The sequence below is a fragment of the Rhodocyclaceae bacterium genome (genome assembly GCA_020248265.1).
Classification (GTDB): Bacteria; Pseudomonadota; Gammaproteobacteria; order Burkholderiales; family CAIKXV01; genus CAIKXV01.
The window spans coordinates 57058-172400 of the sequence record JADCHX010000005.1 but is presented as its reverse complement, the minus strand read 5'-3'; the positions used below and the strand labels follow the sequence as shown (position 1 = coordinate 172400).

At 68.0% G+C, this 115343-nt stretch carries 99 protein-coding genes and 1 tRNA gene (2 of these 100 only partly in view); 38 read left to right on the top strand and 62 right to left on the bottom strand.

The window, feature by feature from the left end:
* A protein-coding gene (locus ING98_08040) for an MmgE/PrpD family protein (protein MCA3101808.1) crosses the window boundary here: on the top strand, positions 1-49 show its 3' end. Its footprint begins 1292 nt before the window's first position; only the last 49 of its 1341 coding nucleotides appear in the window; the start codon falls outside the window, past its left edge; it ends in the stop codon at positions 47-49.
* Positions 50-152: 103 nt separating this feature from the next.
* On the opposite strand, the gene ING98_08035 is transcribed toward ING98_08040, so the two are convergent.
* Positions 153-680, bottom strand: coding sequence for a cupin domain-containing protein (locus ING98_08035; protein ID MCA3101807.1), 528 nt, complete (start codon positions 678-680; stop codon positions 153-155).
* A 149-nt stretch (positions 681-829) separates the two neighbouring features.
* On the opposite strand from ING98_08035, the gene ING98_08030 reads away from it, so the two are divergent.
* Positions 830-1819, top strand: coding sequence for a tripartite tricarboxylate transporter substrate binding protein (locus tag ING98_08030; GenBank protein MCA3101806.1), 990 nt, complete (start codon positions 830-832; stop codon positions 1817-1819).
* Positions 1820-1844: 25 nt separating this feature from the next.
* On the opposite strand, the gene ING98_08025 is transcribed toward ING98_08030, so the two are convergent.
* The gene (locus ING98_08025) at positions 1845-2834 is read right to left on the bottom strand and encodes a tripartite tricarboxylate transporter substrate binding protein (protein ID MCA3101805.1); all 990 of its coding nucleotides are present in this window, start codon (positions 2832-2834) and stop codon (positions 1845-1847) included.
* A gap of 126 nt (positions 2835-2960) precedes the next feature.
* On the opposite strand from ING98_08025, the gene ING98_08020 reads away from it, so the two are divergent.
* Entirely contained in the window at positions 2961-3815 is an 855-nt protein-coding gene (locus ING98_08020) for a polysaccharide deacetylase (protein ID MCA3101804.1), read from the top strand.
* Positions 3812-4384 carry an alpha/beta hydrolase gene (locus tag ING98_08015; GenBank protein MCA3101803.1) on the top strand — a complete coding sequence of 191 codons (573 nt, stop codon included), beginning with the start codon at positions 3812-3814 and terminating at the stop codon, positions 4382-4384. Before ING98_08020 ends, ING98_08015 begins: the two co-directional genes overlap by 4 nt.
* Before the next feature lie 63 nt (positions 4385-4447).
* Here the strand turns inward: ING98_08015 and ING98_08010 are convergent, their stop codons facing one another.
* Genes ING98_08010 through ING98_08000 form a run of 3 tightly spaced genes read right to left on the bottom strand, consistent with a single transcriptional unit; the run spans position 4448 to position 7857 of the window.
* Positions 4448-5293 carry a VOC family protein gene (locus tag ING98_08010; GenBank protein ID MCA3101802.1) on the bottom strand — a complete coding sequence of 282 codons (846 nt, stop codon included), beginning with the start codon at positions 5291-5293 and terminating at the stop codon, positions 4448-4450.
* A 2-nt stretch (positions 5294-5295) separates the two neighbouring features.
* The gene (locus tag ING98_08005; GenBank protein MCA3101801.1) at positions 5296-6798 is read right to left on the bottom strand and encodes an acyl--CoA ligase; all 1503 of its coding nucleotides are present in this window, start codon (positions 6796-6798) and stop codon (positions 5296-5298) included.
* Between the two features lie 33 nt (positions 6799-6831).
* The gene (locus tag ING98_08000) at positions 6832-7857 is read right to left on the bottom strand and encodes a tripartite tricarboxylate transporter substrate binding protein (protein MCA3101800.1); all 1026 of its coding nucleotides are present in this window, start codon (positions 7855-7857) and stop codon (positions 6832-6834) included.
* 119 nt (positions 7858-7976) lie between these two features.
* Here ING98_08000 and ING98_07995 point away from each other — a divergent pair, with 119 nt between their 5' ends.
* Both ING98_07995 and ING98_07990 read left to right on the top strand, forming a co-directional pair.
* Positions 7977-9587: a UbiD family decarboxylase gene (locus tag ING98_07995; GenBank protein ID MCA3101799.1), complete on the top strand. Its 1611-nt coding sequence runs from the start codon at positions 7977-7979 to the stop codon at positions 9585-9587.
* Positions 9588-9673: 86 nt separating this feature from the next.
* Positions 9674-9811 (top strand): hypothetical protein, encoded by a 138-nt coding sequence (locus ING98_07990; protein ID MCA3101798.1) that lies wholly within the window; start codon positions 9674-9676, stop codon positions 9809-9811.
* 24 nt (positions 9812-9835) lie between these two features.
* On the opposite strand, the gene ING98_07985 is transcribed toward ING98_07990, so the two are convergent.
* From ING98_07985 to ING98_07975, 3 genes are read right to left on the bottom strand one after another with little or no spacing between them, the layout of a single operon-like run.
* A complete protein-coding gene (locus ING98_07985; GenBank protein ID MCA3101797.1) occupies positions 9836-10237 on the bottom strand; it encodes a c-type cytochrome in 402 nt (133 codons plus the stop codon).
* A gap of 29 nt (positions 10238-10266) precedes the next feature.
* Positions 10267-12048 carry a GMC family oxidoreductase gene (locus ING98_07980; GenBank protein ID MCA3101796.1) on the bottom strand — a complete coding sequence of 594 codons (1782 nt, stop codon included), beginning with the start codon at positions 12046-12048 and terminating at the stop codon, positions 10267-10269.
* 15 nt (positions 12049-12063) lie between these two features.
* Positions 12064-12780, bottom strand: coding sequence for a gluconate 2-dehydrogenase subunit 3 family protein (locus tag ING98_07975; protein MCA3101795.1), 717 nt, complete (start codon positions 12778-12780; stop codon positions 12064-12066).
* Between the two features lie 404 nt (positions 12781-13184).
* On the opposite strand from ING98_07975, the gene ING98_07970 reads away from it, so the two are divergent.
* Complete coding sequence (locus tag ING98_07970) at positions 13185-14660, top strand: hypothetical protein (GenBank protein MCA3101794.1); 1476 nt, start codon at positions 13185-13187, stop codon at positions 14658-14660.
* Between the two features lie 4 nt (positions 14661-14664).
* On the opposite strand, the gene ING98_07965 is transcribed toward ING98_07970, so the two are convergent.
* From ING98_07965 to rpsT, 6 genes are all read right to left on the bottom strand, one after another.
* Positions 14665-15420, bottom strand: coding sequence for a hypothetical protein (locus ING98_07965; protein MCA3101793.1), 756 nt, complete (start codon positions 15418-15420; stop codon positions 14665-14667).
* Positions 15421-15598: 178 nt separating this feature from the next.
* Positions 15599-16846 (bottom strand): argininosuccinate synthase, encoded by a 1248-nt coding sequence (locus tag ING98_07960; GenBank protein MCA3101792.1) that lies wholly within the window; start codon positions 16844-16846, stop codon positions 15599-15601.
* 72 nt (positions 16847-16918) lie between these two features.
* A complete protein-coding gene (locus ING98_07955; protein ID MCA3101791.1) occupies positions 16919-17902 on the bottom strand; it encodes a tripartite tricarboxylate transporter substrate binding protein in 984 nt (327 codons plus the stop codon).
* A gap of 83 nt (positions 17903-17985) precedes the next feature.
* Positions 17986-18909 carry an ornithine carbamoyltransferase gene (argF, locus tag ING98_07950; protein MCA3101790.1) on the bottom strand — a complete coding sequence of 308 codons (924 nt, stop codon included), beginning with the start codon at positions 18907-18909 and terminating at the stop codon, positions 17986-17988.
* A 26-nt stretch (positions 18910-18935) separates the two neighbouring features.
* The gene (locus ING98_07945) at positions 18936-20111 is read right to left on the bottom strand and encodes an aspartate aminotransferase family protein (protein MCA3101789.1); all 1176 of its coding nucleotides are present in this window, start codon (positions 20109-20111) and stop codon (positions 18936-18938) included.
* Between the two features lie 359 nt (positions 20112-20470).
* Positions 20471-20734, bottom strand: a complete 264-nt coding sequence (gene rpsT / locus ING98_07940; protein ID MCA3101788.1) for a 30S ribosomal protein S20 — start codon at positions 20732-20734, stop codon at positions 20471-20473.
* 191 nt (positions 20735-20925) lie between these two features.
* Here rpsT and murJ point away from each other — a divergent pair, with 191 nt between their 5' ends.
* Entirely contained in the window at positions 20926-22464 is a 1539-nt protein-coding gene (gene murJ, locus ING98_07935) for a murein biosynthesis integral membrane protein MurJ (GenBank protein ID MCA3101787.1), read from the top strand.
* Between the two features lie 25 nt (positions 22465-22489).
* Here murJ and ING98_07930 read toward each other — a convergent pair whose 3' ends face one another.
* Both ING98_07930 and ING98_07925 read right to left on the bottom strand, forming a co-directional pair.
* Positions 22490-23293, bottom strand: coding sequence for a GNAT family N-acetyltransferase (locus tag ING98_07930; GenBank protein ID MCA3101786.1), 804 nt, complete (start codon positions 23291-23293; stop codon positions 22490-22492).
* Positions 23294-23295: 2 nt separating this feature from the next.
* Positions 23296-24534 (bottom strand): glycosyltransferase family 1 protein, encoded by a 1239-nt coding sequence (locus tag ING98_07925; protein MCA3101785.1) that lies wholly within the window; start codon positions 24532-24534, stop codon positions 23296-23298.
* Positions 24535-24698: 164 nt separating this feature from the next.
* Here ING98_07925 and ING98_07920 point away from each other — a divergent pair, with 164 nt between their 5' ends.
* Entirely contained in the window at positions 24699-25289 is a 591-nt protein-coding gene (locus ING98_07920; protein ID MCA3101784.1) for a hypothetical protein, read from the top strand.
* Here the strand turns inward: ING98_07920 and ING98_07915 are convergent.
* Positions 25255-26943: an aminotransferase class III-fold pyridoxal phosphate-dependent enzyme gene (locus ING98_07915; protein MCA3101783.1), complete on the bottom strand. Its 1689-nt coding sequence runs from the start codon at positions 26941-26943 to the stop codon at positions 25255-25257. The two genes, ING98_07920 and ING98_07915, sit on opposite strands and share 35 nt — an antisense overlap.
* Here ING98_07915 and psd point away from each other — a divergent pair.
* Positions 26910-27875, top strand: coding sequence for a phosphatidylserine decarboxylase (gene psd / locus ING98_07910; protein ID MCA3101782.1), 966 nt, complete (start codon positions 26910-26912; stop codon positions 27873-27875). The two genes, ING98_07915 and psd, sit on opposite strands and share 34 nt — an antisense overlap.
* Here psd and ING98_07905 read toward each other — a convergent pair.
* Positions 27826-28746: a UDP-2,3-diacylglucosamine diphosphatase gene (locus ING98_07905; protein ID MCA3101781.1), complete on the bottom strand. Its 921-nt coding sequence runs from the start codon at positions 28744-28746 to the stop codon at positions 27826-27828. The genes psd and ING98_07905 overlap by 50 nt on opposite strands.
* A gap of 70 nt (positions 28747-28816) precedes the next feature.
* A complete protein-coding gene (locus ING98_07900; protein ID MCA3101780.1) occupies positions 28817-30310 on the bottom strand; it encodes a malonyl-CoA decarboxylase in 1494 nt (497 codons plus the stop codon).
* A gap of 283 nt (positions 30311-30593) precedes the next feature.
* On the opposite strand from ING98_07900, the gene ING98_07895 reads away from it, so the two are divergent.
* Genes ING98_07895 through ispH form a run of 4 tightly spaced genes read left to right on the top strand, consistent with a single transcriptional unit; the run spans position 30594 to position 36004 of the window.
* Positions 30594-31544, top strand: coding sequence for a bifunctional riboflavin kinase/FAD synthetase (locus ING98_07895; protein ID MCA3101779.1), 951 nt, complete (start codon positions 30594-30596; stop codon positions 31542-31544).
* 7 nt (positions 31545-31551) lie between these two features.
* Complete coding sequence (ileS, locus tag ING98_07890; GenBank protein MCA3101778.1) at positions 31552-34440, top strand: isoleucine--tRNA ligase; 2889 nt, start codon at positions 31552-31554, stop codon at positions 34438-34440.
* Positions 34433-35014, top strand: coding sequence for a lipoprotein signal peptidase (locus tag ING98_07885; protein MCA3101777.1), 582 nt, complete (start codon positions 34433-34435; stop codon positions 35012-35014). The genes ileS and ING98_07885 overlap by 8 nt, the downstream gene beginning before the upstream one ends.
* Before the next feature lie 30 nt (positions 35015-35044).
* Complete coding sequence (gene ispH / locus ING98_07880) at positions 35045-36004, top strand: 4-hydroxy-3-methylbut-2-enyl diphosphate reductase (protein MCA3101776.1); 960 nt, start codon at positions 35045-35047, stop codon at positions 36002-36004.
* A gap of 92 nt (positions 36005-36096) precedes the next feature.
* On the opposite strand, the gene ING98_07875 is transcribed toward ispH, so the two are convergent.
* The 10 genes from ING98_07875 to ING98_07830 all read right to left on the bottom strand — a co-directional run bounded on the left by ING98_07875 (position 36097) and on the right by ING98_07830 (position 52863).
* Positions 36097-41607, bottom strand: a complete 5511-nt coding sequence (locus ING98_07875; GenBank protein ID MCA3101775.1) for a PQQ-binding-like beta-propeller repeat protein — start codon at positions 41605-41607, stop codon at positions 36097-36099.
* Between the two features lie 32 nt (positions 41608-41639).
* A complete protein-coding gene (locus ING98_07870; GenBank protein ID MCA3101774.1) occupies positions 41640-42113 on the bottom strand; it encodes a hypothetical protein in 474 nt (157 codons plus the stop codon).
* 1 nt (position 42114) lies between these two features.
* The gene (locus ING98_07865; GenBank protein ID MCA3101773.1) at positions 42115-43194 is read right to left on the bottom strand and encodes a PilW family protein; all 1080 of its coding nucleotides are present in this window, start codon (positions 43192-43194) and stop codon (positions 42115-42117) included.
* 2 nt (positions 43195-43196) lie between these two features.
* Positions 43197-43844, bottom strand: a complete 648-nt coding sequence (gene pilV, locus ING98_07860; GenBank protein ID MCA3101772.1) for a type IV pilus modification protein PilV — start codon at positions 43842-43844, stop codon at positions 43197-43199.
* Between the two features lie 118 nt (positions 43845-43962).
* Entirely contained in the window at positions 43963-49257 is a 5295-nt protein-coding gene (locus ING98_07855) for a hypothetical protein (protein MCA3101771.1), read from the bottom strand.
* Between the two features lie 40 nt (positions 49258-49297).
* Positions 49298-49816, bottom strand: a complete 519-nt coding sequence (locus ING98_07850; GenBank protein ID MCA3101770.1) for a hypothetical protein — start codon at positions 49814-49816, stop codon at positions 49298-49300.
* Between the two features lie 33 nt (positions 49817-49849).
* Positions 49850-51070 (bottom strand): PilW family protein, encoded by a 1221-nt coding sequence (locus tag ING98_07845; protein MCA3101769.1) that lies wholly within the window; start codon positions 51068-51070, stop codon positions 49850-49852.
* Complete coding sequence (gene pilV, locus ING98_07840) at positions 51061-51693, bottom strand: type IV pilus modification protein PilV (GenBank protein MCA3101768.1); 633 nt, start codon at positions 51691-51693, stop codon at positions 51061-51063. The genes ING98_07845 and pilV (ING98_07840) overlap by 10 nt, the downstream gene beginning before the upstream one ends.
* Complete coding sequence (locus ING98_07835) at positions 51687-52316, bottom strand: GspH/FimT family pseudopilin (GenBank protein ID MCA3101767.1); 630 nt, start codon at positions 52314-52316, stop codon at positions 51687-51689. The genes pilV (ING98_07840) and ING98_07835 overlap by 7 nt, the downstream gene beginning before the upstream one ends.
* Before the next feature lie 16 nt (positions 52317-52332).
* A complete protein-coding gene (locus tag ING98_07830) occupies positions 52333-52863 on the bottom strand; it encodes a prepilin-type N-terminal cleavage/methylation domain-containing protein (GenBank protein ID MCA3101766.1) in 531 nt (176 codons plus the stop codon).
* A gap of 349 nt (positions 52864-53212) precedes the next feature.
* On the opposite strand from ING98_07830, the gene ING98_07825 reads away from it, so the two are divergent.
* Positions 53213-53288, top strand: a tRNA-Thr gene (locus ING98_07825).
* An 84-nt stretch (positions 53289-53372) separates the two neighbouring features.
* Here the strand turns inward: ING98_07825 and ING98_07820 are convergent.
* Both ING98_07820 and tsaE read right to left on the bottom strand, forming a co-directional pair.
* Positions 53373-54848 (bottom strand): N-acetylmuramoyl-L-alanine amidase, encoded by a 1476-nt coding sequence (locus ING98_07820; protein MCA3101765.1) that lies wholly within the window; start codon positions 54846-54848, stop codon positions 53373-53375.
* Positions 54845-55336, bottom strand: coding sequence for a tRNA (adenosine(37)-N6)-threonylcarbamoyltransferase complex ATPase subunit type 1 TsaE (gene tsaE, locus ING98_07815; GenBank protein ID MCA3101764.1), 492 nt, complete (start codon positions 55334-55336; stop codon positions 54845-54847). The genes ING98_07820 and tsaE overlap by 4 nt, the downstream gene beginning before the upstream one ends.
* A 53-nt stretch (positions 55337-55389) precedes the next feature.
* Between tsaE and queG the strand changes: the two genes are divergently transcribed.
* Positions 55390-56502, top strand: a complete 1113-nt coding sequence (gene queG / locus ING98_07810; protein ID MCA3101763.1) for a tRNA epoxyqueuosine(34) reductase QueG — start codon at positions 55390-55392, stop codon at positions 56500-56502.
* Between the two features lie 31 nt (positions 56503-56533).
* Here queG and glcF read toward each other — a convergent pair whose 3' ends face one another.
* Genes glcF through hyi form a run of 6 tightly spaced genes read right to left on the bottom strand, consistent with a single transcriptional unit; the run spans position 56534 to position 63398 of the window.
* The gene (glcF, locus tag ING98_07805; protein MCA3101762.1) at positions 56534-57793 is read right to left on the bottom strand and encodes a glycolate oxidase subunit GlcF; all 1260 of its coding nucleotides are present in this window, start codon (positions 57791-57793) and stop codon (positions 56534-56536) included.
* A gap of 1 nt (position 57794) precedes the next feature.
* Positions 57795-58892 (bottom strand): glycolate oxidase subunit GlcE, encoded by a 1098-nt coding sequence (glcE, locus tag ING98_07800; protein ID MCA3101761.1) that lies wholly within the window; start codon positions 58890-58892, stop codon positions 57795-57797.
* Position 58893: 1 nt separating this feature from the next.
* Complete coding sequence (locus ING98_07795) at positions 58894-60363, bottom strand: FAD-binding protein (GenBank protein MCA3101760.1); 1470 nt, start codon at positions 60361-60363, stop codon at positions 58894-58896.
* A gap of 41 nt (positions 60364-60404) precedes the next feature.
* Positions 60405-61694 carry a glycerate kinase gene (locus tag ING98_07790; protein ID MCA3101759.1) on the bottom strand — a complete coding sequence of 430 codons (1290 nt, stop codon included), beginning with the start codon at positions 61692-61694 and terminating at the stop codon, positions 60405-60407.
* Between the two features lie 7 nt (positions 61695-61701).
* Positions 61702-62583, bottom strand: a complete 882-nt coding sequence (locus ING98_07785) for a 2-hydroxy-3-oxopropionate reductase (GenBank protein MCA3101758.1) — start codon at positions 62581-62583, stop codon at positions 61702-61704.
* A 44-nt stretch (positions 62584-62627) separates the two neighbouring features.
* Entirely contained in the window at positions 62628-63398 is a 771-nt protein-coding gene (hyi, locus tag ING98_07780) for a hydroxypyruvate isomerase (GenBank protein MCA3101757.1), read from the bottom strand.
* A 112-nt stretch (positions 63399-63510) separates the two neighbouring features.
* On the opposite strand from hyi, the gene ING98_07775 reads away from it, so the two are divergent.
* Both ING98_07775 and ING98_07770 read left to right on the top strand, forming a co-directional pair.
* Complete coding sequence (locus ING98_07775) at positions 63511-64350, top strand: MoxR family ATPase (protein ID MCA3101756.1); 840 nt, start codon at positions 63511-63513, stop codon at positions 64348-64350.
* Positions 64351-64363: 13 nt separating this feature from the next.
* Positions 64364-65542, top strand: a complete 1179-nt coding sequence (locus ING98_07770; protein MCA3101755.1) for a VWA domain-containing protein — start codon at positions 64364-64366, stop codon at positions 65540-65542.
* Here the strand turns inward: ING98_07770 and ING98_07765 are convergent.
* From ING98_07765 to ING98_07730, 8 genes are all read right to left on the bottom strand, one after another.
* Positions 65496-68945, bottom strand: coding sequence for a PAS domain S-box protein (locus ING98_07765; GenBank protein ID MCA3101754.1), 3450 nt, complete (start codon positions 68943-68945; stop codon positions 65496-65498). The genes ING98_07770 and ING98_07765 overlap by 47 nt on opposite strands.
* 31 nt (positions 68946-68976) lie before the next feature.
* A complete protein-coding gene (locus ING98_07760) occupies positions 68977-70869 on the bottom strand; it encodes a type II/IV secretion system protein (GenBank protein MCA3101753.1) in 1893 nt (630 codons plus the stop codon).
* Positions 70870-71052: 183 nt separating this feature from the next.
* Positions 71053-71913 carry a MaoC family dehydratase N-terminal domain-containing protein gene (locus ING98_07755; protein MCA3101752.1) on the bottom strand — a complete coding sequence of 287 codons (861 nt, stop codon included), beginning with the start codon at positions 71911-71913 and terminating at the stop codon, positions 71053-71055.
* A complete protein-coding gene (locus tag ING98_07750; protein ID MCA3101751.1) occupies positions 71910-72608 on the bottom strand; it encodes a substrate-binding domain-containing protein in 699 nt (232 codons plus the stop codon). The genes ING98_07755 and ING98_07750 overlap by 4 nt, the downstream gene beginning before the upstream one ends.
* 109 nt (positions 72609-72717) lie before the next feature.
* Positions 72718-73728, bottom strand: coding sequence for a tripartite tricarboxylate transporter substrate binding protein (locus ING98_07745; GenBank protein ID MCA3101750.1), 1011 nt, complete (start codon positions 73726-73728; stop codon positions 72718-72720).
* Between the two features lie 73 nt (positions 73729-73801).
* Positions 73802-75019 (bottom strand): FAD-dependent monooxygenase, encoded by a 1218-nt coding sequence (locus ING98_07740; protein MCA3101749.1) that lies wholly within the window; start codon positions 75017-75019, stop codon positions 73802-73804.
* Positions 75019-76215, bottom strand: a complete 1197-nt coding sequence (locus tag ING98_07735; GenBank protein MCA3101748.1) for an amidohydrolase family protein — start codon at positions 76213-76215, stop codon at positions 75019-75021. Before ING98_07735 ends, ING98_07740 begins: the two co-directional genes overlap by 1 nt.
* A gap of 64 nt (positions 76216-76279) precedes the next feature.
* Positions 76280-76858, bottom strand: a complete 579-nt coding sequence (locus tag ING98_07730) for an amino acid synthesis family protein (protein ID MCA3101747.1) — start codon at positions 76856-76858, stop codon at positions 76280-76282.
* 99 nt (positions 76859-76957) lie between these two features.
* Here ING98_07730 and ING98_07725 point away from each other — a divergent pair, with 99 nt between their 5' ends.
* From ING98_07725 to ING98_07705, 5 genes are all read left to right on the top strand, one after another.
* The gene (locus tag ING98_07725) at positions 76958-77638 is read left to right on the top strand and encodes a hypothetical protein (protein ID MCA3101746.1); all 681 of its coding nucleotides are present in this window, start codon (positions 76958-76960) and stop codon (positions 77636-77638) included.
* A 5-nt stretch (positions 77639-77643) separates the two neighbouring features.
* Positions 77644-78318 (top strand): GntR family transcriptional regulator, encoded by a 675-nt coding sequence (locus ING98_07720; protein MCA3101745.1) that lies wholly within the window; start codon positions 77644-77646, stop codon positions 78316-78318.
* A gap of 191 nt (positions 78319-78509) precedes the next feature.
* Positions 78510-79487 (top strand): tripartite tricarboxylate transporter substrate binding protein, encoded by a 978-nt coding sequence (locus ING98_07715; protein MCA3101744.1) that lies wholly within the window; start codon positions 78510-78512, stop codon positions 79485-79487.
* Between the two features lie 2 nt (positions 79488-79489).
* The gene (locus ING98_07710) at positions 79490-80767 is read left to right on the top strand and encodes an amidohydrolase/deacetylase family metallohydrolase (protein MCA3101743.1); all 1278 of its coding nucleotides are present in this window, start codon (positions 79490-79492) and stop codon (positions 80765-80767) included.
* The gene (locus tag ING98_07705; protein MCA3101742.1) at positions 80764-81921 is read left to right on the top strand and encodes a DUF1116 domain-containing protein; all 1158 of its coding nucleotides are present in this window, start codon (positions 80764-80766) and stop codon (positions 81919-81921) included. The genes ING98_07710 and ING98_07705 overlap by 4 nt, the downstream gene beginning before the upstream one ends.
* A 36-nt stretch (positions 81922-81957) precedes the next feature.
* On the opposite strand, the gene ING98_07700 is transcribed toward ING98_07705, so the two are convergent.
* Both ING98_07700 and ING98_07695 read right to left on the bottom strand, forming a co-directional pair.
* Complete coding sequence (locus ING98_07700) at positions 81958-82452, bottom strand: aromatic-ring-hydroxylating dioxygenase subunit beta (protein ID MCA3101741.1); 495 nt, start codon at positions 82450-82452, stop codon at positions 81958-81960.
* On the bottom strand, positions 82452-83750 hold the full coding sequence (locus tag ING98_07695; protein MCA3101740.1) for a Rieske 2Fe-2S domain-containing protein: 1299 nt from the start codon (positions 83748-83750) through the stop codon (positions 82452-82454). Before ING98_07695 ends, ING98_07700 begins: the two co-directional genes overlap by 1 nt.
* A 271-nt stretch (positions 83751-84021) precedes the next feature.
* On the opposite strand from ING98_07695, the gene ING98_07690 reads away from it, so the two are divergent.
* The 3 genes from ING98_07690 to ING98_07680 all read left to right on the top strand — a co-directional run bounded on the left by ING98_07690 (position 84022) and on the right by ING98_07680 (position 87510).
* Positions 84022-85068, top strand: a complete 1047-nt coding sequence (locus ING98_07690) for a tripartite tricarboxylate transporter substrate binding protein (GenBank protein MCA3101739.1) — start codon at positions 84022-84024, stop codon at positions 85066-85068.
* A 128-nt stretch (positions 85069-85196) separates the two neighbouring features.
* Positions 85197-86357 (top strand): mandelate racemase, encoded by a 1161-nt coding sequence (locus ING98_07685; protein ID MCA3101738.1) that lies wholly within the window; start codon positions 85197-85199, stop codon positions 86355-86357.
* A gap of 19 nt (positions 86358-86376) precedes the next feature.
* Positions 86377-87510 (top strand): aminopeptidase P family protein, encoded by a 1134-nt coding sequence (locus tag ING98_07680; protein ID MCA3101737.1) that lies wholly within the window; start codon positions 86377-86379, stop codon positions 87508-87510.
* A gap of 52 nt (positions 87511-87562) precedes the next feature.
* Here ING98_07680 and ING98_07675 read toward each other — a convergent pair whose 3' ends face one another.
* Positions 87563-88150, bottom strand: a complete 588-nt coding sequence (locus ING98_07675; protein MCA3101736.1) for a carboxymuconolactone decarboxylase family protein — start codon at positions 88148-88150, stop codon at positions 87563-87565.
* Between the two features lie 55 nt (positions 88151-88205).
* On the opposite strand from ING98_07675, the gene pcaD reads away from it, so the two are divergent.
* The gene (pcaD, locus tag ING98_07670) at positions 88206-89018 is read left to right on the top strand and encodes a 3-oxoadipate enol-lactonase (GenBank protein ID MCA3101735.1); all 813 of its coding nucleotides are present in this window, start codon (positions 88206-88208) and stop codon (positions 89016-89018) included.
* On the opposite strand, the gene ING98_07665 is transcribed toward pcaD, so the two are convergent.
* The gene (locus tag ING98_07665) at positions 88963-91290 is read right to left on the bottom strand and encodes a xanthine dehydrogenase family protein (protein ID MCA3101734.1); all 2328 of its coding nucleotides are present in this window, start codon (positions 91288-91290) and stop codon (positions 88963-88965) included. The two genes, pcaD and ING98_07665, sit on opposite strands and share 56 nt — an antisense overlap.
* 20 nt (positions 91291-91310) lie before the next feature.
* A complete protein-coding gene (locus tag ING98_07660) occupies positions 91311-92150 on the bottom strand; it encodes a GntR family transcriptional regulator (GenBank protein MCA3101733.1) in 840 nt (279 codons plus the stop codon).
* Between the two features lie 311 nt (positions 92151-92461).
* Between ING98_07660 and ING98_07655 the strand changes: the two genes are divergently transcribed.
* The 4 genes from ING98_07655 to ING98_07640 all read left to right on the top strand — a co-directional run bounded on the left by ING98_07655 (position 92462) and on the right by ING98_07640 (position 95065).
* Positions 92462-93361 carry a serine carboxypeptidase gene (locus ING98_07655; GenBank protein ID MCA3101732.1) on the top strand — a complete coding sequence of 300 codons (900 nt, stop codon included), beginning with the start codon at positions 92462-92464 and terminating at the stop codon, positions 93359-93361.
* A 45-nt stretch (positions 93362-93406) separates the two neighbouring features.
* Positions 93407-93607 (top strand): tautomerase family protein, encoded by a 201-nt coding sequence (locus ING98_07650; protein ID MCA3101731.1) that lies wholly within the window; start codon positions 93407-93409, stop codon positions 93605-93607.
* Positions 93607-93978, top strand: a complete 372-nt coding sequence (locus ING98_07645) for a VOC family protein (GenBank protein MCA3101730.1) — start codon at positions 93607-93609, stop codon at positions 93976-93978. The genes ING98_07650 and ING98_07645 overlap by 1 nt, the downstream gene beginning before the upstream one ends.
* Positions 93979-94057: 79 nt before the next feature.
* Positions 94058-95065, top strand: coding sequence for a tripartite tricarboxylate transporter substrate binding protein (locus tag ING98_07640; protein MCA3101729.1), 1008 nt, complete (start codon positions 94058-94060; stop codon positions 95063-95065).
* A gap of 43 nt (positions 95066-95108) precedes the next feature.
* Here the strand turns inward: ING98_07640 and ING98_07635 are convergent, their stop codons facing one another.
* The 7 genes from ING98_07635 to ING98_07605 form a co-directional block, all read right to left on the bottom strand.
* On the bottom strand, positions 95109-95987 hold the full coding sequence (locus tag ING98_07635) for an alpha/beta hydrolase (protein ID MCA3101728.1): 879 nt from the start codon (positions 95985-95987) through the stop codon (positions 95109-95111).
* 32 nt (positions 95988-96019) lie between these two features.
* Entirely contained in the window at positions 96020-96652 is a 633-nt protein-coding gene (locus ING98_07630) for a carbon monoxide dehydrogenase subunit G (protein ID MCA3101727.1), read from the bottom strand.
* Between the two features lie 60 nt (positions 96653-96712).
* The gene (locus ING98_07625; GenBank protein MCA3101726.1) at positions 96713-97711 is read right to left on the bottom strand and encodes an amidohydrolase; all 999 of its coding nucleotides are present in this window, start codon (positions 97709-97711) and stop codon (positions 96713-96715) included.
* A 99-nt stretch (positions 97712-97810) separates the two neighbouring features.
* On the bottom strand, positions 97811-100204 hold the full coding sequence (locus ING98_07620; GenBank protein MCA3101725.1) for a xanthine dehydrogenase family protein molybdopterin-binding subunit: 2394 nt from the start codon (positions 100202-100204) through the stop codon (positions 97811-97813).
* Complete coding sequence (locus ING98_07615) at positions 100201-100719, bottom strand: (2Fe-2S)-binding protein (GenBank protein ID MCA3101724.1); 519 nt, start codon at positions 100717-100719, stop codon at positions 100201-100203. The genes ING98_07620 and ING98_07615 overlap by 4 nt, the downstream gene beginning before the upstream one ends.
* Positions 100716-101603: a xanthine dehydrogenase family protein subunit M gene (locus ING98_07610; GenBank protein ID MCA3101723.1), complete on the bottom strand. Its 888-nt coding sequence runs from the start codon at positions 101601-101603 to the stop codon at positions 100716-100718. Before ING98_07610 ends, ING98_07615 begins: the two co-directional genes overlap by 4 nt.
* Positions 101604-101729: 126 nt before the next feature.
* Positions 101730-102578, bottom strand: coding sequence for an IclR family transcriptional regulator (locus tag ING98_07605; GenBank protein MCA3101722.1), 849 nt, complete (start codon positions 102576-102578; stop codon positions 101730-101732).
* Between the two features lie 210 nt (positions 102579-102788).
* On the opposite strand from ING98_07605, the gene ING98_07600 reads away from it, so the two are divergent.
* From ING98_07600 to ING98_07590, 3 genes are all read left to right on the top strand, one after another.
* Complete coding sequence (locus ING98_07600; protein MCA3101721.1) at positions 102789-103598, top strand: SDR family oxidoreductase; 810 nt, start codon at positions 102789-102791, stop codon at positions 103596-103598.
* 9 nt (positions 103599-103607) lie between these two features.
* Positions 103608-104933, top strand: coding sequence for an amidase (locus tag ING98_07595; GenBank protein MCA3101720.1), 1326 nt, complete (start codon positions 103608-103610; stop codon positions 104931-104933).
* A 283-nt stretch (positions 104934-105216) separates the two neighbouring features.
* On the top strand, positions 105217-105657 hold the full coding sequence (locus ING98_07590) for a hypothetical protein (GenBank protein MCA3101719.1): 441 nt from the start codon (positions 105217-105219) through the stop codon (positions 105655-105657).
* Between the two features lie 25 nt (positions 105658-105682).
* On the opposite strand, the gene ING98_07585 is transcribed toward ING98_07590, so the two are convergent.
* Genes ING98_07585 through ING98_07575 form a run of 3 tightly spaced genes read right to left on the bottom strand, consistent with a single transcriptional unit; the run spans position 105683 to position 109082 of the window.
* Positions 105683-106903 carry a CoA transferase gene (locus ING98_07585; GenBank protein ID MCA3101718.1) on the bottom strand — a complete coding sequence of 407 codons (1221 nt, stop codon included), beginning with the start codon at positions 106901-106903 and terminating at the stop codon, positions 105683-105685.
* Between the two features lie 14 nt (positions 106904-106917).
* Entirely contained in the window at positions 106918-107877 is a 960-nt protein-coding gene (locus ING98_07580; protein MCA3101717.1) for a hypothetical protein, read from the bottom strand.
* An 8-nt stretch (positions 107878-107885) separates the two neighbouring features.
* Positions 107886-109082: an acyl-CoA dehydrogenase gene (locus ING98_07575; protein ID MCA3101716.1), complete on the bottom strand. Its 1197-nt coding sequence runs from the start codon at positions 109080-109082 to the stop codon at positions 107886-107888.
* A 166-nt stretch (positions 109083-109248) separates the two neighbouring features.
* Between ING98_07575 and ING98_07570 the strand changes: the two genes are divergently transcribed.
* Both ING98_07570 and ING98_07565 read left to right on the top strand, forming a co-directional pair.
* The gene (locus ING98_07570; protein MCA3101715.1) at positions 109249-110448 is read left to right on the top strand and encodes a YbfB/YjiJ family MFS transporter; all 1200 of its coding nucleotides are present in this window, start codon (positions 109249-109251) and stop codon (positions 110446-110448) included.
* An 82-nt stretch (positions 110449-110530) separates the two neighbouring features.
* Entirely contained in the window at positions 110531-111502 is a 972-nt protein-coding gene (locus ING98_07565; GenBank protein ID MCA3101714.1) for an amidohydrolase, read from the top strand.
* A 70-nt stretch (positions 111503-111572) separates the two neighbouring features.
* On the opposite strand, the gene ING98_07560 is transcribed toward ING98_07565, so the two are convergent.
* Entirely contained in the window at positions 111573-112118 is a 546-nt protein-coding gene (locus ING98_07560; GenBank protein MCA3101713.1) for an NUDIX hydrolase, read from the bottom strand.
* 47 nt (positions 112119-112165) lie between these two features.
* On the bottom strand, positions 112166-113395 hold the full coding sequence (locus tag ING98_07555; protein MCA3101712.1) for an N-acetyltransferase: 1230 nt from the start codon (positions 113393-113395) through the stop codon (positions 112166-112168).
* Here ING98_07555 and ING98_07550 point away from each other — a divergent pair.
* Both ING98_07550 and ING98_07545 read left to right on the top strand, forming a co-directional pair.
* Complete coding sequence (locus ING98_07550) at positions 113291-115117, top strand: NAD+ synthase (protein MCA3101711.1); 1827 nt, start codon at positions 113291-113293, stop codon at positions 115115-115117. The two genes, ING98_07555 and ING98_07550, sit on opposite strands and share 105 nt — an antisense overlap.
* A gap of 35 nt (positions 115118-115152) precedes the next feature.
* On the top strand, positions 115153-115343 hold the 5' portion of the coding sequence (locus ING98_07545; GenBank protein MCA3101710.1) for a P-II family nitrogen regulator. 148 nt of this gene lie beyond the right edge of the window; only the first 191 of its 339 coding nucleotides appear in the window; its start codon is at positions 115153-115155; its stop codon lies off the right edge, out of view.

The following is a 115343-nucleotide window of genomic DNA, read 5'->3' as shown; positions in this document are numbered from 1 at the left end:
GTGGAAGACCGAGGCCGGCAAGGCCTCGGCGCTGCCATTCACCCGCTGACCCGAAATCCAGGTCAGCGACATCCAGACGACATCGGGGTCTGACCCCGGGGTCAGACCCCGGGGTCAGACCCCGGCTTCGGACCCCGGCTTCGCGGCTTCGGTCAGCCGAAGTAGGCATCCTCGAGCACCTGCATCTCGACGGTCTTGTTCTCCTTCGAGTCGCCCTGCATGTATTCGCCGGACGGTCCTACGCGCGAGCTTGCCTTGCCCTGCAGCGCGTAGTTCGGCGAGCCGACGCGCAGCATGACCAGCGGCCCTTCGCTCTCGACGGAGTGGAACCGGTACAGCGAGCCTTTCGGTACCAGGATGCCTTCGTTCGCGTTCAGCGTGGCCATCTCGCCGTCCTGGTCGTAGAACGTCGCCGCACCCTGCAGGATGATGAACGTATGATCTTCGGTCGGGTGGGCATGCAGGCCGTTCTCGCCGCCCGATGCGTAGACCTTCACCATCACGGTGAGGTCTTCGGTGGCCGCGACCGGAATGTTGGCGCGGCCCTGCTTGAGCAACGCGGTACGCATCTTGAACGCCTGCGGCTTGCCCTTGTTGTCGGCGGCGATCTGGGTGAGCTTCTGGCGCAGCAGTGCCGAGTCGCTGAGTGCGGACTCCATTTCCCGGGCGACGAGTTTCATGCGGGGCTCCTGAGGGTGGCGAATCGGGGAATCGGGGTGGGAAGGCCGCAACGGGGATGTAGCAGGGAACCTGCCCCCCTTGCGCGATGACCTGCCTTCATTGTACGAACAAATCGGCAGTCGCCAGAATCCCGTCCAACGGAGCAGCCATGTCACTCAGCCGAATCATTCCCGCCGCCCTGGGCCTCGCGGGCGCCACGCTGGTCGCGATGCCGGTCCTCGCCCAGCCGGGCACTGCGTTCCCCGCCAAGCCGGTGCGCATCATCGTGCCGTTCGCCCCCGGCGGCCAGTCGGACATCATCTCGCGCGTGGTCGGACAGAAGCTCTCCGAGCAATGGGGGCAGCCGATGGTCTACGAGAACCGCGGCGGTGCCGGTGGCACGCTGGGCATCGATGCGATGCTGCGTGCGCCAGCCGACGGCTACACGATCGGATCGGGCAGCCAGAGCGCGCTGTCGATCGCCCAGCACCTCTATGCCAAGCTGCCCTACGATCCGCTGAAAGAAGTGCAGGGCGTGGTCACGCTGGTGCTCACACCGTACGCGGTCGCCGTGAATGCCCGGGTACCCGTGAAGGACATCGCCGACCTGGTCCGGCTCTCGCGTGCCAAGCCGGGCCTCCTCAACTTTGGTTCGTCCGGCGCTGGCTCGATCTCGCACATCGCTGCGGAACTGTTCGGCGATGCCGCCGGAACGCGGCTGGTGCATGTGCCGTACAAGGGCACAGCCCCGGCGCTCGCCGGCCTGGCTACCGGCGAGATCGACCTGATGTTCTCCGACCTGACGCCCCTGGGACCGCACATCGAGTCGAAGCGTGCGCGGGTCATCGCGATCGCCGGGTCGCGGCGCAGCAGCGCGGCCCCGGGTGCAACGACACTGGCCGAGCAGGGCTTCAAGATGCAGGCGATCGATGGACGCTACGGCTTCGTCGTTCCGGCCGCCACGCCGCGCGACGTGGTGAACCGGATCAACGCCGCATCGGTCGCCGCGCTGAAGATGGCCGACGTGCGCAACCGGTTCGAGACGCAACTGGGTTACGCCATCGTCGGCGATACGCCCGAGGACTACCAGCGCGCGATCCGCAACGACTCCGAGACGTTCGGCAGGGTGATCAAGCGGGCCGGCATCAAGGCGGAGTGAGCGGGGCAGGCGTACGCCGGCCAACTCAGTCTGCCCGCGCCCCCGACCGCTTCACCAGTTCGCGCCAGCGCGGGATCTCCGCGCGGATCAGCGCGGCGAACGCCTCCGGCGTGCTCGACGCCAAGTCGACCCCCTGCGTGACGAACCGTTCCCGCATCTCGGGCGAGTCGACGATCTTCGACACCTCGCCATGCAGCCGCGACAGCAGCGGCTTCGGCAGCCCGGACGGGGCGAGCACGCCATACCACGGCGTAACGTCGTAGCCGGTCGCGCCGCCCTCGGACACCGTCGGCAGTTCAGGCGCCTGCGGCGAGCGCTTGAGCGTCGAGACGGCGATCGCGCGCAGCTTGCCTGCACGCACGAACGGCATCGCGGTCAGCATGTTCGAGAACATCATCTGCACCTGCCCGCCGACCAGGTCGCCCAGCGCCGCCGCATTGCCCTTGTAGGGGATATGCACGATGTCGATCGCAGCCGTGCTCTTGAACAGTTCACCCGCCAGATGGGTCGGGCCGCCGCTGCCAGCCGAAGCGAAGTTGAGTACGCCCGGCTTCGCGCGGGCGAGCGCGATCAGGTCCTTCACGTTCTTCGCTGGCACGCCGGGGTTCACCACCAGCACGAATGGCAGCGTCGCGATCATCGAGATCGGCTGGAAGTCCTTGATCGGGTCGTAGTTGACCTTCGCATACAGGCTGATGTTGATCGCATGCGTACCGACATGGCCGATCATCAGCGTGTAGCCGTCGGGGGCGGACCGCGCGACGATCTCCGCACCCACGCCACCGCCGGCCCCCGCCCGGTTGTCGACCACGACAGGCGTGCCGAGCGCGACCGACAGGCGTTCGGCGATCGCACGCGACATGATGTCGGTCGGGCCGCCCGGCGCGAACGGTACGACGTAGCGGATCGGCCGTGAAGGGTACGGACCCGGCGCCTCCGCCGCCTGCGCTACCGCGATCGGTCCCGGCAGCGCCAGCGCCAGCACCATCAGTGCCGACAGCTTCGATGCGTTCATGTCGTACTCCCCTTCGTGGCCTGATGATGGCCGATGGATCGAATTGATACACTGCGCCGACGCATTTCGCGTCTCGTCGACTGTCGCCATCCGGCGACGGACCAGTCTGGAGCAACAACCGCGCCCATGTCAAAAGCCCGCCGCCACCTGGTCTGCCTGACCTTCGATTTCGATGCCATCTCGGGTTTCATCGCGCGTGGTACGCCCACTCCCTCGGCCATCTCGCGTGGCGAGTTCGGTCCGCGCGTGTCTGCGCCCCGGCTGCTGAAGATGCTCGGCCAGCGTGGCCTGCCGACCACCTGGTTCGTGCCCGGGCACACCGCCGAGACCTTCCCCGATGCAGTGGCCTCGGTGGCGCGCGCGGGCCACGAGATCGGACACCACGGCTGGAAGCATGTGCCGCCCGCGACGCTGTCGCGCGAGGAAGAAGAGAACGAGCTCGTGCGGGGCATCGCCGCCATCGAACGCACCTGCGGTGAGCGCCCGACCGGATACCGCTCGCCTTCGTGGGATCTGTCGCCGCATTCGATCGAGCTCATGCTCAAGCACGGCTTCACCTACGACAGCAGCATGATGGGCGACGACTACACGCCGTACTTCGCACGCCAGGGCGACATCATCGAGCTCGAGCAGCCGGCGGTGTTCGGCAAGCCTTCGAACCTGCTCGAGATGCCGATCAGCTGGTCCACCGACGATGCGCCGCACTTCGAGTTCATGCGTTACCCGAACGCCATCCGGCCCGGCAACATGAACGCCGACCAGGTGCTCGGCAACTGGATCGCCGACTTCGACTACATGCAGCGCGAGCTCGACTGGGGCGTGCTTACCTATACCTGCCATCCGTTCATCATCGGGCGTGGCCACCGCATCCTGATGCTCGAGAAGCTGGTGGACACGCTGCTCGCGCGCGGTGCGGTGTTCGTGCGCATGGACGTGGCAGCGGCCGAGTACCGGGCACGCGTGGCCGCGGGCGAAGCATGAGCGCTGCCGGTGCGTTGGATCCAGTCGTCCTGATCCTGCCCGGCCGGGGCAACTCCGGCCCCGCGCACTGGCAGACGCACTGGCAGCGGCAGCGTCCCGGCTGCGTGCGCATCGAGCAGTCGGAGTGGACCACGCCGCGTCGGGAAGACTGGGTGGCCTCGCTGCAACGCACGGTGGCGTCCCTCGCGCCCGCGCCGATCGTGCTGGTCGCGCATTCGCTCGCCTGCAGCCTGGTGGCCAACTGGGTGCAGGCCGGCGACATCGGCACGGTCGCAGCCGCATTGCTGGTGTCGCCCAGCGACGTCGACTCCCCCGACTGGCCGCCCGGCCCGATCGGCTTCTCGCCGATGCCGCTGATGAAGATGCCGTTCCCGACCATCGTCGTCGCCAGCACGAACGATCCGATGGTGGCCGAACCCAGGTCCAGGGCGTTCGCCGAGGCCTGGGGTGCCGCGTATCGCGTGATCGGAGCGAAGGGCCACATCAACGCCGATTCAGGGCTGGGCGACTGGCCGCAGGGACAGGTCTGGCTAGACGAACTCATTGCGGGCGTGCGCGCGGCGCGCTGAGCGCACGCCGCGCAGGCGCTGTACTGGCAACGACGGCACCGTGATGCCGGATGACCGCCGCCTTCATGGCTGCACCTCGCGCAGGCCCATCGAGAAACCGCCCGCGTGGGCGGGGTCGATCCAGGCCAGAGCACCGTCACGGGTGAACGGCACGCCACGCGCCTCGAGCAGCGCCAGTGCACGGCCGAGGTCGAGCACGCCGACGGTCAGCGCGTGGAGCCCGGGCAGCCTCGATGGCCGCCAGCCATGACGCGACGCGAAGGTGGTGGTGTCGACCGCCTCCACCCCTGCCGGCCTGCCGAGCGCGTCCAGGTGCCGGACGATCGGCCGAGGATCGTCGGCGACGAACGTGGCCGAAAGCAGCGCGACTGCGCCATTGTCGTGGTCGAGGTAGCGCGGCTGCCAGAGGTAGCCGGGTGTCTGGTGCTCGATGATGATGTAGCGCGCTTCCGGGCAGTCGGCATCGCGGCTGAAGATATTGCGAAAGCGCATGAGGCGCATCGCGCCATCGACATCGACCTCGCGCTCGCGCTGCACCGGGGGCTGCAGGAAGGCCGCGTCCGCGGCGAGCGCCGCGTAGGCCGTGTCGGCGCCATCGCAGCGCAGCGCGAGGATGTGCAGGCCGGGGCCGCGCTCCATGAAGGATGCCCACGGGTTGAACGCGCCCGGGCAGGTGACGCCGATCAGCTCCAGGTAGCCGCGCTGGAACAGGGCGCAGCGGTTCGAGGTCGCCCACGGATGCATGCCCTCGTGCCCCGGCACCGCGCCGCGCTGGGGGCTGCGCGGGCAGAGCCGGAATCCAAGCCGTTCCCAGGCCGCCGCCGCTGCATCGAAGTCCCCTGCGATGCAGCCGAGATGGTCGAGCGCCAGGACCGGTGCCGCGTGCGCGGTGGCGGGCTGCAGTGCCATCATCAGGCAGGCTGGCCGGCCACGATCGCCGCAGCCTGTGCCTTGAGCGCCTTGCGGTCGACCTTGTTCGGCCCGGCGAGCGGCATCGCATCGAGGAAGTCGACCCGCCGCGGATGCTGGTAGGCGGGCGCGTGTTCCAGTGCGAACCGCTTGACCTCGGCTTCGTCGAGCATGCTGCCTGGCGCCCGCACCACGAATGCAAACGGCTTCTCGCCCTTGATCTCGTCGGGCACTGGTACCACGCAGGCCTGCTGGACCCCGGGGTGGCGCTCAAGGAGCGATTCGACCTCGCCCGGGAAGATGTTCTCGCCGCCGCAGACGAACATGTCGTCGGTGCGGCCGACGAAGAAGTACGCACCGTCCGCATCGCGCCGGAACACGTCGCCCGATACATACCAGCCCTCGGGCGTGAGCACCTCGCGCGTCTTCTCCGGCAGGTTCAGGTAGCCGTGCATGTTGGCCGGCGTGCGCTGCCACAGCACGCCTTCGTCCGCGTCGTGGCCGCCGGCATCGACCAGGCGCAGCTCGACGCCCTCCATCGGCCAGCCGATCGACAGCGGCGGCAGCGTGCGGTCCGGACGCGGGGCGCATACCACCGGGCCGGCCTCGGTCGTGCCGTAGGAGTTCATCACGAGCGCGCCGGGGAAGGTGGCCTTCACCGCGTCCCAAAGCTTGAGCGAGATCGGCGCCGAACCCATGCGCACCGTCTGCACCGACGAGCGGTCGACCTGCTCGAGCAGGTCGCGCTGCTGCAGGCACATCGCGAACATCGGCGGCACTCCGGTGAGCCAGGTGCAGCGGTAGCGTTCGATGGCCTGCAGGTACAGGCGCGCATCGAACTCGGGCAGCAGCACCATGCTCGCGCCCACGGCGATCGTGAAGAGCGACGTGCACAGCCCGTTCATGTGATAGAGCGGCGCGGCGACCAGCAGTCGCTGGGCGGCGAACGGTGCGCCGCGCCGGGCGCGCGCGCGCAGGGCCCACAGGTGGCCGCCGTGGGTCAGCGGGACCCCTTTCGGGCGCCCGGTCGAGCCCGAGGTGTAGAGCACCATCGCCACTTCTTCAGGCGACGGATGCGCCGGCTCGAAGGGCCCGGGGTCGAGCCGCGCGGGGAACCCGTCAGGCCCGGTGCCATCGAAGACGGTGACTGGCAGGCTGTCGGGCAGCAGCGATCGGCTCCGCTCGTCGCACACCACATGCTTCGCCTGACAGTCGCCGAGGATGAAATCGATGGTCGAGGCCGGGAACCTGTGGCTGACCGGTACCGCGACCATGCCGGCCCGTACGATGCCGAGGAAAGCGAACAGGTACTCCGCGCGGTTGGTTGAAAGGATGGCCACCGCATCGCCGCGCACCAGCCCGCTGGCGAACAGGCCGCGCGCAAAGGCATTCGCGGCATCCTCCACCTGGCGGTGCGAGTACTCGCGCGGCGCATCGCGATCGAGCAGGTCGATCAGCGCGACGGTATCGCCGCCGCTCTGCTGGTGCAGTTCCGGGTCGTACAGGGCACCGAGGTTGTCGGTCTTGATCACGGCCGGCTACTCGGGGCGTACGCCGGCGAGCTTCACCGCCGCTGCCCAGCGCACCAGTTCGCGCTTCATCAGCGCACCGAGCTCTTCCGGGCTGCTGGCGACCGGATCGGTGCCTTCGGCGAGCAGTATGCTGCGCACGTCGGCGGCGGCCATCGTGCGCCGCAGGTCGGCGTTGAGCCGGTCCACGGTCGGCCTGGGTATGTTGGCGGGGCCGACCACGCAGTACCAGCCGGTGATGTCGAGTTCCTTGTAACCGGCCTCGACCAGGGTGCCAACGTCCGGATAGATCGCCGAGCGCTTCGAGCCGGTGGTGGCGATCGCGCGCACGCGTCCGCTCTTGACGAACGCGACCATGGTGTTGGGCTGGCTCACCTGCAGTTCGATCTCGCCGCCGAGCAGCGCATTGAGCGCCGGCCCGCCGCCCTTGTACGGCACGTGCAGCAGGTCGATGCCGGCAGCATGCGCGAGCAGCGCGCCGGTCAGGTGATTCGAGGTGCCCGGCCCCGCGCTGCCGTAGGAAAGCTTGCCCGGGTTGCGCCTGGCGAGCGCGATCACGTCCTTGATGTTCTTCGCCGGCAGCGAGGGGTGCGAGACGATCAGCAGGGGCTGTGTGGCGACCAGCGAGATCGGCGAGAAGTCGCGCATCGTGTCGTAGCCGACCTTGGCCAGCGCGGCCGGGTTGATCGCCAGCGGGCTGGTCGAACCCATCAGCAGCGTGTAGCCGTCGGGCGCGGAACGGGCGACCAGTTCCGCCGCGAGGCTGCCACCGCCGCCGGCGCGGTTGTCGATGATCACCGGATGGCCGAGGAACTCCTGCAGCCGGCGGCCGATCGGGCGCGCCATGATGTCGATCGCGCCGCCCGCGGCGAACGGAATGATCATGCGCACGGCCCGCTGCGGAAACGCGGAGTCCTGAGCGCACGCCTGCGGCAGGCCGGCCACCAGTGCCGTCGACATGACGGCCGAGACAGCCAGGCGGCGGCACGCGCGCTGGCGGGCAATCGGCGACAGTGAGAGGGTGTGCAGGTTCAAGGCAGCTACCTCGTGTGTGATCACAATTTCGCGGCCGCGGGCAATCGGCTTGCCATGGCGCCTCGCTCTTCTATACTTCGGACACGTCCATTTGTCACGCCCCGGCGGAGGAGCCGACCATGCATGAGAAAGAAACCTTCCGCGACTACCTCGACCGCCTGCGTGCAGCCGGGCAGCTGCTCGACATCCACGAGCCGGTCGACAGCCGGCACATCGCGACGCTGGTCGACCAGAGCGACAAGGCGCTCGCGTTCCATCGCGTGATCGGCTACGACATGCCGGTGGTGTCCGGCCTGATCCGATCCAGCGAGCGGGTGGCGATCGGTCTGGGCGTCGAGAAGTACGCCGACATAGAACAGAAGCTCACCAAGGGCATCGCCGATCCGATCCCGCCGGTCTATGTGGAGCAGAGCAGCACGCGCGAAGTCACGCGCTACGGCGACGACGTCGACCTGTTTGACCTGCCGATCCCGATGTCCTCGGTGCTCGACGGCGGCCCGATGATCACTGGTGGCATCACCATCGTGCGCGACGGGCAGGGCGGGCTCAATGCCGGCATCTACCGCTACCTGCTGAAGGAGAAGAACCTCACCGGCATCGACATCGTCACCCCGAACAACCTGCGCGCGCTCGCGCACAAGGCCTTCCTCGAGAAGCGCCCGCTGCCGATCTCCATCTCGATCGGCACGCATCCGTTCGAGTTCATGGCCGCGGGCTACCGCGCGCCGATGGGCGTCGACGAGATCGACATCGCCGGCGGGTTGCGCGGCGGGCCGACCCGGCTGTCGATGTGCGAGACCATCGACGTGCCCTACCTGGCCGACGCCGAGATGGTGCTCGAGGCCGAGATCCTGCCGACTGGCTGGACCTGGCCGGAAGGCCGCTTCGGCGAATTCACCCAGCTGATGGGCGGCCTGCACTGGAACCCGCTGGTCCGGGTGAAGGCGATCTCGCACCGGAGAGATCCGATCTACTACAACCTGCACATGCCCTGGGAAGTGGCATGGCTGATGATCCCGACGCGCTGGTCGCAGTTGCGCGGTGCGCTGAAGGCGGCTGGCATCCAGGTGAAGGACATCAACGTCACGCTGGGCGGCAACGGCTCCTGGCATGTGATCGTGTCGATCAGGAAGCAGGCCGGTGAAGGTAAGAATGCGCTGATGGCGGTGCTGTCGGTCGGTGACATCAAGCATGCGGTCGTGGTCGACGACGATATCGACGTGTACGACCCGCTCGACGTCGAGTGGGCGATCGCGACGCGGGTGCAGGGCGATCGCGACGTGTTCATCGTCCCCGGCGCGCGCGCCAAGCCGCTCGATCCGAGCCTGCCGGTGATGCCGGCCGGCGTGGTGCCCACCGGCGCGAAGGTCGGCATCGATGCGACCATCCCGGAGGGCATCCCGCGCGAGCGCTACGAGCGCATCCGCTACGCCTACTCGGACACGGTGAAGCTCGGTAGCTACAAGCTCGACGAATCGGCGGTCAAGGCAGCCGACCGCAAGCCCCGGGCGGGCGAGGTGGAAGAACTGGCCGCGCGCATCCTGGATCTGATCGGGCCGAAGCCGCTGTACTACGCCGAGGTGATCGACGCTTTCCCCGGATACCCGCTGCAATCGATCACCCGGGCGTTCGGCAAGCTCCACGTCGACGAGAAGCTCTGGCAGGACCCGGAAGGGCGGATGTGCGTGCGCGGGTCGGTGTTCGCCGCGAAGGTGCCGAGCGGCCGCTGAAACCGTTCAAGCGCAGGGGACGGTCGTTGCGCGTATCCTGAGCCACTGGCCGCCCCGTTCGCAGCCAGCACAATCAGGAGGCTTCGATGCCCAAAGGTCAGCAGCGCAGCAACAAGGAAGTTAAGAAGCCCAAGCAGACGAAGAAAGCGCTGCCGCCTGGCTCGTCCGGTGCGGTGATCCCGGCAGGTGCCGCGGCCAAGCGCGGCAATCCGCCGGCACGCTGAAGCCGCAAGCTGCGGCCGCTGCCGCTATTTCGTGGCAGTGGCCTGGGTCAGGTAGGCGATGAGGTCTGCGCGTTCCTTCGCGTCGGTCAGGCCCGAGTACGGCATGCGGTTGCCCGGGATGACCGCCTGCGGATCGGCAATGAAGGCGTCGAGCGTCTGCCGGTTCCATGACAGCTTGCTGCGCCGTATCGCGGGCGAGTAGCGGAAGTCGTCGATCGCACCGGCCCGGCGGCCGATGATGCCGGCCAGCGTGGGTCCAAGGCTGTTCGCATCGGCGCTGCCGTCGAGCGCATGGCAGGACCTGCACTCGACGAACAGCTTCTCGCCGCGCTTGACGTCCGCCTGGGCGAGGGCCTGCCCCGCCGACAGCAGGAACAGGCTCGCGCCCAGCAGCAAGGGCAGCCGCCCGCGGGTGAGTCGCTGCATCGATTTGCTCCTCGTGCGCTGGCGGGTGCTCATGCAGACACCAGCGGGCCAGGGTTCTTCAGGTAGCGTGACTTGATGATGTCCGCCGTGCGGTAGGCCAGCGCGCCGACCAGCCCGGTCGGCTGATAGGCCCCGTTGTGCGGGAACACGTTTGCGCCCATCACGAACAGGTTGTGCGCGTCCCAGCTCTGCAGGAACGGGTTCACCGCGCTGGTCTTCGGGTCGGTGCCCATCGGCGTGCCGCCGCCATTGTGGGTCGACAGGTAGGGCACGACGGTCCACGACTGCGGCTTGCCGTTGGCCGAACCCATCCGCGTCGCGTTCAGCGACTTGGCGAGTTCGTTCACCACCTGGGCCGCATGCGCGTTCATCCGGTGCTCGTTCTCCTTGAAGTCGAAGGTCATGCGCAGCAGCGGCTGGTTGAACGCGTTCTTGTAGGTCGGGTCGAGGTCGAGGTAGTTGTAGCGGTGCGGCATCGATCCGCCGCTGGAGGTGATGCTCATCGACGCATCGCTCCACTTCGCCAGCGCCTGCTTCCACGCGGTGCCCCAGGCCGGCGTTCCGCCCGGCACCGGGCGGTTGCCGATCGGCAGGTTCGTGTTGTGGCCGGCCGACACGATGTAGCCGCCGACGAAGCCATGCGGCGCGCGGTCGAAATTCCAGTTCGCGTTGAAGTCGTCGATCACCCAGTTGGTGCCGCCGGCCGAGATGAACCGGTTGAACGTACGGCCTTCGAAGAACAGGTTGGCGCCGGTGCGCGTCTCGTAGCAGTAGTTGCGGCCGATCACGCCAGTCTGCGTGGCCGGGTCGTAGGGCTGGCCGATGCCCGACAGCAGCATCATGTGCGTGTTGTTCATCGTGAACGTGCACAGCATCACCATCGACGCCGGTTGCTCGAGCTCTTCGCCGGTGAGCAGGTTGGTGTAGAGCACGCCGGTCACGCGCTTCGCAGACGGATCCTTCAGGATCTGCGTGACCCATGCATTGGTGCGCAACTCGAAGTTCTGGCTCTTCAGCGCGGCGGGCACCACGGTGATGTGCGGGCTCGCCTTCGCATTGGCCTCGCAGCCGAAGCGCTGGCAGAAGCCGCAGTACTGGCAGCCGCCGAAGCTCGCGCCGTCCGGGTTGGTGTACGCGCGCGAGGCATTGGCAGCGGGGCGCGGGAAGGGGTGGTAGCCCGCCTTCGTCGCCGCTTCCGCGAACAGCTGCGAGGACAGCACGTTCTTCAGCGGCGGCAGCGGGTACTCGCGCGCGCGCGGGCTTTCGAACGGATTGCCGCCAGGCTGTATCCGGCCGTTCAGGTTGCCGGCCTTGCCGGACACCGCTGCCATGTACTCGAACTTGTCGTAGTAGCGCTCCAGCTCGGCGTAGGAGATGCCCCAGTCGCGCAGGTCGGACATCTCGGCGGAGATGAACTTCGCGCCATAGCGCTGCTCGTACAGGCTGCGCACCTTGAACTCGTTGTCGGACCAGCGCCAGGTGCCGCCGCTCCAGTGCAGTCCGGAGCCGCCGACCGCCTCACCGGGCAGGAAGGAACCGAGCCGGCGCACCGGCAGCGCATCCTGCTTCGGGGTGTTGCGCATGGTGACCGTGTCGCGCGAGGCGTCCTGCATCATTTCCTGGCGCTGCACGTAGCGCAGTTCGTCGCGTACCTGCTGCAACTGGAAGTCCGCATCGGTGGTGGTCATCCTGCCGCGCTCGAGCGCGACCACCTTCAACCCCGCCTCGGAGAGTTCCTTCGCGAGGATGCCGCCCGTCCAGCCGAGGCCGATGATGACCGCGTCGACTTCCTTCAGTTTCCTGGCTGCCATGTCGTCGGTCTCCAGTCAGCTGATGTCGGCGATGCCGAGCGGGTTGGTCGGCATCCTGCGGTCGCGGAACTTGTCGATGTTCTGCTGGTTGGTCGCGATGACCCCGGGGAAGTTCACCAGCTTCCAGCCGGCCTTGTCGCGGTTGCCGCCGTAGATCGGGTCGGCGAACATGCCCTCCATCACGTTCTGGTAGAGCATGCCGAAGAAGGTACGCACCGGCGGACCGTTCTCGAGCGTGACCTTGCCCTGCTGCATGGCGACCAGGAAGGCCTCGCGCTGCTCGGCCGTGACCTTGTCGAAGGTCTTGCCGTACGCCTTCACGCAGGCGGCATTGGCCGCCGGAATCGCTGCACGATAGAGTTCGGAGGGTGACAGCGGCAGCTGGTAGCCCTGGTTGCCGGTGCCCTGCTTCCACGGCCCCTGCCGGTACAGTCGCTCGCCCTTGCCCCAGCCGCTGGCCAGCGCCCGGTCGATGTAGGTGTGCAGCCCGAGGTCGGTGCCCTTCGGCGTGAACGCATCGGCTGGAACCATGTGGTCGACGACCGCCTCGATGAACGCGCCTTCGTCGGGCGTCAGGAACACGTAGCCAGCCGTGGCGGGCGCACTGGCCGCGGCCTTGTTGCCGGCCGCCTGCGCCGATGCGGTGCCCGGCAGCGCGCTGGTCACGGCGGCGGCGCTACCCGCGACTGCGCCCTTCAGGAACGCGCGTCGTCCTTCCGAGTCTCGATCCATCTCCTCCCCCTCCCCCTCGTATCGTGAGGATCGCCCGATCGATGCCGGGGACAGGGCGCCCGCCGGATGCCGGTGCGATGCAGCGGCAACTGTCAGGCCACTGCGTACCCTCAATGTATCAAGCTGCCAGAGGGGCGTAAAGCACTGGCTCGTCGCGGGAGCAGCCCCCTGGTATCCCGCTGCAGGGCCGCGTTTCCGGCATGGTCATCCGGGCTTCGATGGCGTGCAATCCAGTCCTTCCATGAGGAGGCGCCATGCACCGGAGCCCGCCGCGCGCTGCCCGACCTGCGCCGACACACCAGCCGACCCTGCAGGGGTCGAACCGCCGGGGGTGGGTCGGTGGCCCGGCCCCTTGTGGCGAGATTCACGGTGGCGGTGTTGCCGGACGGATACGCGTGACACGCGTGGATCGCTTGATTGCCCGGCTGCTGGTTGTCCTTCTGGCCGTCCTGCCGGTCGTGCATCCGGTGGGAGAGGCCCGCGCGGCTGGCGGCCAGTTCAATCCGCGCTGGACGAGTGCGCCAGTATCCTCCACCGTGACGGTTCGCTACCCGCTCGACAACTGGTCGCTGCTCGGCGAAATCGCCGGGCGAGGGGGTGGCGGTTTCGATCTGCGCATGCTGCAGGGCGAACGGTGGATCACCGCGGCCCGCGAAGAAGTCGGCCAACTGGGACTCGGATCCGACGTCGTGTCGAAGCTGGTGATGGCCTTTCCCGGCCATGCCGCGATGGTGTTCGCGACCTACTCCCCCGAGAACGCGCAACTGCGCATCCGGGTCGTCAAGGCCGAACGGCAGGCCGACGGACGGATCCGCAGCTATCTCGGCGACTTCACCCCGCATCACGGCGAGCGCTGGGCGGCGCAGCGGCACTACCTGTCGCCCGCCGAGGCAGCCGACCCGATCCGCGCCGGGCGCAATCCGTTCGCCGTATTCAGGCCGACGGACGAGACGGACCCGGTCTTCCACAACATCGGCTGGAGTGCCGCCCAGGTGGCTGTCGGCCACGCCATGCGCCTGTACAACGCCCCCGCCGGGTTCATCGCGATGACGGATACGCGATGGACGCAGGTGGTCACCCGATCAGGCAACCTGCTGCGACAGCGGGTCGATACGACGACACAGGCCTGGGTACGTCCGCGCTGGTTCGTCGCACTGCCGGTCGACCAGCAGCCCTACGGCGTACAGGCCGCGATCTGCACCCTGCCGGGCTCGACGTCATGCCCGACAGTCGAGCAGCTCGCGCAGAGCGGCGTATCGGTATCCCAGTGGGAGGGGGGCAACATGCCCAGCCCGGAGGATCTGCTCTACTCATGGACCGATTCGCGGTCGGGGTTTACGGTGCTGGCGTTTGCGCTGGTGACGGCGGCGTTTGTTTGGGTGGCGGCGAGTGCGGTGACGGCCTATGCGAGCGCTAGCAGCTTGGCAGGTCAAGTCGGGACGAGTTTCCTTTCCCCAGGTTGGGCAAGCGCATTTGCAGGCGGCTCCTATGCAGTGAGTTCAACAGTGGCTGGCGGCGGTGGTCCGATCACATCCGCACAAGAGTCTTTTCTCGGTGCCACAGGCTCGGGATTCCTCGAAAGACCGCGTCCGAGCGACCGACATGCCGCAGGGTTGGCCGACGTTACTTCCACTCGTCATGTGCATCAAGACATAGCTGCTGGGTTAGCGGGTGTTCGTCTACTGTTTGAAGGAGACTGCGCGAGAACTCGTACTACCGATGATTGCTCGCGCTCAACTGTCAACGTGGGGCGAATACCTCGGCCAGACGCAACCTCTTTCCAGAATAACGTCGTTGAGATACGACAACGGTACGCTCAATGCGCTGCGAAGGGACTTCGTGGATCTGATCTCCGAGCGTGTGCTGCGCGGATGCATTAGCCCGTCAGTTGAATAGTGGTGCAAATTTTCGCCAATCGTAGTCTTCGCAGATTACGCCAGCGGCCGTTGTCGTACGTGCGAAGCCACCTCCAACCCAGCGGCACCCTTCGCGCTCGCCTTTCGAAGCGACGCTCACGATCTCTGAGAAATGCGATGCTCTATAGCGCAGTACGAGGATGTCATTTTTCTGAATACCTTGACTAGCAGGTGCGTACACGCCAGCACCTTTTAGGCCACCCCAATACGTGTTCATAAACATCACACTGACATAAGTGTACTGATCAGGATTGATGCACCAATCGTAAGCTCCACGACTGCAAAGCTTCTTGCCGATTGTGCTTTTCAATGACGGACGCACGTTCTCCAGACTCACGCGATTTACCCAACCGTAGAGGACTAGATCATCAAGTCGATTCCTGCTTTCTTCGCTAAGTGTTGAGGCGCAGCCGCCAGACAAGAAGGCCAGCAAAACGCCAACCGTGACTTTTGCGTGCGTTGTCACACTCAGGGTGAACTCGCAGCGCATCGATGCGGCGGCGTAGAGCCAGTCGAGACAGCGACGGGCGACCACCCAGCCATCGCTATCGGCGCTGCGTCCATGTAGCATCTTGTTCAACCGGTTGGCTACCTTGAACGCTGGGTGGCCATTGGCGAGCGGGATCTCGCGTGAGATGCCATGCACCTTCTCGGTGCTCGTGCTCCAGTGAGTCCAGTCCTGCCGCCGCTGGAACAGCGAGCAGTATTTGAGCCCGTCGTTCATGACGACGCCGACCTCGACCAAGTCGCTGCCCGACCCGGAGCCCGACGCTTCGATGTCGTTGCAGGTGATGATCGGCGGGCAGCGCGGAGACATGGTGAAACGATAGCGCGCTGCGCGCCGGCCGGGAAGAGTCGCCGCCAGTCCGGGGGCAACCCTTCCGCGCGTGCTCCGTACGCTTCTACTTCGTACGCTTGCGTGCGCCGCGCGTCGCGGCAATGCGCATCCGCAGCGCATTCAGGCGGATGAAGCCGCCGGCGTCGGCCTGGTTGTAGGCGCCCTGATCGTCTTCGAAGGTCGAGATCTTCATGTCGAACAGGGTGTCGGTCTTCGACTCGCGGCCGACGCAGATCACGGTGCCCTTGTAGAGCTTGAGCTTGACCGTACCGTTGACCGTCGCCTGCGACGCGTCGATCAGGGTCTGCAGCAGCTTGCGCTCGGGGCTGAACCAGTAGCCGTTGTAGATCATCCGCGCATAGCGCGGCATCAGGTCGTCCTTCAGCGCGAGCACTTCACGGTCCATCGTGATCGATTCCATCGCCCGGTGCGCCTTCAGCATGATCGTGCCGCCGGGCGTCTCGTAGCAGCCGCGCGACTTCATGCCGACATAGCGGTTCTCGACCAGGTCGAGGCGGCCGATGCCGTGCTTGCCGCCGAGTCGGTTGAGTTCGATCAGCACCTTGGCCGGCGACATCTTCACGCCGTTCACCGAGACGATGTCGCCGTGCTGGTACCCCAGTTCGATGTACTCGGGCTTGTTCGGTGCCTTCTCCGGCGACACCGTGAGGCGCCACATCGATTCTTCCGGCTCGAAGCTCGGGTCTTCCAGGATGCCGCCTTCGTAGGAGATGTGCAGCAGGTTGGCGTCCATCGAGTAGGGCGCGCCGCCGCCCTTGCGCTTCTTGTAGTCGACCGGGATCTTGTGCTGGTCAGCATAGGCGAGCAGTTTCTCGCGCGACAGAAGGTCCCATTCGCGCCACGGGGCGATCACCTTCACGTCGGGCATCAGCGCGTAGGCGCCCAGTTCGAAGCGCACCTGGTCGTTGCCCTTGCCGGTGGCGCCATGCGAGATGGCGTCGGCGCCGGTCTTCTTCGCGATCTCGACCAGGCGCTTGGCGATCAGCGGGCGCGCGATCGAGGTGCCGAGCAGGTACTCGCCCTCATAGACGGTGTTCGCGCGGAACATCGGGAACACGAAGTCGCGCACGAACTCTTCCTGCAGGTTCTCGATGAAGATCTGCTTCACGCCGAACATCTGCGCCTTCTTGCGCGCAGGTTCTACCTCTTCGCCCTGGCCGATGTCGGCGGTGAAGGTGATCACCTCGCACTCGTACACGTCCTGGAGCCACTTGAGGATCACCGAGGTGTCGAGGCCGCCGGAGTAGGCGAGGACGACTTTCTTGGGGGCGCTGCTGTTCTTCTTGGCCATGGATTCGGATGTCGGGCGTGTGGGTGAAGGGAAGGGCAGGGAGGTGGAAAAAGGCAGTCGGCGGACCGCCGCTCAATCGAGCCGTATCGACAGCTTGCGGATCAACGGTGCCCAGCGTGCTGCCTCGGAACGGATCAGTGCGGCGAATGCGTCCGGGCGGCCGCCGGCGGGGTCCAGCCCGGCGCCGACGATGCGGCTGCGCGCGTCCGGGTGCGCGAGGATCGCATTGATTGCGCCGTTCAGTCGACCGATCAGCGGCCCCGGCGTGCCGGAGGCAACGAGTATGCCGTTCCAGAGCATCGCTTCGAAGCCTGGATAGCCGGATTCGGCGAGCGTGGGCAGGTCGGGGAACAGCGGATAGCGCGCGGCGCTGGTCACGGCGATCGCGCGTACGCGGCCCGACTGCAGGTGGGGTGCCAGTGCGGTCGGGGCCGAGAAGACGGCCTGCGTTTCGTTGCGCGCGACCGAAGCCGCAGCTGGCGGGGCGCCGTTGTACGGGCTGTGCACCGCGTCGAAGCCGGCCACCGACCGGAACAGCTCCATCGTCAGGTGCGACGAACTGGCGTTGCCGACCGAGGCGTAGGTCAGGCGACCGGCGCCAGCCCTGGCGTGGGCGACCCAGTCGGCAACGGTGCGCACCGGCAGGTCGGCACTGACTGCGAGCAGGTTTGGCGAGGTGCTGGTCACGATCACCGGTACCAGGTCGCGCGCAGGGTCGTACGGCAGCTTCGCGTAGAGGAAGGGAGCGAGCGCCAGTGGACCGTTGAAGCTGATCAGCAGCGTGTGGCCGTCGGGTGCTGACTGCGCGCCTGCCGCGGTGGCTACCGTGCCGCCGCCGGCGGGTCGGTTGTCGATCACGATCGGCTGGGCAATGCTGTCGCGCAGGCGCTCGCCGATGACGCGGGCGACGACGTCGAGTGAACTGCCCGGGCCGGCCGCGACGAGGAATCGCAGCGGGCGGGAAGGCCAGTCCTGCGCGCCTGCCGAGCCCGCCAGGCCGGCCAGGAGCAGCAATGCCGCCGTGGCAGGCACGGCGTTCAGGGCGCGGTGGCGCATCCCGGCGGCAAGGGCGGAGACGGCGTGGAAAACCGGGTCTGCCCCGGTTTTGACCATAATGGGGTCTGACCCCATTTCAGTGTTCACGGCGTGACGCGGCCCAGCAGCAGGAACTCCAGCAGGGCCTTCTGCACGTGCATGCGGTTCTCGGCTTCATCCCAGACGACGCTCTGCGGGCCGTCGATCACTTCGGCGGTGACTTCCTCGCCGCGGTGCGCGGGCAGGCAGTGCATGAACAGTGCTTCCGGCTTGGCTGCGCGCATCATCTCGGCGTCGACGCACCAGTCCTCGAAGGCTTTCATCCGCTGGGCATTCTCGGCTTCGAAGCCCATGCTGGTCCACACGTCGGTGGTGATCAGGTCGGCACCGCGGGCGGCGTCCATCGGATCGGCGAACTGCTCGAAGTGGGTGGTGTCGTAGATGCCGGCGCGCTCGGGCTCGACCTCGTAGCCGGGCGGCGTGGACACGTGCACGTTGAAGTCGAGCACGGTGGCCGCCTGCAGCCAGGTGTTGCAGACGTTGTTCGAATCGCCGATCCAGGCAACCGTCTTGCCCTGGATCGGGCCGCGATGCTCGATGAAGGTGAAGATGTCGCCGAGGATCTGGCAGGGATGGTATTCGTTGGTCAGGCCGTTGATCACCGGCACGCGCGAGACGCTGGCGAAGCGCTCGACGATCTCCTGCCCGAACGTACGGATCATCACGATGTCGACCATGCGCGACACCACCTGCGCCATGTCTTCGACCGGTTCGCCGCGCCCGAGCTGCGTGTCGCGTGTGTTCAGGTAGATCGCCGCGCCGCCCAGCTGGTGCATGCCTGCCTCGAACGACAGGCGCGTGCGCGTGCTGGCCTTCTCGAAGATCATCGCCAGCGTGCGGTCTTCGAGCGGCCAGTAGCGCCGGTAGGACTTGAACTCGCCCTTGATCCAGGCTGCGCGGACGAACAGGTGTTCGTACTCCTCGCGGCTGAAGTCGAGGAACGTCAGGTAATGCCTGGGCGGAGTCATGTCCTTGCCTGCGCCGATGGTCGCCGCTACCGAGCGAGGAAGCCGCGGATCAGCGGCGACAGCATCGACACGATCTGATCGGCCTGGTCGTCGGAGATGATCAGCGGCGGCAGCATGCGCACGATGTTGTCGTAGGTGACGTTGATCAGCAGGCCGGCCCCGAGCGCCTGGGCGACCAGCTCGTTGCAGGGGCGGTCGAGTTCGATGCCGAGCATCAGCCCGGCGCCGCGGATCTCGGTGATGCCCGACAGACCGCCGAGTTCCTGGCGGAAGCCGGCCACCATGCGATCGCCGAGCACGCGGGCGCGCTCGAGCAGGCCTTCTTCCTCGATGATCTGCAGGGTGGTCAGCGCCGCACGGCAGATCAGTGCGCCACCACCGAAGGTGGTGCCATGGTGGCCGGGGCTGAACACGTTCGCCGCGGCGCCGCGGGCGACGCAGGCGCCGATCGGCATGCCGTTGGCCAGCCCCTTGGCAAGGGTCAGCACGTCGGGCATCAGGTCGGTGTGCTGGTAGGCGAACCACTTGCCCGTGCGCCCCATGCCGCTCTGCACTTCATCGAGCATGAACAGCCACTGCTTGCGGTCGCACAGCTCGCGCAGATGGGAGAGGTAGGTCTTCTCGGGAATCTGGATGCCGCCTTCGCCCTGCACCGGCTCGACCAGCACCGCGACGATGTTCGCGTTGTTCTCGGCGACCCGGTTCACCGCCTCGAGGTCGTTGAACGGCACGCGTGCGAAGCCGCCGAGCAGCGGCTCGAAGCCAGCCTGCGCCTTGCGATTGCCGGTGGCCGACAGCGTGGCGATCGTGCGTCCGTGCCAGGAGCGGTCCATCACGACGATGGTCGGCAGCTCGACACCGCGCTGGTGGCCGTAGAGGCGGGCCAGCTTGATCGCCGTCTCGTTCGCCTCGGCACCGGAGCAGTTGAAGAAGGCATTGTCCATCCCGGAGAGCTGCGCGAGCTTCTCGCCGAGCTTCTCCTGCTCGATCACCCGGTAGATGTTCGAGGTGTGGATGACCTTCGCCGCCTGGTCGGCGATGGCCGCGACCAGCTTCGGATGCGCATGGCCCAGGCCGTTCACCGCGATGCCGGCCAGCGCGTCGAGGTATCGCTTGCCCGATTCGTCCCACAGCCATGCGCCTTCTCCGCGCACGAACGCGACCGGCAGTCGCTTGTAGGTGTTCATCAGGTGAGCGGACATCGGGCCCTCCGGGGGCTGTTGCAGTTACGGCTGTGGGGGATGCCACGCGGTGGCCATGGTGCCGCCGGTGACTCGGGAACGTACTGTGGGCTCGAAACGCATTCGAGGGCCGGAGCCGCAAAAGACAACGGCGGCTGCCGCCGCCGTGTTCATCGATCGCGAAACCGAACCTGATTTTGATCCTGCGATTCAGGGACTGCAAGCAGGGGCAGGCAATCGAACTGTCTTTGCCGGGAGTGTTTTGCGCGCCTGCTACACTCGCATGCGTGTATCAGGCGATCTCAACCAACCACCAACACCCCCGGAACCGCTGCCTTCACCGGTTCGCCGTCGCGGCGAGCCTGGAGGACGACCTCGGATCAGGCGATCGCCTTGACGGCAGCCGACAGGCGGCTCTTGTGCCGGGCGGCCTTGTTCTTGTGCACGATGCCCTTGTCGGCGATGCGGTCGATCACCGACACGCTGGTCGTGAACGCAGCCTGCGCATCGGCCTTGTTGCCTGCGGCGATCGCTACGCGAACCTTCTTGATCGCGGTGCGCAGCGCCGAGCGCAGGGTGGTGTTGTGGGCGCGCTGGGCGTCGGCCTGGCGTGCACGTTTGCGGGCTTGAGCGGAATTGGCCACGGCGGTTCTCTGTCGAAGATACGGTTGGGCGCCCGAACGACATGCGGCTCGGGCAGCAGCGAAAAGCCTTGGATAGTACTTCGGACCGGCCGGAAATTCAACCCGGCGGCGTTCGCGGGGGCGAAAGAGGTTCCGGCGGGGATCCGGCAGAGCCCGATCGCAGCGCCCGGACCGACCGCAGGCGGGCACCGATGAACCTGCTGCGTGCGTTCGGCGCCGTCAGCAGCATGACGCTGGTGTCGAGGATCCTCGGTTTTGCCCGCGACCTGCTGATCGCCCGGATGTTCGGCGCTGGCGCCGCTACCGATGCCTTCTTCGTCGCCTTCAAGCTGCCGAACCTGCTGCGCCGCATCTTCGCCGAGGGCGCCTTTTCGCAGGCGTTCGTGCCGATCCTCGCGGAGTATCGCAACCAGCGCGGTGAGGCCGATACCCGGCTCCTGGTCGACCATGTCGCCGGGACGCTGGCGGTCGCTCTGATCGGGGTGACCGCGCTCGGGATTCTCGCCGCGCCGGCGATCGTCTGGCTGTCGGCGCCCGGATTCACCGCCGACCCGGACAAGTTCGCCCTCACCGTCGATCTGCTGCGCATCACCTTCCCGTACATCCTGTTCATCTCGCTGACCGCGCTCGGGGCCGGCATCCTGAATACCTACAGCCGGTTCTCCGTGCCCGCGTTCGCGCCGGCGCTGCTCAACCTGTCGTTCATCGCCTTCGCGGTCTGGTTCGCGCCGTACTTCGACCCGCCGGTCGAGGCGCTGGCCTGGGCGGTGTTCGTCGGCGGCCTGCTCCAGCTCGCATTCCTGGTGCCTTTCCTGCGCAGGCTGCGCATGCTGCCGCGGCCGCGCTGGGGCGGTGCCGACGAGGGCGTGCGGCGCGTGCTCAGGCAGATGGGCCCGGCGCTGTTCGGCGTGTCGGTCGGCCAGGTGAGCCTGCTGATAAACACGGTGTTCGCATCCTTCCTGGCTAGCGGCAGCGTGTCGTGGCTGTATTACGCCGACCGCCTGATGGAGTTTCCCACCGGGTTGCTCGGTGTCGCTCTCGGTACCATCCTGCTGCCGAGCCTGGCGCGCAGCCACGCCGATCGCACCCCGGAGGAGTATGGCAGGCTGCTCGACTGGGGCCTGCGCATCACGCTCATGCTCGCTGCCCCGGCGGCCGTTGCGCTGGCCGTGCTGTCGGTGCCGCTGGTGGCGACGCTGTTCCATCACGGCGCGTTCAGCGCCCACGACGTGGCGATGACCCGGGCGGCGTTGATGGCCTACAGCGTCGGGCTGATCGGACTGATCGCGGTGAAGGTGCTCGCGCCCGGGTTCTACGCCCGGCAGGACATACGCACGCCGGTGAAGATCGCGCTGGTCACGCTGGCCGCGACGCAGGTGATGAACCTGCTGTTCATCCAGGTGTTTGCACATGCCGGCCTCGCGCTGGCGATCGGTCTCGGGGCGTGCCTCAATGCATGGCTGCTGCTGCGCGGGTTGCGCCGCATCGATGCCTACCGGCCGCAGCCGGGCTGGGCGATGTTCGCACTGAAGATCGCTGTCGCCCTCGCGCTGATGGCCGGGGCACTCTGGTGGATGGCGGGGCCCTCGTCGCAGTGGCTGGCCTGGCAGGGGCTCGAGCGCGCGCTCCGGCTCTGTGTCGTGTGCGCCGTCGGTGGCGGTGTCTACTTCGCCGCACTGGCCGTATTCGGTTTCCGGCTGAAGGATTTCTCGCGCCGGGTCACGGACTGACGCTGCAGGCCGCAGGGCCGTGCGCTCACGCTCCGATGAAGCGTGCGCGATAGGCGCTTGGCAGGTCGGACAGCGCCAGCATCATCGGCAGGTCGGCGACGCCGAAGTCCGGATCCAGTGCCGGTGGTCCGAGGACCTTTCCGCCGCAGCGCAGGTAGCCCTTCATCAGCGCCGGGGGCTCGGCCTCGCCGTGCAGGTCGGTACGGTCGATGGGCAGGGGACGGCGCGGATGGACACGCCGCTCCGGTCCGCACAGGTGGGTGGCCCGCAGGGTATGCCAGAGGTTGGCAGCGTGGGCGCCCCCGTCGTTCACCGATACGCTGGCGCACCCGATCATGTAGTCCAGCCGCGACCGTTGCATGAACTCGGCCAGTGCTGTCCAGAGCAGCAGGATGACCGCGCCCCGGCGCCACTCGGGCGCGGTGCACGAGCGGCCCAGTTCCGCCATCCGCGGCCGCAGCGGATCGAGCCGTCGTATGTCGAATTCGCCCTCGGTGTAGAGCGCACCCATCCGCCGCGCCCCGGCCGGCGTCAGCACGCGATAGGTGCCGACGACCTCGGACGGCGATCCGCCGAAGGCGGCCGTGCGCACCAGCAGGTGTTCGCACGCATCGTCGAATCGATCCACGTCGATCCCGGGCGGGGTGCCGGGTGGCACCGTTATCCGTGCCCCCATCTCTTCGACGAAGACCCGGTAGCGCAGCCGCTGCGCTGCGCGTACGTCGTCCTGGTCGGATGCCCAGGCCACCTCCAGCGCGGGCGGACGCAGTTGCGCAGGGGCTGCCGCCGGGATGCGTGCCGGACGGGTCGCGGTCGCGGTCGCGAGCATCGTCAGGCCGCTCGCCGCCGCACCGACAGCGCTTCCGTCGGTAAGGGTTCTGCCGGGCGCAGGACGCTGCCCAGCACCGCTTCGAACCGCTCGACCACCGCGTCCCATCCGCAGTCACACGCCGTCGCGCGTGCACGACGGCCGATCGCACGGGCGCGCGAGCGGTCGCTGGCGAGTACCACGGCACCGTCGATGAAGGCGGCGGTGTCTTCATAGGGCGCGAGCAGGCCGTTCTCGCCGGAGCGGATCAGCCTGCCCGCGGCAGCATAGTCGAACGCCACTACGGGCAGCCCGCTCGCCATCGCCTCGGTGGTGACGTTGCCGAAGGTCTCGGTCAGGCTCGGGAACAGGAACAGGTCTGCCGATGCGTAGTGCGCGGCGAGGTCGTCACCGGTACGCTGGCCGGCCATGATGGCGCCCGGGCAGCGTTCGCCGATGCGTGCCCGGAGCTGTCCGTCGCCGACGACTACCAGCCGGGCCCGCGGCACACGCTGGCGGATCCCGTCGAATGCAGCGATCAGCGTATCCAGGTTCTTCTCGGGTGCGAGGCGTCCGACGCTCAGCACGACAGGATCCTCGGCGGCTGCACCCCAGGCCGTGCGCAGTCGCTCGTCGCGGCGGGCGGGATCGAAGCGCACTGTGTCGACGCCACGTGCTACGACAGTGACGTCGCGGAAGCCGCACGCGGCCAGCTCGCTGCGCATCGGTTCGGTGGGCACCATCGTCTGCTGCGTACGGTTGTGGAAGCGTCGCAGGTAGGCCATGATGGCCCAGTGCAGCCAGCCCAGGCCGTAGTGGGTGCTGTAGGCGTGGAAGTTGGTGCGGAACTCGGAGGTCACCGGAAGGCCCAGCGACCGCGCGGCAGACAGCGCCGACCAGCCCAGCGGTCCCTCGGTGGCGATGTGCACCACGTCGGGCCGCTGCCGGGTCCAGGCATCGATGAGACGGCCCTTGCAGGGAGTGCCCATCCGCAGGCCCGGATACAACGGCACCGGCAGGCTGGGCAGCAGCACGTCGTCGGCGTCGGGCGAGACCGCCCCGGCGGCTGGGTCGTGCGGCCGCAGCCGGAAGAGCCGGACCCTGTGGCCGCGGCTGCGCAGCCCGGCGACCATCGAGGCGACCGTGGTTGCCACGCCGTTCACGTCCGGCGGGTAGGTCTCGGTGACGTAGGCCACTCTCAGACTGCGATGCGTCCGTTCGGGCATATCGGGCGACGGCGACCATGGGTTGGTGGCAGGCATGGGGCGGAGCATGACGCCCGATTCCTGCAGTGTGATGACCGATCCGTGTCCGCCGTGAAACGAAAGCGTCACCGAGCCTTCATGCGGGGGGCCCACGATCCAGCCCCGGGGCGGGCGCCCGCGCAGCGGGCCGCCCGCACATGACAACTCGCAGGAGGGCCGGCATGAACGATGTACTCAGGGAACTCGCAACGCAGCGCTGGGATGACCACCGCTTCTATCACCACAGCCGGATCAACCAGTGCCTGCATCTGCTGAGCGCCGTGAGTTTCCTGGTCGCCTACGTTCTGTTGTTCATCGATCCGGCCGCAGCTGCGATCCTCGGCTGGTGCGTGTCGATGACCTCGCGCCAGGCTGGCCACTTCTTCTTCGAGCCGCGCGGCTTCGACGAAGTCAACCGGGTCTCGGACGAATACAAGGAGGCGATCAAGGTCGGCTACAACATCCGCCGCAAGGTGGTGCTGATGGCCGCCTGGCTGCTGGTGCCGGTCGTCCTCTGGCCGTTGTCGGCCGATGACGCGGGAACGGGCGAATTCCTGAACAGCCTCGGGCTGTGGTGGCTTGCCCTGGCGGTGGCCGGTCTGCTGCTGCGCGTCATCCAGCTTTGGTTCAAGCAGAACCTGCTGACCGGCGTCACCTGGGCACTGAAGATCATCACTGATCCGTTCCACGACATCCGCCTGTACTACAAGGCCCCCTGGTACGTGCTGCGCGGCGAGTTCATCGATCCGATGCCGCACGTGCGGCATCGCTGAAAGGAAGCAGGCGCTGGCGCAGGGTCTCGGCCAGCAACTGGCGCCGGATCGACCGGTTGCTCACGGCGGGGCTGTCCCACCACCAGCCCTCTTCCTTCATCTGCACGCAGGCGCGCAGGAACCGGTCGCAGGCCTCGGTGAACTCGGCGTCGCCGTAGTTGAGGCTGAACACCAGGCGACCGGTACCCACCCAGCTCAGCGCCAGCCCATGGAGGCGGAGATAGAACTGCAGCATCCAGTTGTACCGCGACGGCAGCGTGTAGTAGACGGTCCAGATCGACGAAAGATGGGCCACCCGCACCGGTACCCCGGCCTCGGCGAGCCTGTCGTTGAGGATCGCTGCCCGCTGGTCCCAGCGCGCGTCGATGCCCGCGTACATCGCCTGCACTTCGGGCGTGTCGAGTCGGTCGAGGAAGGCCTTCATCGTCCCCATCACATACGGATGGGAGTTGAAGGTGCCGCGTGCGAAGCAGAGGTCGGCCGGCCGCTCCTCGCGGAAGCGCTTCATCAGCGCGCTGCGGCCGCAGACCACGCCCACGGGAAGGCCACCGCCGAGCGTCTTGCCGTAGGTGACCATGTCTGCCCGCACGCCGAAGTATTCCTGCGCGCCACCGGGCGCCAGGCGGAATCCGACGAAGACCTCGTCGAGGATCAGCACGATGCCGTTGGCGTCGCAGGCTGCCCGCAGACGCTGCAGCCACGCGGTGTACTGCGCGCGGTCGAAGCCTGCGCGGCGGCCGCTGTCGAGCAGCGAGGAGTCGCCCGGCGCGCCCTTGTTGGGATGCAGCGCCTGCAGCGGGTTGACCAGCACGCAGGCGATGTCCCTGCGGGTGCGCAGCACCTGCAGCGATCGTTCGTCCATGTCGCGAAGCGTGTAGGTCTCACGCGGCGGCAGCGGGTTGCCCGGCCCGGGCTGCACGTCTTCCCACCAGCCGTGATACGCGCCGCAGAACCGCACCAGGTGCGTCCGCCGCGTGTGGTAGCGGGCCAGGCGCACCGCCTGCATCACGGCCTCGGTGCCCGACATGTGGAACGACACCTCGTCGAGGCCGGAGATCTTCTTCAGGCGCTGCGCGTTCTCGAGCACGCACGGATGGTAGTCGCCCAGGACCGGGCCGATCGCGCGTGCGGTGGCGACGCCCTCGTCGATGCAGGCCTTGTAGAAGTCGTAGCCGAACAGGTTCACGCCGTACGACCCGGTGAGGTCCATCATCGTGTTGCCGTCGATGTCGGTCACGGTCACCCCGGCGGACTCGCGCAGGAAGTGCCCAGCCTGGAGATGCCGGCGCAGGTAGGCCTGGTACTGGAAGGGCACGCGGTAGCGTCCGGTGAACTGCAGGTCGGAGAGCGACTCGGCCGCCTGCAGCGTCATCGCCGAGCCCGAGGGGTAGCGTTGCGCGAACGCGGCGGCCAGCCGTTCGAAGCCGCTGCGGCGGCGCATGACGATGTCCGACGGTGCGGCGTCACTGGCGAAGAACGCATCCTCTGCGTAGGAATAGCCGGGGATCATGCCGGCGACGCGCTTGGCCATGCGGGAATGACCGGCCAGGGAGCGATGCTTGGCGCGCGAGAGCTGCCAGCGCCGCCGCAGTTTCGGGAACGACCATGCGATTGCACAGGATGCTGCTGCCAGGGCTGCAAGGGTTGTCTGCATGGCGGTTTCCATGGTTGGGTTGCCAACGTTTATCAGCATCAATTGACAGTGCCGTGAAAATCTCCCTGATCCGACGATTCTTCGCGCAGGAGGACGTCAACTTCCTGCTCTGCAACCGCGTCCCGCGCCGCCTGCTCACCCTGTGCATGGGCTGGTACAGCCAGGTGACCCAGCCGTGGGTGGTGCGCGTGTCGCTGCGCGCCTGGCAGTGGTTCGGCGACCTGGAACTGGAGGACGCCCGCCGGCGCGATTTCCGGTCGCTGCACGATTGCTTCACGCGGGAACTTGCGCCGGGCGCGCGTCCCGTCGCCGCCGATCCGTCGCTGATGACCAGCCCGTGCGATGCGATCGTGGGTGCCTGCGGTACCGTCGAGGACGGCCTGGTGATCCAGGCCAAGGGCTTCCCGTACGGCATCGACGAACTGTTCGGCGACGCCCGCTCGAGCCTGCCCTTCCACGATGGCACCTATGTCACGCTGCGCCTGACCTCGGGCATGTACCACCGGTTCCACGCGCCCGATGCCTGCACGGTCGAGCATGTCACCTACCTCAGCGGCGATACCTGGAACGTGAATCCGGTCGCGCTGCAGCGCATCGAGCGGCTGTTCTGCCGCAACGAGCGGGCGGTGCTGCGGCTGCGGCTGGACGCCGGTGGCTATCCAGTGGCTCTGGTGCCGGTGGCCGCGATACTGGTCGCCAGCATCCGCCTGCATTTCGCCGACGTGCTGCTGCACCTTCGCTACCGCGGGCCGAACGAGATTCCGTGCGATGCGCGCTTCGCGCGGGGACAGGAGATGGGGTATTTCCAGCACGGCTCGACGATCATCGTGTTCGCACCGCGCGGCTTTGCGCTCTGCGAAGGGGTCGAGCCGGGGCAGCGGATCAGGATGGGCGCCCCGCTGATGGCATTGCCGGTGCTACCGCCTCGCTGATCGTCAGACCGCCCGCGCGCACGCCCGGCAGCGAGGGCACCACGCCCCCCGCAGGCACCGGCAGCGACCGGGCGGCGCGCGGGTATCCATCGGCCGCCATCGAACCGCTGCGCACGATCTCCAGAGATCCGTCTGCATGTTCCACCAGCGCGGTGAGGCTCTCGACCCAGTCGCCGTCGTTGCAGTACAGGATTCCCTCGATCTCTCGGATCTCGGCATGGTGAATATGCCCGCAGACGACGCCATGCACGCCGCGCCGGTGCGCCTCGCGTGCGAGCGCATGCTCGAAATCGCTGACATAGCTCACGGCCCGTTTCACCCGCAGCTTCAGGTAGCTGGACAGGCTCCAGTAGGGCAGACCCAGGCGGGCACGCAGCCGGTTGAACCAGCGGTTGAGCCTGAGGATCAGCGTGTAGGAGGTGTCGCCCAACAGGGCCAGCCATCGGGCGCACTGGACCACGCCGTCGAACAGGTCGCCGTGGGTGATCCACAGCCGCCGCCCGTCGGCGGTCACGTGGACGCAGTCGTCCACCACGTCCACGCCGCCGAAGTTGTGCGCGACGTAGCGCCGGGCGAACTCATCGTGGTTGCCCGGTATGAAGATCACCCGCGTGCCCTTGCGCGCCTTGCGCAGTATCTTCTGGACCACGTCGTTGTGCGCCTGTGGCCAGTACCAGTTGCGGCGCAGTTGCCAGCCGTCGATGATGTCGCCGACCAGGTACAGCGTCTCGCATTCGGTCGTGCGCAGGAAATCGAGCAATGCCGCCGCCTCGCAGCCGGGCGTGCCCAGGTGCAGGTCGGAGATCCACACCGTGCGGTAGGTGCGTTCGTCGGCGGCAGGGGCTTCGCTTCCATTGGGCGGTTCGTGCATGGCTCCGCAATTTACGGAGCCATGATGACGTCGGCATGACGTCCCGGGGAAAGTTCCGCGCTGGCGGCCGTTACAGCAGCTTGCGCACCTCCGATGAGGCGACTACCTGGCCTTCGCGCGCGAACCGTTCGTGGTTGTCGTCGATGTGCGGCAGCCGGTACAGGTAGTTCACCATCACCCCGGCCGACTGCGCGATGCCCTTGGCCGAGGTGTCGGCGAGCCAGTTCAGCCGCTCGAGTCGTGCGCCGTTGGACAGGTGGAAGCGCGCGACCGGGCAATGCGGCCGGTCGCCGGCCTTGGCCTCGGTGAGGTAGTGCGCGACGGTGCGCAGCACGAACGGCTTCAGCAGGTCGGACAGGGACGGGTCGTTGGCACGTGCGACGAAGTCGATCGCACGGGTGAGCGCCGCTGCGCCCAGTGGCTCGTGGAAGGTGGCCTCGAACGTCCTGAGTTCGCGCTCGCGCACGCCCGCGGTGACCGCCGTGTCGTCGGCCTTCCTCAGCCAATTGCGGAAGGCGGGGATCGGCGACAGCGTCGAGAACTGGCGCAGTTGCGGCAGGTCGCGCTGCAGCGCCGACACCACCCGCTTGATCAGGAAGTTGCCGAAGCTCACGCCGCGCAGGCCGACCTGGGTGTTCGAGATCGAATAGAACATCGCGGTGTCGGCCTCGCGCGGATCGAACTCGCGGCGCGTCTCGTCGAGCAGCACCTGCACGTTGTCGGCCAGCCCGCGGGTGAGCGCCACCTCTACGAAGATCAGCGGTTCGAGCGGCATGCGTGGATGGAAGAACGCATGGCACCGGCGGTCGGAGTCCAGCCGGTTGCGCAGGTCGTTCCACGAGCGGATCTCGTGCACCGCCTCGTAGGCGATCAGTTTCTCGAGCAGCGATGCAGGAGAGTCCCAGGTGATGCGCTCGAGCGACAGGAAGCCGACGTCGAACCAGCTCTGCAGCAGCAGTTCGAGGTCGCGGTCGAGCGCGGCCAGCGCCGGCTCGCGCGGCAGGTGGCGCAGCACGTCGGCGCGCAGGTCGACCAGGAACTTGGTGCCGGACGGCAGTGCGTTGAACTGGCGAAGGATCACGTTGCGCCGCGTACGCACCGCCTCGCGCAGTTCGACCTCGGCCAGCGGCTGCGCGCTGCCGCCGATCGAACGCTGCCACTCGGCGACCGCCGCGACGACCCGGGCCGGGTCCGCGCCGAATTCGGTGGAAAGCAGCTTGAGTACATCGAGTCGGCTCGTATCGTCTAGCCGCAGGTAGGTGTCGCCGATCTGCGCGGCGCGGGTGCGTGCCGAGGCCTCGCCGCCGCGCTCGATCGCGCATTCGTTCAGCGTGTCGCGGATTCGGTCGAGGGAGCGTCGGCTCATGCCGCCAGCGCCCGGGTGTCCTGTCCCGTCCACCGAGCGGGCGAGACGCGACCACAGCGAGCGCACCCGGCGCAGGCTGGCGTTGAGCAGCCCGTCCTCGGACCGGGCCGGTGGCTGGTCGGCAGGCACGGCGACCGGGGCGACGGTGGCCGGCTGTGCAAGGGCGGTGTCGCTCGCCACGTCAGGGGCGGCCGCCATGGCAGTTGCCCCGGACACGGGCGGTTCGATTCTGGATCGGGAGGCGATCGGGGGCATGGTACCGGTGGCACAGGTGGATCCGGACGGGCCTGACAGCCTACCCGATTACCGTGGCAAGTTCGCTCAAGTCGACATGAAGTTCGTGCAATGAACCCTTATCGGCAGCGATAACGGATGTTGCAGTCCCGGTTGCCGCCCGCCGGCGGGAACGGATCGCCCGCGGCATGCATCGGTTTTCCGATTCCGGACGGAAACCGGCTATGATTCAGCGGCTTACTGCGCCATGCGAGTCTTCCGATCCATCCCTTCGACTGCCGCGCGTCCGGTTGCACTGACCATCGGCAATTTCGATGGGGTACACCTGGGCCATCGCGAGATGTTGCGTCGCCTGCGCGATGCGGCCGACGCTCGCGGTCTGCCGGCAGCGGTGCTCACGTTCGAGCCGCATCCTCGCGAGTTCTTCGCGCCTGACCGGGCGCCCCTGCGGCTGACCGGGCTGCGCGACAAGCTGCGGCTGCTGTCGGACTGCGGCGTGGACGAGGTTTATGTCTGCCGTTTCGACTATCGGCTGGCCCAGATGCTGCCCGAGGAGTTCATCGAACGCATCCTGGTGCGCGGCCTCGCGGCGCGCTGGGTCCTGATCGGCGACGATTTCCGGTTCGGTGCACGGCGGGCCGGTGACGCCGGCACGATGCGGGCAGCAGCCACACGCCATGCCGGTACCCCTACCGCTTTCGAACTGGAGGGGTTGTCCAGCTTCCTCGTCGACGGCCTGCGCGTGTCGAGCACCGCGGTGCGCGAGGCGCTGTCGGCCGGGGACATGCGGCTGGCCGGCATGCTGCTGGGCGCGCCTTACGCAATCAGCGGGCGCATCGTGCATGGCGACAAGCTCGGCCGCGAACTCGGGTTCCCGACCGCGAACGTCTGGGTGCCGCGGGCGCACCTGCCGCTGGCAGGCATCTTCGCGGTCAGCGTGTCCGGACTGGCCGATCGTCCGTGGCCCGGCGTGGCGAGCCTCGGGGTACGCCCGACGGTGAAGGCGAACGGCCGCACGACCCTCGAGGTCCACCTGTTCGACTTCGCCGGCGATGTCTACGGCAGGCAGGTGAAGGTCGATTTCCTGCACAAGCTGCGCGACGAGGCGAAGTACGACGGGCTGCCGGCACTGATCCGGCAGATCGGTATCGACTGCGAGCAGGCGCGTGCCTGGCTCGCTGCGGCAAACCTGATGTGATGGCGAGATGAGCGAAGAAGATCGGAACGAAGACAAGCGCAGCGACGGCAAGGCTGACTACAAGAAGACGCTGAACCTGCCCGACACGCCGTTCGCGATGCGTGGCGACCTCGCGAAGCGCGAGCCGTCGATGCTGGCCGCCTGGCAGCAGCGCGGCCTGTACCAGCGCATCCGCGAAGCGAGCCGTGGCCGCCCGCGATTCACGCTGCACGACGGCCCGCCCTATGCCAATGGCGACATCCACATCGGGCATGCGGTGAACAAGGTGCTCAAGGATATCGTCGTCAAGAGCCGCACGCTGGCCGGCTTCGATGCGCCGTACGTGCCGGGCTGGGACTGCCACGGCATGCCGATCGAGGTGCAGATCGAGAAGACGCACGGCAAGAACCTGCCGACCGAGCAGACCCAGAAGCTCGCGCGCGCGTATGCGGCCGAGCAGGTCGAGCGCCAGAAGAAGGACTTCATCCGCCTGGGCGTGTTCGGCGACTGGGACAACCCCTACGCGACGATGAATCCGCGCAACGAGGCCGACGAGATCCGTGCCCTGGGTACGTTGCTGCAGAAGGGCTACGTCTACCGCGGGCTGAAGCCGGTCAACTGGTGCTTCGACTGCGGCTCGGCACTGGCCGAGGCCGAGATCGAATACGAAGATCGCACCGATACGGCCGTCGATGTCGGCTTCGCCTTCGCGTCCGCCGAACGCGGCAGGCTGGCATCTGCATTCGGACTGCCGGTCCTGCCCGACAAGCCCGGCCGCATCGTGATCTGGACCACGACCCCCTGGACGCTGCCGGCGAACCAGGCGCTCAACGTGCATCCGGAGTTCTCGTACGCACTGGTCGACACCGGCGATTCGCTGCTGATCCTCGCCGCCGATCGCGTCGAGGCCAACCTCCAGCGTTACGGTCTTGCCGGGCAGGTCATCGCCACGGCCGAGGGCGCGAAGCTCGAGAACATTGCCTTCGCACACCCGTTCGCCGACCGGTTGTCGCCGGTCTACCTCGCCGACTATGTGACGCTCGAGACCGGCACCGGCATCGTGCATGCGGCGCCGGCCTACGGTGTCGAGGACTTCCAGGCATGCCGCCGCTACGGCATGAAGGACGACGGCATCCTCACGCCGGTGATGGGCGACGGCAAGTACGTGTCGACGCTCGAGGCATTCGGCGGCCTGATGATCTGGAAGGCCAACCCGCTGATCGTCGAGCGGCTGCGCGCGAACGGTGCGCTGCTGCACGAGGACCGCAAGCATGTGCACAGCTACATGCACTGCTGGCGCCACAAGACACCGGTGATCCTGCGCGCGACCACGCAGTGGTTCGCGGCGATGGACGAGGCCCCGGGTTACGGTGGTGCCAGGCCCTCCGAGGCGCTGCGCACGACCGCGCTGCGCGGCATCGAGGCGACGCAGTTCTTCCCGGCCTGGGGCAAGGCACGCCTGCACGCGATGATCGCGAACAGGCCCGACTGGACGCTGTCGCGCCAGCGGCAGTGGGGCGTGCCGATGCCCTTCTTCGTGCATCGCGAGACGGGTGCGCTGCATCCGCGCACGCCGGAGCTGCTCGAGGCGGTGGCAAAGGCCGTGGAGCAGGGCGGCATCGAAGCCTGGCAGCGGGTGGATGCCGACGACCTGCTCGGCGCGGATGCGGCGTCGTACGAGAAGATCAAGGACACGCTCGACGTCTGGTTCGATTCAGGCTCCACGCACCAGACGGTGCTCGGCGGTCCGCGCGCGGCGGCCGGCACCCCGGGATCGCATCGGAGCGAGACCGGCTTTCCCGCCGACCTCTACCTCGAGGGCTCGGATCAGCACCGCGGGTGGTTCCACTCCTCGCTGCTGGTGTCGTGCATGATGAACGGCACCCCGCCGTACAAGGCCCTGCTTACCCACGGTTTCGTGGTCGACGGCGCCGGCCGCAAGATGAGCAAGTCGAAGGGCAACGTGGTCGCGCCGCAGCAGGTGGTCGATTCGCTGGGCGCCGACGTGCTCAGGCTCTGGATCGCCGCGACCGATTATTCCGGCGAGCTGTCGATCTCGCAGGAGATCCTCAAGCGCGTCGTCGAGTCGTACCGGCGGGTACGCAACACGATCCGCTTCCTGCTCGCCAATGTCGACGACTTCGATCCTGCGCTGCATGCCGTACCGATGGCGCAGAGGGTCGAGATCGACCGCTACGCCGCAGTGATGCTCGAACGATTGCGCATGGCGGTCGCCGCCGACTACGAGCGCTACGAGTTCCACCTGGGCATGCAGCGGTTGCTCCACTTCTGCTCGGAGGACCTCGGCGCGTTCTACCTGGACATCCTGAAAGACCGGCTGTACACGACTGCGCCCGGCTCGCATGCGCGCCGCTCGGCACAGAGCGCGCTGCACGAGATCGCGCGCACGCTGCTGCAGCTGTTCGCGCCGGTGCTCACCTTCACCGCCGATGAAGCCTGGGCGGTGCTGGCGCGCGATCCGGCGTCGACGGTGTTCACGACGACATGGTCGCCGGCTGCGGATACGCCGGATGATCCGTCGCTCGAAGCGCGCTGGGCATCGGTGCGCGAGGTGCGGGCGCTCGTGCTGAAGGAGCTCGAAGCGCTGCGTACCGCCGGCAGCATCGGTTCCGGCCTGGCGGCCGAAGTCGAGGTGCATGTGGCTGGCGCCGCCCACGATGCGCTTGCCGCGCTCGGCGAAGACCTGCGCTTCGTGTTCATCACCTCGGCCGCCAGGGTCGTGCGTGCCGCCGACGGGGCCTTGCCGACCGTGGCTGCGGTGCCGAGTACCGGGGCGAAGTGCGCCCGCTGCTGGCATTACCGCAGCGACATCGGCAGCGATGCCGGGTATCCCGATGTCTGCAGCCGCTGCGCCGGCAACCTGGCCGGCACAGGAGAAATCCGTGTCCATGCCTGAAGCCGGCGGCTGGCGCGGCCGCATCGGCGCTGCCCTGTCGCGCTGGACGCTGAAGGACTGGCTCGGCAGTGCCTTCGCGCTGGTTGTCGTCGACCAGATCGCGAAGGTGCTGGCGCTGCAATGGCTGGGTACCGGGCACGTGGTCGAGGTCACGCCGTTCTTCAACCTGGTGCTGGTCTACAACCCGGGGGCGGCATTCAGCTTCCTGGCGGGGGCATCGGGATGGCAGCGCGAGTTCTTCGTCGGCGTGGCGCTGGTCGCCTCGGGCTGGATCACCTGGATGCTCCACCGCTACCCCGGCCGCATACTGTTCTGCGCTGCGTTGACGCTCATCCTCGGCGGCGCGGTCGGAAACCTGATCGACCGGCTGTGGCTGGGTGCGGTGATCGACTTTCTCGATTTCCATGTGCTCGGCTATCACTGGCCCGCGTTCAATGTCGCCGATTCCGCGATCAGCATCGGAGCCGTCCTGCTGGTCTGGGATGCCTTCCAGCCCGTGGACGACGCACGGGAGTCGGGCGGCTCCGCCGCAACCGGCGGCGCGGCCTCGGACACCGGGGCACCGAAGCTATAATCGCATTCCCGAGGCGAAGGAGTCCCGAACGTGTCCAAGCAGGTCATCCTGGCCAATCCGCGCGGCTTCTGCGCCGGCGTCGACAGAGCGATCGAGATCGTCGAGCAGGCGCTGGTCGCGCACGGGGCACCGGTCTACGTGCGGCACGAGGTCGTGCACAACAAGTATGTCGTCGACGACCTGCGTACCAAGGGTGCGGTGTTCATCGAAGACCTCGAGTCCGTGCCGCGCGGCAGTACCGTCGTATTCAGCGCACACGGAGTTTCGCTCGAGGTCCGGCAGGAAGCGGAGCTACTCGGCCTGAACGTCTTCGATGCCACCTGCCCGCTCGTCACGAAGGTGCATGTCGAGGTGGCCAAGATGCGCGCACAGGGCCGCGAGATCGTGATGATCGGCCATCGCGGCCATCCCGAGGTCGAGGGCACCATGGGGCAGGCCGACGGAGGCATGCACCTCGTCGAATCGGTCGAGGACGTCGCGCGGCTGTCGGTCGTCGATCCGGACAATCTCGCCTATGTCACCCAGACAACGCTGTCCGTGGACGATGCGCGCGGTATCACGCTGGCGCTCGCGGCGCGTTTCCCGAAGATCATCGGCCCGAAGAAAGACGACATCTGCTACGCGACCCAGAACCGGCAGGACGCGGTGAAGAAGCTGTCGGCGGACTGCGACCTGATGATCGTCGTCGGCTCGCCCAACAGTTCCAACTCGAACCGCCTGCGCGAGGTGGCTGCCAATGCCGGGATCCCTGCCTATCTCGTCGACCGGGCCAGTGAAGTGCAGGCCGAGTGGCTGGTCGGTCGTGAGCGTATCGGCGTCACTGCCGGTGCTTCGGCGCCCGAAGTGCTGGTCAGGGAAGTGGTCGAACGCCTGCGTTCGTTCGGCGGCGTCGAACTGATCGAACAGACTGGCATCCAAGAGCACGTCACCTTCCCGCTGCCGAAGAACCTGACGCTGGCGGCCGACGCTGCCCGGACCACGCGGCGCTGATCGATATCGATCGGCGCTGAGCCCCACCCGGCACCGCCTCGCCACTCGCAACTGCAGACCGCGCGGTATTGCCCGCGCGGTCTGCCTGGTGGTCAGATCTGCGGCTCGGTGTACCAGTACACGCGCGTGGCGGTCCCCAGCGTAGCCTGCTGCTGGCTGAACAACCTGGCGTCGGCCGCGGCCACGAAGAACACCCGGCGCGCCGCGGCGGTACTGCCCGGCAGCACGATCAACTGGCCACTCGAGCCGTAGCCCCGGTTGACGAAGTTCGAGTAGTACCGTGTCATGCCGGTCGTCGGTGCCGGGATCACGTAGGCCCCGAGCAGATCCAGTTCGTTCAACCGGCTCTGTCCGGGGGGCACGCAGGCGTTCACCTGCGCGATCGGCGTATAGCTGCCGAATCGGATCCTTCCGAAGAACACCGTCGGTTCACTGGTCACCTTCTCACCCGTATCGAGCACGCGATACCACCCCTTCGCGGCGGGGTTGCCGATCAGGGCGCTGTCGGTGGTACCCGCTTCGGTCGAACCCAGGTCGATGAGATCGCCTGCCAGAAGCGAAACGACCGAGGTGGATGTCGCATACAGGCCGTAATCCGGATCCTTGATCATCGCGATCACGTCGGTGGATGTGGCCTTGAGCGGGTGTTCGCGATTGCCGGTGCCGACGATCACCGCGTCGTAGCGTACGCCGAGCCGCAGTTGCTTGACCGCCGCCGGCGGGAAGAAGATACGCCGGTCAGTGGGCAAGGTGGTCGCGAGCGTAGCCAGCAGCCTGCCGCTCCAGAGGCTCTTGTCGGCATTGCCGATGTCGAATCGCCAGACCTGGCCACCCATGTCACCGACGTAGATCCGGTCGAGATAGCTGTTTCCGTCCATGTCGGTGTCCAGTGCGGCAAGGTCGGACGGAATGCTGAACGACATGCTCCCGCCCGTCACCAGCGGGTTCGCGCTGCTGAACGACGCCTCCAGGCTACCCGTGCGGGCGTTCGCCACGAATACGGCACGCCCCATCGTATCTGCAGCCGTCGTCGGCCGGTTGTCCTGGTTCGGATCGTAGCCGCCGCCGAACAGAAGCACCGGGTCTGAGACCGCGCGTACCCGGCCAACGGTCGGGGTCGACCAGCTCTGGCCGAGTTGCGCGTAGGCGGTCGACGCGCTGCAGCTGCTCGCGCCGCAGATCTGCGTCGGCGTGATCTTCCACATGAAGCGCGGCGCGTTGACGTCGGTGATATCCAGTGCGTAGTACGCGCGTCCGCCGCGCCGCAGTCCGAAGAAGAGCCAGACCGAATCGGTACCGTCGACCACTCCGTTCTTGTTTGCGTCGTTGATCTGTACGACTGGCGAGCCATCGGCGACGTAGATCTGTTCGCCAGTTGCGTTGGCCATCAGCGCCGCGAGCTGCGGCAGAGCCTCCTCGACGAGGAAGGTCCACTTCTCGGCCCCGGTGTTGGCGTCCACCGCATGGATGTAGCCCGTGCTCGACGCGTAGTAGAGATACTGCGTCGGCGGCGTCACGCCGGGGTTGTAGGTGACCAGCGCCGGGCGCGAATGTTGCACATCGCCGTGCGCCCACGACCGCCATGCGGTGCAGGCCGTCGTGGTGCTGGCGTCTGCACACGCCGCGTCTCCCGGGTTGCCGCCGAGTGCCCAGTTCAGGATCGTGGAACGCTGGGTATCGCTCATCGCTGCATTGCCGAGCAGTGTCTTGGTCAGATCGGTATTGCCCTCGGAGACTGCGTTGCTCGAATGGGTGAGGTCCGCGTTGGTACCGGTCGACAGGCGCGTGTAGACCTTGCGCGTCGACGGGTTGTAGCCGCTGGTGTTGATCAACTGGTATCCGGTACCGCCGCTGTCCGGCTTGCCGGCATCGGTCAGCGTCGACGGGCCCCAGAAGCTGGAGGCATTCGGATCCACCGTGACGCTTTGGATGCCGGTGGCCGGATCCGTCTCTATCTTCTCGATATTCTTCGTGTTCACGCCGGACAGCACGGTCTGGCCGATCAGGCACAGGTCGGTGATGCCCGGTCCGCAGACGCCGGGTTCCGCGAGCGGATCCCCGAGCATGAATTTCTTGACCGTGCCGGTCCACGCCTGGGTGATCGAAGCCCTGAAGAACGACAGGTACACGTCGGTCGAGTTAGTGGTGCGGTTGAGCGCCGAGATCGGTACCGTCGGCGCGGAGACCGTCGGGTTCCAGTCGCGGATGGATACCAGTGCTGCGAGCAGCGCCGCCTTCAGCCCGGCGCTGTCCTCGGCCACGTAGTACTGTCCGCCGGATTTCTGTGCCGCATTCTGGAGAACCGGCGAACTCGCGCCGGCGAAGCCGATGGTATAGGTGACCGCCGACTGCCTGCCCTCTATCCGGTCGGTAGTCGTCTCGCCAGCGAAATTGATCGCGCCGGGACTGATGTCCGCGCGCGACATGAAGTAGGCCAGTTCGTCCAGCCAGACGTAGCCTCCATCGGCCGAGGTACCAGCGAGGTCCGTCGGCCCGAACGGCGTAGCCGCGCTGACCTCGAATTGTTGCGAGGTGGTGTCCGAGTTTGTCTCATCGGGAACGGTTCGCGGCGAGACGATCCCTTGGGGACCGGTCCAGGTCATGTTCTTCACGCCGCGGCTCGGCGAGCCCGACAGCGTGTTCGCCGCGGAATCATCCTCGGGGCCGCCGTCGGTGATCAGGATGATGTAGTTCTTCTGGCAGCCAGCCGGCGCGGTGGTGGTGGGGTTGTTCAGCATCGGCGAACGGTAGACGCCGATCGACGGGCAATCCGCCGAGATCGCCGTGCATACGGCGGTCGTGTCGCGTCCCTGTGTCACCGTGCCGCCACCCAGTGCGGTGGCCGTGCTGGTTCCCCACTGCGGGGTGCGCCCGGCGTAGTAGAGGTAGGCCTCGTACAACGCTTCGGTCATGGGCGTACGCGCCGAGGCGGTAGTGGCGAGGATGGCGCTGGCCAGCGCAGCGCGGTTCGCGAAGTCGGGATCGGACGTGCTGGAGCCCATCCGGCGCATCGCAAACGCGACGTTCGCACCATCGCTGTTCAGCGTGCTGCTGGTACGGTTGAACACCATCAGCCCGAGGCGCATGCCGTCGGTGGTCTGCGCCAGGTCGGTGAGTGCGCCCTTGGCGATCTGCAAGCGGGTCTTGCGACCGATCGGATGGCCGTTCGGGCCCTTCGGACCGAACTTCCAGTTCAGGTAGTTGACGGAATAGACATCGATGTTCTTCGTGCTGTCCGCGGCGATCGCTTCGGACGCCGCCGTCGAGTAGGAGGCGGTGGCGTTGCTGCCTGGCGACGAACTGGTGTTCCAGGCAGTGTCGAAGGTACGCGCTGCCGCCCGCATGTAGCTGCCGCTGGGGTTGCCGGTCGGTTCGTCCGCCTTGCAATCGTGGATCATGTTGATCTGCCGGTCCGCAGCGCTGTTAGGTGCTGCGTAGTTGTAGACCCTGTAGAACCGATTGGTACCCGCGCTGCCACCGATACACTGAGTGTTAGTGGTCGTCACGGACGGGCACGAAGTGACGTTGTTGGTCGTAGGGCAGGGGAGCCCGTAGCGCCCGCCGCAGGTCTGGTCGGTATTGGCATTGACGTTGCAACCGCCGGTGGCGCTGCCGCCTACCACGTTGGCATAGGCCGTGCCGCGGATGGAGACGGATGCCGTTGCCACGATCGAGCAGTTGGCCGTGGACGGACCGGTCGTACTCCGGTTGTCACCCGTGCTGACCGTAGTCGGCACCGTGGTCTCGTTTCCCTGGCAGGTGCCGCCATACCAGTAGGTGTTGGCGGTGATCGCATTGGTGCAGCCCTGTGTCGCGTAGGAGGCGACGAACGGCTGGGGTTGGGGGCCGGTCACGTTGCTCTGGCTGATGCCGTTGACGGTCGCGGTCGTGCCGCCGGCGGTGCAGCTCGCGGTCGAACCGTTCTCCTGGCAGCTGCCGCCGTAGTGGTACCAGCCCTGGCCTTCGACGAAGACGCCGGTGCGTCCAACCCACGAGCAGGCGTTTACCGTGACCGACTGACGCCCGCTCCATGCGCAGCTGTTGCGGTTCACGCTGAAGAAGTTGTTGGTGGTCGTGAATCCACAGTTCGCAGGGGTTGCCGGGCAGCCGACGCTAAACGGATCGGAGCACGCACCGAGCGTGTTATTGGTGCAGCTGCCACCGCGCCAGCGGGTCGTTCCGGAGGCGTCGACCTCGCTCAGTGTGGGGGCGCTGAAGGTGCAGGTACGCGTCTGGGTGGCCGATCGGTTGGTACACGCCACCGTACCCGAGGGCACATTGATGCAGTTGAGCGACGCCGGGCCGGTGGCCGGATCGCACGCGACAGGCGTGGTGCTGCCGTAGCCTGCAGGGTTCATGCTGTTGATGTAGCCCTGCAGTCCGGTGACCATGCCGAAGGCAGGGGCGGGCATGTTGTCCCGGGTGCCCTTGATCGCGCTGAGCCGCTCGTCCGATTCCAGCAGCGAGTAGCCGTAGAGCAATCGCAGTACGGTGAGCTGGGGCGCGGTCCAGCTGAAGGTTGGCGCAACAGTGGCTGGCGCGACAGCGGGATAAAAGGGCGAGTTGAGGGCCCCCAGGGTGACGAAAGGGTGGAACTCGGTCCCGGCCATGTCTGCCTTCAGGTCCGTCCATCCGGCATGGCTGGTGGTGGCGCGCACGCGGATCGGCAGGCCGACACTTCCGAGCGGACTGCCCCCGATGTTGTCGCGGGCTGCGGCACCGGTCGGCGTGTTGAGCGGCGCAACCGACGAGTCGAGGTATCCGCGGGCATAGCCCGCTGTGTTGATGCTGCTGCCGGGATAGGCACTGTTGTTGACCGTGTCCAGCGCCAGCCAGCGCTCGTAGCGTGCCCACTGCTGGTTGGCGAAAAATCCGGCGTTGCGTGCATAGGCCGTCGGCGCGAACACGGTCGACGGCATGATCTCGGCCAGGCTGGTCGAGCACTGGTTGTAGAGGGTGTAGTCGTAGTCCGTCGTCCCCCAGGGATTGGGCACGGGTGCAAAGGTGATGCCGCCACGAGTCCCGGCGACGAAGGCGCGCGAGCCACGGAAGCGGTTGAAGCTGATCGAGCGCAGCCGCGCGTCGCTCAGGCTGGTGGTCGCGGGGCTCTGCGCCGGGACCCAGTAGAGCCACGACGGGTCGTTGTAGTTGCGCCATGTGTTCCGCGGGCCCGGATCGCCTGTCTCGGTGGCGTTCGCGTAGGTGCGCGCGGCATCCCACAGGGCGCGTCGCTGGTCGAGCGTGTTGCCTGCCCAGGTGCCCCAGGGGCTGAACGGGGTGGCCGGCGCAGCGGCGGTCGAGATACGGGACGCGTTCTCGATCGTGACTTCGGAGTTGCTGATCGCGGCAATGTCGTTCCACAGATACTCGACATGCGAGTCGTACTCGCCCGGATACTCGCGCCATGGCTCGGGTATGTTCATCGAGTCCGAGGTGTCGAGCACCACCAGCACGTTCGGTTCCGCCGTCGACGCGCTCGGGGAGGTCGCCAGGAAGATGTCGGTGTCGCGCGCGAACGCAGGCGAGAAAGCGCCGAGCGGGTTCGCAAGGGTCACGATCAGCACCCACGCCAGCATCTTTCGGATTCGAAGGGTCGTCGTCATTTGAGGCCTCAATGCGATCTGTGGATGCCGGGTCAGCAGGAGCCGGGGGGGGCGGTTGCTTCGGTGCCCTGGTGCACCGTCGAGCGGCCGCCGCGGTTGACGGTGGCGGTCGCCGCGATGTCGAACTGCACCGACTGCAGGCCGCCCGAACCCATCTGGGTGCCGAAGGTGTTCGCCGGAGCGCAGCCGAGCTGGGTCACGACCAGGTTCACGGTGCTGTCGTTGAGTACCGTGGCGGGAAAGATCGCACCACCGGCGGCTGCCGCCAGGGCAAGGAAGCCGGGCGCGAACCGGCCCTGGTTCGCATCGACGAAGTCGGCTATCGCCACTTCGGCATTGGCCAGGTTGACCGACAGCGTCTCGGTGCTGCCGCTGATGCGAAGCTGGAGAATCGACGTGCGCATCGTCCCCAGTACCAGAATGGTCATCACCGCCATCAGGATCAGGCTGACCACGAGCGCGGCGCCCTGTTCCGACCGCCTGGCCGGGTAGTGGGTCTGGACCATCTCAGCCTCCCCGTCGTTGTGCGACGTTGCGCACCTGGAAGTTCTGCGTGAACACGCGGCGGCGGAACGCGCAGTCGACATTCACCGTGCAGTTGAAATCGGACACGCCATCGCCGTCGAGGTCGTAGCGTTTGCCGGTATCGTCATGGCCGATGCTGGCGCGTGTGTCGCGCACCAGCACCGACACGCGCACCACCACCACGGTGGTCCATTCGACGCCGACAGGCGTGGCCGTGAACCGGTCCGGCACGCCGTCGGCGTTCGCATCGACGCCGTACAGGAAGTTCACCCGTTCCACACCCTGTACCAGCGGGCGCTCGACCATGTTCAAGCCCTCGAGTTCCTGCCTGACCAGCGTGGGTACCGGACGGCCGTCGTCATCTGTGGCAAGGCAGCCGGGCGGCGTCGCGGTGCGGCTGCACGGACGAACGTAATACAGGTGGGCCTGGTACTCGAAGATCGGTGCGTCCGCACCGCCGAACAGGGTGCGATGCACCCCACTTGCGCGCAGCGTGCCGTAATTGCTGCCCTGGAACAGGATCGCGCCGCTGGCGTTGCCCTGCACATAGACGCGGCCGGCCACGAACGCGGCGTCGGTCAGGTTGCCGTCGGCGTTCGGATCGGCCAGGCGCTCGCCAGTGGCCAGACGCACCGCGAGTACCTGCAGCTGACCTGTCTGGAAATTGCTCGCGAGCACGCAGGGCAAAGTCGCGTTGACGTTGGCTGGCGTCAACCCGGTGAAGCCCACCATCGGCACGATCGTGTCGAATGCCCAGTTCGCCAGGGGCGGATTGCTGGCCGAGCCGCAATCGATGGCCGTGTTGACTGCGCCGGCCGTGGCGTCGACCGTCGTGGCCGCGTTGCCGATGCCGTAGAAACCGGCGTGCCGGATCGAATCGCCGAGGTAGGCCAGGGCGGTCATGCCGTTCTCCTGAAGTCGGGCGAAGTCATCCTGCGACTGGTAGCTGCGCGACGTACCCATGATCAGCACCATCAGTCCCAGGGTCAGGACCAGCGCGATGGTGATACCGATCATGACCTCGACCAGCGACAGACCGCGCTGTCTTGCGAGTATCGCCATGGTCATACCCTCACGTCGAGCGACACGACGCGCCGCCGTGTCTCGGTGCCGTACAGGCCGTTGCCGCAGGTCGACGTGACCGGTGCGACGGTCTCGTCCCTGCCTTGCCAGGCTACCGTCACCCGGTAGGTCGCCTGGGTGCTCGGGCCGACGGCTGCGACCACGATTTCGATGCAGCCCCGGGCATTCGTTGCGCCGCCGGTCCGGGCGCTGTCAGCGGCGAAGAATTCGGTCGTACCCTGGAGCAGACCGTCCCAGTAGGCCGCGTCGTACGCGGCGAGTACGTCCGGCGTGCAGGTGGCTACCGCGCAGTTCGTAATCGCGCCGGTCACAAGATCGTTGAAGCGGGTGCCTGCGCCCAGTGGCGTGGCGACCGGCGCAGCGGCCACATAATCGGCTGCGCGCGCCCGGTTCGCCAGGATCTTCTCGAGCATGTCGTTCGCCAGGGTGATCGCCTGCTGGCGCTGGTAGGCCTCGAAGGACGCCCGTTGACCCTTGACGATCAGCTGCGCCAGGCCCAGCAGGCCTATGGCGACCAGTGTCAGGGACACGAGGATCTCGATCAGCGTGAAGCCGCCGGCACGCCCGCGAGGGACGCGGTGGGCACCGTGGGCACGACGAGCGCGAGGGATTACTGGATTTTCGAACATGATGTAGCTTACGTCCTGACATGGCGATTTCCGAGTGGTGCAGCCGTTTGCCCCGACGAACGGAAGACCGCGCTGGACGGGCGGCGCACACGCTCTGAATGGGGGATGTGCCCGGGCATCAACGACCGGATTCGAGGTACCAGTAGACCCGCTGCGGTACCCCGACCACTGCTACCTGGACGAAGGTCGCCGCCGGGGTGGTGAACAGGAAGCCGACTCTGCCGTCAGGCAGCAGGATCAGCTGTCCGCTGGGCAGGAAGTTCCGCGACCAGACTCCGTCGATATAGGCCTGGCGGCTGCTGTTTCCCGGCAGCAGGGTGAGCGAGGCGTCCAGGGCTGCATAACCGAAGATGCGACTGGTGAACGACGGCATGCATCTCGATACCAGGCTCGGGAAACCCATCGCCGCCGCACTGCCGTAGACAGGCGCAAGCACGACGTTCTGGAACACCGTCGGCGCCTCGGTCACCTTTGCCGTCGCCGGCAACAGGCGGGCCCAGCCACTGACGGCGCTGCCGGGCGCAGCCGAGGCTGTCGAGTCGTCGTCGTATGCCAGCTTGAGAAAGTCGGGATCGGTGTACAGGATGGGCGGGCTGGCGGACAGCGTCGAGCCGTGATCGCGGTCGATCAGCATCGCGAGGATGTCGACCGTCGACTGCTTGAACGGATGTTCACGATCGCCCGTGCCCAGATAGATTGCGTCGAACCGGCTGCCGCCTGCGGACTGCGGTACCACCGCGAACGGGAACAGGATCTTGCGGTTCGGGACAGGGCCGGTCGAGAGCTTCGCGATGAGCTTGCCCGTCCAGTTCGCCGGGTCTGCATCCGAGATCTGGAAGCGGAATACGTTGGCCGCGGTGTCGCCGATGTATACCCGGTCGATCAGGCCGTCGCCGTTGGTGTCCAGCGCCGTCGGCTCGGCCGCGACGCTGTGGGTCATCGCGCCCGATGGCGCACCGTTCACCAGCGTGTTGCCGCTGTCGAAACGACGGATCGGGACGCCTGTGACGAGGTCCACGATGTAGAACGCGCGGCCCATGGTGTCCGCCGCCGAGACCGGCTCGTTGTCCTGGTTCGGATCGTAACCGCCACCGAACATCACGACCGGGTTGGTCACGCCCCGGACCCGGCCGACCACGGGCGCCGACCAGGTCTGGCCGAGTTCCGCGTACAGCGGCTCGCTCGAACAGGTGCCGGTGCACCGCTGGCCGCCGCCACTGGCCGTGATCTTCCAGAGGAAGACCGGCGCCGAGAGGTTCGTCACGTCGATCGCGTACTGCGTGCGGCCACCGCGCCGCAAGCCGAAGGTGACAATCACCTGGTCGCCCGCCTCCACGATGCCGTTGCCGTTGACATCCTTCACGTGGACCGCAGGTGCACCGTCGGCGACCTGGATCTGCTCGCCGTTGCCGTTGGACAGCAGGGCGCCGAGCTGCGGCAGCGCTTCCTCGACCATGAACGCCCAGCGCTCGCGGCCGGTATTGCCGTCCACCGCATGCAGGAGCCCGGTGTTGCTCAGGTAGAACAGGAACTGCTGCGGCGGACTGGTCGCGGTGTTGTAGTACACGAACGCCGGCTTGGAATGCAGTACGGCGGCATGGGGCCAGTCGGCCCACTGGTCGCAGGGCAGCCAGTAGGACACGCCATTGCACTGGGGCACCGTCATGTCGCCGCCGCGGATCCAGTTCAGCAGCCGGTAGCGGCCGACGGTGTCGGCCGCGCCCAGCGCCAGCATGGCATTGGTGATGTTCGCATTGCCGCCCGTGACCGCGTTCGCCGGGTTGGTCAGGTCGGTGGCAGACACCGATGAAAGCTTCGTGTAGACGCTGCGGGTACCGCTGCCATTGGCCGTGCCCGGCACCACGGCCGGCGCGGACGCCTTCAGCTGGTAGCCGGTGCCGCCGCGCGCCGGGTCGCGGCCGTCGATCTCGGTGGTCGGGTTCCAGTAGCTCACCGCCAGCGTGCTGATCAGCCGCTCGAACACGCCGGTCGTGCCGATCTGCCCGGACACCTCGATGTTCCTGCTTCCGCCTGGCAACGTGGTCTGGCCGATCAGGCAGAAGGTGACCGGGTTACCCTGTGGATCGTTACCGCATTCGGCTCCGGTGGTACCGATGCCGTACTTGCGTACCGAGCCCCGCCACGAGACCGTTGCGCTCGGCTCGAAGAAAGCCATGTATACCTCTAGTGCGGTCTGCGCCCGGTTGTAGGCGGAGATCGGTACCGTGGCCGCGGCCAGCGTGCCCGTGAAGCCGGTGATGCTGGTGACCGCCTGCTGCAGCCGGCGGCGCAGATCCTGCGCGTCCTGCGCTTCGTAGTAGATGCCGTCGCCCCGGACCGCGGCCTGCTGCACGACCGGCGACGATGTTCCGCGGAAGCCGATGGTGTAGGTGGTGATCCCCTGCGCGCCTGGCAGCGCGTCGCCGCCGTTGTCGCCCGGGAAGATGCGCGCCCCCGGGCTCATGTCGGCGTTGCGCATGAAGTAGGACAGTTCGTCCAGCCACAGGTAGCCGCCGTCGAATGCGGTCGATGCCTGGTCGCGCAAGCCGTAGGGCTGCCCGGTGAGTGCGTTCTCGAACTGCTGGCTCCTGGTGGCCGGGTTGAATGCGTCGACACCCTGTACCGGCGAGAAGGTGCCGACGGGGTTGGGCGAAGCGTTGACGTAGGCGAGGTTGCGCACGCCGCGGCTGCCGGGCAGCGTGTTGGCAGACCAGTCGTCCTCCGGCATGCCGTTGGCGATCATCACCACGAAGTTCTTCTGACAGGACGCAGGCGCGGCCGTCGACGGACTGGACAGCATCGGCGAGCGGTAGACGCCGAGCGACGGGCACTCCGCCGAGATCGCTGTGCACACAGCGGTGGTGTCGCGGCCCTGGGTCACCGTACCGCCGATCAGTGCGACCGATGTCTCGGTTCCCCAGTGCGGTGTGCGGCCCGCGAAGTACAGCATCGCCTCGTACAATGTTTCGGTCAGTGGCGTGCGCGAGGACGCGACGACGTTGTTGATCGCGCTCACCAGCGCCGCGCGGTTGGCAAAGTCGGGGTCGGCGCTGTCCGTGCCCATCCGGCGCATGGCGTGGGCGATGTTGCCGCCGTCATTGGTCAGGTCGCTGCGCGTGCGGTTGGTGACCATCAGTCCGAAGCGCACGCCGTTGGTGCCGTTGACCAGGTCTGAGAGGGCCGCCTTGGTGCTGGTGAGGCGTGTCGCGCGGCCGATCGGATGGCCGTTCGGGCCGCGTGGACCGAACTTCCAGTTCAGGTAGTTCGCGGCGTAGGTGTCGATCGGTGGCACGCTCGCCGACGGGTTGGTCGATGCGTAGGCGGCCGAGGTGTTGGCGGCATTGCTGACCGTGCGGTTCCATTCGGCGCCGAAGGTGCGGTCGGTGCGCAGCGACAGGAAGCCGTTGAAGTTCGCCGCCGTGCCGTTGTCGGCCTGGCAGTCGTGCACGAGATAGCCCGCGAAGCGCGCGCGGTTGACCACGGCGAAGTCCGTGCTCGGCGGCGTCTCGAAGCGGCCCTCCGGTGCACAGGCGCGGCCATGCTGGCAGGGCAATCCCTCCCGGGTCACGCAGTCGATATCCCCGACCGCGAGGCTGGCCGGGCCGCAGCCTTCGCCCTGGCCGGTCGCCGTGCTGCCGATAGCGCTGTCGACGCGGTCGAGAACGCGCAGGTTCACCGTGATCGTCGCGCCGACCACCGAAGTGGCTGCGACAGCCGACAGGTTCAGCGTGCGCCGGTCTGCACCGGTCACCGATTCGATCCGCGCGCGCAGGTTGGCGCCCGCGGGCCCGGCCCCCGGGATGTTGATCCGCTGGCCCGCCCAGAACGCGTTGTTGCGGCTGATCGTGAGTTGCGCGGAGCCGGCGGCGATGCTTCCGGTCGCGATCGATGTCGAGAAGTAGGCGGGCAGGCCGGTCACCCTCCACCAGTCGGTACTGGCGATGTCGCGGTTGCCGCGCAGCGCGGCAAACTTCACCTGCGGAAGCGGCGTCGAACCGGCGACGGCAACGCCGTACTGCTGCAGTACCGGCACGAGCGGATTCTGCGCTGCGTAGCCGGGAAAGCTCGCGAAGGCATCCTCGACCAGGTGGCCGACGCCCGACCACCAGAAGTTGTAGCCGCCGAGGTCGGCGCGCGGCAGGGCCCATCCGGAGCGGGAATCGCCGGGGTTCACCTGCCCCGGGATGCCGTTGTCCACCAGCATGCGGATCGGCGCACCGTAGCTGCCGGGATGCTGGAACAGGTTGCGCGCGCCGTTGCCGAAGGCTGCGAAGCCGCGATCGCCGTTGCCCGGGTTCACCGAGGGGAAGAGGTTGTCGGGGCCGGCCCACCAAGGCCAGTAGTCCGGACCACTGTCCATCCTGAGGTTCGGCGCCGCAGTGTCGTTGTCTGCATAGCCGGCGCGCGGCGCGATCCGGGCTTCGATGGCACCGGTGCCTGACTGGCTGTCGATCGTACGGGTACCCCAGGTCGCGGGCTGGTCGGTCGCGGGATACGACGACACCATCGCGTTGTCGAGGTCGAGGAAGGGTTCCCAGCGCAGCCACGACTGGTTGAGGAACCGGCCCGCGTTGCGCGCGTGGGTCGACGGTGCGAACACGGTCGAGGGCATCAGGTTCGGGTGTGATGCCTGGCACTGGTTCCGGTTCAGCCAGCTGTCGGTACTCGCGCTGTTGCCGTTGTCGACGAAACGCATGCCGCCGCGGACGCCGCCGATCATGCGGGTGCCGCCGGCGAACTTGTTGAAAGAGACCGACCACAGCAGTGGTGAATCCTCCGGCGTTCCGGCCGGTGCCCACCAGACCCAGTTCGGGTCGCCCGTCCAGACACGGGGAAAGAGAGGTGCGGTCGATGGTACTTCGCGTCCCCCGCCGTAGTTGCGGTACAGGAAGCGCGCCCCGGGATCGCCTGGCAGGGCCTTGTCGAACACGGTGGACCGATAGGCGGCCAGCATCAGTTGCAGTCGTTCCTGCACGGTCGAGCCTGCCCAGTTGCCCCAGGGGCTGGTCGGGTTCGGCGGCTGCGCCATCAGCGAGATGCCGCCAGTCTGTCTGTTGGCGATCGGATGGCCGGGCAGTTCGCCGACCTGGTCCGGGATCGCCCAGTCGATGCCGGTGGAGAGATTGTTCGGGTAGATCAGGTTCGGATCCGCCCAGAGGTATTCCACGTGCGAATCGTACGGGCCGGGATACTCTCGCCACGGTTCTGCGATGTTCATCCGGTCGTCGGTGCCCAGCACGATCAGGATGTTCGGCTCCACCGCACCCGGTGAGCCGGCTGACAGGTAGATGGCGGTATCGCGTACCGCGGTGTTCGACACGACCTGCGCCACCGCCGGCACGGGATTCGCCAGGGCTGCGATCAGCAGCCATGCGAACGCTCGTTTCAGTGTGTGATGCGATCGCATGTTCATGGCGAGTCGTATCCGGCTCGAGGCCGGGGAGCGGTTCGGTTCAGCAGCTTGCGGAGAACGCCATCACGCCCTGGTTCACCGAGGCCGTGCCGCCGAGCAGGCTGCTCGAGATGCCACGGATGTTGAAGGTGCTCACGAACAGCGCGTTCTGCCGGCCGACGTTGGCGTACTGGTTGCCGGGAATGGTGCCCGATGCGCACTGGATCTGCGTCGCGGTGAGGGTCACCGCACCCCCGTCGATGGGCGGCAGTGAATAGTCCGGTGCGCCAGGCGCCGGTGCGACCAGCGCCAGGAAGCCGGGGGCGAAGCGCCCGTTGTTGACATTGAGGAAGTGACTGACCGCAAGCTCCGCATTCGCGAGCGTCTCCTGGGCCACCTGGTTCGCACCGCCGATGCGCAGCTCCTGTATCGAGGTACGCAGCATCGAGATCACGAGCAGGGTCATCACGGCCAGCATGATCAGGCCGACGACCAGTACCGCGCCGCGCTGGCGGGAGGCTCGCGCCGTCCCCGGTACGTACGGCACATGCCGGGCCACTGCGGCGCCTGCGGTGGACATCCGGGGTTCTTCGAGGGCAGGGCGCATGTCAGTTCACCCGGCCCGGCGCATCGCAACGTTACGTACCTGGAAGGTCTGCTGGAACACGTGGCGCCGGTAGGCGCAGTCATTGACCACCTTCGGCGAGCATGCGAACGGCATCGACAGTCCGGAGGTCAGGTCGTACTGCTTGCCCGAATCGTCGTGGCCGATGTTCGGGCTGCTCGATCGCACCAGGACCGACACCCGTACCGTGACCACCCGTGACCACTGCGCCGGCGTGGCGGGATCGAGAACATAGGTGTCCGGGATGCCGTCCCAGGTACGGGTCGGGTCGTTGTTCACGTTGTCGATGCCGTAGACGAATCCGATGCGCTCGACGCCGGGCACCAGCGCCAGTTCGGTCATCGTACGCCCGACCAGTTGCTGGCGCACGAGTGTCGGGATCGGGAAGCCACCGTCGTCGGTGGTCGCGCAGGCGGGCGGGCTGATCGGGCGGCTGCAGGGTCGCAGGTAATAGACATGCGCCTGGTACTCGAAGATCGGCGCATCCACCAGGGTGCCGTTGGCATTGGTCACGCGGGCGCTCTCGCCGGCGGCCTTGAGCGCGGTGAAGCGGGCTGCGCCGCCGCGGAAGATCAGGCCGCGTGCCGGGTCGGCCTGCGCGTACAGGCGGTCGTTGTCGAACGCCGCGTCGCTAAGGTCGCCCGGCGTGGCGGTATCGGGCACCTGCGAGCCGTTCGATCCGCGCGTCACCAGGATCTGGTGGTTCGGGTAGTCGAGGAAGTTCTGCGCAAGGATGCACGGGAAGGTCGCGTTGACGGTGGCAGATGTGAGCCCGATACGTCCCGAGAGCGGCTGGCCGACCTGCAGCGCCCAGTTGGTCGCCGGCGGATTGGTTCCCGAGCCGCAGTCGGCCAGCGTATCGACTTCCTGTCCCCCAGCGGGCGCGAGGGCCGGGAGCGAGACGCTGGTGCCGCCGCCGGGCGATCCGTTCCAGCCGTAGAAGCCGGCGAGGCGAAGGCTGTCGCCGATGTAGCGCAGGGCTTCCACGCCGCCTTCCTGCATGCGCGCGAATTCGTCCTGTACCTTGAAACCGCGCGAGGTGCCGCTCATCATCACCAGCAGCCCGAGAGTGAGGAAAAGCCCGATGGTCATTCCCACCAGCAGTTCGACCAGCGACAAACCCCGCTGCGCCCGGACGACGGCGCAGCGGGCAGGCGAGGCCCGATCGGCCGGGACTGCCGGCGCGGGCGCACTGGCGATCAGGGACATGGAATCTGCACCATCACGTCGAGCGTGACGACCCGGCGCAGCGACTCGTTGCCGTACCGGCCACTGCCGCAGGTCGAGGTTGTCGGCGCGGTGGTCGGGTCGCGTCCCTGCCAGGCAACGCTGACCGTGTAGCGCTGGCCGAAGAAGAAGCGGCCCGCGGGGGTCGCGGGTGCGGCCGGGCAGGTGCCGATCGCCGCGCCCGTGGGTGCCACGCAGCCGGCGGCGCCCGGTATGCCGCCGACGCGCAGGCCGCCGGTGGGGTCCGACACGCCAGCGCCGGAAAGCGCGCCGTCCCAGAGCGCGACGTCGTATGCGACCGTCTCGGCCGGCGTGCAGGTATTGTTGCCGCAGTTGCGGATGCCGGCTCCGACCTCGGCAAACCGGACACCCGACCCCAGGGGCGCGGTGAGCGGTGCTGCGGTCGCGTATCCGGCTGCGAGCCCGTGGTTCGAACGGATGCGCTCGGCGATGTCGTTGGCCAAAGACAGGGCCTGCTGGCGCTGGAATGCTTCGAACGAGGCCCGCTGGCCCTTGGCCATCAGCCCGGCCAGTCCGAGCAGGCCGAACGTCACTACCACCAGGGTGATCATTACCTCGAGCAGGGTGAAGCCGCGTCTCAGCAATCTGGCGCCGCGTTGTTCTGGTTGACGGCGGTGACGCGCCCGACCAGTCCGAACATCAGCCTGCGGGTGCGCGAGTTCGCCGCACCGGTGCTGTCGTCGGTGATCGTCATGCCGTCGTTCGCGCCGATCGCCGACGCGCGGACGACCTGCCCGCGCGGCCCGAAGATGATCGTGTTCGCGAAATCGGCTACCGCCGAGCAGATGCGCACCTGCCCGCCGACCGCCTGTTGCACCTTCAGCATTTCCCCGGCGTCCACCGAATTGTTCGCGTTGAGGTCTGCGAACATGCACCAGCCATCGCGCCATGCCGTCCCGGCCACCGTACAGTTGCCGAAGCCGGCCCGTGCGATGACCACGCGACCGCTGTAGCGCACGGCTTCGGACCGGGCGAGGGCGAAGTCGCCGAGCATGTCGGAGGCGATCGAGCGGACTCGCTGTTCCCGGATGAAGTCCTGGAAGTTCGGCAGACCGGCTGCGAGCAGGACCACTGCGATCGTCAACACGACCAGAAGCTCGATCAGGGTGAAGCCGCGCCGCGCCGGCACGCCGAGGGGGCGCTGGCCGGTGACGTGGGCAGCCCGGCAGATGGCGGCAGGGGAGGCGTATCGGGTGGCAGGGATCATCGCGGCGCAGCCGGGCTCACCACGGCAGGTCCGTGCCGGCTTCGAACGTGCCGTTGGTGTTGATGTCCCGCCAGCGCCGGCCAGTCGAGTCGATGCACAGCCCGCCGTCGGAAGCCGCGGCGATCGGACCGCCGGCGCGCGGCTGCAGGCAGGCAATGTAGCCGACAGGCGGCCCGGCGACGGCGGTGATGTTGGGTTGGTCGTAGCGCAGGTCGGTCGCGGTGCTGGGCTCCGGGAAGGCCATCGGCAACTGGTTGGCGCCGGTTCCGAGCCCAGTGGCATAGGCGCCGCGCCGGTCGTTGAAGAACTGTTCCTGGCGCTGCGCGAAATCCTGCAGCCACTGCTGACCTTCGGAGCGGAAGCCGCGGATGACATAGTTGACATACGAGGGGTAGGCGAACGCTGCCATGATGCCGATGATGACCACCACGATCATCAGTTCGACGAGCGTGAACCCGCGAGCAGCGCGGAACGCTCGCGGTCGGCTCGGCGTGCCTGCCCCCGAGCGAGGCACGCCGTGGGCGATGGAAAAGGTCTGTCGGTTCATCGTTATCCCCCAATGGTTCGACATGTTATCGATGACCGGGGCGCGTCTGCCAATGACGGCAGACGAGCGGCACCGTTCAGCGTCTGAGTGGTTCCCGCGCGGCACCGCTGCCGTGGACAACTTGTGGAAAAGCGGGCGCCGGGGATGTATTTCACGGGGCGGGGCCGGCGCGGCAGGTCTTGCCGGGACAGGTTCTAGGCCATGATGGCGAACCGATCAACAGTCACGCCAGTGCTGACTTTAGCCGATGCCAGCCCTTTCGTCGCGCCGGCGGGGCACGCGGGACGGGACATCCGGTTGCCGCATTGCTATCATTAGGCCCTCGGAAATCGCCAGGGCGGTCAGCAGTGCTGATGTAGCTCAGTTGGTAGAGCAACTGATTCGTAATCAGTAGGTCGGAGGTTCGATTCCTCTCATCAGCACCATTCCCCCGCGGCGGCGGTGCCCGGTTTCCTCGATCCGCAGCGTTCCCGGTCCCGGCGTCGGGCGTCCAGGGTCACCGTCCACGGTCAGCGCGGGCGGGTGATTCCCGGCGTCTGCGCGACGTAGCGCCGGATGCCATCGAGGATCGACTGCGCGATGCGCTCCTGCTGGTTCTCGTCGGCCAGTCGCTGTTCTTCCTGCGGATTCGAGATGAAAGCGGTCTCGACCAGGATGGACGGGATGTCCGGTGCCTTCAGCACGGCGAAACCGGCCTGCTCGACCTGCTTGCGATGCAGTCGGTCGAGTCGCCCCAGTTCGCCCAGCACGCTGCGGCCCAGGCGCAGGCTGTCGTTGATGGTCGCGGTCTGCGACAGGTCGAGCAGGGTCTGCTTCAGGAGGGGGTCGGACACGTTCAGGTTCACGCCGCCGATCAGGTCGGCTGCGTTCTCGCGCGAGGCCAGCCAGCGCGCCGCGACCGAGGTCGCGCCCGACAGCGAGAGCGCATACACCGAAGCCCCGCGCGCCGTGGGCTGCATCCAGGCGTCGGCGTGGATCGACACGAACAGATCGGCCTTCAATGCGCGCGCCTTCACGACGCGCATCTGCAGCGGCACGAAATAGTCGCCATCGCGCACCAGGTGTGCGCGCATGCCGGGCTGGGCGTCGATCAGCCGCGCGAGCCGTCGACTGATTGCCAGCACGACGTCTTTCTCGCGCAGCCCGGTCGGGCCGATCGCGCCCGGATCCTCGCCGCCATGGCCGGGGTCGATCGCGATCACCAGCGGGCGCGTGCCGGGTGGCAGTCGGGTGTTTCGTGCCGACGGGTCTGGTCCCTGTGACGCGAATGCGCCGGGTGGACCGCCGACGGGGGCCTTTGCCCCTGTCGCGGCCGGGGCGGCTGCGCCGGTCTCTGCCGCCACCGGGGGGGCGGTGACAGTGCCCGCTGCCACCGATGGCGCGGGCGTCGTTCCGGCGGGCATGCCGGCGGCCGGGCCGCCCGGCACGGTCCCGGCGGCGGCCGCAGGACCGCCTGTTGCCGCTGCCGGGCGGGATGCGGGCTCCGACAGGCCCGCCACCCGCTGCCGCTCGAGGAAGGCCGCGACCGGGTCGCGCGCATTGGCCGGGAACAGGTCGAGCACGATCCGGTGTCCGAACTCGCCGATGGGCTTGAGCGCGAAAGCCTGCGGCGCAACGTCCTCTTTCACGTCGAACACCACGCGGATCACGTTGGGCTTGAAGCGCCCGACCCGGGCCTGCCGGATCAGCGGGTCGTCGACGCTCACCGCGCCACCGATCTTCGCCAGTGCCGGCCCGATGTCGATGCCGTCGAGTTCCAGTACCACGCGGTCTGGGTCGCGTACCAGGAACAGGCGCCAGGTGACCTCGCGCGGCGACTCGAAGGTGACACGGGTGGAATCGGGCGCCGGCCAGACGCGCACGGCGGTTACCTGCGCGTGTGCACTCGCCGCGGCCAGCAACAGCGCAACGCAGGGCAGGACCACCTGGAAAAGGACGCACAGGAGGGCCGCTGGCAACGCAGGCAGCCGCTGCAGCTGCTTCATGCGGGCGGCTCCGTGGCCGTGCCGCGCACCTGCAGCGCCGTGAGCAGTGCATCGCCACGTGCGCCGTGCGCCGTGAGGGTCGCCCTGCGAGCATCGCCTTCGACGGCGATGTCGATCCGCAGGTCCGGCGGCGGCAGCAGCGGTGCTGCGCGCTCCGGCCACTCGATCAGCGACACCGTGTCGCCACCGAGATACTCATCGAAGCCGGCGTCGCTCCATTCGGCGGCGTTCTCGAACCGGTAGAGGTCGAGGTGGGCGAGTTCCAGCCCGCCCGCGCGATAGGGCTCGACCAGCGTGAAGGTCGGGCTGCGAACCCGCCCGCGCTCGCCGAGCGTGCGCAGCAGCGTACGTACCAGCGTCGTCTTTCCAGCCCCGAGCGGCCCGCACAGGTGGATCGACAGTCCCGGCGCCAGCAGTGGCGCGAGCGCGGCGCCGAGCGCTGCCGTCGCTGCCTCGTCGGCAAGCACGCGTGTTAACGTCGATGGCATCGCTTGGGGCGCGCGCGGCGTCCGGACGGATTGTGTCGCCAGGGTGGCATTCGATGGCAGGAGCAGATTCCGGCAATCACGAGGGCAAGCCCGAGGGCCTGGAGGCGCTGGTGCGGTCGATCCGTGCATGGGCGGGCGAGCTCGGATTCCAGCACACCGCAGTTGCCGCTCTGGATGTGTCTGCCGCCGGGCCGCGCCTGATCGAATGGCTCGAACAGGGTTTCCATGGCGAGCTGGATTATATGGCACGCCATGCAGCGCTTCGCCTCGATCCGCAGAAACTGGTGCCGGGCGCGGTGCGTTCGATCAGCGTGAGAATGGACTACTGGCCCGCCGCCGCCCAGGATGCGCAGACCGTGCTCGCGGATCCGGCGCTCGCCTACGTGTCGCGCTATGCGCTGGGCCGCGACTACCACAAGGTTCTGCGCGCCCGGCTCGCGAAACTCGCTGCGCGCATCGGCGACGCGGCCGGGCCGCACGGCTGCCGGGTGTTCACCGACAGCGCGCCGGTGATGGAGGTCGAACTGGCCGCAGCAGCCGGGCTGGGCTGGCGCGGCAAGCACACGCTGCTGCTCGACCGCGAACGGGGGTCGTGGTTCTTCCTCGGCGAGATCTTCACCGACCTGCCGCTGCCGGTGGACGCCCCGGTGAGCAGCCATTGCGGCAGTTGCACGCGTTGCATCGACGCCTGTCCGACGGGCGCGATCGTCGCCCCCTACCGGCTGGACGCGCGCCGCTGCATTTCCTACCTGACCATCGAACTGAAGGGCGCGATCCCCGAGGCACTGCGTGCGCCGATCGGCAACCGGGTCTACGGCTGCGACGATTGTCAGCTCTGCTGCCCGTGGAACCGGTATGCAAAGCCTTCGGCCGAGGATGCATTCGTGGTGCGCCACGGCCTGGACCGTGCCTCGCTGGTGGAACTGTTCGGCTGGACCGCGGCCGAGTTCGAGCAGCGGATGGCCGGCAGTGCGATCCGCCGCATCGGCCACGAACGATGGTCGCGCAACCTTGCCGTGGGGCTGGGCAACGCACCGACGACGCCGGAGGTGGTCGCGGCGCTGCAGCGGCGCGTGGACGATCCGTCGGCGCTGGTGCGCGAGCACGTTGGCTGGGCGCTGGCCCGGCATGGCGCTGCCGGGGCAGTGGCCACCAGGATCGACTGACCGCCTGGGCGCGTGTTGATCGCGCAGGCGGTCAGGCCTCCTCGGGTGCGCGTGCGTCGGCATCGGACCAGAGGCGGTCTACCGCCTCGACCCAGTGTTCCACCGGCAGGTCGCAGCCGGACTGCAGATGGCCGAGACAGCCGATGTTTGCCGTCAGTATCGATCGCGGGGCGCCCGACTCGAGCGCCTCGACCTTGCGCGCCAGCAACTGCCGCGACAGGTCGGGCTGCAGGATCGAGTAGGTGCCCGCCGAGCCGCAGCAGAGGTGGGCATCCGGGACATCCGTCAGTTCCAGTCCGAGGGCGGTCAGCATGGGCTCGACCACGCCGCGCAGTCGCAATGCGTGCTGCAGCGTGCACGGTGCATGGAACGCGACGCGCTGGCCGGGCGCCGTGCGTGGCGGCACGGGAGCGCCGGGGCGCGCGAGTTCGGCTGCCACCACCTCGGACAGGTCACGCGAAAGCGCGGTGACCCGGGCCGCGCGCGCTGCGTAGGCCGGGTCGTCGGCGAGCAACTGGCCGTACTCCCTGACCATTGCGGTGCATCCGCTGGCGGTGACGACGATCGCTTCGGCGCCAGCTTCGATGGCCGGCCACCAGGCATCGATGTTGCGGCGCATCTGGACGAGTGCCTCGGCCGGGGCGTTCAGGTGGTGCGTGACCGCGCCACAGCAGCCCGCGTCGGTGGCGGGTACCAGCGACACCCCGAGCCGGTCGAGCACCCGTGTCGCGGCGGCGTTGATACCGGGGGCGATCGAGGGCTGCACGCAGCCCTTGAGCACGAGCATGCGCCGTGCATGGCGCGGTGCAGGGCGCCGTCCGGCGCTGCGCTGCGGCGGCACCTTGCGCGCGAGCGCCGCCGGCAGCATCGGCTTGAGGACACGCGCGGCGCGCAGCAGCGGGCCGAACAGTGCCGGCCGCGGCAGCACGGAGCGCAAGGCCAGGCGCAGCAGCCGGTCGGTGCCGGTGCGCGGGACCTGTTCTTCTACGACATGGCGGCCGATGTCGACGAGCCTGCCGTAGCGCACGCCGGATGGACAGGTGGTCTCGCACGAACGGCAGGTGAGGCAGCGGTCGAGGTGATCGCGCGTCTTCGACGTCGCCGGCGATCCTTCGAGCACCTGCTTGATCAGGTAGATGCGGCCACGGGGTCCGTCCAGCTCGTCGCCGACCAGCTGGTAGGTCGGGCAGGTCGCGGTGCAGAAGCCGCAGTGCACGCACGAGCGCAGGATCGACTCGGCTTCCGTGCCTTGCGGCGTGTCGCGGATGAATTCGGCGAGGCTGGTCTGCATGTCAGAGTCCCGGGTACAGACGGCCGTGGTTGAACACGCCGGCCGGATCGAACTCGGCCTTCAGGCGCTGGTGGATGCGCAGCAGGGCGGGCTCGAGCGGGGCGAAGCAGCCGGGCTGCGCGCCCTGCGCGGCGGCCGATCGGCCTCGGCGGAACAGCGTTGCATGTCCGCCGGCCTCGCGTGCCGCTGCGCGCAGCGTGTCGGCCGGCTGCGCCGAGCGTACCCAGCGCAGCGCACCACCCCATTCCAGCAGTTGCGCCGCCGGTTCTTCGCCACCGGGCACGAGCGGCGGTGCCGTCGACGGAACCGACATCCGCCACAGCGGCTGATCGCTCGCGAAGAACGGTGCCGTCTGTTCGCGCAGCTCGCGCCAGAAGGTGGCGGCGTCCTCCGCTTCCAGCGGGTCGCCGCCCAGGGCGTGGCGCGCCGCGCGCAACGCCGCGGCGGCACCGGACAGGCGCAGGTGCAGCGTGCCGCCCGCCCAGGCCGAGGCGGACACCGGCAGCGGCTGTCCGGCCCAGCGGTTCAGCCGTTCGAGCGCCTCGTGCTGTGCGATGTCGTCGAAGCGCAGCGTGGCTTCGGCCACCGGTACCGGCACGACCTTCAGCGACACTTCCGTGATCACGCCGAGGATGCCGAGCGAGCCTGCCAGCAGCCGGCTCACATCGTAGCCGGCAACGTTCTTGATCACCTGGCCGCCGAACACGAGGTGCTGGCCGCGACCGTTGAGCAGCTTTGCGCCGAGCACGAAGTCGCGGATGCTGCCCGCACTGGCCCGCCGGGGGCCGGACAGGCCGGCAGCGACGCAGCCGCCGATCGTCGCGCCCTGGCCGAAGTGCGGCGGTTCGCAGGCGAGCATCTGGCCGTGTGCGGCCAGCGTGGTCTCCAGTTCCGTCAGTGGCGTGCCGCAGCGCGCGGTGACCACGAGTTCGCTCGGGTCGTAGGCGACGATGCCCGCATGGCCACGGGTATCGAGTACCGATGCCTTGTCGCCCGACGGCGCTTCGCCATACCAGTCCTTCGTCCCGCCGCCACGTATGTGCAGGCGCTGCCTGCCCTCGAAGGCAGCGCGCACCTGGTCGATCAATGCGTCGGCCATCTCAGAACCTGTCCAGCCCGGGGTGCGGCAGTGCGCCGCCGTGGACCTTCATCCGCCCGTACTCGGCGCAGCGGTGCAGGGTCGGGATGCACTTGCCCGGGTTGAGCAGCCCGGGCGGATCGAATGCGCGTTTCACGCCGAAGAACTGCTCGCGCTCGTCGGCCGGGAACTGCACGCACATCTGGTTGATCTTCTCGATGCCGACGCCGTGTTCCCCGGTCACCGTGCCGCCGAGGCGGACGCACAGCTCCAGGATGTCGGCGCCGAACGCCTCGGCGCGCGCGAGCGACGACGGGTCGTTGGCATCGAACAGGATGAGCGGATGCAGGTTGCCGTCCCCGGCGTGGAACACGTTCGGACAGCGCATGTCGTACTTCGTTTCCATCTGCTGGATCGCGCGCAGCATCTCGCCCAGCCGCCGGCGCGGGATGGTGCCGTCCATGCAGTAGTAATCGGGCGATACGCGGCCGGCCGCCGGGAAGGCGTTCTTGCGCCCGGCCCAGAAGCGCAGCCGTTCGCTTTCCGAGGCGGACACCCGCAATCCGGTGGCACCGGCTGTGCGCAGGACCTCGGACATGTGCGCGATTTCTTCCTCGACCTCTTCCGGCGTGCCGTCGGCCTCGCAGAGCAGGATCGCCGCGGCGTCGAGGTCGTAGCCGGCGTTGGCGAACGGTTCGACCATGCGCGTGGCGGGCTGGTCCATCATCTCGAGCCCGGCCGGAATGATGCCGGCGGCGATCAGCTTCGCCACCGCATCGCCGGCGACGCCGACGTCGCCGAAACTTGCCATGATGCAGCGGGCGAGCTGGGGCCGCGGGATCAGCTTCACCGTCACCTCGGTCGTGATCGCGAGCATGCCCTCGCTGCCGATCAGTACCGCCAGCAGGTCCAGGCCCGGGCTGTCGAGCGCGCCGCCGCCGAACTCGACCACCTCGCCGTCGATGGTGACTGCCCGCACGCGCAGCACGTTGTGCACGGTCAGGCCGTACTTGAGGCAGTGCACGCCGCCGGAATTCTCAGCGACGTTGCCACCGATCGAACAGGCGATCTGGCTGGACGGATCGGGCGCGTAGTAGAGCCCGTACCTGGCGGCCGCCTCGGAGATCGCGAGGTTGCGTACCCCCGGCTGCACCCGGGCGGTGCGTGCCAGCGGGTCGATCGACAGGATGCGGCTCATCTTCGCGGTGGACAGCAGCACGCCCTGCGCATGCGGCGTCGCGCCACCGGACAGGCCGGTGCCCGCCCCGCGGGGCACGATGGGCACGCCCGCTTCCCGACATATCTGCACCACCGCGAGCAGTTCCGCTTCGGTCGACGGCAGCACCGTGGCCAGCGGCAACTGGCGGAACAGCGTCAGGCCGTCGCATTCGTACGGGCGCTGCGCCTCGTCGGTGTGCAGGACCGATCCGTCGGGCAGCAATGCACGCAGCCGACGGAGCAGTGCTTCCCGGTCGATCGCGGCTGCCGTCATCGTATCCATCGAACGTCGTCCCCGGTCTTGGCTCTCAGGTTTCAGGTCGCAGCGTCGACCAGGATCGCCCTGAAGTCGTTCACATTGGTGTGCGTCGGCCCGGTCACGACAGTGTCATCCAGGCGCTCGAAGAACGTGTGTGCGTCATTGTCGGCCAGCATCGCGGCCGCGTCGATGCCCATGTGTCGTGCCCGTGCCCAGGTGTCCGGGGCGATCAGCGCTCCGGCCGCCGGTCCGGCGCCATCGATGCCATCGGTGTCGGCGGCGATCGCATGCACGCCAGCCTGGCCGCGCAGCGAGCAGGCCAGCGCGAGCAGGAACTCGACGTTGCGTCCGCCACGGCCGCCCCCGCGTACCGTCACGGTCGTCTCGCCGCCGGACAGCAGGACGCAGCGCGGCGGCAGTGGCTGGCCGTGCCGCACCACCTGGCGCGCGGTTGCGCCGAGCACGCGTGCGACCTCCCTGGCCTCGCCTTCGATCGCGTCGCCGAGGATCAGCGGCGTGTAGCCGGCGTCGCGTGCCACCGATGCGGCGGCCTCGAGGGCATCTTGCGGACGCGCGACCAGCCGGGTGGTGGCGTTCGCCAGCCGTGGATCGCCGGGCTTGGGCGTCTCGGCCTCCGGCGTGCCCAGGAAGGCCAGCGCGCTCGCCGGCTGGTCCAGCCCGTACGTGGCCAGTACCCGCAGTGCGTCGGCGCGGGTCGTGCTGTCGCCGACCGTCGGGCCGGAGGCGATGATCTCCAGCGCATCGCCGGGCACATCCGAGATCGCGAGCGTGGCGATGCGCGCCGGATGGCAGGCCAGTGCCAGGCGTCCGCCCTTGACGCGCGACAGGTGCTTGCGCACGCAGTTCATCTCGCCGATGTCCGCGCCCGACTGCAGCAGCACCCGGGACAGTGCCTGCTTGTCCGCCAGTGGCACGGACGCAGGCGGGCAGGCGAGCAGCGCCGAGCCGCCGCCGGAGATCAGGCAGACGACCAGATCGCGCGCATCCAGCCCCGACACGAGGTCGAGCAGGCGGGCGGTGGCTGCCACGCCGGCCTCGTCCGGTACCGGGTGCGCCGCCTCGACCACCTCGATCTTCCGGCACGGCAGCGCGTGCCCGTAGCGGGTGATCACCATCCCCTCGATCCGGTCGAGGTCGGCCGCCCACGCAGCCTCGACCGCCCGGGCCATCGACGCTGACGCTTTGCCGGCGCCGATGACGATCGTGCGGCCGCCGCCCTCGCGCGCGGGCAGCGGCGGCAGCGCGGGACCGACGCAGTGCATCGGATCGGCAGCCGCGACCGCCGCGCGGAACATCGCCAGCAGCAGCTCGCGTTGCGCGCTCATCGGTGCTTCAGCCGACCGTCTTGCCGGCCAGCGCTTCGAGCGCCCGCACCATCGCCGAGTGGTCCCACTTCGAGCCGCCCAGCCCGCCGCAGGCATTGAACAGCTCCTGTGCGGTGGCCGTGTTCGGCAGGCTCATGCCCATCGCGCGCGCACCGGCCAGCGCCAGCGAGAGATCCTTCTGGTGCAGTTCGATACGGAAGCCCGGGTCGAACGTGCGCTTGACCATCCGCTCGCCGTGGACCTCGAGCACGCGCGAGGCGGCGAAGCCACCCATCAGTGCCTCGCGGACCTTGGCCGGATCGGCGCCAGCCTTTGCCGCGAACAGCAGCGCCTCGCCGACCGCCTCGATGTTGAGCGCGACGATGATCTGGTTGCACACCTTGCAGGTCTGGCCGTCGCCGACACCGCCGACCAGGGTGATGTTCTTCCCCATCAGCGCGAACAGCGGCTTCACCCGTTCGAACACGTCAGGCTTCGCACCGACCATGATCGTGAGCGAGGCGGCCTTGGCACCCACCTCGCCGCCGGATACCGGCGCATCGACATACTCGCACCCCAGCGATTCGATGCGCGCGGCGAAGCACTTGGTCTCTATCGGCGAGATGGAACTCATGTCGATTACCACCTTGCCCTTCGACAGCCCTGCGGCGACGCCCGCCTCGCCGAACAGCACGCGCTCGACGTCTGGCGTGTCGGGCACCATCGTGATCACGATGTCGGCTGCACGCGCCACTTCGGTTGCATTCGGGCAGGCCTTGCCGCCGGCGGCGGTGAGTTCCGCCGGCACGCCGCTGCGGCTGTGCAGGAACAGGCTGTGGCCGCCCTTGATCAGGTTGAGTGCCATCGGCCTGCCCATGATGCCCAGTCCCACGAATCCGATGTTCGCCATGTTGCCGTTCTCCCTCGTTGTTCAGGTCCGGCCTGCGCCGGTGGTCATCCGCGCAGCCAGCCGAGGCTGGCTTCCGTGCCGGCGCTCGGCCGGTATTCCGCGCTCATCCATCCCGTGTAGCCGAGCCGGTCGACATGGCCGAACAGGAAGGGAAAGTTGATCTCGCCGGTGCCGGGTTCATGCCGTCCGGGCGTATCTGCGAACTGCATGTGCGCGATGCGCGGCAGCAGGCGTTCGATGGTCGGGGCGAGGTCGCCCTCCATCACCTGCATGTGGTAGACGTCGTACTGCAGGTAGAGGTTGTCGCTGCCCGCTTCGTCGAACAGTTCGATCGCCTGCGCCGAACGGGTCAGGTAGAAGCCGGGCATGTCGCGATCGTTGATCGGCTCCGACAGCATGCGTACCCCGTGCGCGGCCGCCGTGCCGGCGGCATAGCGCAGGTTTTCGACGAAGGTCTCGCGCACCTGCAGCGGATCGGCGCCGTGCGGTGGCATGCCGGCCAGGCAGTTCACCTGGCTGCAGCCCAGTGCGGCCGCGTACTCCAGTGCAAGTCCGACGCTGTCCCGGAACTCCGCGACCCGGCCCGGATGGGCGGCGATCCCCCGTTCGCCCGCTTCCCAGTCGCCGGCCGGCAGGTTGAACAGCACCTGCGTCAACCGGTGCTCTTCGAGCAGGGCGGCGATACGTGCCGCGGGCAGCGCATACGGAAAGAAGTATTCGACGCCGGCGAACCCGGCCGCGGCGGCGCGCGCAAAGCGCTGCTCGAAGGGTACCTCGTGGAACAGGAAGGACAGGTTCGCGGCGAAGCGGGGCATGGGCGGGATTCCGCGCGTGTGGACGGCAAGGGGTGCGGGTGGGATTGTAGCCCCGGCCCTATAATCGTCGGCACGTGCTTCCTGCCCACATCCGTCCGAAAGGCTCGACCCGATGTTCACCGGTACCGAACGCTACATCGCCACCGACGACCTGAAGATGGCGGTGAATGCCGCGGTCACCCTGCAGCGGCCGTTGCTGATCAAGGGCGAACCCGGCACCGGCAAGACCATGCTGGCCGAGGAGGTCGCCGGAGCGCTCGGTCGTCCGCTGTTCGAATGGCATGTGAAGTCGACCACCAAGGCCCAGCACGGCCTGTACGAGTACGACGCGGTATCGCGCCTGCGCGACTCGCAACTCGGCGAGGCGAAGGTCGCCGACATTTCGAACTACATCGTGCGCGGCAAGCTGTGGGAGGCGTTCGAGTGCGCCGAGCCGTCGGTCGTACTGATCGACGAGATCGACAAGGCCGACATCGAGTTCCCGAACGACCTGCTGCGCGAACTCGACCGGATGGAGTTCTACGTCCACGAGACGCGGCAACTGGTGCGCGCGACGCACCGGCCGCTGATCATCATCACCAGCAACAATGAGAAGGAACTGCCCGACGCCTTCCTGCGCCGCTGCTTCTTCCACTACATCCGCTTCCCCGATCGCGACACCATGGCGCAGATCGTCGACGTGCACTTCCCCGGCATCAAGCAGGCCCTGGTGCGCGAGGCGATGGAGGCCTTCTTCGAGCTGCGCGAGGTACCTGGCCTGAAGAAGAAGCCGTCGACATCGGAACTGCTCGACTGGCTGAAGCTGCTGATGGCCGAGGACATCCCCGCCGAGGCGCTGCGCAGCAACGACAACGGCAAGATCCTGCCGCCGCTGCATGGCGCGCTGCTGAAGAACGAGCAGGACGTCCACCTGTTCGAGCGGCTGATCTTCATGTCGCGGCGCAAGGGCTGACCGCAGGCGCGCGATGCTGATCGACTTCCTGTTCGAGCTGAAGAAGGCCGGGCTGCCGGTGTCGCTGCGCGAGTTCCTCACGCTGATCGAAGGCCTGCAGCGCCATGTGGCCTGGGGCAGCATGGACGACTTCTACTACTTTGCCCGTACCGCGCTGGTGAAGGACGAATCGAACCTCGACCGCTTCGACCGCGTGTTCGGCGCGTACTTCAAGGGGGTGATGTCGCAGGCGCCCGACCTGCGCACCGCCATCCCTGACGAATGGCTGCGCAGGCAGGCCGAGAAGCTGCTGACCGACGAAGAGAAGAAGCTGATCGAATCCCTCGGTGGCTGGGACAAGCTGATGGAGACGCTCAGGCAGCGCCTGGAGGAGCAGAAGGGCCGCCATCAGGGCGGTTCGAAATGGGTCGGCACCGCCGGCACCAGCCCGTTCGGCGCATACGGCTACAACCCCGAGGGCGTGCGCATCGGCCAGCATGAATCGCGCAACCGCCGGGCGGTGAAGGTCTGGGACCGGCGCGAGTTCCGCAACTTCGATTCCGATGTCGAACTGGGCACGCGCAACATCAAGGTCGCGCTGCGCCGGCTGCGCCGCTTCGCGCGCGAGGGCGCCGCAGAGGAACTCGACCTGGACGACACGATCCGCTCGACCGCGCGCAATGCCGGCTGGCTCGACCTGAAGCTGGTGCCCGAACGGCACAACGCGGTGAAGGTGCTGCTGTTCCTGGATGTCGGCGGCTCGATGGACGACTACATCCGCGTGGTCGAGGAACTGTTCTCGGCCGCGCGCGGCGAGTTCAAGCACCTCGAGTACTTCTACTTCCACAACTTCGTCTACGAGTCGGTATGGAAGGACAACCGGCGCCGCTTCGACGAGCGAAGCCGGCTGATGGACGTGTTGCACAAGTTCGGCAACGACTACAAGCTGGTGATCGTCGGCGACGCGACGATGAGCCCGTACGAGATCCTGCTCGCCGGTGGCAGCGTCGAGCACAACAACGACGAGCCGGGTGCTGTCTGGTTGCAGCGGCTGCTCGACGTGTACAGCCACGCCGCATGGATCAATCCTCAGCCGGAGTCGCGCTGGGAGTACCACGAGTCCATTGCGCTCACCCGCAAGCTGATGGGCGAGCGGATGTTTCCGCTCAGCCTCGAGGGCCTTGAGCGCGCGATGCGTTCCCTCGCCCGCTGACCCGGGCCAGTGCGGCGGTGGAAGACCCTGCGGGTGCGCCGCCGAGGAAACGCGCAGCGAACCCGGCAGCCGGCAGCGGGCGGCTGAACAGGTAGCCCTGGTACTCGTCGCAGCCCATCGTGCGCAGGATGGCCAGCTGTTCCGGCGTTTCGACCCCCTCGGCGACCACGCGCAGCTGCATGTGGTGTCCGATCGACACCACGGCGGCCGTGATGGCGGAATCGTCCGGGTCCTCGACGATGTCTCGCACGAAGGTCCGGTCGATTTTCAGCGCGTCGATCGGGAACTTCTTCAGGTAGGCGAGCGACGAATAGCCGGTGCCGAAGTCGTCCAGAGAGATCTGCACCCCGAGGTCGCCGAGCCGGCGCAGCACCTTCACGTTCTCGTCGACCTGCAGCATCAGCAGGCTTTCGGTCATCTCCAGCTCCAGCTGCGAGCCGTCCATGCGGTGCGCCCGGAGGATGCGTTCGACGCCGAGCACGAAGGCGGGCGAGAGCTGGCCGACGGAGACGTTCACCGCGAGCCTGGGCGGCGTCAGGCCGGCATCGAGCCATGCCCGCATCTGCGCGCACGCCGCGTCGAGCGCCCAATCGCCGAGCGGCACGATCAGGCCGCTTTCCTCGGCGATGCGGATGAAACGGCCGGGTGCGAGGACGCCCTCGTCGGGATGGTTCCAGCGCAGCAGCGCTTCCATGCCGACGACCGTCGAGTCATCCATCCGTGCCTGCGGCTGGAAGTGCAGCTCGAACTCGCCGCGCTCGAGCGCGCGGCGCAGCGCCGTCTCGATCGACAGCCGTTCGACCGCGCGCGAATGCAGTTCGGTGGAGAAGTACTGGTAGTTGCCGCGCCCGCGTTCCTTCGCGTAGTACATCGCCGCGTCCGCGTTCTTCATCAGCGCCTGGGCGTCTTCGCCATCGGTCGGGTAGAGGCTGATGCCGATGCTGCACGAGGAAGACAGCTGATGCCCCTCGATCAGGTAGGGGCGGGCGAGCAGACTGAGCACCTTGCTCGCGACCTGCGAGGCCGCCTGGGAATCGGTCAGCCCCTGCAGCAGCAGGACGAATTCGTCGCCGCCCAGGCGTGCCAGCGTGTCTTCCATGCGCACGCAGCTGGCCAGCCGTGCGGCGACCTGCTTCAGCAACTCGTCGCCTACCCAGTGCCCCAGCGAATCGTTGATCGTCTTGAACTGGTCGAGATCGATGAAGAGCAGCGCCAGCTGGGTGCCGCTGCGCGCCGCGCCTGCCATTGCATGCGTGATGCGGTCGCGCAGCAGGAGGCGATTGGGCAGCTCGGTCAGCGGATCGCGCGTGGCCAGGAACTCGATGCGCTCCTGCGCTGCCCGCTGCTCGGTGATGTCCTGCACCACGCCGACCATGCGCAGGGGCTGGTCGTGGTCGTCGCGGATGATCGCCGCGTGTTCATGGATCCACCGTTGCGCGCCATCGGGCCGGACGATGCGGTACTGGTTGGTGAACGGCCGGCGTACCGAGATCGCCTGTTCGTGCGCGGTGCGCACGCGCGCGACGTCGTCCGGGTGGAGCAGTTCCCAGAAGGTTTCCGCGCTGCCGTCGAAGGCGTCACCCCCCATGCCGAAGATACGCCTCGTCTCTTCGCTCCAGGTGAGCGTGCCGCCGGTGAGGGATAGCGCCCAGCTGCCGATGCTGCCGACTTCCTGTGCCTGTTCCAGGAACAGACGGTGGTCTCGCAGTGCTTCTTCTGCCTGCACCCGCTCGCTGATGTCGCGGTTGATGCTGATCTCGCCGAGGTGCTTTCCGTCTTCGTCGAACAACGGCGAGAGCGATACTTCGACGTGGATGCGACGGCCGTCCTTGGTAAGGCGGACTGCCTCCCATGTATCGGCCGTGTGCGTTTCGATGCGTTCGATCGCGGCGCGCAGTTCCGGTTCGCTGGCATCCGGCACGGTCAGTGAGAGGAAATTCCGGCCCACGGCCTCGGCGGCGCTCCACCCGAAGATGCGTTCGGCACCCCGGTTCCAGGTGAGGATGCGATTGTGCGTGTCCTTGGTGATGATCGCGTCGTAGCTCTGGTCGACGATCAGTGCCAGTTCGCGGTTGCGCGCCTGGGTTACGCGCAGCGCGGCTTCCGCCTGCTCGCGCTCGGTGATGTCGCGCACCATGCTGATCTCGCCGATGTGACGTCCGCTCTCGTCGAACAGCGGCGAGACGTTCACGTCGACGTGGATCAGGGTGCCGTCGCGCCGGTAGCTCACGGTGCGCCAGGCATCTGGAACACCACGGCGCACCTGTGCGATTCGCCGCGCGACGTCGGTGCCCGTCGCGGAGGGGCGCAGCAGCAGGGTGATGTTGCGGCCCACCGCTTCGGCCTGGCTCCAGCCGTACATCCGCTCGGCGCCAGCGTTCCACGACAGCACGATGTTGTCGAGATCCTTGATGAGGATCGCTTCGGAACTCTGCTCGACCACCGCCGCCAGCAGACGGTTGCGCGCCTCGCTGGCCCGCAGGGCCTGTTCGGTCTCGAGACGTTCGGTCAGGTCGCGCGAGATGGTGATCTGACCGATCAGGCGGCCTTCGGCATCGCGCAGCGGCGACTGCCTGATCTCGATGTCGACCATGCGGTCGCCGGCGGTACGGATGCGGGTGCGGCGGGTCATGGAAACACCTGCGCGCAGGTCTGCGATGCGCAAGGCAATGGTCTCCGCGGAGCGATCCAGTCCCAGCAGTTCGGTCGCGTTGCGGCCGACGACATCGGCGGCCGAATGCCCGAACAGCATGGTCGCGCCTGCGTTCCAGGTGACGATCCGGTTGTCCAGGTCGCGCGTGATGATCGCGTCCTGGCTCTGACTCACGATCTCGGCGAGCAGGCGGTTCTCGGCCTCCCGTTCGCGCAGCCGCCGCTCGGACACCACCCGGTGAGTGACATCGCTCGAAACGCCCCGGGACCTGCCTTCGGCGTCTTCCGGCACCTGCGCGCCGCGCAGTTGCCCGGTCAGGTCGTCCACCACGACCATGATGAATGACGGAAGGCCAGCGTCATCGCGCACCATCGAGATCGTCGCGCTCGCTTCAAGCCAGCTGCCATCCGCGCGCCGCAATCGCCGCTGCACACCATAGCTGTCGCGTTCGCCGGAGAGCATCGAGTCGCGCAGCGCGAGGCTGCGCGGCAGATCTTCCGGGTGCACCTGCGTGCGGAAGTCCAGCGCCAGCAGTTCCGCCTCGCTGTGGCCGGTCATCTCGCAGAGTGCCGCGTTGACGCGCATGCGCTGCCCTTCGAGGTCTGCGGCCACGATGCCAGTGCGGGCGCTGCGGAAGATCGCATCGATCACCGCGGCGTTCGGACAGGCCTGCACCCGGATCGCTGCCCCAGCCGCGGGGCCGGACGCGTCCTCCGCTGCCAGTATCGCGCGTTGCAGGGGTTCGTTCATCGCGTCGGCCGCCAGGTACGATCTGCGCTGGTCACTGGCGACGCGTGCCGGCTCGCTCGCCGACCTGCGGCGGGGCGACCTTCAGCACTTCCTCGATGGTGGTCAGCCCGGCGGCGACCTTCATTGCACCGCTGATGCGAAGCGGCTTCATGCCGTCGCGTGCCGCCTGCTCGGTCAGTTCGAGCAGGTCGCAGTCGGCCTGGATCACCCCGCGCAGGTTGGCCGACAGCACCATCAGTTCGTAGATGCCCGCCCGCCCGCGGAAGCCGGTCATCCGGCATTCGAGGCATCCGTTGGCGCGGTATACGGTGTCCGGCTTGCGCGCCTTCCACGGGGCGACCAGCAGGTTCCAGGCGCTCTCGTCGAGCGGCGCCGGTTCCTTGCAGTGCGGGCAGAGCGTGCGCACCAGCCGCTGCGCCATGACGCCCAGCACGGTCGCGTGCAGAAGGTAGGGTGGCACGCCGATGTCGAGCATGCGCGTGACCGCCGACGGCGCGTCGTTCGTGTGCAGTGTCGAGAGCACCAGATGGCCGGTAAGCGACGCCTGGATCGCCATGTCGGCGGTTTCCTGGTCGCGGATCTCGCCGACCATGATGATGTCCGGATCCTGGCGCATCAAGGTGCGGATGCCGCTCGCGAAGTCCAGGCCGATGTTGTGCTGGACCTGCATCTGGTTGAACGCGGGTTCGACCATCTCGATCGGATCCTCGACCGTGCAGACGTTCACTTCCTCGTTGGCCAGGTGCTTGAGCGTGGAGTAGAGCGTCGTCGTCTTGCCCGAGCCGGTAGGGCCGGTGACCAGCACGATGCCGTTGGGCCTGGTAACCATGCCGTTCCACTTGGCGAGGTCGTCGTCCGAGAAGCCGAGGTCCTTGTAGTCGCGCAGCAACACCTCGGGATCGAATATCCGCATGACCAGCTTTTCGCCGAAGGCGGTGGGCATGGTCGACAGGCGCAGCTCGATCTCCTGGCCGTCGGGCGCCACGGTCTTGATGCGACCATCCTGGGGACGACGTTTCTCGACGACATCCATCCGGCCGAGTACCTTTATCCGGCTGGTCATCGCGGCCAGCACCGGGGTGGGCACCTGGTAGACCTGGTGCATCACGCCGTCGATCCGGAACCGGATGTTGCTCACCTCGCGCCGTGGTTCGAGGTGGATGTCGCTCGCGCGCTGTTCGAACGCGTAGTGCATCAGCCAGTCGGTGAGCGACACGACATGCGCGTCGTTGGCATCGAGGGAACCTTTCTTGCCGAGCTGCACCAGCTGTTCGAAGTTGGCGAGATCGGACATCGCGCCGCCCTGCGCGGCGGAGGCACCCTTGACCGACTTGGCGATCGTGTAGAACTCGACCAGGTACTGGCTGATCTCGACCGGGCTTGCGATCACCCGCTTCACGTCGCGCTTCAGGATGTGCCTGAGTTCGGACTCCCATTCCTGGATGAACGGCTCGCACACCGCCAGCGTCACGTCGCGCTGCGTCACCGCCACCGGCAGGATGCGGAAGCGGGTCGCGTACGCGTTGGACATCACCTGCGTCACGCCAGCGAAGTCGATCTTGAACGGATCGATCTTCAGGTAGGGCAGGCCAGCCTTGTCGGCGAACCACTCGGTCAGGTTGTCGAGCCCGAGCAGCTTGCGACCGGGACGGGGATCCTTCCACTTCTGGTCGGCGACGATCGCGAGCGGATGCAGTTCGGATCTGCTGAACCGGCCGCCCCGGGTCAGCTGCCCAGCCTGCTCGGCGTCGATGATCGCATCGGCCAGCAGGTCGGCCGCGACGGCTTCGAGCGTGACCCGCCGGCCGAGCGGCGTCGCGGCGATCGCCGAAGCGGGCCGGACAGGCTGGGCGGGAGCAGCCGGAGGGGACTGCGTGGATTGCACGGTCGGGGAGCCTGGTTGGCGATCGTCGGAGGCATGCATGGCGCGCAAGGGCCGGAGCGCCCTGCGCGGCCATTAACGGCTCCGGTGGCGTCTGACTTGAGCAAACTTATACACATGACGTGCCGCAGGAGCCAGCCCCCTCATTATGCGCGAGATCGGCTTCGTTTCAAACGGTTACGTCCGGAACTGACGGCAATACCTTTGAAACCGCAGCCCCTGCGGTCAGGTGTAGGTTGCGCTGCCCGCCATCGTCTGTCCGCCCCCTGGCCCGGTCGCCCAGACCTGGGCCGAGTGGGCGTCCGCCGCCGCGATGCCGTTGATCGACAGCGTGAGGCCACCGAACGTGGGTGCCAGTGCACGGTATTCGAAGCGAGACAGTCTCAGTCCGGGCGCCGCATGCTCATGCGCGAGGTCGAGCAGCAAGGTCGCCTGCAGCGGACCATGCACGACCAGCCCTGCATAGCCTTCGGTTCCGGTCACATAGGGCGTGTCGTAATGGATGCGATGGCTGTTGAACGTGAGCGCCGAGTAACGGAAGAGCATGACCTCGTCGGGTACCCACGCGCGCGACCAGTGCGGGTTCGACGGTGCGGGTCGGGCTGCCGGGACTGGATCTCCAGGCCGCGCTGCCTCCCGGTACACGATGTCATGCTCCTCGACGATCGCAATGCCGGCCGCGTTTGAAATCGTATGGCGCACGGTGACGAACACCAGGGTGCCGGTGCGCCCGCTCTTGGGCTCGACCGACACGATCTCCGACACGCGGCTCGCGCGGTCACCGATGCGCAGCGGAGCCTGCCATTCGATGCGTCCACCGGCCCACATCCGGCGCGGCAATGGCACTGGTGGCAGGAAATCGCCGCGTTCCGGATGTCCGTCGCACGCGATCCGGGATGCCCGGCATGCATCGAGGAAGTAGAGCCAATGCCACGCCGGCGGCAGTTCATCGCCCTGCGCCGGTGCGCCGGTGTCCCGGTCCAGCGTGGCATGCATCGCCCTCGCCGGCCAATCGGTGATCGTGTCGTGTTCCTCGCGCCGGCGTCCGACCCAGTCGCGAAAGCCCTCGAATGCCGTATCTGTCATGTCTTGTCCTCCTGCCCTGCCGTGAGCCCGTGCGCTTCGTAGACAGGCGTGGCCTCCGCCGAGGTCAGGAATGCGATCAACGCGGCAGCGCCCCCCGGGTTTGCGCAGCCGGCGAACACGCCGGCCGAGTTGCCGAAGATCTTCTGCACACCCGCCGGCAGCGGACCGACCACGTCGACACCCGGCACCGCGCGCAGTTCCGAGATCTGCTGGATACCGACCTGCGCACCGCCGGCGACCAGCACTTCCCCGACCAGCCCTCCGGGCCGTGTGCGCGTCTTCGGCCGCACCTGCGCGCCGAGGCCGAGGGTGTCGATCAGGCCGGAGAAATACATGCCGCTGGCGCCCTCGGTCGTGTGCGCGATCGACTCGGCGTCGATGAGCATCTGCCTGAACGCATCGACCGTGTCGATCTTCGGGTGTGGCGTGCCGGACTTCACGCCGACACCGACGCCCGAACTGGCCAGCGGGCGCATGCTCGAGCGGTCGATCAGACCCTGGGTGGCCAGATCTTCGAGCGTGGGTGTGCCGAGCAGCGCAACGTCGGCAGGCTCTCCGGCAGCGATGCGCCGCAGGAGCGCCTTCGCCGCGTCGAACACGACCTCGACTGGCGCGCCGTCGGGCGATCTGAACGCGGGCAGCAGCGCTTCGGTGACCCCGCGCACGCTGTTGCTGGCAAATACCCGAATGGCCATCGTGACCTCCTGTTGTTCTGCGGGGTCCGGATCACGACTCGAGCGACAGGGCCCGCACCGCGCCGCGACTCCTGATGTCCGGGAACCGACGGAGTCTACGTCAGAGCCGTCACGCCGGTTTTGCGCCGGACTGCTTGACGACCTTGGCCCAGCGCGCGACCTCGTTGCGAATGAACGCGCCGAACTCGGCGGGGGAAGAGCCGATCGCCCGGATGTCGAGATTGTCGAATCGTTCGCGCACCTCTGGCAGCTTCATCGCCTTCACCGCTTCCGCATGCAGGCGATTGACGATCTCCTTCGGCGTCGCGGCCGGCACCAGAAGGCCGTACCAGGTGGTCGCCTCGAGTTCGCGGTAGCCTGCCTCGAACACGGTGGGTACCTCCGGCGACAGCGTCGAGCGCTGCGGGCTGCTGACCACCTGGCCGCGCAGGCGGCCCGACTTCACCTGCTGTGAGGCCACGACGGTGGTGACCGCACCCAGCGCGATTTCGCCGCCGAGCACTGCGGTCGCGACCTGCGGCGTACCCTTGTAGGCGATGTGGGTCATCCTGGTGCCGGTGAGGTCCATCAGCATCTCGATCCACAGGTAGGAGCCGGCACCAGCCGATCCGACGTTGAGTTGCCCCGGCCGCGCGCGCGCGAAGGCGACCAGTTCCTTGAACGACTTCACCGGCAGCGACGGATGGGTCACCAGGAAGTACGAGCCTGAGCCGATCAGCGACACCGGGGCGAAGTCGCGCTGCAGGTCGTAGCCCAGCTTGTCGTACATCGATGCGCTGGTCGCGTGCGACACGTTGGCGAGGAACAGCGTGAAGCCGTCCGCCGGCGCACGGGCTGCGATCTCGGCACCGAGGTTGCCGCCCGCGCCGGGGCGGTTGTCGACCAGTATCGGCGTACCCAGGGCAGAGGACATCGGAGCGGCGATGATGCGGCCGACCGCGTCGTTGGCCGCGCCGGGCGCGAACGGCACGACCATGCGGATCGGGGCGTTCGGCCATGCGGTCTGTCCATGCGCAGCCCCGGGCAGGGCTCCGGCCGCCAGCAGCGCGCCTGCGCAGGCTGCCAGGGCGAGGACGGCGCACGGACGATGGAACGGCAGCAGCAGCGGCAGAGGCGTCATGGCAGTCACCGGGAGTTGCGGAAAACGGTTGGCGCGGCAGCGGTCGCCGCAGTCGGGGCTGGCAGGCGCGGCGTCAGTCGATCGTGCCGGCGCGGCGCACGCTGGCGATCAGCGAACTGCGCATCAGGAACGCCTTGTGTTTCACCGGGTCGGCCTCGGTCGCGCGCAGTTCGTCCAGCCGGCGCTGGCGCGCGGCGGGATCCTTCTCTTCCAGGCGCTTCTTGTTGTTGATGGTCTGTTCCTGGATGAACTCGGCGTTGAGCGTGCGCCGGCGCCGCTGGTAGCGGTCGAGGCGTTCCTCGCCCGCGCCCGCGCGGGCCGCCTCCAGCGTGTCGACCAGTTCCATCGCGTCATGGATGCCGCAGTTGAGCCCGAGCCCGCCGATCGGGTTGTTCAGGTGCGAGGCATCGCCGGCGAGGTAGATGCGGCCGACGCGGAACTTCGCGGCGATCCGCTGGTGCACGTTGTAGATCTTGCGGTGTACGACGTCGTCGAGGGTGCAGCTGCGGTCGAGTCCCTGGATGCGTCCCAGGACCGATTCGTCCGCCAGCGCCTGCGCGTCGGTCTCGGATTCCCGGGTAGGCATGACGGCGCGCCAGCGACCCTTCATGTCGTCGCCGGCGACCTTGAAGATCATCGCCCATTCCTCGGAGCCGGCCAGGTAGTTGCGATAGCAGCAGCCGAGCGAGCGCTCGAAGTCGTGCACGGTGGTCAGCACCGTGAAGCGCTCGGGGAAGGTGAAGCCCTCGAACGGAATGTCGAGCTGCTTGCGGATCGTGCTGCGGCCGCCGTCGGCGGCGACCAGCCAGTCACAGTCGATCCTCGACAGCTCGCCGTCGCGGCGCACGGTGACCGTGACCTTGTGCTCGTCCTGCACCGCGTCGACCACCTCGGTGCCCAGCTCGGCGCTGCAGCCGGGGAAGGCGCGGATCTTCGGCAGCAGCATCTGCACCAGCTTGTGCTGCTCGGTCTGCACCGCGAACGGGAACTTCGTCTCGTCGCGGAGGATTTCATGGTCGAACTGCGCGACCCGGGTCTGCGTGTCGCGGTCCCAGAACTGGAAGTAGCGGCAGACCAGTCCCTTGTCGATGAACTCATCGACGAAGCCCAGCCGGTCGATGTATTCGAGCGTCGACGGATGGGTGGTCGCCGCGCGCGGGTTGTCGTCGATCTCGCTGGCGGCCTCGATCAGGGTGACGCGGAAGCCGCGTTGCGCGCAGGCGAGCGCCGCTACCACGCCGGTCGGGCCACCGCCCGAGATCAGCACATGTCTTTCGCTCGTCGCTGCCATCAGTGTGCTTCGCCGGAGAAGTTCTGCACGATGGTGCTTTTCGCCACGCGCACGCTCTTCATCGGCGCAGGCGTGTTCCGGCTGCGTCCGACGAAGCGCGGAATGCCGTCGGTCACCACTGCGCCTACCGCGGCGATGTCGCCGTTGCGCAAGGCGTCCAGTGCATTGTTCTTCGTGCCACCGACACAGGCGTCCAGGATGACCACGTCCGCATCCTTGCCGGCGCGCAGGAAGCCGCTGTTCAACTTGTAGATGGTCGCGTTGTTGCCGGTGGCGGCGGCGATCGCCCACTCGACCGGCATCCGGGTGAGGCTCGCCAGGTGGGTGATCGTGTACATCATGCCCAGCGGCATGATGCCGGAGCCGGTCGGGGTGTCCGTGGCGATCAGGAAACGATCGAACTGATCGGCTTCGCGCGCCATGTCCCCGAGCATCAGCAGGGTGCGCAGGTTGCCGGCCGTGCAGACCTGCATCGCGATCGTGCTCTCGTGCAGGATGCGCGGGAAGTCGGTGTCCGGCATCGCCACCGGGCCGCCGTTGATGTGGAAGGACACGTCGGGCTGCATCGCCAGCAGGTGGTCGGCCCAGATGCCGGACGAGCCGGGGATCGACGAGCCGCCGGTGTGGACCGTCGTGATCATGCCGTGCTTCTTCGCCCAGCCGATCATCGGCGCATAGTCGAATGGCGTCTTCACCGCGCCGAAGCCGGCCTTGGCGAGCCACAGGCCCTTGGATGCAACCTCGGCGAAGTCGGCTTCGACCAGTCCCGGTTCGAGGATGATCGACCCGGCATGCACCTTCATGCCGCCCGGGCGCAGGTGCTCGAAGCACTTCATCGCGGCGACCGCGAGCGCCTTGACGCCCTCCGGGTCTTTCGGACGCCCTGGCACATGCACCTCCGAGGCACTGATCGCGGTGGTCGTGCCGCCGTGCACGTAGCTTTCCAGGAAGCCGACCGTCTTCTGGCGCGGCGTGTAGTCGCCGAAGGTGTTGTGCACCTGCGAGTCGATCAGGCCCGGGATCGCGGTGGCGCCACCGGCATCGATCACCACGTCGCAGGCCTCGACCTTGTCGGCGGAAACGGTGCCGACCTCGAGGATCTTTCCATCGGCCATCAGGATGGTGTCGCCGCTGGCGATCGGGTCGCGCCAGTCGCCGGTGACGATCGTGGCCAGGTTGACGATGGCGGTCTTCATGGGATTCTCCGGGCTTCGATGTGTGGAAGGTGCGAGCCCGCGGGAAGGCGGGCAGAGTGGGAGATCAGGTGAGGCCGTCCTGGCCCTTTGCGTCGGACAGCTTCAGCCCGCCGACCCGGGCGTTGATCCGGCCGCGGTTGGCGACGCAGAAGATCACCGCGATCTCGTCGGGCATCGGCGCATCGGGCAGGTTCACCGACATGCCGTCGTAGTGCGAGCGTACGTACAGCGCGTCTTTCGAGGCGAGCGGCACGTCGATGGTGGTGCCGGGCGCGGCGCGTTTGGTGTACGAGGAGATCCATGCCTTGCCGCCGCCCAGGGCCTGGCGCAGCGGTTCGGCAAACGCGGTGGTGAGCAGCGCATTGGCATGTTCCTGCGCGCCCAGCAGTCCGACGATGCCGGCCTTGCCGTAGCTTTGTGCAGTGTAGGGTGCCAGCGCGGCGACCGCCGCTTCGGCGAGCTGGTGGCCGAGCGCGACGCTGGCCTCGATCATCGGCTTGAGGTCTTCCACGTAACCACCGGCATGCGGGTTGGCCACGATCGCGATCGCCGCGACCTTGCGCAGCGGCGGGTCGCCGGCGCGCCCGGACTCTTCGTGCAGGGTGTCGACGATGGTGTAGGTGCGGCGCACGGTGAGTTTCATCTGGATCTCTTCGGTGGCGCGGTTGACACGGCGCGAGCGTCGAAAATAAGATTGTCAGACAATGCTTGTCAAGCAACCCGCAACGAGCCGGACGCCGCCATGCAAGGTTCCACCATCCTGTTCTCCGAGATGACGCCGCAGCCGGCATGGGAGGCCGAATTCAACGACTGGTACGACACCGAGCATATCCCGCTGCGCATGGCCTGCCCGGGTTTCGCGAGTGCCCAGCGCTACCGTGCCACTGCCAGCGCCAGCTACCTGGCGGTCTACGAAATGGGCAATGCGGGCGATCTGAAGACGCCCGAATACTCGAAGGTGAAGGGGCAGCCGAGCGAGCAGACACGCCGGATGCTGGGTGGCGTCGCCGGCTTCACCCGCTACATCTGCAACCAGGTCGGCGAACGGCGCGGCCGGCAGGCCCCGGCCGACCCGTTGTCGGCGCCACTGCTGTTCGCGGTGTTCTTCGAGGTCCCGGCGGGGCGCCGCGCCGCGTTCGCCGAGTGGTACGACCGCGAGCACCTGCCGCGGCTGCTCGAGTGCCCCGACTGGTGGATGACGCGCCGATTCGAGGTGGTAGACGGCGACCCGGGCCGCTGGACGCACCTCACGGTCCATTACCTTGGCGACCGTGCCGCGCTCGAATCGCCGGAACGCGCCGCAGCGCGGGCCGGCTTCGCGCGGCTGGCGATCGCCGCCGAACCATGGTTCCGGCCCGAGTACGTCACCTTCTCCAGGCACGGCGAGCGCCAGCGCGGCGTGGCAGCCGACGTCGCCCGGTGAGTGCGATGGCGTCGATGGACCTCAAGGTCTTGCCGAAGACCGTCCTGCACCAGGCGGCGGAGAACCTGCGCCAGGCGATCTTCTCCGGCGTGTTCCAGCCCGGCGAGCGGCTGGTCGAGGCGGACCTCTGTCGCCGGCTCGATATCAGCCGCGCCTCGCTGCGCGAGGCGCTGCGCATGCTGGCGGCCGAAAAGCTGATCACGCTGGTGCCCAATCGCGGCCCCTCGGTCGCCGCCATCTCATGGGCCGAGGCCGAGCAGATCTACGAGGTGCGAGCGATGCTCGAGGGTGAGGCGGCCTTCCGTGCCGCTACCCGGCTCGACATGCAGAGGCTGCACGCGATGCGCAGCGCGCTGGTCGAGTTCGAGCGGGCCGTGGTGCGGCGCGATCCCGCGGGCCGGTTGGCCGCCACGACGCGCTTCTACGACGCGCTGCTCGGCGGCTGCGACAGCGCGGTGATCGCCGAACTCCTGCAGGGGCTGGTCGCACGCATCACGTTCCTGCGTGCGCGTTCGATGCAGGGTGCGGGCCGTGCGCGCGAGAGTGCTGCCGAACTGCGTCGCCTGCTCGCGCGGCTGGAGGCACGCGATGCGCCCGGGGCACGCACCGCGGCGATCGAGCATGTTCGCAGCGCCTGCGCCGCTGCACGCGCGGCCTCCGCCGGCGTTCTCGCGGCCTGATGTCGGGCGCGGCGCTGGATGAGGGGGCCGTGCCTGCACTGGCACGGGATTCGCTTTTCCGGACGGTACAGGCTCCCTGCCTGTTTCCACTTCACGAAGGAGCACTGCCGATGCGCACGCCCGCTGCTGATCGAGACACCGGACCTTCAGGCTGCGGCCGGCGACCGTCCGGGTCAGGTTCCACGGAGGCGATGAGCGGGCGCCCGCGCGCTGGGGTGTTTGCCCTGGCCGCAGCGATCCTTGGTGGTCAGGCAGCCTCGGTGTACGCGCAGGAGTGGCCGCAGCGACCGGCGCGCATCATCGTTCCGTTCAGCGCAGGCGGCAACACCGACAGCATCTCGCGCATATCCGCCGAATGGTTGACCACGCGGCTCGGGCAGAACGTCCTGGTCGAGAACCGGCCTGGCGCCAGCGGCAGCATCGCCACCGAACTGGTGGCGCGTGCGCCGGCCGACGGCTACACGATGCTGATGGGTACCCCGACGCAGCTTGCGATCTACCCTGCGATGGCCAAGGTACCCTACGACCCGGCGCGCGACTTCGCGCCGATGTCGATCGTCGGCACCAACCCGTATGCGCTGGGGGTGCATCCCTCGTTGCCGGTCAAGACGCTGAAAGACCTGGTCGCGCTGGCCAGGACGCGTCCGGGCGCGATGCCCTACGGGTCGGCGGGGAACGGCGCCGGCACGCACCTCACGATGGCGATGTTCCTGTCGCGCGCGGGTGTCGAGATGAACCATATTCCGTACAAGGGCGGCTCGGTCGCCATCGCCGAACTGATGGGTGGCCAGGTCGTCGCCTACTTCGGTAACGTCGCGGAGATCGTGCCGCAGGCACGCGCCGGCCGAGTGCGGGCGCTCGCCGTCTCGGGGCTGACGCGATCGGCGCAGTTGCCGGAAATCCCGACGGTCGCCGAGCAGGGCTACCCCGGCTTCCATGCGTTCACCTGGAACGGCCTCCTCGCCCCGGCGAAGACTCCGCCGGCGGTGGTCGCGCGGGTGGCGAGGGAGATCGCCGCTGCGGTGCGCGACCCCGGGGTGATCAAGCGGCTGGATGCGATCGGTGTCGAGCCCCTGGGAAACACTCCAGCGGAGTTCGCCAAAGTGCTCGACGAGTCGATAACGCTCTACGCCGACGTGGTGCGCATTTCCGGCGCGAAGGCCGAATGATCATGTTCGACACTGCACTGATCGGAGGGCACCTGGTCGATCCCGCGCAGGGGCTCGACGGCCGCTACGACGTCGCCATCAGCGGCGGCCGCGTGGCCGCCATCCAGTCGCACGGCGGCACCCTCGCGGCGCGCGAACGCATCGATGTGTCCGGACGTCTGGTGATCCCGGGCATGGTCGATACCCATGCCCATGTGTTCCGGCATGTCACCGGCCGGTTCGGGCTGGACGCCGACCTCTGCGGCGTGCAATCGGGCGTGACCACGCTGATCGACCAGGGCGGGCCGTCCTGCATCACGCTGCCGGCCTTCCGCGAGAATGTCGTCAAGACGAGCCGTTCGCGCGTGTTCACCTACCTGTCGGCATACCTCGTCGGCGGGCTGGAGGGGCACTACTATCCTTCGCTGTATCGTCCAGACTGCATCGACGTCGAGGCGACCGTGAAATCCGCGCTGGCCAATGCCGACCTCGTGAAGGGCTTCAAGGCACATGCCGAAGTCGGCGGCGCAGCACGCTGGGGGCACGAAGTCATGCAGCGCTGCACCGAGATCGGCCGCGGTGCGGACCTTCCGCTGTACATCCACTTCGGCCAGCTGTGGCCGATGCCCGACGCCAGCGAGGCGGCGGGGCGCGAGCCGATCGATGCCGACGACATCCTGGCCCAGGTGGTGCCGATGCTGCGCGCTGGCGATATCCTGGCGCATCCGTTCACCCGGCACCCTGGCGGCTTCGTCAATCGCGAAGGCAAGGTGCACCCGGTGGTGCGCGAGGCGTTGGCCATGGGCATGAAGATCGACGTCGGCCACGGCTCGCACTTCAGCTTCAACATGGCGCGCATCGCGCTCGATGCCGGCATCGTTCCGCATACGCTCGGCGCCGACATGCATGGCTACAACACGCCGGTGCCACCGCCGCCGGGCACGCCCGAACAGCACTCCGACCAGGAGCACATGTTCTTCGGCAAGCAGCGGTTCTCGCTCGCCTCCGCGATGACCGCGATGCTGGCGCTCGGCCTGCCGCTGCAGCATGTGGTGCGGATGGTGACGGTGAACGCGGTCGAGATCTTCGGGTTGCCGCCCGAACTGGGCACCCTTCGGCCGGGCAATCCCGCCGACGTGACGGTGCTGCTCGACGAGGCGGGGCGCTTCCCGATGACCGACAACGAGCAGACCACGGTCATGGCCAGCCGCCTGCTGACGCCCGACTTCTGCATGGTCGAAGGCGTACGCCACGACGCAACCTCGGTGATCCTGCCGCGGGTCGAACGGCTGGTGGCATGATCGCTGCACCGGCCGGGGGGCAGCCGCCGGCTGCAGCGGCCGGCGATCCGCACGGGCCGGCCGCTCTCGCGGCCCGCTTCGCGGGCGCGGCCTGGCTGGATGTGGTGACGCGGCGCCAGGCGCTGCCGGCGCTGGACGACGCGGTGCTGCTGCATGCCGGCCCGGCATTCGATGGTGCGCTGCCCGCGCCGGTGCGCAACGCGGCGATTCAGGCGCTGCGCTTCGAACGCCTCGCCGCCGACGACGCCGAAGCCGTGCGCCTGCTCGCCTCCGGCCGGGTTCGGCTGCAACCGGCGCAGGACCATGGCGTGGCTACGCCGCTGGCCCAGGTGGTGTCGGCTTCGATGCCGCTCGCGCGCGCGGGCAGCGCCCGCCGCACTTTCCTGGCACCGCTGGTCGAAGGCACGCCGCCCGCGCTGCGCTTCGGGTCGGCCGATCCGGCCTGCCTCGGGCGCATGGCGGCAATCGCCACGTTCGGGCTGCAGGTACTGGCACCGCTCCTGCGTGCGCGCCCGGTCGCGCTCGCTGCCGTGATCGAACGCGCACTGGCCGCGGGCGACGAATGTCACGGGCGCACGGCCGCCGCGAACGAGGCACTGCTCGCGGCCATCGACGGCCTGGCGCCAGCGGATGCAGCCCTGCCGGCATCGAATCCGAATTTCGTCCTGCCGGTGCTGATGGCTGCCGCCGGCTGGCTGCTCGCTGGCGGCGATGGCGACCCGGTGCCCGGCCGCATCGCCGGGGCGGGTGGCAATGGCCTCGATTTCGGCCTGCGCGTGCATGGCCGGAGCGGCTGGACGCGCGTCGTGGCCCGGCCGCCGGTGGGCGGCAGGCTGCCCGGGCGCGAGGCTGCGACTCCGCTGGGTGCGATCGGCGACAGCGCGGTGATCGACTTCTGCGGGCTGGGCGGGCAGGCGATGCACCTGGCTCCGGCGCTGGCGGCAGAGTGGGCGCAATGGCTGCAGGGCGACGCGCTGGCGCGGCGCAAGGCCGTCGTCGACACGGGCAGCGGCTGCGTCGACATTCCCCGCGTGCTCGCCAGCGGCACCGTGCCGCAGGTGAACCTCGCCATCCTCGATCTCGACGGCGCCTGCGGCCTGCTGGGCCGCGGCTTCAGCCTGCCCGACCGCGCGCTGTTCGGCTTCGACGGTTGATCAGGGGGCTGGTGCCACGACGCGCCGCGCCGACGTTCAGACCGGTACCGCGATCGCCTCGAACGCAGCCTCGCAGTTCACCAGGTCGACGCGCTTGCGCACGATGCGCAGCGCACCGTCGACGTGCCGTAGCCAGTGCCGCTGCCGGCCGACGAAGGTCCGGGTGTGGTCGAGACGGTACTCGGCGGTGATCGCCGAAGACAGCACCAGCACGTCGCTTGTCGGCAGGCCGGCCTCGGGATCGGGCGCGGGCACGCCGGGCTCGACGGTGACGCTGCCGATCAGGTGCACGGTATTCGACGGCGGGGTCTGCACATGGATCAACGGATGCTCGAGGCGGTCGATGCGGGTGCGCATCAGTTCCAGGTCGTCGTAGAACAGTGAGGTCTGGCCGTAAGGGCTGCGCTGGCCGACGGTGGCCGGTACCCAGTAGGAGCCGTCCTCGGTGAACAGGGCCATCCAGTCGCGGAAGCGGCGTTCGTCGAGCAGCGTCGACTCGTGGATCAGGAACTGCTCGTACTCGCCAGCCATCATGCCTCGGACATGTAGTCGAGCCATGCGCGGAACTGTCCGCGCACGACCAGTTCGTCGGTTGCCATCTGCCGCAGCGCGCCCGGCGGGTCGATCGCTTCCTCGCGGCCCAGTCCGCGCGAGATGTCGACCCAGTCGGTCTGCAGGCTCTGCAGCCCTGCCTGCGCGCGCGCGAAGGCCTCCAGATCGTCGGACTGCACGAACGAGGCCGCCGCATGGGTCACGTTCAGCAGCCGGGTGTTGCGCTCGTTCATCGCCTCGGGTGCGCCGAGCAGCCGGACCGGATAGATGTTGACCTCGGTCAGGTCGACCGCGATCGGCCGGATGACGCGGATGTGCATGTTCAGGCCCATGAACGACACGTTCGGGTAGAGCAGCGAGTTGTGCATGCGCGGGGTGAGGATCCAGTCTGACCGCTCCTTGCCGACTGCCGCCTCCAGCGTACGGCGGTACTCGTCGTACACCGCGCTCGACCGTTCGTTTTCCTTCAGTTCGGTATTGCTGGTCCAGCAGTGGCCGTGACCCACCGAGTAGCTGCGCCGCTGCTTCCATTGGGGCGCGGTGCGCTGGCCGTCGACTACCTTGGCACCCTCGTTGTCGCCTTCGCGGCGCGAAAACTGCACGCCCTTCTGGTTCACGGTAGACGCATGGCTGAACGGCACATGGTACGAGTCGACTGCGTTCTCGGCCTGCATCTTCCAGTTCGCGCGCACCAGGTAGCGGTGCACGCCGGCATCGAGCGCGATCTCGCCACCGGGCGCCCGGTCGACGATGTCGTCGATGTTCTGCTTCATCGGCGCGATCCAGTCGTCGAAGGCGATGCCTGCGGGCGACAGGCTGGCGAACACGAACCCGCGGTAGATGCCTACGCGCGGTGCCTTCGCCAGGTTGAAGTCGCACAGCTTGAAGCCCGGTGCGCAGCCTTCGTCGACCGGGACGCGCAGCAGCGTGCCGTCCGGGTCGAACGTCCAGCCGTGATAGAGGCAGATCAGGCGCTGCCGGTTGCCCTGGCGCTCGGCGACCAGCTTGATGCCGCGGTGGGTACAGCGGTTCAGTACCACGCGCACCGAGCCATCGTGGTGGCGCGTCATCAGCACCGGCTGGCGCCCGAGGTCGGTGGTGATGAAGTCGCCCGGCTTCGGGACCTGCGTCGAGTGCCCGACGAACAGCCAGGCGCGCCCGAACAGGCGCTGCATCTCGAGTTCGAACACGCCGGGGTCGGTGTAGACGCGGCGGTGCACTCGTCCGGGTTCGATCAGCGAGGCAATGCCTCGATCGTTCAGCGAACCGTCCGGCATTCGTGCGCTCCTCTCGTGGCATGGCCGTGGCAGGCGCAGCATGCATCATCGGGGCCTGCAGGCCGAATCGATCGTTGGAGGGTAATGGACCGTCGGCGCCTCAGTCAATCAGATGACGGCGTGCGCCGGAACTGCATGGTGATCACACGCGCGTCGCCAGGGCTTGCGCATAAATGCGTGCGGCAGGAAACTTGCTTCAACGGATGCAGCCTTTCCGCTGCCACCACCGGTGGCGGATTCCCGTATCCGCATCGACAGGAGTCGTCAGAGCATGCCTTCGAAACTCGTTGCCCCTTCCGTTGCCCCTTATCGCCAGACGCTGCAACTGTCCTTCCGTCAGTCGGCCCCTGCCGTTGCCGCGTGCGCGTCTGTGCTCCTTTTCGGGGCGCCGGGCGCAGCGAATGCACAATCCGCGAGCAACTACCCGAACAAGCCCATCCGGATGATCGTCTCGTTCGCCCCGGGTGGCCCCGCGGACATCGTCGCGCGCGGGGTCAGCCCCAGGCTGAGCGAACTGCTCGGCCAGCCGATCCTGCTCGAGAACCGTGGCGGCGCCGGCGGCACGATCGGCTCCGAGATCGTTGCCCGGGCCGCGCCGGACGGCTACACGCTGACCTACGGCAGCCAGAGCAGCTTCGTGTTCGCGCCGCACCTGTACAAGAGGCTCGCCTACGACCCGGTGAAGGACTTCACGCCGATCTCCTCGATCGTCACCACCCCGTACGTCGTGGCGATCAATCCGCGCGTGCCGGCCAAGACCCTGGCTGACCTGCAGCGCCTGGGCAAGGGCAAGAAGTCGTTCCTGAGCTACGGCTCGTCCGGCCCTGGTGCCACCTCCCACATCGGCGGCGAACTGCTTGCAGCCGCGACCGGCCTGGCGCTGCTGCACGTCCCCTACAAGGGAACCGGCCCGGCGCTGGCCGGGGTGGTCGCGGGCGAGATCGACATGATGATCGCCGACCTGGGGCCGGTGATCAGCATGGCGAAAGACGGACGCCTGCGCATGCTGGCCGGATTCGGCGCGAAGCGCGTCGCGGCCGTGCCGGACGTACCCACGGTGATCGAGTCGGGCTTCAAGATCACGCCGCTGGAAGGGCGCTTCGGTCTGATGGGGCCGGCCAACCTGCCGAAGGAGATCGTCACCCGACTGCACGGGGCGGTCATCAACACGCTGAAGACGCCAGAGATCCGCGCGCGCTTCGACTCGCTCGGCTACGAGACCATCGGCGACACGCCGGAGCAGTACGCCGCCACCATCCGCAACGAACTGGTCGAGTTCGGCAAGCTGATCCGCAAGGCGGGCATCCAGCCCGAGTGAAGCGGGCGGGCACCGCGTCGGCTTGACACCTGCTGTGATCACGGTCAACCTTCTTGATCACACAGGCTGCATCGGAGGCCATGTATCGGGCAGCCGGGCAGCCATGGCAGAGACATGCAGGGGCGGGGATGAGCAGGATCGTATCGGTGGAAACCATGCTCGTGCAGTTGCCGACGCGGCGCGAGCACAAATGGACGGGGCTGACTGAACCGATCGGGCGCTACGTCCTTACCCGCATGACCGACGAGGACGGTGCCGTTGGCTGGGGCGAGGCTCCCGCACTGAAGGACTGGGGGGGCGAGTTCGGCCGCTACTTCGGCGAGTCGTCTTCGATCGTCGCGCTGGTGATCGATCGCTACCTGGCGCCGGCGGTGAAGGGCATGGATCCGGGCAACTTCGCGGCCCTGCACCAGCGGATGGATGCCGTGGTGAAGGGGTATCCATACGCCAAGGCCTCTGTCGAGTTCGCGGCATACGACCTGGCCGCGCGCCGGCTCGGGGTGCCCGTTCATGCGCTGCTCGGGGGCGCTTCGCGCATGCGCGTCCCGGTTACCCACTCGATCGGCCTGATCGGCATCGAGGAGGCGGAGCGCGAAGTCGCGAAGGTCGCCGAGGAAGGCATCCGCACCATCAAGATCAAGGTCGGCGTCGACCCGAAGCGCGACATCGAGATCGTCCGGGTCATCCGCGCGGCGGTCGGGCCCGACGTCGAACTGTGCGTCGATGCAAACGAGGGTTATGCGTCCCCGGGCGAGGCGATCCGCACGCTGCGCGCGATGGAGGCCTACGGGCTCAAGTACGCCGAGCAGCCGGTGATGGGCATCGAGCGCATCTCCCAGGTCGCCCGCGCGATCGACACGCCGGTGATGGCCGACGAGAGCGCCTGGAACGCGCACGATGTCGTGCAGATCATCGCGCAGGGTGCGGTGCAGATCGTCTCGATCTACACCACCAAGCCGGGCGGGCTTTATCGCGCGATGGAGGTCTCTGCGGTCTGCCGCGCGGCAGGTATCCTCTGCAACGTCAACGGCTCGGTCGAGACCGGCGTGGGCAACCTCGCCAACATCCACCTGGCCGCCGCCGCTCCGGCGGTCACGCTGTCGTGCGTGGTGCCGGTGTCCACCCCGGCCGAGGCGCAGCATGGCCAGGTCGGCGGCATCTACTACAAGGACGACCTGCTGGCCGAGCCGATGCGCCTTGTCGACGGTGCCATCGAGGTGCCGACCGGCGTGGGCATGGGCATCGACGTCGACCTGGCCAAGGTCGAGAAATACCTCGTCCGTGAATAGAGAACGTTGAGGACAGAACTTGAGAGCTGAAATCGTCGAGCGGCTGGTCGCCGCAATGAAGACGGCCGGGCTGGACGCCGTGGTCACCGTGTCGCCGGAGAACTTCGGCTGGCTGAACGGTTTCGTGGTGCCGTCGCAGCCGCTGATGCGCCACCGGCATGCGATGAGCATCGTGACGGCCGACGGTCGCAACGCGCTCGTCGCCGTCGACATGGAAGAGACGACGGTGCGCAATCGTGCGCCCGACATGCCGGTGCGGATCTGGGCCGAGTTCACCGATTCGCCGATGCAGGCGCTGTCGCAGTCGCTGGGCGAGTTCGGCCTCGCTTCGGGCAAGGTCGGCATCGAGATGGACTACCTGCCGGCCGGGGACTTCGCCGCGCTGGTGCGTGCGATGCCGGGCGCCCGCTTCGAACCCTGCGAAGCGATGCTCGCGCTGCTGCGCCAGTCGAAGACGGCCGACGAGATCGCGCTGATGCGCCGCCTGTCGCGCATCGCCGACCAGGCGATCACCGATGCATTGTCCTCGGTGCATCCTGGCGACAGCGAGATGGACATCGCCGCAGCGCTCACGCGCAACATCTATGCGCTGGGTGCAGAGCAGTTCAAGCTGATGATCGTCGCCACCGGCGAGCGCAGCCAGTTGCCCAACGTCGGTCCGACCGAGCGCAGGCTGGTGGCTCGCGATGTCTGCCGGGTCGAGATCTTCTCGGTGATCGGCGGCTACCAGGCCGGGGTGTGCCGCACCGCGGTGGTCGGCGAGGCGCCGCCGCACGCCGAACGCATCTGGAAGCACCTGGTCGAATGCAAGTACCAGCTGCTCGACATGATCAGGCCCGGAGTTAGCTGCCGCGAAGTCTACGGCGCGTTCATCCGCAAGCTCACCGAGCTGGACCTCGCGCCGATTTCTTTCGTCGGCCACGGCATCGGCCTCCACCTGCATGAAGAGCCCTACCTCGGCAATAACCCGATCATCGGGCGGGACACCGACCAGGTGATCGAGGCCGACATGGTGTTCAGCATCGAGCCGCTGTGCTACCGCACCGGCCATGGCTACGGCATGCAGCTGAAGGACATGATCCGCGTCACCGCGGACGGCTGCGAGCTGCTGTCCGACTACGCGAACACCGATACGCTGCAGCTCGTGAGCTGAGCCGAGCGGCCGGGCTTGCCGTCCCTGCAGGACGGCTGCCCGGTTCGTGCGATCAGTACGGGAACGGCGGCAACTGGGGCTGCCGTCCCTCCGGCAGCGCTGCGCGCGCGACATTCAACAGCATGGCCAGCATCGCGTAGTAGCCGGCGATGATGACCAGGTCGATCAACTGCTGTTCGCCGAAGAACGCCTTCGCTGCGTCGTAGGTGACGTCGCTCACGCACTTGTTCTGCAGCGCCTCGGTCAGCATGTCGTAGAGCAGGGTCTCGTCCTTCGCCATCGACGGCGGTCGACGGCCTTCTGCGATCGCCTGCGCGAGGTCCGGCGACAGCCCGGCCTTCATCGCATGCTGGTAGTGCGAGTTCCACTCGTACTGCTGCGTCCAGTGGCGCGCGGCCATCAGCGTGGCCATCTCGGCCAGCCGGCGGTCGAGCGGCGAGCGGTAGCGCAGGTACTCGCCGAGTTCCTGCATCGGGCCGGCGACACCGGGGCTGCGCAGCAGCGCGATGAAAGGCCCGCGCAGTTCTCCGCGGGGGCCCGCAGCGATATCCGCTGCGACCTTGCGCTGATCGTCGCTCCACTGTTCCTGCGGTATGCGCGGCAGGCGTTCGGCTGGCCGGACGTGCGGATCGTATGCCATCTTCTTTCTCCTTCATCCCCCGTGAGATCATTCCATCTTACGTCAGGAGCGCACGATGAAGGTTCGAACCAACGGCATCGACATTCACTACGTCATCGACGACCGGACCGGCGGCACCGGCCCATGGCTCACGCTGTCGCATTCGCTCGGCTGCAACGTCACGATGTGGGACGACCAGATGGACATGCTGGCGGCACGCTTTCGAGTGCTGCGCTTCGATACCCGCGGCCATGGCCAGTCGAGCGCGCCGCCCGGTCCGTACACGCTCGATGAGCTCGCCGAGGATGTGCACGGCCTGTTCGCGCATCTCGGAATCCGGCGCACGCACTGGATCGGCCTGTCGATGGGCGGCATGATCGGCGAGACCTATGCGCTCGCTCACCCGGGCGTGTTCGAGAGCCTCGTGCTCGCCGACACGACCAGCAAGCGTCCGCCCAATGCACTCGAGATGTGGGGCGAACGCATCCACATCGCGCAGACGCAGGGTATGCAGGCGCTGCTCGAGAGCACGCTGGCACGCTGGTTTACCGCCCCGTTCCGGGCTGCCCGGCCCGACGTGATGGCCCGTATCGGAGCCGACATCCTGGCCACGCCCCCGGACGGCTTCGCCGGCTGCTGCGCGGCCATCGCGCGGGTCGACCTCGCGCATCGCCTGCATGAGATCACCTGCCCGGTGCTGGTGATGGTCGGCGACCAGGACCACGGGACGCCGCCGGAGATGGCGCGCGAGATCCACCGCAACCTGCCCGGCTCGCAGCTCGTGATCATCCCGGACGCATCGCACCTGTCGAACGTCGAACAGCCCGCGTTGTTCAACCGCGCGATCGTCGACTTTCTCGCAGTGCACGCGCCAGCCGGTCGGGGCTGAGCGGCAACTCGGTCAGTGCCAGGTCGAAGTCGCGCAGCGCGTCGGCTACCGCGTTGGCGACTGCCGCGCCGACGCCCTCGGTGCCGCCTTCGCCGACGCCTTTAAGGCCGAGGGCGTTGTGCGACGAGGGAGCGAGGTTCACGCTGATCGCATCGACGCGCGGAAACTCGGTGGCGGTGGCTATCAGGTAGTCGGCGAAGGTGCCCGACAGCATCTGGCCGTCGCGGTCGTAGACGAACTCTTCGAGCAGGGTGCCTGAAAGGCCCTGCACCGATGCGCCGATCACCTGGCCATGCACGATCATCGGGTTGACGGGATTGCCGCAGTCCTCGACGGTCAGCAGGCGCAGTACTTCGATCTGTGCGGTCTCGACATCGACCGCCACATGCGCGACCTGGGTACCGTATTCGAAGGTGCAGCCGCGACTCTCGTACACCATGTCCGCTTCCAGGGCCGACAGGGCCGATGGGTCGCCAGCCGCGGCTTCGCTGCAAAGCATCGGCAGGTCGAGCAGCACCGGTCCGGCGCTGCCGTCCGGGCCGGTCGCGCGCACCACGCCGCCCTCGCATGCCAGCGTGGCGGCCGCCAGGCCGCTGCGCGCGGCGGCCAGCGCGATCCATGCGCTGCGCAACGCCTCGGCCGCGGTGCGCACTGCATTGCCGCCCATCACGATACCCCGGCCATGGAAGGTGCCGCCACCGCGCTTCGTGCCGAGCGTCGAGCAGGCCTGCACCTGTACGGCTTCGAACGGCAGGCCGAGTACGTCCGCTGCGATCTGCGCGAAGGTCGTCTGGTGGCCCTGGCCGCTCGAGGAACAGCCGGTGAACACGTCGATCGCATCCGGCCTGCGCACCCGGATGCGGGCGTACTCGGCCGGGCCGGGGCCGGTGCTGTCGACGAAGCAGCCGATGCCGATGCCGTGGTAGCGGCCATCAACCAGCCGGCCGCGCTGCGCTGCCAGCGCGGCATGGCCGATCTCGTCGAGCGCACGCGCCAGCGCGGCCGGATAGTCGCCGCTGTCGTAGCTGGCCGGACCTTCGTAGGGCACCAGGCTTCCGATCGGGTAGGGCATCTGTTCGCGGCGCACCAGGTTGCGTCGGCGTACTTCGGCGGCATCGATGCCCAGGTCGTGCGCCATCAGGTCGATCAGGCGCTCGCGGAAGAAGTTCGCCTCGTAGCGACCCGGGCCGCGGTAGGTACCCGTTGGTGTGCGGTTGGTGACCACTGCCTCGATGTCGCAGGCGTAGTCGGGGATGTCGTACGGACCCGGCAGGAAGTTGCCGGCCTTGGCGGCCGCGATCACGCCGGTGGTGCGCACATAGGCGCCCATGTCGGCGACCAGCCGGCCGCGCAGGCCGAGGATGCGGCCATCGGCATCTGCCGCGATCTCTAGCTCGCATTCCATCTCGCGTGCGTGGTTCATCGCCAGCAGGTTCTCGCGTCGGTCCTCGATCCACTTGATCGGCAGCCCGGTGATCCGGGCCGCAGCCGGAATGAGCAGGTCTTCGGGGTAGAACTCGCCGCGCGCGCCGAAGCTGCCGCCGACGTCGAGCTCGACGAGGTCGACCTGCGACGGCTCGAGCCCGAGCATGCCGGCCAGCACGTCGCGGTTGAAGTGCGGCACCTTCGCGGCGCCGAGTACCTCGAGGTGCGCGCGCGCAGCGTCCCAGCGCGCGACCAGGCCGCGCGTCTCGAGCGGCACCGAGGAATGGCGATGGCACCTGAAGGATTCACGCCGCGTGTAGGCGGCGCGCGCGAAGGCCGCCGCGGCGTCGCCGCGCCGGCTCTGCCAGCGTTCGGCCACGTTTCGGCCTGAAGCCGGGTGCACGAGGATGCGTCCCGCGCGCGCCGCGTCGAAGGTGACGATCGGCTCGGTCGCCTCGATGTCGGGATACAGCATTTCGGCCGCGTCTTCCGCCAGTGCCCTCGACGTGGCAACCACCAGTGCGACCGGCTCGCCGACATAGCAGACGCGGTCGCGTGCGATCACCGGTTGCAGGTAGTCGAGCAGCCCGGGCAGGATGCCTCCCCGCAGCGGGATCGGCCGGGTGCAGGCGGAGAAGTCCGCAGCGTCGAGCACGGCCACCACGCCAGGCGCGGCCAGCGCGGCAGACTTGTCCATGCTGCGGATGCGGCCGGCTGCCACCGGGCTGCGCACCACCACCGCATGGTGCAGGCCGGCGCACTTGAAATCGTCGACGAACCGGCCCTGCCCGGTCAGCAGGCGCAGGTCTTCCCGCCGCCGCAGCGGCTGGCCGACGAGCTTGCGCATCGACACCGCCTGCCGGCCAGTCAGCGCCGCGCCGCGCGCTTGCGAGGGAGCGGGTTCCTGCCGCCTGCGGCAGGGTCAGCTCCGGTGCCGATCTCGTTGCGCAATGCGCCGGCGTGCTTGAGCAGGTAGGTGGCCGAGCCAGCGATGTCGCGTTCGATGGCTACCCGGGTGCCTCGCGCATTGCCCTTGCGCAGGCAGTCGATCACGGTCTGGTGCCCCGTGGCATCCCAGGGGGTGGCAGGCGCGGTCAGCGAAAAGTACATGAACGGGCCTGCGCGCAGCCAGAGCGATTCGATCAGGCTGGGCAGGATCTCGGAGGCCGAGGCGGAATACAGGGTGAAGTGGAACGCCTGGTTCAGCCGCAGGCAGGCGAGAATGTCGCGGCTCGCGATGGCGCGATGCAGGCGAGCATTGATCTTCTCGAGTGCGGCGACCAGTTTCGGGGTGGCATTGCGGCAGGCCATCTCGGCTGCCATGCCTTCGAGCGCCTTGCGTACACGGGTGAGCTCGGTAAACCTGGCTCTCGTCATGCGTGCGACGGCCACCGAGCCGTTCGGCTGTGTTTCGAGCACGCCGGAGGCGATCATCTGGCCCAGCACGCCGCGCACCGGCATCGGGCTGGTCCCGAGCTTGTGCGCCAGTTGACGCAGGGACAGCGTCTGGCCGGGTACGAACTGCCCGGTCATCAGCGCGACGCGCAGCAGCCGCGCCACCTGCAACTGGAGTTCGCCGCGCTGGCGCCCGGCGTCGTTGCCTGCGCGGACCCTTGTGCCGCCGCGCCCGGCGCCGTTACCGGCGTGCAGGGCCTGTATCGAGGGGAAATCGGTTGATTCGCGCGCGGCGCGGGTCAGTGCATCCATGGCTTTCACTATGCTCAGCAGCCGACGGTGTGTCAAGGATGCGGGCTGGCACGCTGTGCATGCCGGCCGTTGCGCATGCAGCGTGCGCGCCGGGATGCGGGTCCTTGAGCACCTTGAGGACCTTGACCGGCTCGCCTGCTGTGATCACACTTCACGCTGTCGATTCCGGGTGATCACTCCATGAAGGAAGCAGGATGAAGCAGGCGGCCGGAGCAGTGACGGCGACAGGGACAGGGACAGGGACAGGGACAGGGACAGGGACAGGCACGGGCATCGTGGCGGATACGGGGGCCGGCGTCCATGCGGACGGCATGGCCGACATCGACTGGAAGCGCTGCGCGATCGCAGTCGTCGGCGGTGACCGCCGCGAGCAGGAGATCGCCCGCCTGGCGGCGACGACGGGGGCGACCGTGCGTGCATTCGGTTTTCCGTGGCCCGATGCTGGCATCGAAGGCGTGACCCGCGCCGCCAGCGCGGCGGAGGCGCTCGCCGGTGCGCGTTTCGCGCTGTTTCCGATCCCCGGCATCGCGCCCACCGGTGCCCTGTTCGCCCCCGCCGCGCCCGAGCCGATCATCCCCGACCGGACCATGCTCGCGGCGATGGCGCAGCCGGCCCATGTCATCCTCGGCTGGGCTGATCCGAAGCTGCAGGCGCATTGCGACGCGCTCGGTATCACGCTGCACGAATACGAGTGGGACCAGGACCTGATGCTGCTGCGCGGCCCTGCGATCATCGAAGGGCTCCTCAAGGTGGTGATCGAGAACACCTCGATCACCATCCACAAGGCGAACGTCGCGGTCGTGGGGCAGGGATCCATCGGCTTCCTGCTCGCGCGCTACATGGTCGCGCTGGGTGCGGTCACCCACGTCGCCGCGCGCAATCCTGTGCAGCGGGCCGCGGCCTATGCGGCCGGTGCGCAGGTACACATGCTGGAAGATCTGCCTGCGCTCGCGCCCGGCCTCGACATGGTCTTCTCGACCGTGCCGTCGCGCGTGGTCGGGCGCGACGTGCTGGAACGGCTGCCCAGGCATGCACTGGTCGCCGACCTCGCAGCGCCGCCTGGCGGCGTCGACTTCGAGGCCGCGAAGGAACTCGGCCTGAAAGCCGTCTGGGCACGCGGGCTGGGTAGCCGGGCACCGGTCACCGTCGGTGCCAGCCAGTGGTCGGGTGTCCGGCCGCGCATCGAGAAGATCCTTCGCGCGGACGCCTGAGTCCGCCTCCGATACCCGATCCGATACCCAATCCGAGGAGTTCAGATGCCAGTAGTCACTGTACAGATGTGGACCGGCCGCAGCACCGAACAGAAGCGCAAGCTTGTGGCGGCCATCACCGAGGCCATGGTCGTGCATGCCGCGTGCAAGCCCGACCACCTGCACGTGATCATCCAGGACGTGCCCAAGGACAGCTGGGGTCGTGCCGGCAAGCTCGGCATCGAGAACGAGCCGGACACCCACTGATGGCAACCGACGAGACGCCGCGTACCCTCGGCTTCGCGCACCTGCTGATGCAGGTCGCCGACATCGAGGCCTCGAAGCACTTCTATGTAGACCTGCTCGGTTTCACCATCCGTCCGGCCAGGCCGCTCGCCGACGGCCGGCCGTTCGTGCCGTTCCTCCAGGGGCTGGCGCTGACCACCGGGGGCCCCGGCAAGCCGCTGCAGATCGACCACATGGCCTATACGGTGCACGACGTAGAAGGCCTGGCCACGCGCCTTCGTGCCGCCGGGGTGCATTTCTTCCAGGACGTGCACGACGGCATCTACGGACGTACGATCTATGTCGCCGATCCGGACGGCACCAAGGTCGAGCTTTACGAACCGCCGCGCTGAGTCGTTCTCCGATATTCGTCACGCCGGGCCGTACCGCCGCCATCCCCGCGATACGGACCGCCTTCCCCTGGAGCAAGCAATGCCATCCAGTCTTTCCTCGAGACGCGGCTCCCTCCGTGTCGCCATCGCGCTTGCCCTGGCTGGCTCGACGGTCCTGCTCGGTGCGGCCTCCGCCGATGCCCTGGCGCAGGCCTGGCCGGTGCGTCCGATCCGGCTGATCGTCCCGTTCGGTGCCGGCTCCACTGCCGACATCATCGCGCGGCTGATGGGGGCCCAGTTGTCGAAGGAACTCGGCCAGGGAGTCGCCGTCGACAACCGTCCGGGCGCGGCAGGCACCATCGGTGGTGCCGAGGCGGCACGCGCTGCGCCGGACGGCCATACCCTGGTGCTCGGCACGGTTGCGAGCCATGGTACCGGCACCCTGATGATGGCCAACGTGCCGTATGACCCGGTGCGCGATTTCCAGGCGATCACGCTGATCACGAACGCCCCCGGGCTCATCGCGGTGCATTCGTCGCTGCCGGTGAAGACGGTAAAGGACCTGGTCGCGCTCGCCCGGCGCGATCCGACGATGAACTACACCAGTTCCGGCACCGGCACGACCACCCACCTGTCGGGCGAATTCCTGTTCGCCCGGGCCGGCGTCACGATGACCCACGTCCCGTACAAGGCGCAGGGGCAGGCGATCGCCGATTTCGTCGGCGGACACCTTCCGGTGATGATCTACGCGATACCGGCGCTTCGGCCCTACATAGACAGCGGGAAGATCCGCCCGGTCGCGGTGACCTCGATCAGGCGCGTCCCGAGCCTGCCGTCGGTACCGACGGTCGCCGAATCGATGCTCCCGGGCTTCGATTTCACCGCATGGTTCGGCATCATGGCGCCAGCCGGTACGCCGCGGCCGATCATCGACCGCGTGCACCGGATCATGCTCGGCGCGATGGAGACCGCTGAACTCAAGCAGCAGTTGGCCGCGCAGGGCCTGGAGCCGGTCGGCATGGGTCCGGACGAGTTCCAGGCATTCATGAAGGTCGACCTGCAGCGCTGGCGCGAGGTGATCGCGAGCACCGGCATCAAGGGCCAGTGATCGGTCGCACGGCCTGCGGAAGACAGCCGCAGGCCGCGCGGCATCAGGTCTTGAGCAGTGCGCCCGGGATCGCGCGAGGGTCGCGTACCTTCCAGGCGTTGTTCTCGACCTGCGCCAGGAACTCGGCGACGAACTGGTTGAACAGCGCTGGCTCCTCGAGGTTCACCGCATGGCCGGTCTTGGGCAGCACGACCAGGCCGCACGCCGGCAGGATGCGCTTGAGGAAGATGCCCGGCTGGATGCAGTGATCGTCTTCGTCGCCGACGATCAGCAGTGCAGGCACCTGCATGTTGCGCAGGTTGTCTTCGAGGTCGTAGAGCGATGGCCTGCGCGCCTGCACGCCGCGCATCGTTGCTGCCGCGCCGACCTGCGAGTGCTGTTTCAGGCGCTCGATGAAGGCACGCCAGCCGCGCGGATCCTTGTTCTGGAACTGCACGCGCGCGGCCGCCTCGCCGTAGATCTCGGCGAATTTCGCGGGACCCATCGATTCGAACTTGCCCGCGGCGACCTCGGCCTGGGCGCGCATCTCGCCCTCGAAGGCCTTCTCCGCCCCGTAGCCGGCGGCGGCGGCGGTCAGCGACAGCGCGCGCGCGGGATGGTTGAGCCCGAAGTGCAGGGTAGCGAAGCCACCCATCGAGATGCCGACGATATGTGCCCTGGCGAGGCCGAGGTGGTCCATCACCGCGGCGATGTCGTCACAGGCCTGCCGCTGCGAGTAACGCTCGACGTCCGACGGGATGTCCGACGGCGGATAGCCGCGGGCCGCGTACACGATGCAGCGGTAGCGACGAGAGAAGAAGCCGACCTGCTGTTCCCAGCTGCGGTAGTTGTCGCCGAACTCGTGCACGAACACGATCGGCGTTCCCGAACCGGCTTCTTCGTAGTACAGCTTTACGCCATCGGCAGCGGTCGCGTAGGGCATTGCAGGCTCCTCGGGTTGGGGTGGGTGAGCGGTCAGCCGCGCATGCTGGTCAGGAACATCGCGATCACGAGGGCTGCCGCCGCGCCGACCGCCCAGACCCACTTCGGTACCGCGCCGATCGGGTCCGGGTTCGCCGCCGGCGGCGGCAGCGGGGCCTCTGGTGCTTCGGCTGCAGGCGCTGCGGCGGCAGGCACCGGCGTCTCGTCGCCGGCATCGGCGCCGCCGGTCGCGACGACGTTCTTCTCGAACGCGTCGAAGAATTCCTGTGCGAGCTTGGTCGCCGTGCCCTCGATCAGCCGCGAGCCGACCTGTGCCAGCTTGCCTCCGACCTGGGCATCGGCGACGTAGTTGAGGCGCGTGCCGCCATCGACTTCCAGCAGGGTGACCGTCGCCTTCATCTTGCCGAAGCCGGCGACACCGCCCTGGCCCTCGCCGACGATCGTGTACTGCTCGGGCGGCGTCAGGTCGATCAGCTTCACGTTGCCCTTGAACCTGGCTTTCACAGGGCCGACCTTCAGGGTGAGGGTCGCATTGAGCTCGGTGTCTGACACCTTGTCGATCGTCTCGCAGCCGGGGATCGAGCGCTGCAGCACGCCTGCATCGTTGAGTGCTGCCCAGACTACCGGCCGCTTGGCCGGGATGATTCGTTCGCCTTTGATTTCCATCGTCGTACCTGCCTGTGTGGGTGAGTTCGGGCGGAAGTGCCGTGCCGTGATTGCCGCAGGTCAGAACCGGAACAGGCGGCGCGGGTTGCCATCCGCGATCAGTTCGATGTCGCGGGCGCCGATCCCGGTCGCCCGCAGGGTTGCCATCGGGTCGTGGTCGGCGGGCGGGAACGAATCGTCGCTGCCCAGTACCACGCGATCCGCGCCGACGCGTTCGATGAGGTAGCGCAGCGCGGCAGGTTCGTGGAGGATCGTGTCGTAGGACAGCCGCGTCAAGTACGACGAAGGTGCCATGGCCGCGACGTCCTGCTGCTGCTTCCGGTCCATCCGGCCATGCATGCAGTCGAAGCGGCCAATGAGCCAGGGCAGCGCACCGCCGCCATGCGACAGGATCAGTTCCAGCTTCGGGAAGCGGTCGAGTACGCCGGACCCGATCAGCGATCCGACGCACAGCGTGGTGTCGTACGTGTACTGAACGATCTGGTTCAGCGCGTGGCGCGTGGTGCGCGCGTTCGGGGCTGGCGCGGCCGGATGGATGAACACCGGCACGCCGAGCGACTGCGCGCAGGCCCAGTATGCGTCGAGGTCGATGTCTCCGAGGTTGGTGCCCTCGATGTTGGCGGCGACGACGCCGCCGACGGCGCCATCTTCGCGCACCGCACGCTCGAGTTCGCGCGCGGCACCCGCCGCATCGGGCAGGGCACCCGAGGCGAGCCAGGAGAAGCGCGACGGCTCGCGCGCACACAGGCGCGCCAGCGAATCGTTCAGCAGCCGGTGCCAGCGGGTGCCCTGGGCATGGGGCAGTGCGTAGGCGAAGATGTCGGTCCATACCGACAGCACCTGCCGGTCGATGCCGGTGCGGTCCATGCTCGCCAGCCGATCGGGCACCGGCTCGACCAGCTTGCTGAAGAACGGGCGTACCTGCAGCCCGTGGGCGAAGCGCAGGCAGTGGCAACCCGGCGAGGACTCGACCACCGACACGCCGAAGTCGGCGGCGCGGGCGGACAGTGGCTCGAGGATCTCGAGCGGGACGTAGTGGGCGTGGACATCGATCGGCATGACGGCAGTTCTCTGGCAGTGCAGTGGAAATCCGCGCGTGCGCGGGAGGTGGGATCGGCAGGCAGGGCGGCGAACGCGCAGCCACCGATGCCCGCGCGTTCAGTTCGTGCCCGCCCTGTTGCGCGCCTCGCGCATCGCGCGCGCAAGGCGCTCCGGCGACAGTGGCAGGTCGGTGATCTTCACGCCCAGGCCGGCGAGTGCAGCCGCCACCGCATTGCCGAGCGCGGCGCCGGTGGCGACGATACCGCCTTCGCCCGCACCCTTGACGCCCAGCGGATTGAGCTTCGAGGGGTGGGCCTCTAGTGTGATCACTTCGATATTCGGGAAGCCGGTGGCGGTTGCGACCAGGTAGTCGGCGAGCGTTCCGGTGACCAGCTGGCCGCTGTCGTCGTATACGAGCTCGTCGAGGAAGGTCGCGCCTATGCCTTGCACCGCCGCACCGATCGCCTGCCCGTGCACCAGCAGCGGGTTCACCGCGCGTCCGATGTCCTCGATCGCCAGGAAGCGCAGCAACTCGACTTCGGCCGTCTCCGGGTCGACCGCCACCTGCGCCACATGGGTCCCGTAGGTATAGGTACGCTTTTTCACCTCGAACAGCGCGACCGCCTCGATCGCTGCGGCCGCCATCGTGTCGCCGGCGTCGGCCAGCGTGGCGATCTCGGCGAAGGTGCCCGGGTGCAGTGGCACGGATTCGCCGCCGGCGGCGGGCGCGTCGGCACGGCGCAGGAACCGCCCCGCCCGATAGTCGATCATCGACGGTTCGATGCCGTGGTGCTGTGCGCACCAGGCGCGGGCCTGCGCTACCAGCTTCTCGGCGGCGCGGTGCAGCGCGCTGCCGCCCACGACGACCGCACGGCTGTGGTAGGTGCCATAGCCGAACTCGACCAGCGTGGTCGATCCGTGGTGCAGGGTGAAGGCCTCGATCGGCAGGTCCAGCACGTCGGCGACGATCTGCGCCATCACCGTCTCGTGCCCCTGCCCGGACGCGGAGCAGGCGGTGAACAGGTCTATGCCACCGTCGGGTCGCGCCTTGATGCGGCCGGTCTCCGAAGGCCCGGCACCGCTGGATTCGACGAAGCAGGCGAGTCCGACGCCGAGAAGGCGCCCATCATCGGCGACGTTGCCGACCTTCAGCATGTCTCCATAGCCGGTCTCGGCGAGGGCACGCTCGAAGGCCATCGGATAGTCGCCGGTATCGAACTCGATGGCGGGCTCGTACGGGCAGAGCTGGCCGTTCGGGAACGGCATCTCGTCCGGGCCGATCAGGTTGATGCGCCGGATCTGCGCCGGATCGATCCCGAGGTCGGCCGCGGCGAGGTCGATCAGCCGCTCGCGGAAGAAGTTGGCCTCGTACCGGCCCGGTCCCCGGTAGGTGCCGACCGGTGTCTTGTTGGTGATCAGCGCCAGCACTTCGAAAGCGCAGTCGGGCATCCGGTACGGCCCCGGCATGAACTGGGCGGCCTTCGCCGGCACCACGCCGCCGTTGGTGCGTACGTAGGCACCGAGGTCGCCAAGCACCCGTCCGCGCAGCCCGATGAAGCGTCCGTCTGCTTCGCAGGCGATCTCGAGCGTGCATTCGATCTCGCGCGAATGATTGGTCGCGAGCAGATGCTCCCGCCGATCCTCGATCCACTTTACCGGACGTCCCAGCGAAAGCGCGGCGAAAGGCACGAGGAAGTCTTCAGGATAGAGTTCTCCGCGCACGCCGAAGCTGCCGCCGACATCCAGTTCCAGCAGTTCGACCGCGGACTCCTCCATCGAGAAGACCTTCGCCAGCCAGCGGCGGTTGAAGAAGGTGACCTTGGCGGCGCCCCAGATGCGCAGCACGCGCTGCCGGGCGTCGAACTCGGCCAGCAGACCACGGGTTTCCATCGGCAGCGCGGCCTGACGGTGGCAGCGGAACGTTTCGCGGCGGCGGTAGGGCGCGCGACCGAAGCCGCCCTCCGGATCGCCACGCGACACCGTATACCTGGCGGCGATGTTGCTGCCGGCATCCGGATGGACCAGCGTGCCGCCAGCCTCGGCCTGGTGCACGTCCGTGACCGGCGGCTCGGTGTCGTACTCGACATCGACGAGGTCTAGCGCGTCCTCCGCGACATAGCGGTCGTCGGCCACCACGAGCGCAACCGGTTCGCCGACATGTCGCACGCGGTCGTTCGCGAGCGGGTACTGCAGGTAGCGTTCGAATCCCTCGAGCGGCGCCAGCCGGATCGGTATCGGCTGCGCGATCGAGGCGATGTCGGCCCATGTGTAGACGGCGACCACGCCGGGCAGGGCGAGTGCACGCGATGCATCGATGCCAAGGATGCGGGCATGCGCATGCGGGCTGCGCACCACGACGGCGTGCAACTGGCCCGGACGCTTGAGGTCATCGACGAAGATCGCGCGGCCGGTCAGGAAGCGCGCGTCCTCGGTGCGCGGGAGTGCGCGGCCGACCTGCGGGCCACCCGCTGCTGCCCCGCGTTGCGCCGCCACGCTGGCCGTTGCGTTCAAGCCACCGTTCCTTCGCGCAGGCGCCGGGCTGCGTCGAGGATCGCCTCGACGATCGGCACGTAGCCGGTGCAGCGGCACAGGTTGCCGGAGATCGCGTGGCGAACCTCGTCCGGCGTAGGGTCGGGCGTTTCTTCGAGCAGTGCATGCGCGGTGGTGAGCAGCCCGGCAGTGCAGAAGCCGCACTGCAGAGCATGATGTTCGCGGAACGATTCCTGGAGCACCGACAGACCGGTTTCGCCGCGCAGCACCGCCGGACCGTTCAACGGGCAGCGCTCGGCCAGACCCTCGACCGTCACCACCGAGGAGCCGTCGGCCTGCACCGCATACATCAGGCAGCCGCGGACCGAGCGGCCATCGACCAGCACGGTACATGCGCCGCACACGCCATGCTCGCAGCCCAGGTGCGTGCCGGTGAGGTCGAGCGTTTCGCGAAGGAAGTCGGCCAGCGTCATCCTCGGTTCGACGCCTCGCTCGAACTGCTTTCCGTTGACCGTCAGGCGGATTGAATACGTCATCGGTCAGCTCCGGAGACGGCGCCGGGGGCCAGCGCCTTTGCGAGGGTGCGCCGGACCAGCACGTGCGCGAGTTCACGCCGGTACTCGGCGCTGGCCTGGTGGTCGGAGCGCGGCTCCAGCCCGTCGGCGGCGAGCGGGGCCACCCGTTCGGCCAGGCCCGGCACAGCCGGCTCGCCAATGAGCGCAGCTTCGACGGCGCTTGCGCGAATCGGCAGGTCTGCTGCACCGAACAGTACGACGCGTGCTGCGCTGATACGCGAGGCCGCATCGACGTCAACGCTCAGCGCGACGCCGAGCATCGCATAGTCGCCATGGCGCCGCGCGATCTCGGCAAAGCCGTGCCGGCGTCCGGCGGGGCAGGCCGGAAAACGTATCCCGACCAGTATCTCGTCGCTGGCCAGCGCCGTGGTGAACAGACCCCGGAAAAAAGACCCGGCTGCGACTTCGCGCCGGCCCGAAGGCCCCTGGATATGCATGGTGGCGTTGCAGGCCACGGCGACCGCCGGTAGTTCCGCGGAAGGGTCGGCATGCGACAGGCTGCCACCGAGCGTGCCACGGTTGCGGATCTGCACATGGGCGACCCAGGGCATCGCCGCATGGATCAGCGGTTGCAAGCGGGCCAGCTCCGGCGAGAGTTCGAGGGTCCGGCTGCGAACCATCGCGCCGGCCAGCACCGAGCCATCCGCTTCGATCTCGAGTCTTCCGAGCCCTTCGACCCGGTTGAGGTCGATCAGGACCGCCGGGCTGGCCAGCCGCAGCGCGAGCACCGGCGCGAGGCTCTGGCCACCGGCCAGCAGTCTTGCATCATCGCCGTGCCGGGAAAGGGCTTCGACCGCCTCATCGAGGCTGCGTGGGGCAAGGTAGTCGAACGCGGCAGCTTTCATCGCGACTGCTGTATCCCTGTTGTGATCAGCGTACCGGGCTGCACCGCCCGACGAACCTTGCAAGCTTACGTCAGATCCGCAGCGAGGTCGGTCCGGATCCCGGCCGTGTCCCGGACCGTGCGCGACTCAGCGTCCGATGGCCGCCAGCTTCTGGCTGATGTCGTCGGCCGCCCGCCGGGTCAGCGCGATGATTCGTGTGCGTTGCCGCTCGGTGAGACGGAATGCCGGCCCGGCCACCGAAAGCGCCGCGGCCAGCCGCGTACCCTCGGCCACCGGGGCGGCTGCAGCCCAGATGTCGGGCGTGATCTCTTCGGAACTCTCCGACCAGCCCTGGCGCACGATGGTGGCCAGTTCCTCGGCGAACGGACCTGGCCGGCGCCGCAGGTCGGGATCGATCTTGCGCGCGCGCGCCAGGTATTCGTCGCGTTCGCGGTCGACCATGTGGGCCAGCAGCAGCTTGGGCGACGCACCGCGGTGCAGCGGGAAGGATGCGCCGACCTCGAACGACAGCCTGACACGCTGGACCGATTCGGCGCGCTCGATGCAGATCGCGGCATCGCCCACGCGGCGCACGAGGATTACCGTCTCGCCGGATGCGTCGCGCAGTTTCTCCATCACCGGAAGCGCGACGTCGATGAAGCTGAACGCGGCGCGCGAGGCGCGGGCCAGCTCGACCATGCGCGGGGACAGGTGGTAGCCGCCATGGCCGTCGTCGGTGACCAGGCCGACCTCGCGCAGCAGCGCGATGTAGCGGTAGGCGGTCGACAGCGGCACCTTGACGCTCTTCGCGATGGCATCGACGGTGACGATCGGGCGGTCGGGCGTGAACGAGGTGAGTACCTGCAGCACCTTGCGCGAACTGGCGGTGCCGCGGATGCGCTTGGCCGGTGCGAGCGGCAGCAGTGCCTTCGGCCGGGGTGTCGCGGCGCGGGGCGCGGTTGCGCGAGCCCTGGTAGTCGTCTTCTTGCTTGGCATGTTGGTGGTCTTCTGGATTGATTCTTCTTACAGGTGAGTATAGCCTTATCTGCAAGTGAGATGTCGTTGGCGACTTCGATCCAGTCTCGCTCCAGCAGCGCCGGGGTGGCCGGTCGACGGTCCAGCACGTTTCCGGGCCACGTCGTGCGGTCGGTGCTGGCAATATCCAGTCCGGCCATGTGCCGGCGAACCAACACACGGGAGAATTCGATGGACCTGCAACTTTCCGGGAAGAAAGCCCTGATCACCGGTGCCAGCATGGGGATCGGCAAGGCGATCGCGCTGTCGCTGGCCAGGGAAGGCTGCGACGTGGCGCTGTGCGCGCGCGACAAGTCCAGGCTCGATGTCGCCGCCGACGAGATACGCACCGAGACCGGACGGACGGTGTTCACCATCGCCGCAGACCTCACGCGCGCCCCTGACGCCGAAGCGTTCATCCGCGAATCGCATCGCGCGCTGGGCCGCATCGACATCCTGGTCAACAATGCGGGTTCGGCGCCCGGTGGCGTCATCGAAACGCTCAGCGAGGCCGACTGGGAGCAGGCGCTGCAGCTGAAGTTCATGGGGTACATCCGGTGCCTGCGATACGCGCTGCCGATCATGGTCGCGCAGGGTGGCGGGCGTGTCGTGAACCTGATCGGCAATGACGGCATCAAGGAATCGTACTGGGAGATCGCTCCCGGCGCGGCCAATGCCGCGGGCCAGAACATGAACAAGGCGCTGGCCGGCCAGTACGGCCGCAACAACATCAGTTTCGTCGCCGTAAACCCCGGCCCGGTACGTACCGAGCGGTGGGACGGGCTGGTCAAGGCGATGGCACGGGACATGAAGCTCTCGTACGAGCAGGCGGACCAGCTCGCCCCGCGCAGCATTCCGCTCGGGCGCATCGCCGAGGTCGATGAAGTGGCGAACCTGTGTACCTACCTCGCGTCGCCGCTGGCGTTCTTCGTCAACGGCACCATGATCGAGATCGATGGTGGCCAGCAGAAGCCGTTGATGGACCAGTTGCGCGACCGCTAGCCCGCGCGCATGAGCCCGGACGGCGGGCCGGCGAGGCCGCTGATCGAAGCGCTGCTGCAGCGCATCGGCCGCGAGGATGCCTCGCTCCATGCGCTGAGCGCGCGCACGGAGCCGTCCGCGCTCGCCGCAGCGGAGCGCCTCGATGCGCTTGCGCCGGCATTGCGTGGCGCACTTCCACTCGCCGGGATGCCGGTGGTGGTCAAGGACCTCATCGACACGCCGCCGGCCGCCTGCAGGGGTGGGCTCGACCTGTTCGCTGGCTGGTACCCTGCAGTGCCAGCCGAGTCGGTGCGCCGGCTCGAGGCAGCCGGGGCGGTGGTGGTCGGGGTCGCCGAAACCGACAACGCCGGGTTCGGGGTGCGTACCGCACAGGTGCGCCATCCGCGTGCACCGGGGCATACCGTCGGCGGCTCGAGCGGCGGTTCGGCTGCGGCCGTGGCGGCCGGCTGGGTGCCGGCGGCGTTGGGCACCGATACCGGTGGCAGCATCCGGATACCCGCAGCCTGCTGTGGCGTGGTCGGCTTCAAGCCAACCTGGGGGCGTGTGCCGGTACGGGGCGTGCGTACGCTGGTTGCGTCGCTCGACCATGTGGGGCCGATTGCCTGTGATGTCGCGACCCTGCGGCGCGTGCAGCAGGTACTCGATCCAGACGGTGTGCCGGCGCTTGATCCGGCGCCATCGGACGGACTTCGTTGGGGGCAGCTGCGGATCGGCATCGAAGGTTCGCGCGTCGCCGAGTGCGACCCGGCCACCTCGGCGGCGATCGAAAGGGCCATCGAGCGGCTCGCGGCCGCGGGGGCGCGGCTGGCTCCGGTGGACCTGCCTGGCGATCCGCTGCTCGACCGGGTGCACGAGACTGTGTTCTGCCATGAGGCGGCACAGGCCTGGCGCGCAGTGCTGCGCGACCCGCAGCAACTGGCCCGGCTTCCGCTGATGGTCCGCAATACCCTGCTGGCCGGTGCGGCCATGGCGCCCGGGGCCTATCAGGCCGCCATGGCCGAGCGCATGCGCCTGCGCGACACCATCGACCGGCTGCTGGATTCGGTGGACCTGCTGCTGTGCCCGACGGTACCGGTGCTGGCGCCGCGGGTGGACGCCCGGCAGGTGCGGCTGCGGGGCCGGGATCACGGCTTTACCGGGCTGCTGATCCGCGATACCCGACTGTTCAACCACACCGGTCATCCGGCCCTGGCCCTGCCCCTGCCACTGCCACCGTCGGAGGCAGACTCCGCCGACCCGAGGCAGGCCAGCCTGCAACTGGTCGCCGCGGCGGGTCGGGACGGCTGGTTGCTCGAAGCCGCGCAGGCCATCGAGGCACTGCTCGCCGACCGCTGAACCGGCGTCTCTCGATCGCGAATGGGCGCCCGCGCGGTGCCGGGTGGCGCTCCCGGACCTGACGCTGCGCTGTCGGCAGTGCGGATCGAACGTACCCGCCTCCAAAGAAGCGGTTCAGCCGGATGTTTGAGGGGGACAAATTGTCCGGAATCGGTCAAAATTCCAACCTAGGCTCTGTTGTCTCGAGAGCCGTATTCGGCCGGGTTGGCGCCCGGTACTCAAGAAGCCGCGTCGCAGGCCGTTACCCCAACGGAACTTGCTCAACTGAAGACCAGAGGCCCCCGTGCTTACCAAAGGACTGTTCCGTTTTCTCGCCGTCACCGGTTTCGTCGCCGCCGGCATGACCCCCGCCATCGCACAGCAGAGCGCGATCGACTCGCAGTTGTCGCGCCTGAGTGGGCGCATGGAGGCGCGCAACATGGCCCAGGCCTCGCGCGACCTCACTGGTTCGCTGCGCCACGGTCAGCGCACCGACTGGACGATCTTCCTGGTGAAGGAAGTCGACTACCGCATCCACGGTGTGTGCGACAACGACTGCCGCGACCTCGACCTGATCCTGCTCGACGAGCGTGGCAACGAGATCTCGCAGGACACTTCCACTGACGACATCCCGATCGTCAACGCTCGCCCGAAGTGGACAGGCCGCTTCACGCTGCGCGTGATCATGGAAGACTGCAAGGTCAACCCCTGCAACTACGGCGTGCGCTTCTTCGCCGACAAGTAACCGGTCGGTGGCGGCCAGCCGCGGCTCAGATGATGCCGCGGCTGCGCAATGCCTCGATCTGCGCAGCCGAGCGCCCCAGCAGTTCGCCAAGCACGCCCTCGGTGTGCTCGCCGAGCAGCGGCGGACGCCGGTGCTCCACCGGCGTGGCGGAGAAGCGCATCGGACTTGCGATCGTCGGTACTTCACCGGCGGACGGATGCGGCAGCTTCATCGCCAGCCCGCGTGCGCGCGCCTGTGGATCTGCGAACACCCGATCCATCGTGTTGATCGGCCCGCAGGGCACACCAGCGGCTTCGAGCGCGCCGATCCAGTGGTCCATCGTCTCGCAGGCAATCGCTGCCGCCAGCAGCGGCGCCAGCACGGCGCGGTTGCGCACGCGGTCCGCGTTGCTCAGGAAGCGCGGATCGTCGGCCAGCGCAGGCGTACCGATCACCGCGCACAGCCTCCGGTACTGGCCATCGTTGCCGGTGGCGACGATGATGCTGCCGTCCTTCGCGCGGAAGGTCTGGTAGGGCACGATGCTGGGATGGCCGTTGCCGATGCGCGGCGGAATCTCGCCGGACACCAGGTAATGCATCGCCTGGTTCGACAGGTATGCCACCTGCACATCGAACAGAGCGAGGTCGATGTACTGGCCGGTGCCGGTCGAGTGACGCGCCTGCAGCGCGGCCAGCACCGCTATCGTCGCGTACTGGCCGGTCATGATGTCGGTGACTGCAACGCCTGCCTTGACCGGACCGCCACCGGGCACGTCGTCGGGTTCCCCGGTGATGCTCATCAGGCCGCCCATGCCCTGCATCAGGAAATCGTAGCCGGCACGCTCGCGGTACGGACCGGTCTGGCCGAAGCCGGTGATCGAGCAGTAGATGAGCCTCGGGCAGGTCACCGACAGCGACGCATAGTCGAGCCCGTACTTCGCGAGGCCACCGACCTTGTAGTTCTCTAGCAGGATGTCGGATTTCGCGGCCAGTTCCTGCGCGATCGCCTGTCCCTCCGGCGTGGCGATGTCGAGCGTGATCGAACGCTTGCCGCGGTTGGTCGACAGGAAATAGGCGGACTCCCGGGTCGGTTCGCCCGCGGCATCCTTCGCGAACGGCGGACCCCAGCCGCGGGTGTCGTCACCGGCGCCCGGGCGTTCGACCTTGATCACCTCCGCGCCGAGGTCGGCGAGGTTCTGGCCGCACCACGGACCGGCCAGTACCCGAGAGAGATCGAGCACCCTGCAACCTTCGAGCGGACCGCGCATCTTGTGTCCCTTGTTCATTCATCGCCGACGAACGGCAGTAGCGCCTGCAGTACCGCGGGCGAGGAGAAAAGGCGTCCGGCGTCGTCGCCGGCATCGGCGACCTCCACCAGCCGCCAGTAGACAGGGCGCCCGCTCTCCAGTGCCGCCTGCCGGCCGGCGCTGAGCAGGTTGCGTCCGCGCGCGAGCAGCGAATCACCGGCCGGCCCGCCGACGGCGCGGTCGGCCCGGCTGCTGCCCAGCACGAGCGTCAGGGGCTGGGCCAGGTAGGCGCGGATCGCCGGTTCGCTCGCCATCGAACCGGGCAGTTGCCCGAACCCCCAGGGGAAATCGAGCGATCGGTTGGGCATCAGCGTGGTGCGCGGATTCGCCGCGACGATATGCATCGCCTCGGTCGGTGCAAAGGCGGACCAGCGCATCAGCGCTTCGGCGCCGGCCCCGTGGCCGAGCAGGGCATGGGGTACCGGGGCGCCGCCGTCGCTGCACAGTTGCCCGATCAGCGAGGAGAGCACCGCATCGAGCCTGAGCGCGGGCGGTTCCGGCTCGATCACCACGCCGTTGTCCGGAAAGGTGCGCCGCGCGACGCCTGCCCACGGATAACGCCACGCCGAGAACCGCTCGGCGTCGAGTTGCGGGGCGGCGATCGTATAGCCGTGCGCCTCGGCGATCGGGATCGCGAGGTCGCGGTAGCGCCTTGCGTCGCCGCCTTCGTCGTGCAGCACGACCAGCACCGGACCACGCACCGGCCGGTTGGCCGCCAGGTATCCGGGAAGCGGCGGTGCGGCCGCGGGCCGATAGGTGAATACCGTGAGCGCCAGCCCGCCGGCCTGCATATCGAGCCGCCCCGGGCCGGGCGGAACCCTGGATACGGCGGGGCTGGCGTTCATCGAAGCCGCCGTGTCTCCGGCCTGCGCATTCGACGCGGCCGCAGCCAGTCCGCCGAGCAGCGCGGCGGCCAGCAGGACCGACGACAGCACGTGCCGGCTCAACCGCCGAACGCGGGGATCCCGGTCTGCGCACGGCCGAGGATCAGCGCATGGATGTCGTGCGTGCCCTCGTAGGTGTTGACCGCTTCCAGGTTCATCACGTGCCGGATCACGTGGTACTCGTCGGCGATGCCGTTGCCGCCGTGCATGTCGCGCGCGGTACGCGCGATCTCGAGCGCCTTGCCGCACGAGTTGCGCTTGAGCAGCGACACCATCTCGGGTGTGAGCTGGTGCGCATCCATCAGCCGTCCGAGCTGGAGCACCGAATGCAGGCCGATCGTGATCTCGGTCTGCATGTCGGCGAGCTTCTTCTGGATCAGCTGGTTCGCGGCGAGCGGGCGGCCGAACTGGCTGCGGTCCATCGTGTACTGGCGCGCCGCATGCCAGCAGAACTCGGCGGCACCGAGCGCACCCCAGGCGATTCCGTAGCGCGCACGGTTCAGGCAACTGAACGGACCCTTGAGGCCGGTCACGCCCGGCAGCACGTTTTCGTCCGGGATGAACACGTCCTGGAACGACAGCATGCCGGTGATCGATGCGCGAAGGCTGAACTTGCCTTCTATCTTCGGCGCGCTGAAGCCCTTCATGCCCTTCTCGACCAGGTAGCCGCGGATCACCCCCGCGTCGTCCTTGCCCCACACCACCGCCACATCGGCGATCGGAGAATTCGTGATCCAGTTCTTCGCGCCGTTGAGGATGTAGCCACCGTCGACCTTGCGCCCGCGGGTGGTCATGCCGGCCGGATCGGAACCGTGGTCGGGTTCGGTCAGGCCGAAGCAGCCGACCCATTCGCCCTTCTGCATGCGCGGCAGGAACTTCTCTTTCTGCGCATCGCTGCCGTAGGCGTGGATCGGGTACATCGCCAGCGACGACTGTACGGAGAACGCCGACCGGTAGCCGGAATCGACGCGCTCGACCTCGCGCGAGATGAGCCCATAGCTCACGTAGTTGACGCCGGCACAGCCGTAGCCGTCCAGCGTGGCGCCGAGGAAACCCATCTCGCCCATCTCGTTGAAGATTTCGCGGTCGAAGGTCTCGTTGCGGTTCGCCATCAGCACGCGAGGCATCAGCCGGCCCTGGCAGTATTCGCGTGCCGAATCGCGGATCATCCGCTCCTCGTCCGACAGCAGGTCGTCGAAGCGCAGCGGGTCGTCCCACTGGAATGCGGCTTTGGCGGACAGCTTCTCGGGTTTCATCGCGTTTCCTCCGGAGGGCGCAGTGCTGCGCGGGGCTGGGTCGGGAGGCATGCATGCACGCGGGCGGAAGCCTGCGAAGCTTCGTACACTCGCGGGTCCCGGCCTCCTCGACCTCGATTCCCTCGATTGTAGGCAATCGCCGGGAGTGCGTCCCGGAATCCTGCGCTTGGCAATCACCGGCTTCGACATCCAGCACGACGTACGCCGCCGCCCAGCCGGGCACGGGCCGGCCGCGCTCGCGCTGGCCGGCATGTTCACGCTGGCGGTCGCGATGGCCATCGGCCGCTTTGCGTTCACGCCGCTGTTGCCGATGATGCAGGCCGACAGCGGGCTGTCGCTGGCTGCGGGCGCCGCGCTCGCATCGGCCAACTATCTCGGATACCTCGCCGGGTCGGTACTCGCGGTGCTGCTGGGCTCGGCCAGCCACCGGGCGATCCGCAGCGGACTCGTGGGCGTGACGCTGGGTACGCTGGCGATGGGGCTGGTCGACGGCCTGTGGCCCTGGCTCGTCTTGCGCTTCCTGACGGGTGTCGCCAGTGCCTGGGTGCTTATCTTCGCCGCGACCTGGATGTTCAACCGCCTGGCGGAGGCAGGTGAGCCGCGCTGGGGCGCCTTCGTGTTCACCGGCATCGGCTGTGGCATCGCCGCCACTGGCCTGGCCTGCATGGGCATGGTGATGGCCGGTGCCAGCGCACGCGCGACCTGGCTGCTGCTCGGGCTCGCGTCCGCGCTGTCGACGCTGTTCGTGTGGCGCTTCTACCGTCCGAGGCCTGGCGCGGGGGCGACGACCGCCCGGGCCGCCAGGGTACGGTTCGGGGCGGCTGCCCGCCGGCTGGTCGTGGCCTACGGGCTTGCCGGCTTCGCCTATATCGTGCCGGCCACCTTCCTGCCGCTGATGGCACGCGAGGCGCTCGCCGGTGCCGCTGCCGCGCAGTGGGCCTACGCGGCCTTCTGGCCGCTGGCCGGCCTGGCCGCCGCGACCTCCACGCTGCTCACGCTGCGCCTGCGTGCGCCCGACGACCGGCAGTTGCGCGCTGCGCTGGTCGCGCAGGCGATCGGCGTGGCCGCCCCGGCGGTGTCGGCCCATCCGCTGGCGCTGGCCGTGTCGGCTGTGCTGGTCGGCGGCACCTTCGTACTGGTCACGCTGACCGCGCTGCGGGTCGCGCGGCTGGTCGAGCCGGCGCACGCGACCCGGCTGTTCGCGGTGATGACGACATGGTTCGCCTTCGGGCAGGTCGCCGGTCCGCTGGTGGCCGAGCGCATGGTGGCGTGGACCGGTGGTTTCGGCGCTGCGCTCGCCCTGGCCGGTGCCAGCCTGGTCCTGGCGATCGTGCTGACCCCGGTCGCGCCGCGCCGCGCGGGCTGACCGGCCCCGCCATGCGCGCACCGATTGCGCAGTCGGTGTAATGTTCGCGCCGTCATCGAATCCCACACGAGGAGCCGTGCCCATGTCGACACCCGCATCTACGACCCAGCGCCCGCAGGTCATCGCGCTTGAAGAACATTACTTCGATGCCGAACTGTCGAAACTCTTCGAAGGTTACGAGGCGCAGCCGAAGATGGGCAAGCGCCTGCTCGACATGGACGACGAACGCATCCGCCTGATGGACGAGGCCGGCGTCGATATCCAGGTCCTGTCGCATGCCGCGCCGGGCACGCACCGCCTGGATGCCGCCACTGCGGTGCCGATCGCGCAGCGGGTGAACGACCGCCTGAAGCAGATCATCGACCGCAACCCGTCTCGTTTCGCAGGCTTCGCCACGCTGCCCGCGTCCGATCCGCAGGCCGCAGCCGACGAACTGGAGCGCTGCGTGACGAAGCTCGGCATGAAGGGCGCGATGGTGCATGGCCTGACCAACGGCCTGTTCATCGACGACAAGCGCTTCTGGCCGATCTTCGAGCGCGCGGAAAAGCTCGACGTGCCGATCTACATCCATCCGTCGCGCCCGCACCCGGCGGTGATCGAGGCCTACTACAAGGACTACGTGAAGGAGTTCCCGTCGATCACCAACGCGGGCTGGGGCTTCGGCGTGGAGACCGGTACCCAGTGCCTGCGCCTGGTCCTGTCGCGGGTGTTCGAGACCTACCCGAAGCTGAAGATCATCTGTGGCCACCTCGGCGAGGGCCTGCCGTTCCTGCTCTGGCGCATCGACATGACGATGTCGCGCTCCGGCAACACGCCGCTGTACTTCCGCGAGACCTTCCGCAACAACTTCTGGCTGACCACCAGCGGTGCTTTCTCGCATGCCGCGCTGCTGTGCACGGTGATGGAGATGGGCATCGACCGTATCCTGTTCGGCATCGACTATCCGTACTGCGAGAACGCGCCCGGTACCGAGTGGATGAAGGACGTGCCGCTGTCGACCGAAGACCGCATCAAGATACTGAACGGCAACGCGAAGAAACTGCTGCGCATGTAGCCGGCGCTGCCGTGCGGCGGGCGCTGTCCGTGTCCGCCGCGCGGTCGTCCGGCAGGTCCGGGACGCGGGCCTAGGCCGGCCGTGGCGGTGGCTCTATGGTGCCGATGTGCATGCCGTAGCTGCCGCGCCGGCGGTCTTCGAAGTAGTGGGTGAGGGTGTTGCGTACCGTCGCGAACGCTATCTCCTGCCACGGGATCTCGGCCTCGGCGAACAGCTTCACCTCCAGCGATTCCTCGCCCGCGCCGAAACCCAGGTCGAGCAGGCGGGCGCGAAACAGCAGGTAGACCTGGCTGATGTGCGGGATGTTGTACATCGCGTAGAGGTGCAGCAGCTCTACCCGTGCATTGGCTTCTTCGAGCGTCTCGCGGGCGGCACCCTGCATCGTGGTCTCGCCGTTCTCCATGAACCCGGCCGGCACCGTCCAGTAGCCGCGCCGCGGCTCGATCGCCCGGCGGCAGAGCAGGATCCTGTCTTCCCATTCCGGGATGCAGCCGACCACCATCTTCGGGTTCTGGTAGTGGATCGTGCTGCAGGCATCACAGACGAAGCGCGGCAGCGCATCGCCGGCCGGTACCTTCAGGCTCACGGTTGCACCGCAGTGGCTGCAGAAGTTCATCGTCTCGACCTGTCGCGGGGAGCCGGATTATTGCATCGCCGGCGCGCTCATGTGCCCGAGGCCGCCGGCGCGCCGGCGGCGCGGAACGGGGCGTGCTCGTTCAGTTCGTCGACATAGTGGGCGATGCCGCGCGCCTCGCGCGCGAGGAAGTCCTCGACCGCACGTGCGAACTGAGGATGGGCCAGCCAGTGTGCAGAGTGGGTGACCACCGGTGTCAGGCCGCGCGCGAGCTTGTGTTCGCCCTGGGCGCCGCCTTCGAACACCGCGACCCGGTTGGCGATGCAGTATTCGATCGACTGGTAGTAGCAGGTCTCGAAATGCAGCCCGGAATGCCATTCGGTGCCGCCCCAGTAGCGTCCGTACACGCGGTCGCCCGAATGGACGTCCAGCGCGCAGGCGACCGGCTGCACCCGTCCGGCGTCGCTGCGCTCGCCGAGGATCAGCACGAAATGGTCGGGCAGGGCCTGTGCGACGCGCAGGAAGAACTCGGGCGACAGGTACGGAGTGTGGCCATGGCGCCGGTAGGTGTCGGCATAGCAGCGGTAGAAGAAAGCCCAGTCGCCTTCGGTGATGTCGGTGCCGCGCTTCCAGCGATAGGTGATTCCGGCCTCGCGCACCTTGCGTCGCTCCTGCTTCACCTTCTTGCGCTTGTCGTGGTTCATTGTCGCGAGGAAGGCATCGAAGTCGGGGTAGTGGCTGCCGTCGCCGGCTGCGGCTTCGTCCATCGCCGTGTCCGGTGTCGGCTGCCCGGCCGGTGCGCAGCCCCGGTTGTGCCAGTGGAACTGCACGCCCTGGCGCGCCATCAGGCCGGCGGCCGACAGGGCGGTGCGGTCGGCCGGGCCGGGATAGAGCAGGTGCAGCGACGACACCTCGAGCCGGTCCGCGAGCGCCAGCGCACCGGCGACCAGCGCGGCACGGTCAGCGTCGGTTGCGGCCAGCAGACGCGGTCCGCCCACCGGCGTGAACGGGACTGCGCACAGCAGCTTCGGGAAGTAGCGCATGCCGGCGCGTCCATAGGCATCGGCCCAGGCCCAGTCGAAGACATACTCGCCGTAGGAATGGTCTTTCAGGTAAAGCGGCATCGCGCCGGTGAGCGCCCCATCCCTGTGCACTGTGAGGAAGCGAGGTGTCCAGCCGGCGGCCGGCGCCGCGCAGCCGGTTGCTTCGAGCGCATGCAGGAACTCGTGGCGCAGGAACAACTGTTCGCCGGAGAGGCGGTTCCAGGCGCCTGCATCGATACCCGCGATCGAATCGTGCACCTCGACTGCCTGCGGCAGCGTCGACCGGGGTCTTTCAGGCGTTGGCTGGATGATATAGTTCCTTTCGTGAAGATAGCGCTGGCACAACTCAATCTAACCCTCGGCGACCTCGCGGGCAATGCGGCGAAGATTGTCGGCGCGGCGCACGAGGCCCTGCAGGCCGGTGCGACGCTGCTGGTGACGCCGGAACTCGCGATCTGCGGCTATCCGCCGGAAGACCTGCTGCTGCGGGAAGACTTCTACCGCTACTGCGACGAGGCAGTCGAGCGCGTCGCGCGCGAGGCGCCCGGCATCACGATCGTGATCGGCCATCCGCGTGCGCTCGGCGGGCGCCGCTACAACGCCGCCTCGGTGCTGCGCGGTGGCCAGGTGGTCGCGCGCTACCACAAGCGCAACCTGCCCAACTATACGGTGTTCGACGAGCAACGCTATTTCGATGCGGACACCGCGCCCTGCGTGTTCGAACATGAAGGCGTTCGCTTCGGCATCAACATCTGCGAGGATGTCTGGGGGCCGCAGGGCAGGGCGCAGGGCGAGCCGCGCCCCTTCCTGCACGGCGAACATGCGGTGGCGAGCGAATCCGGCCCCGCCCCTGCGCCGCTGGCCGCGCGGGAGGCGGGCGCGCAGTGCCTGCTGGTGCTCAACGCCTCGCCCTACCACGTGCAGAAGCAGCGCGCGCGCTACGACGTGGTGCGCAAGCGGGTCGCCGAGACCGGCCTGCCGGTGGTGTTCGTGAACCACGTCTGCGGCCAGGACGAACTAGTGTTCGACGGCGCATCGTTCGCGATCGACGCCGGCGGCGGGCTCGCGCTGCAGATGCCCTGGTTCGAAGAGCAGGTGGGCCTGGTCGAATTCGATGGGACACGGCTGGCGAAGGGGGCCTGCTCAGCCGAGCCGGAACTCGAGGAGGAGGTCTATCGCGCGCTCTGCCTGGGCGTGCGCGACTACCTCGGCAAGAACGGCTTCCCTGGCGCGCTGCTGGGCCTGTCCGGCGGCATCGATTCGGCGCTCACCCTCGCGATCGCGGTCGATGCGATCGGCGCCGACAAGCTGCATGCGGTGATGATGCCCTCGCAGTACACCGCCGGGATGAGCGTCGACGATTCGCGCAAGATGGTCGGGATACTCGGCGTGCGATACAGCGAACTGGCGATCAGGCCGGTTTTCGACGCATTCCTCGAGACGCTCGAGCCGGAACTCAGGGGTACCCGTCCCGACACCACCGAAGAGAACCTGCAGGCACGAATCCGCGGCACGCTGCTGATGGCGCTGTCGAACAAGTTCGGATCGATCGTGCTCACCACGGGCAACAAGAGCGAGATGAGCGCCGGCTATGCCACGCTGTACGGCGACATGGCGGGTGGCTTCGCGGTGCTGAAGGATATCTCCAAGACGCTGGTGTACCGCCTGTCGCGCTGGCGCAACCGCAACGGCGAGGTGATCCCGCAGCGGATCATCGACCGCCCGCCGAGCGCCGAACTGCGGCCCGACCAGACGGACCAGGACAGCCTGCCCGAATACGACGTCCTCGACGGCATCATCGAGGCCTACGTCGAACACGACCAGTCGCCTGAGCAGATCGTCGCTGCCGGTTTCGATCGCGCCGCGGTCGAGCAGGCCGTGCGGCTGATCCGTCTCGCGGAGTACAAGCGCCGCCAGGCACCCGTAGGCATTCGCGTCACCCCGCGCGGGTTCGGCAAGGACTGGCGCTACCCGATCACCAACCGTTTCCGCCACTGATCCGCCGTTCGTCCATCCACCGCCAGGAGCCATCGATGAAGAAGATCGAAGCGATCATCAAGCCCTTCAAGCTCGAAGAGGTCCGCGAGGCGCTGTCCGAGGTCGGTGGGAGCGGGCTCACCGTGTGCGAGGTCAAGGGCTTCGGTCGGCAGAAGGGCCATACCGAGCTCTACCGCGGTGCCGAGTACGCGATCGATTTCCTGCCCAAGGTGAAGATCGAGGTGGT

What these genes read in the sequence shown, in the direction of transcription:
- ING98_08035 (MCA3101807.1), bottom strand. Translation starts at nt 680, where the DNA reads ATGAAACTCGTCGCCCGGGAAATGGAGTCCGCACTCAGCGACTCGGCA.
- ING98_08030 (MCA3101806.1), top strand. Translation starts at nt 830, where the DNA reads ATGTCACTCAGCCGAATCATTCCCGCCGCCCTGGGCCTCGCGGGCGCC.
- ING98_08025 (MCA3101805.1), bottom strand. Translation starts at nt 2,834, where the DNA reads ATGAACGCATCGAAGCTGTCGGCACTGATGGTGCTGGCGCTGGCGCTG.
- ING98_08020 (MCA3101804.1), top strand. Translation starts at nt 2,961, where the DNA reads ATGTCAAAAGCCCGCCGCCACCTGGTCTGCCTGACCTTCGATTTCGAT.
- ING98_08015 (MCA3101803.1), top strand. Translation starts at nt 3,812, where the DNA reads ATGAGCGCTGCCGGTGCGTTGGATCCAGTCGTCCTGATCCTGCCCGGC.
- ING98_08010 (MCA3101802.1), bottom strand. Translation starts at nt 5,293, where the DNA reads ATGGCACTGCAGCCCGCCACCGCGCACGCGGCACCGGTCCTGGCGCTC.
- ING98_07995 (MCA3101799.1), top strand. Translation starts at nt 7,977, where the DNA reads ATGCATGAGAAAGAAACCTTCCGCGACTACCTCGACCGCCTGCGTGCA.
- ING98_07990 (MCA3101798.1), top strand. Translation starts at nt 9,674, where the DNA reads ATGCCCAAAGGTCAGCAGCGCAGCAACAAGGAAGTTAAGAAGCCCAAG.
- ING98_07985 (MCA3101797.1), bottom strand. Translation starts at nt 10,237, where the DNA reads ATGCAGCGACTCACCCGCGGGCGGCTGCCCTTGCTGCTGGGCGCGAGC.
- ING98_07980 (MCA3101796.1), bottom strand. Translation starts at nt 12,048, where the DNA reads ATGGCAGCCAGGAAACTGAAGGAAGTCGACGCGGTCATCATCGGCCTC.
- ING98_07975 (MCA3101795.1), bottom strand. Translation starts at nt 12,780, where the DNA reads ATGGATCGAGACTCGGAAGGACGACGCGCGTTCCTGAAGGGCGCAGTC.
- ING98_07965 (MCA3101793.1), bottom strand. Translation starts at nt 15,420, where the DNA reads ATGAACGACGGGCTCAAATACTGCTCGCTGTTCCAGCGGCGGCAGGAC.
- ING98_07960 (MCA3101792.1), bottom strand. Translation starts at nt 16,846, where the DNA reads ATGGCCAAGAAGAACAGCAGCGCCCCCAAGAAAGTCGTCCTCGCCTAC.
- ING98_07955 (MCA3101791.1), bottom strand. Translation starts at nt 17,902, where the DNA reads ATGCGCCACCGCGCCCTGAACGCCGTGCCTGCCACGGCGGCATTGCTG.
- argF (MCA3101790.1), bottom strand. Translation starts at nt 18,909, where the DNA reads ATGACTCCGCCCAGGCATTACCTGACGTTCCTCGACTTCAGCCGCGAG.
- ING98_07945 (MCA3101789.1), bottom strand. Translation starts at nt 20,111, where the DNA reads ATGTCCGCTCACCTGATGAACACCTACAAGCGACTGCCGGTCGCGTTC.
- murJ (MCA3101787.1), top strand. Translation starts at nt 20,926, where the DNA reads ATGAACCTGCTGCGTGCGTTCGGCGCCGTCAGCAGCATGACGCTGGTG.
- ING98_07930 (MCA3101786.1), bottom strand. Translation starts at nt 23,293, where the DNA reads ATGCTCGCGACCGCGACCGCGACCCGTCCGGCACGCATCCCGGCGGCA.
- ING98_07925 (MCA3101785.1), bottom strand. Translation starts at nt 24,534, where the DNA reads ATGCCTGCCACCAACCCATGGTCGCCGTCGCCCGATATGCCCGAACGG.
- ING98_07920 (MCA3101784.1), top strand. Translation starts at nt 24,699, where the DNA reads ATGAACGATGTACTCAGGGAACTCGCAACGCAGCGCTGGGATGACCAC.
- psd (MCA3101782.1), top strand. Translation starts at nt 26,910, where the DNA reads ATGCTGCTGCCAGGGCTGCAAGGGTTGTCTGCATGGCGGTTTCCATGG.
- ING98_07915 (MCA3101783.1), bottom strand. Translation starts at nt 26,943, where the DNA reads ATGCAGACAACCCTTGCAGCCCTGGCAGCAGCATCCTGTGCAATCGCA.
- ING98_07905 (MCA3101781.1), bottom strand. Translation starts at nt 28,746, where the DNA reads ATGCACGAACCGCCCAATGGAAGCGAAGCCCCTGCCGCCGACGAACGC.
- ING98_07900 (MCA3101780.1), bottom strand. Translation starts at nt 30,310, where the DNA reads ATGGCGGCCGCCCCTGACGTGGCGAGCGACACCGCCCTTGCACAGCCG.
- ING98_07895 (MCA3101779.1), top strand. Translation starts at nt 30,594, where the DNA reads ATGCGAGTCTTCCGATCCATCCCTTCGACTGCCGCGCGTCCGGTTGCA.
- ileS (MCA3101778.1), top strand. Translation starts at nt 31,552, where the DNA reads ATGAGCGAAGAAGATCGGAACGAAGACAAGCGCAGCGACGGCAAGGCT.
- ING98_07885 (MCA3101777.1), top strand. Translation starts at nt 34,433, where the DNA reads ATGCCTGAAGCCGGCGGCTGGCGCGGCCGCATCGGCGCTGCCCTGTCG.
- ING98_07875 (MCA3101775.1), bottom strand. Translation starts at nt 41,607, where the DNA reads ATGACGACGACCCTTCGAATCCGAAAGATGCTGGCGTGGGTGCTGATC.
- ING98_07870 (MCA3101774.1), bottom strand. Translation starts at nt 42,113, where the DNA reads ATGGTCCAGACCCACTACCCGGCCAGGCGGTCGGAACAGGGCGCCGCG.
- ING98_07865 (MCA3101773.1), bottom strand. Translation starts at nt 43,194, where the DNA reads ATGGCGATACTCGCAAGACAGCGCGGTCTGTCGCTGGTCGAGGTCATG.
- pilV (MCA3101772.1), bottom strand. Translation starts at nt 43,844, where the DNA reads ATGTTCGAAAATCCAGTAATCCCTCGCGCTCGTCGTGCCCACGGTGCC.
- ING98_07855 (MCA3101771.1), bottom strand. Translation starts at nt 49,257, where the DNA reads ATGAACATGCGATCGCATCACACACTGAAACGAGCGTTCGCATGGCTG.
- ING98_07850 (MCA3101770.1), bottom strand. Translation starts at nt 49,816, where the DNA reads ATGTCCACCGCAGGCGCCGCAGTGGCCCGGCATGTGCCGTACGTACCG.
- ING98_07845 (MCA3101769.1), bottom strand. Translation starts at nt 51,070, where the DNA reads ATGTCCCTGATCGCCAGTGCGCCCGCGCCGGCAGTCCCGGCCGATCGG.
- ING98_07835 (MCA3101767.1), bottom strand. Translation starts at nt 52,316, where the DNA reads ATGATCCCTGCCACCCGATACGCCTCCCCTGCCGCCATCTGCCGGGCT.
- ING98_07830 (MCA3101766.1), bottom strand. Translation starts at nt 52,863, where the DNA reads ATGAACCGACAGACCTTTTCCATCGCCCACGGCGTGCCTCGCTCGGGG.
- ING98_07820 (MCA3101765.1), bottom strand. Translation starts at nt 54,848, where the DNA reads ATGAAGCAGCTGCAGCGGCTGCCTGCGTTGCCAGCGGCCCTCCTGTGC.
- tsaE (MCA3101764.1), bottom strand. Translation starts at nt 55,336, where the DNA reads ATGCCATCGACGTTAACACGCGTGCTTGCCGACGAGGCAGCGACGGCA.
- queG (MCA3101763.1), top strand. Translation starts at nt 55,390, where the DNA reads ATGGCAGGAGCAGATTCCGGCAATCACGAGGGCAAGCCCGAGGGCCTG.
- glcF (MCA3101762.1), bottom strand. Translation starts at nt 57,793, where the DNA reads ATGCAGACCAGCCTCGCCGAATTCATCCGCGACACGCCGCAAGGCACG.
- glcE (MCA3101761.1), bottom strand. Translation starts at nt 58,892, where the DNA reads ATGGCCGACGCATTGATCGACCAGGTGCGCGCTGCCTTCGAGGGCAGG.
- ING98_07795 (MCA3101760.1), bottom strand. Translation starts at nt 60,363, where the DNA reads ATGACGGCAGCCGCGATCGACCGGGAAGCACTGCTCCGTCGGCTGCGT.
- ING98_07790 (MCA3101759.1), bottom strand. Translation starts at nt 61,694, where the DNA reads ATGAGCGCGCAACGCGAGCTGCTGCTGGCGATGTTCCGCGCGGCGGTC.
- ING98_07785 (MCA3101758.1), bottom strand. Translation starts at nt 62,583, where the DNA reads ATGGCGAACATCGGATTCGTGGGACTGGGCATCATGGGCAGGCCGATG.
- hyi (MCA3101757.1), bottom strand. Translation starts at nt 63,398, where the DNA reads ATGCCCCGCTTCGCCGCGAACCTGTCCTTCCTGTTCCACGAGGTACCC.
- ING98_07775 (MCA3101756.1), top strand. Translation starts at nt 63,511, where the DNA reads ATGTTCACCGGTACCGAACGCTACATCGCCACCGACGACCTGAAGATG.
- ING98_07770 (MCA3101755.1), top strand. Translation starts at nt 64,364, where the DNA reads ATGCTGATCGACTTCCTGTTCGAGCTGAAGAAGGCCGGGCTGCCGGTG.
- ING98_07765 (MCA3101754.1), bottom strand. Translation starts at nt 68,945, where the DNA reads ATGAACGAACCCCTGCAACGCGCGATACTGGCAGCGGAGGACGCGTCC.
- ING98_07760 (MCA3101753.1), bottom strand. Translation starts at nt 70,869, where the DNA reads ATGCATGCCTCCGACGATCGCCAACCAGGCTCCCCGACCGTGCAATCC.
- ING98_07755 (MCA3101752.1), bottom strand. Translation starts at nt 71,913, where the DNA reads ATGACAGATACGGCATTCGAGGGCTTTCGCGACTGGGTCGGACGCCGG.
- ING98_07750 (MCA3101751.1), bottom strand. Translation starts at nt 72,608, where the DNA reads ATGGCCATTCGGGTATTTGCCAGCAACAGCGTGCGCGGGGTCACCGAA.
- ING98_07745 (MCA3101750.1), bottom strand. Translation starts at nt 73,728, where the DNA reads ATGACGCCTCTGCCGCTGCTGCTGCCGTTCCATCGTCCGTGCGCCGTC.
- ING98_07740 (MCA3101749.1), bottom strand. Translation starts at nt 75,019, where the DNA reads ATGGCAGCGACGAGCGAAAGACATGTGCTGATCTCGGGCGGTGGCCCG.
- ING98_07735 (MCA3101748.1), bottom strand. Translation starts at nt 76,215, where the DNA reads ATGAAGACCGCCATCGTCAACCTGGCCACGATCGTCACCGGCGACTGG.
- ING98_07730 (MCA3101747.1), bottom strand. Translation starts at nt 76,858, where the DNA reads ATGAAACTCACCGTGCGCCGCACCTACACCATCGTCGACACCCTGCAC.
- ING98_07725 (MCA3101746.1), top strand. Translation starts at nt 76,958, where the DNA reads ATGCAAGGTTCCACCATCCTGTTCTCCGAGATGACGCCGCAGCCGGCA.
- ING98_07720 (MCA3101745.1), top strand. Translation starts at nt 77,644, where the DNA reads ATGGCGTCGATGGACCTCAAGGTCTTGCCGAAGACCGTCCTGCACCAG.
- ING98_07715 (MCA3101744.1), top strand. Translation starts at nt 78,510, where the DNA reads ATGAGCGGGCGCCCGCGCGCTGGGGTGTTTGCCCTGGCCGCAGCGATC.
- ING98_07710 (MCA3101743.1), top strand. Translation starts at nt 79,490, where the DNA reads ATGTTCGACACTGCACTGATCGGAGGGCACCTGGTCGATCCCGCGCAG.
- ING98_07705 (MCA3101742.1), top strand. Translation starts at nt 80,764, where the DNA reads ATGATCGCTGCACCGGCCGGGGGGCAGCCGCCGGCTGCAGCGGCCGGC.
- ING98_07700 (MCA3101741.1), bottom strand. Translation starts at nt 82,452, where the DNA reads ATGGCTGGCGAGTACGAGCAGTTCCTGATCCACGAGTCGACGCTGCTC.
- ING98_07695 (MCA3101740.1), bottom strand. Translation starts at nt 83,750, where the DNA reads ATGCCGGACGGTTCGCTGAACGATCGAGGCATTGCCTCGCTGATCGAA.
- ING98_07690 (MCA3101739.1), top strand. Translation starts at nt 84,022, where the DNA reads ATGCCTTCGAAACTCGTTGCCCCTTCCGTTGCCCCTTATCGCCAGACG.
- ING98_07685 (MCA3101738.1), top strand. Translation starts at nt 85,197, where the DNA reads ATGAGCAGGATCGTATCGGTGGAAACCATGCTCGTGCAGTTGCCGACG.
- ING98_07675 (MCA3101736.1), bottom strand. Translation starts at nt 88,150, where the DNA reads ATGGCATACGATCCGCACGTCCGGCCAGCCGAACGCCTGCCGCGCATA.
- pcaD (MCA3101735.1), top strand. Translation starts at nt 88,206, where the DNA reads ATGAAGGTTCGAACCAACGGCATCGACATTCACTACGTCATCGACGAC.
- ING98_07665 (MCA3101734.1), bottom strand. Translation starts at nt 91,290, where the DNA reads ATGCGCAAGCTCGTCGGCCAGCCGCTGCGGCGGCGGGAAGACCTGCGC.
- ING98_07660 (MCA3101733.1), bottom strand. Translation starts at nt 92,150, where the DNA reads ATGGATGCACTGACCCGCGCCGCGCGCGAATCAACCGATTTCCCCTCG.
- ING98_07655 (MCA3101732.1), top strand. Translation starts at nt 92,462, where the DNA reads ATGGCCGACATCGACTGGAAGCGCTGCGCGATCGCAGTCGTCGGCGGT.
- ING98_07650 (MCA3101731.1), top strand. Translation starts at nt 93,407, where the DNA reads ATGCCAGTAGTCACTGTACAGATGTGGACCGGCCGCAGCACCGAACAG.
- ING98_07645 (MCA3101730.1), top strand. Translation starts at nt 93,607, where the DNA reads ATGGCAACCGACGAGACGCCGCGTACCCTCGGCTTCGCGCACCTGCTG.
- ING98_07640 (MCA3101729.1), top strand. Translation starts at nt 94,058, where the DNA reads ATGCCATCCAGTCTTTCCTCGAGACGCGGCTCCCTCCGTGTCGCCATC.
- ING98_07635 (MCA3101728.1), bottom strand. Translation starts at nt 95,987, where the DNA reads ATGCCCTACGCGACCGCTGCCGATGGCGTAAAGCTGTACTACGAAGAA.
- ING98_07630 (MCA3101727.1), bottom strand. Translation starts at nt 96,652, where the DNA reads ATGGAAATCAAAGGCGAACGAATCATCCCGGCCAAGCGGCCGGTAGTC.
- ING98_07625 (MCA3101726.1), bottom strand. Translation starts at nt 97,711, where the DNA reads ATGCCGATCGATGTCCACGCCCACTACGTCCCGCTCGAGATCCTCGAG.
- ING98_07615 (MCA3101724.1), bottom strand. Translation starts at nt 100,719, where the DNA reads ATGACGTATTCAATCCGCCTGACGGTCAACGGAAAGCAGTTCGAGCGA.
- ING98_07610 (MCA3101723.1), bottom strand. Translation starts at nt 101,603, where the DNA reads ATGAAAGCTGCCGCGTTCGACTACCTTGCCCCACGCAGCCTCGATGAG.
- ING98_07605 (MCA3101722.1), bottom strand. Translation starts at nt 102,578, where the DNA reads ATGCCAAGCAAGAAGACGACTACCAGGGCTCGCGCAACCGCGCCCCGC.
- ING98_07600 (MCA3101721.1), top strand. Translation starts at nt 102,789, where the DNA reads ATGGACCTGCAACTTTCCGGGAAGAAAGCCCTGATCACCGGTGCCAGC.
- ING98_07595 (MCA3101720.1), top strand. Translation starts at nt 103,608, where the DNA reads ATGAGCCCGGACGGCGGGCCGGCGAGGCCGCTGATCGAAGCGCTGCTG.
- ING98_07585 (MCA3101718.1), bottom strand. Translation starts at nt 106,903, where the DNA reads ATGCGCGGTCCGCTCGAAGGTTGCAGGGTGCTCGATCTCTCTCGGGTA.
- ING98_07575 (MCA3101716.1), bottom strand. Translation starts at nt 109,082, where the DNA reads ATGAAACCCGAGAAGCTGTCCGCCAAAGCCGCATTCCAGTGGGACGAC.
- ING98_07565 (MCA3101714.1), top strand. Translation starts at nt 110,531, where the DNA reads ATGTCGACACCCGCATCTACGACCCAGCGCCCGCAGGTCATCGCGCTT.
- ING98_07560 (MCA3101713.1), bottom strand. Translation starts at nt 112,118, where the DNA reads ATGAACTTCTGCAGCCACTGCGGTGCAACCGTGAGCCTGAAGGTACCG.
- ING98_07550 (MCA3101711.1), top strand. Translation starts at nt 113,291, where the DNA reads ATGCAGGAACTCGTGGCGCAGGAACAACTGTTCGCCGGAGAGGCGGTT.